Origin of the sequence: Ruminococcus flavefaciens 007c, from assembly GCF_000571935.1 — a bacterium.
Lineage (GTDB): Bacteria > Bacillota > Clostridia > Oscillospirales > Ruminococcaceae > Ruminococcus > Ruminococcus flavefaciens_F.
The window spans coordinates 1-115343 of the sequence record NZ_ATAX01000003.1 but is presented as its reverse complement, the minus strand read 5'-3'; the positions used below and the strand labels follow the sequence as shown (position 1 = coordinate 115343).

91 protein-coding genes, 1 tRNA gene and 2 pseudogenes (1 of these 94 running past the window's edge) are annotated in these 115343 nt (G+C 47.0%); 63 read left to right on the top strand and 31 right to left on the bottom strand.

Translation table 11 applies throughout. The annotated features are described in order from the left end of the window. From mreD to murC, 11 genes are all read right to left on the bottom strand, one after another. Positions 1 to 295, bottom strand: partial view of a rod shape-determining protein MreD gene (mreD, locus tag RF007C_RS00485; protein ID WP_037296404.1) — the 5' portion only. 287 nt of this gene lie to the left of the window's left edge; 295 of the gene's 582 nt are visible here — the first part of the coding sequence; it begins with the start codon at positions 293 to 295; the stop codon falls past the left edge of the window. Continuing rightward, on the bottom strand, positions 282 to 1151 hold the full coding sequence (gene mreC, locus RF007C_RS00480) for a rod shape-determining protein MreC (protein WP_019678276.1): 870 nt from the start codon (positions 1149 to 1151) through the stop codon (positions 282 to 284). The genes mreD and mreC overlap by 14 nt, the downstream gene beginning before the upstream one ends. Before the next feature lie 11 nt (positions 1152 to 1162). After that, complete coding sequence (locus tag RF007C_RS00475) at positions 1163 to 2179, bottom strand: rod shape-determining protein (protein WP_019678277.1); 1017 nt, start codon at positions 2177 to 2179, stop codon at positions 1163 to 1165. 176 nt (positions 2180 to 2355) lie between these two features. Beyond that, positions 2356 to 2619: a DUF4321 domain-containing protein gene (locus RF007C_RS00470; protein WP_037296403.1), complete on the bottom strand. Its 264-nt coding sequence runs from the start codon at positions 2617 to 2619 to the stop codon at positions 2356 to 2358. A 32-nt stretch (positions 2620 to 2651) separates the two neighbouring features. Continuing rightward, complete coding sequence (dut, locus tag RF007C_RS00465; RefSeq protein WP_019678279.1) at positions 2652 to 3092, bottom strand: dUTP diphosphatase; 441 nt, start codon at positions 3090 to 3092, stop codon at positions 2652 to 2654. Between the two features lies 1 nt (position 3093). After that, complete coding sequence (locus tag RF007C_RS00460; RefSeq protein WP_037296402.1) at positions 3094 to 5124, bottom strand: U32 family peptidase; 2031 nt, start codon at positions 5122 to 5124, stop codon at positions 3094 to 3096. Then, positions 5124 to 5486, bottom strand: coding sequence for a cell division protein ZapA (locus RF007C_RS00455; RefSeq protein WP_019678281.1), 363 nt, complete (start codon positions 5484 to 5486; stop codon positions 5124 to 5126). The genes RF007C_RS00460 and RF007C_RS00455 overlap by 1 nt, the downstream gene beginning before the upstream one ends. Positions 5487 to 5603: 117 nt before the next feature. Next, complete coding sequence (locus tag RF007C_RS00450; protein ID WP_037296401.1) at positions 5604 to 6512, bottom strand: hypothetical protein; 909 nt, start codon at positions 6510 to 6512, stop codon at positions 5604 to 5606. Positions 6513 to 6555: 43 nt separating this feature from the next. Continuing rightward, positions 6556 to 6909 carry a TIGR04076 family protein gene (locus tag RF007C_RS00445; protein WP_037296400.1) on the bottom strand — a complete coding sequence of 118 codons (354 nt, stop codon included), beginning with the start codon at positions 6907 to 6909 and terminating at the stop codon, positions 6556 to 6558. A 41-nt stretch (positions 6910 to 6950) separates the two neighbouring features. Further along, positions 6951 to 7532, bottom strand: coding sequence for a transcriptional repressor LexA (lexA, locus tag RF007C_RS00440; protein WP_019678284.1), 582 nt, complete (start codon positions 7530 to 7532; stop codon positions 6951 to 6953). A gap of 3 nt (positions 7533 to 7535) precedes the next feature. Continuing rightward, positions 7536 to 8951 (bottom strand): UDP-N-acetylmuramate--L-alanine ligase, encoded by a 1416-nt coding sequence (gene murC / locus RF007C_RS00435; RefSeq protein WP_037296399.1) that lies wholly within the window; start codon positions 8949 to 8951, stop codon positions 7536 to 7538. A gap of 275 nt (positions 8952 to 9226) precedes the next feature. Between murC and spoVG the strand changes: the two genes are divergently transcribed. Next, positions 9227 to 9538 (top strand): septation regulator SpoVG, encoded by a 312-nt coding sequence (gene spoVG / locus RF007C_RS00430; protein ID WP_019678286.1) that lies wholly within the window; start codon positions 9227 to 9229, stop codon positions 9536 to 9538. Between the two features lie 45 nt (positions 9539 to 9583). On the opposite strand, the gene RF007C_RS00425 is transcribed toward spoVG, so the two are convergent. Further along, entirely contained in the window at positions 9584 to 10120 is a 537-nt protein-coding gene (locus RF007C_RS00425) for an NUDIX domain-containing protein (protein WP_019678287.1), read from the bottom strand. Between the two features lie 17 nt (positions 10121 to 10137). Then, entirely contained in the window at positions 10138 to 12654 is a 2517-nt protein-coding gene (locus RF007C_RS00420) for a YfhO family protein (protein ID WP_051456445.1), read from the bottom strand. A gap of 201 nt (positions 12655 to 12855) precedes the next feature. On the opposite strand from RF007C_RS00420, the gene RF007C_RS00415 reads away from it, so the two are divergent. The 35 genes from RF007C_RS00415 (at position 12856) to RF007C_RS17595 (ending at position 53177) form a co-directional block, all read left to right on the top strand. Continuing rightward, complete coding sequence (locus tag RF007C_RS00415; RefSeq protein WP_037296398.1) at positions 12856 to 13986, top strand: cysteine desulfurase family protein; 1131 nt, start codon at positions 12856 to 12858, stop codon at positions 13984 to 13986. Position 13987: 1 nt separating this feature from the next. After that, complete coding sequence (locus RF007C_RS00410) at positions 13988 to 14497, top strand: type II secretion system protein (RefSeq protein ID WP_037296397.1); 510 nt, start codon at positions 13988 to 13990, stop codon at positions 14495 to 14497. Positions 14498 to 14537: 40 nt separating this feature from the next. Next, on the top strand, positions 14538 to 15716 hold the full coding sequence (gene thiI, locus RF007C_RS00405) for a tRNA uracil 4-sulfurtransferase ThiI (RefSeq protein ID WP_037296396.1): 1179 nt from the start codon (positions 14538 to 14540) through the stop codon (positions 15714 to 15716). Positions 15717 to 15786: 70 nt separating this feature from the next. After that, complete coding sequence (locus RF007C_RS00400; protein WP_037296395.1) at positions 15787 to 16323, top strand: CinA family protein; 537 nt, start codon at positions 15787 to 15789, stop codon at positions 16321 to 16323. Beyond that, the gene (srtB, locus tag RF007C_RS00395; protein ID WP_037296393.1) at positions 16323 to 18014 is read left to right on the top strand and encodes a class B sortase; all 1692 of its coding nucleotides are present in this window, start codon (positions 16323 to 16325) and stop codon (positions 18012 to 18014) included. Before RF007C_RS00400 ends, srtB begins: the two co-directional genes overlap by 1 nt. Positions 18015 to 18034: 20 nt before the next feature. Further along, positions 18035 to 18988, top strand: a complete 954-nt coding sequence (locus tag RF007C_RS00390; protein ID WP_161634859.1) for a class B sortase — start codon at positions 18035 to 18037, stop codon at positions 18986 to 18988. Positions 18989 to 19032: 44 nt separating this feature from the next. Continuing rightward, on the top strand, positions 19033 to 20328 hold the full coding sequence (locus tag RF007C_RS00385; RefSeq protein ID WP_037296391.1) for a SpoIID/LytB domain-containing protein: 1296 nt from the start codon (positions 19033 to 19035) through the stop codon (positions 20326 to 20328). A gap of 422 nt (positions 20329 to 20750) precedes the next feature. Beyond that, complete coding sequence (locus RF007C_RS00380) at positions 20751 to 21182, top strand: division/cell wall cluster transcriptional repressor MraZ (protein WP_019678294.1); 432 nt, start codon at positions 20751 to 20753, stop codon at positions 21180 to 21182. A gap of 59 nt (positions 21183 to 21241) precedes the next feature. Continuing rightward, positions 21242 to 22183 (top strand): 16S rRNA (cytosine(1402)-N(4))-methyltransferase RsmH, encoded by a 942-nt coding sequence (gene rsmH / locus RF007C_RS00375; protein WP_037296390.1) that lies wholly within the window; start codon positions 21242 to 21244, stop codon positions 22181 to 22183. After that, positions 22176 to 22676, top strand: a complete 501-nt coding sequence (locus RF007C_RS00370; RefSeq protein WP_019678296.1) for a hypothetical protein — start codon at positions 22176 to 22178, stop codon at positions 22674 to 22676. The genes rsmH and RF007C_RS00370 overlap by 8 nt, the downstream gene beginning before the upstream one ends. A 321-nt stretch (positions 22677 to 22997) precedes the next feature. Continuing rightward, entirely contained in the window at positions 22998 to 25409 is a 2412-nt protein-coding gene (locus RF007C_RS00365; RefSeq protein ID WP_100218855.1) for a penicillin-binding transpeptidase domain-containing protein, read from the top strand. Between the two features lie 36 nt (positions 25410 to 25445). Continuing rightward, positions 25446 to 26885 carry a UDP-N-acetylmuramoyl-L-alanyl-D-glutamate--2,6-diaminopimelate ligase gene (locus tag RF007C_RS00360; protein WP_037296389.1) on the top strand — a complete coding sequence of 480 codons (1440 nt, stop codon included), beginning with the start codon at positions 25446 to 25448 and terminating at the stop codon, positions 26883 to 26885. A gap of 20 nt (positions 26886 to 26905) precedes the next feature. Continuing rightward, positions 26906 to 27943, top strand: coding sequence for a phospho-N-acetylmuramoyl-pentapeptide-transferase (mraY, locus tag RF007C_RS00355; protein ID WP_037296388.1), 1038 nt, complete (start codon positions 26906 to 26908; stop codon positions 27941 to 27943). Between the two features lie 35 nt (positions 27944 to 27978). Beyond that, positions 27979 to 29256, top strand: coding sequence for an FtsW/RodA/SpoVE family cell cycle protein (locus RF007C_RS00350; protein WP_082316644.1), 1278 nt, complete (start codon positions 27979 to 27981; stop codon positions 29254 to 29256). Positions 29257 to 29258: 2 nt separating this feature from the next. After that, positions 29259 to 30392 carry an undecaprenyldiphospho-muramoylpentapeptide beta-N-acetylglucosaminyltransferase gene (murG, locus tag RF007C_RS00345; protein WP_037296387.1) on the top strand — a complete coding sequence of 378 codons (1134 nt, stop codon included), beginning with the start codon at positions 29259 to 29261 and terminating at the stop codon, positions 30390 to 30392. Then, on the top strand, positions 30389 to 31267 hold the full coding sequence (locus tag RF007C_RS00340) for an alpha/beta hydrolase (protein ID WP_037296386.1): 879 nt from the start codon (positions 30389 to 30391) through the stop codon (positions 31265 to 31267). The genes murG and RF007C_RS00340 overlap by 4 nt, the downstream gene beginning before the upstream one ends. Before the next feature lie 52 nt (positions 31268 to 31319). After that, positions 31320 to 32579, top strand: a complete 1260-nt coding sequence (gene murA / locus RF007C_RS00335) for a UDP-N-acetylglucosamine 1-carboxyvinyltransferase (protein WP_037296385.1) — start codon at positions 31320 to 31322, stop codon at positions 32577 to 32579. A 22-nt stretch (positions 32580 to 32601) separates the two neighbouring features. Continuing rightward, entirely contained in the window at positions 32602 to 33705 is a 1104-nt protein-coding gene (locus RF007C_RS00330; protein WP_242836248.1) for a cell division protein FtsQ/DivIB, read from the top strand. 183 nt (positions 33706 to 33888) lie between these two features. Next, positions 33889 to 35022 carry a cell division protein FtsZ gene (gene ftsZ / locus RF007C_RS00325; protein WP_019678304.1) on the top strand — a complete coding sequence of 378 codons (1134 nt, stop codon included), beginning with the start codon at positions 33889 to 33891 and terminating at the stop codon, positions 35020 to 35022. A 206-nt stretch (positions 35023 to 35228) separates the two neighbouring features. Then, entirely contained in the window at positions 35229 to 35846 is a 618-nt protein-coding gene (locus RF007C_RS00320) for a helix-turn-helix domain-containing protein (RefSeq protein ID WP_037296382.1), read from the top strand. A 503-nt stretch (positions 35847 to 36349) separates the two neighbouring features. Continuing rightward, entirely contained in the window at positions 36350 to 37885 is a 1536-nt protein-coding gene (locus tag RF007C_RS00315) for an immunogenic protein antigen 84 (RefSeq protein ID WP_037296381.1), read from the top strand. Between the two features lie 97 nt (positions 37886 to 37982). Next, on the top strand, positions 37983 to 38573 hold the full coding sequence (locus tag RF007C_RS00310) for a sigma-70 family RNA polymerase sigma factor (RefSeq protein ID WP_019678308.1): 591 nt from the start codon (positions 37983 to 37985) through the stop codon (positions 38571 to 38573). A 96-nt stretch (positions 38574 to 38669) separates the two neighbouring features. Continuing rightward, positions 38670 to 38945, top strand: coding sequence for a zinc-ribbon domain containing protein (locus RF007C_RS00305; protein WP_028521131.1), 276 nt, complete (start codon positions 38670 to 38672; stop codon positions 38943 to 38945). Between the two features lie 96 nt (positions 38946 to 39041). Further along, on the top strand, positions 39042 to 40499 hold the full coding sequence (locus RF007C_RS16130) for a Nif3-like dinuclear metal center hexameric protein (RefSeq protein ID WP_051456444.1): 1458 nt from the start codon (positions 39042 to 39044) through the stop codon (positions 40497 to 40499). A 9-nt stretch (positions 40500 to 40508) separates the two neighbouring features. Then, a complete protein-coding gene (locus RF007C_RS00295) occupies positions 40509 to 41327 on the top strand; it encodes a putative RNA methyltransferase (RefSeq protein ID WP_037296380.1) in 819 nt (272 codons plus the stop codon). A 118-nt stretch (positions 41328 to 41445) separates the two neighbouring features. Then, on the top strand, positions 41446 to 43197 hold the full coding sequence (locus RF007C_RS00290) for an Rqc2 family fibronectin-binding protein (RefSeq protein WP_037296378.1): 1752 nt from the start codon (positions 41446 to 41448) through the stop codon (positions 43195 to 43197). 1 nt (position 43198) lies between these two features. Next, the gene (locus RF007C_RS00285) at positions 43199 to 43717 is read left to right on the top strand and encodes a DNA-3-methyladenine glycosylase (RefSeq protein WP_037296376.1); all 519 of its coding nucleotides are present in this window, start codon (positions 43199 to 43201) and stop codon (positions 43715 to 43717) included. A gap of 4 nt (positions 43718 to 43721) precedes the next feature. Continuing rightward, positions 43722 to 44498 (top strand): helix-turn-helix domain-containing protein, encoded by a 777-nt coding sequence (locus tag RF007C_RS00280; RefSeq protein ID WP_019678314.1) that lies wholly within the window; start codon positions 43722 to 43724, stop codon positions 44496 to 44498. 416 nt (positions 44499 to 44914) lie between these two features. Continuing rightward, on the top strand, positions 44915 to 45724 hold the full coding sequence (locus RF007C_RS00275) for a polyphosphate polymerase domain-containing protein (protein WP_037296374.1): 810 nt from the start codon (positions 44915 to 44917) through the stop codon (positions 45722 to 45724). Between the two features lie 4 nt (positions 45725 to 45728). Further along, positions 45729 to 46472: a DUF4956 domain-containing protein gene (locus RF007C_RS00270; RefSeq protein ID WP_019678316.1), complete on the top strand. Its 744-nt coding sequence runs from the start codon at positions 45729 to 45731 to the stop codon at positions 46470 to 46472. 91 nt (positions 46473 to 46563) lie between these two features. Continuing rightward, positions 46564 to 48138, top strand: a complete 1575-nt coding sequence (locus tag RF007C_RS16125) for a carbohydrate-binding domain-containing protein (RefSeq protein ID WP_051456443.1) — start codon at positions 46564 to 46566, stop codon at positions 48136 to 48138. 517 nt (positions 48139 to 48655) lie between these two features. Continuing rightward, the gene (locus RF007C_RS00260; RefSeq protein ID WP_051456442.1) at positions 48656 to 49300 is read left to right on the top strand and encodes a hypothetical protein; all 645 of its coding nucleotides are present in this window, start codon (positions 48656 to 48658) and stop codon (positions 49298 to 49300) included. Between the two features lie 51 nt (positions 49301 to 49351). Continuing rightward, a complete protein-coding gene (clpB, locus tag RF007C_RS00255) occupies positions 49352 to 51949 on the top strand; it encodes an ATP-dependent chaperone ClpB (RefSeq protein WP_082316642.1) in 2598 nt (865 codons plus the stop codon). 450 nt (positions 51950 to 52399) lie between these two features. Beyond that, positions 52400 to 52675 carry an HU family DNA-binding protein gene (locus RF007C_RS00250; RefSeq protein ID WP_019678320.1) on the top strand — a complete coding sequence of 92 codons (276 nt, stop codon included), beginning with the start codon at positions 52400 to 52402 and terminating at the stop codon, positions 52673 to 52675. Between the two features lie 19 nt (positions 52676 to 52694). Beyond that, complete coding sequence (locus RF007C_RS17595; RefSeq protein ID WP_037296372.1) at positions 52695 to 53177, top strand: DUF6465 family protein; 483 nt, start codon at positions 52695 to 52697, stop codon at positions 53175 to 53177. Between the two features lie 114 nt (positions 53178 to 53291). Here RF007C_RS17595 and RF007C_RS00240 read toward each other — a convergent pair whose 3' ends face one another. Together RF007C_RS00240 and RF007C_RS00235 are read right to left on the bottom strand one after the other, a co-directional pair. After that, a complete protein-coding gene (locus RF007C_RS00240) occupies positions 53292 to 53747 on the bottom strand; it encodes a GNAT family N-acetyltransferase (protein ID WP_026052817.1) in 456 nt (151 codons plus the stop codon). Positions 53748 to 53920: 173 nt separating this feature from the next. Further along, positions 53921 to 56485 carry a dockerin type I repeat-containing protein gene (locus RF007C_RS00235; RefSeq protein ID WP_037296371.1) on the bottom strand — a complete coding sequence of 855 codons (2565 nt, stop codon included), beginning with the start codon at positions 56483 to 56485 and terminating at the stop codon, positions 53921 to 53923. Between the two features lie 259 nt (positions 56486 to 56744). Here RF007C_RS00235 and RF007C_RS00230 point away from each other — a divergent pair, with 259 nt between their 5' ends. Both RF007C_RS00230 and RF007C_RS00225 read left to right on the top strand, forming a co-directional pair. After that, the gene (locus RF007C_RS00230; RefSeq protein ID WP_051456441.1) at positions 56745 to 59108 is read left to right on the top strand and encodes a dockerin type I domain-containing protein; all 2364 of its coding nucleotides are present in this window, start codon (positions 56745 to 56747) and stop codon (positions 59106 to 59108) included. 208 nt (positions 59109 to 59316) lie between these two features. Beyond that, positions 59317 to 61440: a glycosyl hydrolase gene (locus RF007C_RS00225; protein ID WP_037296369.1), complete on the top strand. Its 2124-nt coding sequence runs from the start codon at positions 59317 to 59319 to the stop codon at positions 61438 to 61440. Positions 61441 to 61813: 373 nt separating this feature from the next. On the opposite strand, the gene RF007C_RS00220 is transcribed toward RF007C_RS00225, so the two are convergent. After that, positions 61814 to 62254 carry an acyl-CoA thioesterase gene (locus RF007C_RS00220; protein WP_037296365.1) on the bottom strand — a complete coding sequence of 147 codons (441 nt, stop codon included), beginning with the start codon at positions 62252 to 62254 and terminating at the stop codon, positions 61814 to 61816. A 74-nt stretch (positions 62255 to 62328) separates the two neighbouring features. Between RF007C_RS00220 and cls the strand changes: the two genes are divergently transcribed. Then, positions 62329 to 63861: a cardiolipin synthase gene (gene cls, locus RF007C_RS00215; protein WP_037296363.1), complete on the top strand. Its 1533-nt coding sequence runs from the start codon at positions 62329 to 62331 to the stop codon at positions 63859 to 63861. Here cls and RF007C_RS00210 read toward each other — a convergent pair. The 8 genes from RF007C_RS00210 to RF007C_RS00175 all read right to left on the bottom strand — a co-directional run bounded on the left by RF007C_RS00210 (position 63858) and on the right by RF007C_RS00175 (position 74701). Continuing rightward, complete coding sequence (locus RF007C_RS00210; RefSeq protein WP_019678329.1) at positions 63858 to 64412, bottom strand: GNAT family N-acetyltransferase; 555 nt, start codon at positions 64410 to 64412, stop codon at positions 63858 to 63860. The genes cls and RF007C_RS00210 overlap by 4 nt on opposite strands. Positions 64413 to 64426: 14 nt before the next feature. After that, positions 64427 to 66346, bottom strand: coding sequence for a substrate-binding and GGDEF domain-containing protein (locus RF007C_RS00205; RefSeq protein WP_037296361.1), 1920 nt, complete (start codon positions 66344 to 66346; stop codon positions 64427 to 64429). A gap of 170 nt (positions 66347 to 66516) precedes the next feature. Continuing rightward, complete coding sequence (locus RF007C_RS00200; protein ID WP_037296359.1) at positions 66517 to 67920, bottom strand: family 16 glycosylhydrolase; 1404 nt, start codon at positions 67918 to 67920, stop codon at positions 66517 to 66519. Between the two features lie 157 nt (positions 67921 to 68077). Next, entirely contained in the window at positions 68078 to 70621 is a 2544-nt protein-coding gene (locus RF007C_RS00195; RefSeq protein ID WP_037296357.1) for a LamG-like jellyroll fold domain-containing protein, read from the bottom strand. 123 nt (positions 70622 to 70744) lie between these two features. Then, on the bottom strand, positions 70745 to 71704 hold the full coding sequence (locus RF007C_RS00190; protein WP_037296355.1) for an alpha/beta fold hydrolase: 960 nt from the start codon (positions 71702 to 71704) through the stop codon (positions 70745 to 70747). A gap of 24 nt (positions 71705 to 71728) precedes the next feature. After that, positions 71729 to 73105 carry a DNA repair protein RadA gene (radA, locus tag RF007C_RS00185; RefSeq protein ID WP_037296353.1) on the bottom strand — a complete coding sequence of 459 codons (1377 nt, stop codon included), beginning with the start codon at positions 73103 to 73105 and terminating at the stop codon, positions 71729 to 71731. Between the two features lie 9 nt (positions 73106 to 73114). Then, positions 73115 to 74176 carry a hypothetical protein gene (locus RF007C_RS00180; protein WP_037296351.1) on the bottom strand — a complete coding sequence of 354 codons (1062 nt, stop codon included), beginning with the start codon at positions 74174 to 74176 and terminating at the stop codon, positions 73115 to 73117. Positions 74177 to 74311: 135 nt separating this feature from the next. Next, a complete protein-coding gene (locus tag RF007C_RS00175; protein ID WP_051456440.1) occupies positions 74312 to 74701 on the bottom strand; it encodes a hypothetical protein in 390 nt (129 codons plus the stop codon). Positions 74702 to 74929: 228 nt separating this feature from the next. Here RF007C_RS00175 and RF007C_RS00170 point away from each other — a divergent pair, with 228 nt between their 5' ends. Continuing rightward, positions 74930 to 78295: a glycoside hydrolase family 97 catalytic domain-containing protein gene (locus tag RF007C_RS00170; protein WP_037296349.1), complete on the top strand. Its 3366-nt coding sequence runs from the start codon at positions 74930 to 74932 to the stop codon at positions 78293 to 78295. A gap of 96 nt (positions 78296 to 78391) precedes the next feature. On the opposite strand, the gene RF007C_RS00165 is transcribed toward RF007C_RS00170, so the two are convergent. Then, on the bottom strand, positions 78392 to 82681 hold the full coding sequence (locus RF007C_RS00165; protein ID WP_051456439.1) for a glycoside hydrolase family 2 TIM barrel-domain containing protein: 4290 nt from the start codon (positions 82679 to 82681) through the stop codon (positions 78392 to 78394). Positions 82682 to 82897: 216 nt separating this feature from the next. Then, complete coding sequence (locus tag RF007C_RS00160) at positions 82898 to 83593, bottom strand: GTP pyrophosphokinase (RefSeq protein ID WP_019678335.1); 696 nt, start codon at positions 83591 to 83593, stop codon at positions 82898 to 82900. Positions 83594 to 83737: 144 nt separating this feature from the next. Here RF007C_RS00160 and RF007C_RS00155 point away from each other — a divergent pair, with 144 nt between their 5' ends. From RF007C_RS00155 to RF007C_RS00135, 5 genes are all read left to right on the top strand, one after another. After that, positions 83738 to 84373, top strand: coding sequence for a GyrI-like domain-containing protein (locus tag RF007C_RS00155; RefSeq protein ID WP_037296347.1), 636 nt, complete (start codon positions 83738 to 83740; stop codon positions 84371 to 84373). Positions 84374 to 84498: 125 nt separating this feature from the next. Then, positions 84499 to 85362, top strand: a complete 864-nt coding sequence (locus RF007C_RS00150; RefSeq protein ID WP_037296345.1) for an AraC family transcriptional regulator — start codon at positions 84499 to 84501, stop codon at positions 85360 to 85362. 113 nt (positions 85363 to 85475) lie between these two features. Then, positions 85476 to 86198 carry a MerR family transcriptional regulator gene (locus tag RF007C_RS00145; protein WP_037296343.1) on the top strand — a complete coding sequence of 241 codons (723 nt, stop codon included), beginning with the start codon at positions 85476 to 85478 and terminating at the stop codon, positions 86196 to 86198. Positions 86199 to 86587: 389 nt separating this feature from the next. Beyond that, on the top strand, positions 86588 to 89599 hold the full coding sequence (locus RF007C_RS00140; RefSeq protein WP_242836247.1) for a rhamnogalacturonan lyase: 3012 nt from the start codon (positions 86588 to 86590) through the stop codon (positions 89597 to 89599). A 141-nt stretch (positions 89600 to 89740) separates the two neighbouring features. Next, positions 89741 to 90205, top strand: a complete 465-nt coding sequence (locus tag RF007C_RS00135) for a GNAT family N-acetyltransferase (protein ID WP_037296340.1) — start codon at positions 89741 to 89743, stop codon at positions 90203 to 90205. Positions 90206 to 90262: 57 nt separating this feature from the next. On the opposite strand, the gene RF007C_RS00130 is transcribed toward RF007C_RS00135, so the two are convergent. Further along, positions 90263 to 91849, bottom strand: coding sequence for a DUF1653 domain-containing protein (locus RF007C_RS00130; protein ID WP_037296337.1), 1587 nt, complete (start codon positions 91847 to 91849; stop codon positions 90263 to 90265). 18 nt (positions 91850 to 91867) lie between these two features. Further along, positions 91868 to 92470 carry an HD domain-containing protein gene (locus tag RF007C_RS00125; protein WP_019678342.1) on the bottom strand — a complete coding sequence of 201 codons (603 nt, stop codon included), beginning with the start codon at positions 92468 to 92470 and terminating at the stop codon, positions 91868 to 91870. 366 nt (positions 92471 to 92836) lie between these two features. Here RF007C_RS00125 and guaA point away from each other — a divergent pair, with 366 nt between their 5' ends. Then, on the top strand, positions 92837 to 94390 hold the full coding sequence (guaA, locus tag RF007C_RS00120) for a glutamine-hydrolyzing GMP synthase (protein WP_037296335.1): 1554 nt from the start codon (positions 92837 to 92839) through the stop codon (positions 94388 to 94390). A 269-nt stretch (positions 94391 to 94659) separates the two neighbouring features. Here the strand turns inward: guaA and RF007C_RS00115 are convergent, their stop codons facing one another. After that, the gene (locus tag RF007C_RS00115) at positions 94660 to 95964 is read right to left on the bottom strand and encodes a GH25 family lysozyme (protein ID WP_037296332.1); all 1305 of its coding nucleotides are present in this window, start codon (positions 95962 to 95964) and stop codon (positions 94660 to 94662) included. 351 nt (positions 95965 to 96315) lie between these two features. Between RF007C_RS00115 and RF007C_RS00110 the strand changes: the two genes are divergently transcribed. Continuing rightward, the gene (locus RF007C_RS00110) at positions 96316 to 97068 is read left to right on the top strand and encodes an amidohydrolase family protein (RefSeq protein ID WP_037296329.1); all 753 of its coding nucleotides are present in this window, start codon (positions 96316 to 96318) and stop codon (positions 97066 to 97068) included. Between the two features lie 70 nt (positions 97069 to 97138). Continuing rightward, the gene (locus RF007C_RS00105) at positions 97139 to 98689 is read left to right on the top strand and encodes a hypothetical protein (RefSeq protein ID WP_037296327.1); all 1551 of its coding nucleotides are present in this window, start codon (positions 97139 to 97141) and stop codon (positions 98687 to 98689) included. Between the two features lie 62 nt (positions 98690 to 98751). Here the strand turns inward: RF007C_RS00105 and RF007C_RS00100 are convergent, their stop codons facing one another. Further along, positions 98752 to 99543: an AraC family transcriptional regulator gene (locus RF007C_RS00100; RefSeq protein WP_019678347.1), complete on the bottom strand. Its 792-nt coding sequence runs from the start codon at positions 99541 to 99543 to the stop codon at positions 98752 to 98754. A gap of 163 nt (positions 99544 to 99706) precedes the next feature. Between RF007C_RS00100 and RF007C_RS00095 the strand changes: the two genes are divergently transcribed. Continuing rightward, complete coding sequence (locus tag RF007C_RS00095) at positions 99707 to 101875, top strand: SulP family inorganic anion transporter (RefSeq protein WP_037296325.1); 2169 nt, start codon at positions 99707 to 99709, stop codon at positions 101873 to 101875. Positions 101876 to 101996: 121 nt separating this feature from the next. On the opposite strand, the gene RF007C_RS00090 is transcribed toward RF007C_RS00095, so the two are convergent. Further along, positions 101997 to 102069: transfer RNA gene (locus RF007C_RS00090), tRNA-Ala, on the bottom strand. An 858-nt stretch (positions 102070 to 102927) separates the two neighbouring features. Here RF007C_RS00090 and RF007C_RS00085 point away from each other — a divergent pair. The 14 genes and pseudogenes from RF007C_RS00085 to RF007C_RS00025 all read left to right on the top strand — a co-directional run bounded on the left by RF007C_RS00085 (position 102928) and on the right by RF007C_RS00025 (position 115331). Further along, entirely contained in the window at positions 102928 to 103197 is a 270-nt protein-coding gene (locus RF007C_RS00085; RefSeq protein ID WP_028514520.1) for a hypothetical protein, read from the top strand. A gap of 17 nt (positions 103198 to 103214) precedes the next feature. Next, positions 103215 to 104621 (top strand): helix-turn-helix domain-containing protein, encoded by a 1407-nt coding sequence (locus RF007C_RS00080; RefSeq protein WP_037296323.1) that lies wholly within the window; start codon positions 103215 to 103217, stop codon positions 104619 to 104621. A gap of 83 nt (positions 104622 to 104704) precedes the next feature. Beyond that, positions 104705 to 104929: a hypothetical protein gene (locus tag RF007C_RS00075; protein ID WP_242836246.1), complete on the top strand. Its 225-nt coding sequence runs from the start codon at positions 104705 to 104707 to the stop codon at positions 104927 to 104929. A gap of 54 nt (positions 104930 to 104983) precedes the next feature. Next, positions 104984 to 105115 carry a hypothetical protein gene (locus RF007C_RS18155; protein ID WP_275450831.1) on the top strand — a complete coding sequence of 44 codons (132 nt, stop codon included), beginning with the start codon at positions 104984 to 104986 and terminating at the stop codon, positions 105113 to 105115. After that, positions 105108 to 105386 (top strand): hypothetical protein, encoded by a 279-nt coding sequence (locus RF007C_RS00070; RefSeq protein WP_037296320.1) that lies wholly within the window; start codon positions 105108 to 105110, stop codon positions 105384 to 105386. Before RF007C_RS18155 ends, RF007C_RS00070 begins: the two co-directional genes overlap by 8 nt. After that, a complete protein-coding gene (locus tag RF007C_RS00065; RefSeq protein ID WP_037296318.1) occupies positions 105386 to 105865 on the top strand; it encodes a PcfB family protein in 480 nt (159 codons plus the stop codon). Before RF007C_RS00070 ends, RF007C_RS00065 begins: the two co-directional genes overlap by 1 nt. A 103-nt stretch (positions 105866 to 105968) precedes the next feature. Further along, positions 105969 to 107402, top strand: a pseudogene (locus RF007C_RS00060) (type IV secretory system conjugative DNA transfer family protein); the annotation flags it as partial. A gap of 627 nt (positions 107403 to 108029) precedes the next feature. Then, the gene (locus RF007C_RS00055) at positions 108030 to 109478 is read left to right on the top strand and encodes a reverse transcriptase domain-containing protein (RefSeq protein ID WP_051456436.1); all 1449 of its coding nucleotides are present in this window, start codon (positions 108030 to 108032) and stop codon (positions 109476 to 109478) included. A gap of 150 nt (positions 109479 to 109628) precedes the next feature. Beyond that, positions 109629 to 110279, top strand: a pseudogene (locus RF007C_RS00050) (type IV secretory system conjugative DNA transfer family protein); the annotation flags it as partial. Between the two features lie 266 nt (positions 110280 to 110545). Continuing rightward, positions 110546 to 110761: a Maff2 family mobile element protein gene (locus RF007C_RS17900; RefSeq protein WP_037296427.1), complete on the top strand. Its 216-nt coding sequence runs from the start codon at positions 110546 to 110548 to the stop codon at positions 110759 to 110761. Between the two features lie 134 nt (positions 110762 to 110895). After that, complete coding sequence (locus RF007C_RS00040) at positions 110896 to 111465, top strand: tRNA (adenine-N(6)-)-methyltransferase (RefSeq protein WP_051456435.1); 570 nt, start codon at positions 110896 to 110898, stop codon at positions 111463 to 111465. Continuing rightward, positions 111465 to 112406, top strand: coding sequence for a VirB6/TrbL-like conjugal transfer protein, CD1112 family (locus tag RF007C_RS00035; RefSeq protein ID WP_037296314.1), 942 nt, complete (start codon positions 111465 to 111467; stop codon positions 112404 to 112406). The genes RF007C_RS00040 and RF007C_RS00035 overlap by 1 nt, the downstream gene beginning before the upstream one ends. Before the next feature lie 20 nt (positions 112407 to 112426). Beyond that, on the top strand, positions 112427 to 112810 hold the full coding sequence (locus RF007C_RS00030; RefSeq protein ID WP_037296312.1) for a PrgI family protein: 384 nt from the start codon (positions 112427 to 112429) through the stop codon (positions 112808 to 112810). An 82-nt stretch (positions 112811 to 112892) separates the two neighbouring features. Next, positions 112893 to 115331 (top strand): VirB4-like conjugal transfer ATPase, CD1110 family, encoded by a 2439-nt coding sequence (locus RF007C_RS00025; protein WP_037296309.1) that lies wholly within the window; start codon positions 112893 to 112895, stop codon positions 115329 to 115331. Positions 115332 to 115343 lie beyond the last annotated feature (12 nt).

The window sequence follows — 115343 nt, the reverse complement described above, 5'->3', positions numbered from 1 at the left end:
ATACGATATTTACAGCTATGCAGAAGAAGGTAAGTATCACGGCATTATAGCCGAAGAGTTTTCCGCAGCATATATCGGTGAGAAAGCCGCAGACCGCTCCCGTAACAGCCGAGCCGTAGATATTGTTGTTAATGGCTATGCCGAGAGCCAGAGGGACGAGGATCACAGGCTTGTAAAGAGTACCTGCGGTCATGAAAATAAAGCTGATGAAGATTAGCAGATAATAGCATATCCACCGCAGAGCCGTTTTGAAGCGGAAGATGCGGTGCTCACGGGTAGTTTTAATCCTCCTCATCTTTTTCTTCCTCCTTCTTGCCGCTGAAATCGGTGATAACGATAACAGAGGTAAGACGAGTAACGTCCACACAGGGCTGAATATCTGCACAAACGGAGAGTCCGTTTGAATCAAATCCGATATCGAGGATGGTACCTATGGGGTAATCCTTCGGGAAGAGACCGCTTGAACCTGCGGTTATCATAAGATCGCCGCGCTTGAGCTTATTCTTCTTCGGAACGTGGATAAGTCTTGTCCTGCTGTTTTCCGAAGCGGTTATGCTTCCCTCGATTATACCCTGATCCGCATTTGAAGATGAAGCAACAGCGGCTACGGAGAGATCGGGGGAGAGAATGGTCCTTACGGTGGAAACGTGCTCCGAGACCTCAACGGTTATGCCTACAAGTCCCTCAGCGGTGACAACAGGGCAGTTGACCAGTATGCCGTCGGCAGAGCCCTTGTCGATAGTAAAGGACTTGAAGGGATCGTTGGTGACATATCCCAGAACGCCGCAGGGCTGTGAGAGCATATAATCCTCATGTTCTTCCTTGATGGAAACGAATTTTCTGAGCTCCTCAACCTCAGCCTTCATGGCGTCATATTCCGTAAGCTGGGCATTGAGCTCGCCGATCTGCTTTTTGAGGCGTTCGTTCTCCTCGTAGTATTTATCAGCGTTGGAGAGCTTGTCAACGGTGCCTTCCATACTCATGCTTATCCTGTTTGAAGCGGCACGGAAGGGTTTGGTCACGGTGTTGATAAACGAAGCTCCCGAAACGGAATAACCGCCTTTTGTGACGGAATAGATCATTATTCCCACAAGGAAGGCGAGAAAAGCAAGCAGAATTTTAAATCTGGTGCTTTTTATGAAATCACGCATGGAGCTCCTCCTTAATAGTACTTGACGTTTTCGGTGAGAGCGTCCTGATAATCGCTGATATTTTCAAGTATCTTGCCTGTGCCCTCGGCAACGCAATCGAGAGGGTACTCGGCGATATAAACGGGCATACCCGTTTCGCGGTTGATGAGCTTATCCAGGCCTCTGAGCAGAGCGCCGCCGCCTGCAAGAGTGATGCCGTGGTCGATGATGTCTGCGGAAAGCTCGGGAGGAGTCTCCTCAAGAGTTGACTTGATGGCGTCGATAACTCTTGAAAGGGGCTCGACGAGAGCATCGCGTATCTCGGCGGAGGTAACAGTTATATTCTCTGGGAGACCGTTGAGAAGGTTCCTTCCCTTGATCTCCTGGGATTCCTCCTTTTCGCTGGGGAAGGCAGAGCCGATGTCCAGCTTGATATTCTCGGCGGTACGTTCGCCGATGAGGAGGTTGTACTTTTTCTTGATATAGTTTATGATAGCCGCGTCAAATTCGTCGCCTGCACATCTTACCGAGCGCGAAGCAACGATGCCGCCCATTGATATGACGGCCACCTCGCTGGTACCGCCGCCGATGTCAACTATCATGCTTCCGGCGGGCTCGTTAGTGGGAAGGCCTGCGCCGATAGCGGCAGCCATAGGCTCCTCGATGATGAGCACGTTGTTTGCGCCTGCCTTTTTGCAGGATTCGCGGACTGCACGTCTTTCAACGGCAGTAACGCCCGAGGGGATGCAGATTATTACGTTGGCCTTGGTGAAAAAGGTACCCTTCAGGGCTTTTCTGATGAACTCCTGAAGCATTGTGGTCGCAATGTCGAAGTCAGCGATAACGCCGTCCTTCAGAGGTCTTACGGCAACGATAGAGCCAGGAGTCCTTCCTATGACATCCTTGGCTTCCTTGCCGACATAGCGGCATTTATCCGTTCTGGTATTCACGGCAACTACCGAGGGCTCTCTTATTATTATACCCTTTCCCCTCATATATACGAGGGTATTAGCAGTTCCCAGGTCAATGCCAATATCTTTTGTAAACATTTTGAAGCTCCTTAAATATGCTTTGATCTTTATTAATCACATTATATTATACCACCAACGGGAGATATGTACAAGGCAATTCAGCGAGAAATTTCCTTTCCCGTAGATTTTTAGTGTAATACAGAAACATAAAGGTTCCGAGGCGGTAAAAAACTGTCGAAAAGGACTATTCCCTCTTATTTATCGGGGCAGACCTTCGGAACGGTCTTGATATATGCGTAGATTGCAATGATTATGCAGATGACCTGTGCAACGCATATTTTCATTGATATACCGAAGGTAAGCGAGAGAAAGTCGGTATCTATGAAGGTACCGGGTTCAAATCTCATTTTTACAGAGTAGCCGAGCCAGCTGAAAACGCCCGAATCTACCTGACCGAGTATCCCGCCCATTACAACGGCACATATCAGAAGAAGCAGAAAATAGAGTGTCTTTTTCATAGTAAATCTCCTATCTTTTGTTATAATACAATTTATCGTATGCCTGACGAGCCGAAGCCGCCTTCGCCTCTCTGTGTATCGGAGAGCTCGTCGCTGACTTCTATCTCTGGCATCAATATACGTGTGGGGATCATCTGAGCGATGCGCATACCGTGTTCTACGGTAAAGTCGTTCTTTCCGTGGTTTATCAGCGGAACGAACCAGGCACCGCGGTAATCGCTGTCAACTACGCCCACGCAGTTTGCAAGGGATACTCCGAATTTTGAGGAGAGTCCCGAGCGGGGATAGATGAGAAGCGCTATATCATCGGAATCAGGCTGAGCCGTTATACCGATAGGTATCATCTTTATTTCTCCCGGAGCCAGAGTTACAGGAGCGTCAAGACAGGCACAAAGGTCAAGTCCTGCGCTGCCCGAGGTGGCACGGGAGGGGATCACAGCTCTGGGATCCAGCTTTTTGAAAGTGAGTTTCATATCATATACCTCTGTAATAAAGTCCCCTTGTGATATTTCCTGCGGGCTTCTGTCCCGAAAGTGCAGCTCTTACAGCGTCTGCGTCCTCATCGGAAAGGTATACTGCACCGAAGGAAGGGACACCAAGCTCGCCAAGCCTGTCCAGCATGAACAGTCTGTCGGGATTGAGTATCTCTGCGTAGTCTTTTGAACATACTACAGGAAGTTCTCTGCCGGTGCGGTCTGTGAGTTTTTTGGTGCATTTCCCGCAGCCTGCTTCGTTCTTTATGGGACAGTTCCTTGTGAGCATAAGGGGAAGTCTTCCGTATACCGCAGCTCCCAGAGGAAGCGAAGTATCAATACGTGACAGCTGTTCGGCAGTTGCCTCCACAGAGAAGATGCAGTCCTCAAGACCGAGATCGTGGAGGTAGTCCGCGCTGAAGGAGTTGTACACATTCAGCGTAAAGCTTCCGTGAAGCTTCATGCCGAGCTTCCTGCCCATGGCTATGCAGTCGGGAGTATGGCAGTAAAGCCTGTTTATGCCCATACCTTTAAGCTCTGCCAGCCTTTTTTCAAGAGCGTCTTCATCAGTGATGAAACGTGGGGGAGAAGCGATTATCTTTTCCCTGTCCACGGCACCGAGAAGTTCCTCGTCAATGAGCTCTTCGGGGATGATGATGTACTGCGAGAGCTCCGCTGCGGCTTCTGCCTGTTGTCTGCTGCGACAGAATGTCCGTAAAGGCAGCTTGTCTGCGCATTTATCCGAAACACGGGTATTTGCATCGGGGACATAGTTCGTAACGGTATATACGGGAGTATTTCTTTCCGTTATGAGCTGAGTGAGCTTTTCGGTGACCTGCCTGCGAAGCTCATTGAGCTTGCCTGCGGGGACTATAAGTCCCTCGTCCATATCTGCTGTGAGCTGTCCGAAGCTGAATACCGTATCTCCCAGTTTTGAGAGCTGTTTTGTAAGAGATTCCGTATCTGTCGGGCGGTTCAGCGCCTTTTCGGGGATTTCGCCCTGAGCAGATGCAGATATATCACCGCATACCGCCTTTATCACAACAGGCTGTCCTGCTTTTATGACAGCATGGAAGTCGGCGGTGTAAGCCTTGCGCTCAAAGCGGTAAAGCTCGTGTATCTTTGGTATCAGTTCATGGGCAGAGATAACGTCGTCCTTTTCTCTGACTCCGAACATATCCTGCCTTTTATCTGTGAAATAGCCGTCCGTGAAGCCTCCTCTGGAGAACACTCCGCGGAGCATGGCCATATCGGGTGTTTCGCCTTCAAGAGAAGCCTTCAGCTCATATACAGCGGAAGCGACATATTCGGGGCGCTTCATGCGTCCCTCTATCTTGAAGGAGTCAACTCCCATATCGGCAAGCTCTTGTGCTCTTGGAAGCAGAGACAGGTCTTTCAGCGACAGTGCGGCCTTTTCCTTATTCCCCACAGCGGAGAAGGGGAGCCTGCAGGCCTGTCCACAGCAGCCGCGGTTGGCGGAGCGCGAACCTATAATTGCAGACATATAGCACTGTCCCGATACCGACATACACAGTGCGCCGTGTACGAATATCTCTGTTTCTATACCCGTATCGCATATACGGGAAATAGTCTTTTTGCTCAGTTCTCTTGCAGGGACTACTCTTGCGTAGCCCAGTTCCCGAAGAAGGGAAGCTCCTGCGGCGGTATGCACCGACATCTGAGTAGAGCCGTGAAGAACGGCGTCGGGGACGCAACGGCGTATCAGCTCTGCGCAGCCCCAGTCCTGCACGATAAAGGCGTCCACACCGCATACTGCGGCAGCCTTGATGTATTCGCAGAAGTCGGCAGCCTCACTGTCGGAAATAATGGTATTTACCGCAAGATCAAGCTTTGCACCGTATTTATGGCAGAGGCGGGCAGCCTCGGCGATCTCTCCGGCGGAGAAATTAGCCGCACTGCTTCTTGCGGAAAAGCGCTTTCCTCCTATATATACAGCCTGCGCACCTGATCTGAGAGCGGCACGGAGAGTCTCCATGCTGCCTGCGGGAGCGAGTATCTCCGTTTGTTTCATTAAATACTGTCGCTGAGCTGCTTGAGCTTGACCATATTCTCAAGTTGGATTATCTTGGACTTGAGAACCTCTATCTCCTTCTGTGCGGCGTCGCGCTCTATGCGTGTCCTGCCTGCCTCATCAACGTACTCCTTGGTCTGGTCGCGGATATTGTCAAGGCGCTGATTAGCCTTGTTGAGGTCGTCCAGAAGAGCCATGGCTACCATTATGGAAGCGGCATAGGGGGAAGAACCGCTTGCTGCGGTGATCTCATTTATCTTGGTTTCAAGTGCTCTTGCAAGGGCATAAACATAATTCGGAGCTTCAGCGGTCTTTATCTTGTATTCCTTACCGCAGATGATGACCTTTACTTCATTAAGCATTTGTATCGTCCTTTCCGTGGCGTATTTTTAACCACTCTACATTATACACTATTTTTTGTGAAAATGGAAGAGCTTTTTAAAAAAATTTTATTTTAGTGTTCCCATGAGGGTTCATTTCTACTGATCCGTCGAATTGCGGCTGCCGTCACTGCGGAAGGTATGTATCAGCGACCATACGAGAACTGCTGTAAAAATAACAATAGGCAGCAGAAAAAGTACAGCTGTGAACTGGTTCCCGTTATGTTCGCAGCATAGATCGTTCCACACCTCCGTCAGGGGAGCGCCTGTTCTGAATGCGTAATCCAGCCGCGTCCACAAATACAGTATTACCGGGATGGTGAACATCGCAAAAATGATACTGTGAAGGGGATCGGGGAAGTCCTTGCGGCGGGTGAGCCTTAAAAACAGGAATACAAAAAAGAATACAGGCGAAAAAACAGCCATAGGAAGCATGGCCAGTGATGAGAACTCCTCAGTGGCCCACATAATTACAGACCTGTTGTAGGTGTATTCCGCGGAAACGATATTGTTATCAATGTCGTAGTTTATCTCTTCCGCATAGACTCTCATTTTGGGACTCAGCTTATATTCGTCGGATACACATATTATCCTGCCTTCTTTATCTGTAACGGCAATCTTGAAGCTCTTGTACTTATCGCACAGCTCTCTGTATTCACGCTTGCCGTTCAGATAGAATTTCACATCGCTGCTGTTAGCGTTCTGCGTTATTTCGTAATATGACAGGCCGTAATGAACGAGCATACTTCTGTATCCGTCTTTGCTGTACTGAGCGATCTCTGTCTGCCTTATGCTTTCTGTATCTTTATCCGGGAAATACCTTGAAGAATATACGATACGGTCATAGCAGGGATCGTCCTTATCCATGGGTATGAGCATATCTACCAGCTTATCGGACATATCTGCGGTATTTACCGTGACTGTCAGTATGTACTGCGCATGGCAGCTGCATAGAAGTATGATCGCCAGCAGGGGGAATATGCAGAAAAAGTATCTTGATTTCTTCATATCTGTCTCCACAGTATCTTGTTAGGGGAATTCAGAAGGCAGTTTACGGCTCTTTCCAGAAGCTGCCTTTATGGAAATTCTCATTTCCGAGAGGAGCGGCTGTAAGTCTGAATATCACGCAGCCATCAGGGCAGACTATTGTCTTGCTGTATTTTCCGTCTCCGCCGAGGTTTTCAAGATCGCCGCCGCTTCTGACTGCCTCCATCAGAGGATAAAGCATCATCATAGTCTTGGAGCATATCCCGCAGCCCTCCTGATTTACCGGGCAGCCGTAGGTGCAGGTATATCTGTCGCCGATCTCTTCTCCGTTGCGGCAGTAATTCTCCGTATGATCTCCGCGAAGATATCCGATGACCTCTATGACAAATTCGTATTCCTCGTTATACCATTTTTTCATATTGATGTACCTCTGTACGGTATGTTTCGCATGGCAGCGGCTCAGTAGTAGCGCTTGAGACCGATGACCTTGCCGAGGACTTCCACCTCGTCAACGATAATGGGTTCCATTGTGTCGTTTTCGGGCTGGAGGCGGTAATGGCCGCGCTCCTTGTAGAAGGTCTTTACTGTGGCTTCCTCGCGGTCGATGAAGGCGACTACTATATCGCCGTTCTCGGCATAGCTTACCCTTTTTACGATAACTATGTCGCCGTCCAGGATACCTGCGTTTATCATGCTCTCGCCGCGTATCTTCAGGGCAAAGAGCTCCTGCGGATCCACTCCCGGGGCTTCAAAGCCGATGTAGCCTGTGATGTCCTCAACGGCTGTGATAGGCTGGCCTGCGGTAACTGTACCCATAACAGGCACGGAAGTGGTGCCGCTGTTGGGCAGACGAAGAGTGCGGTTCAGGTTGCCTGTTTTTTCAATAAGTCCCTCGCGGACGAGAGTCTCTATGTAGCGATGGGCTGTGGACGTGGACTTGAAGCCCATTGCGTCCATTATTTCTCTTACGGAAGGGGACAGACCGTCGCTAAGACGGGATTTTATATAGTTGAAAACAGCTATTTCCTTATCCTTCAGCATAAATCATTCCTCCGAAAGCTTTTTCAGTATCATTTTTGCTATCTTGTATGCGTCGCCGCAGCCGAGGGTTATAACAAGATCGCCCTCCTGCGCGTGTTCGCAGATATAGTCGCATATCTGCTCAAAGTTAGCATATTTGCGCTCGTCAGTCCATTCTGCGGACTCGTCCTGAGGGAACCATATACAGTCAGGTATCTTTTCTGCAAGATGACGTGTGAAGATGCCATAGGTGTTCTTCTCGCGGCTTCCCATAATATCTGTGAGAACAGCGTGGTCGGGTATCTGGAGCACTCTTGCAAAGTCGTCAAGGAGAAGCTTGGTACGCGAGAAGGTGAATGGCTGGAACACAGCCCATACCTGTCTGAAGTCCATTTCCATAGCGGCATTGAGGGTAGCTTCCAGCTCTGTGGGGTGGTGAGCGTAGTCATCGACAACGGTTATGCCTTTCTCAAAGCCAAGCTTTTCAAAACGGCGCTTAGCTCCGCGGAAGTCCTCAAGGCCTTTCTGTATGAATTTGAAGTCAACGCCCACATAGCGGGCGGCTGCAACGGCTGCAAGGGAATTGAGGACGTTGTGTATGCCTGCAACGTGGAGAGTTACTGTTCCAAGCTTTTTGCCCTTGTACATTGCGTCATATGTGGTGAGGAGACCGTTTTCATGCTTTACATTCTCAGGATAGTAGTCGCAGGAGCTGTCCCTGCCGAAGGTGATGATCTCCTTGCCTGTGATGCCCTCAAGCGACTTCATGGAGTTTGCGTCAGAGCCGTTTACGATTATGCACTTTGAGGTGTTCTCGTTGAATTTATGGAATGACTTGATGATATTCTCCAGTGTGCCGAAGTAGTCAAGGTGATCGGCGTCGATGTTGAGTATAACGGATATATCCGGGAAGAATTTGAGAAAGTGATCTTCAAACTCGCAGGACTCGCATACCATGATGTCACTCTTACCGGCAACACCGCTTCCGCCTATGCAGGGGAGTTTTCCGCCGATATAAGCGGACAGGTCAACGCCTGCGGTAAAGAGTATCTGTGTGATCATTGAGGTAGTCGAGGTCTTGCCGTGAGTACCTGAAACGCAGATTGCGTTGCCGTACCAGCTGGTAACTATACCGAGGAGGTCAGCGCGTTCCAGCACGGGCACTCCGCTGGCTCTTGCGGCCATGAGTTCGGGGTTGTCAGCCATGATAGCGGCAGTATGCACAATGAGGTCGGCACCTTCGATATTTTCGGCTCTCTGTCCGATGTATACGGGGATGCCCATTTTCCTTACGGCGTCAAGAGTCTCGGTCTCATTGTTGTCCGAGCCTGTCAGATAGTATCCCTGGGAGTGGAGTATCTGTGCAAGGGGGTACATACCCGAGCCGCCGATGCCAATGAAGTGAATGTGTTTTTTTCCGTTTAAGATATTAATATCCAAAATGATCACCTTTCCTGAGATAAAAATATAAGAGAAAACAGTCCTGATCTGTAATTGCTTTTTTGAGAAAACTACTGAATTAAGCGAAATTCTCTGCGTACAGGCCAAATTGTTATATTATTTTCTCTAAAACTTGTAAAAATAGCTTGCATTTTTACAAAATATAGTTTATAATAGTTTACAGGTTTACTTGCTGCTGAAATTTATTGAAAAAAGAAATAACCTTTTCAGTGCGGATACCATATGAGACACACTCGTATTAAGGAGGAAATATTATGGAAATTACAGACGTAAAGATCAGAAAGGTCATGTCTGACGGTCGCCTCAGAGCGGTAGTTTCAGTAACTATCGACGATATGTTTGCCGTACATGACATAAAGGTCGTACAGGGCGATGAAAGACTTTTCGTTGCTATGCCAAGCCGCAAGGACGAAAACGGAGTCTTCCGTGACATTGTTCACCCTATCTCTGCCGCAGCAAGAAAGCTATTTGAGGAGAATATCCTCGAAGCCTATGAGAGACAGATCGCTATAATGGAGACAGAAGAAAAGGAAGAAGCTGACAGCAAGGTTGCTGACGAGCTTTGATCAGCGATCTTACATAAGGGCCTGCCGTTTGGCAGGTCTTTTTTGTTATATCCCCAGAAGCCTTGCGGCCTTCAGTATAGTTACCTGAGTTTTTCCGTCGCGGATAGTGCCGTCCATGACCTGCTTCACCGCTTCTGAAAGGGGGATGCGCTCAACATCGAGAAATTCGTCGGGATCAAGGCTCTGGCTGCTGAATGTCAGTCCCTTTGCAAGGTACATATATGTTACCTCGGTATTATACGCGGGAGTGGGGAGCATCTCACCCAGATAAATGTATTCGGAACAGCTGTATCCTGTTTCCTCGAGAAGCTCGCGGCGGCCGCATTCTGCGTGGTCTTCGCCCTTTTCAAGTTTTCCTGCGGGTACCTCCCGTGTTACCGAAGCAAAAGGATAGCGGAACTGCTTCACAAGGAAGATCTCGTTATTCTCCGTTATCGGTATCACACAAACTCCGCCGTGATGATGGAGAACGTCGCGGACTGCCGTCTTTCCGTTTTCCAGCTCTGCGGTATCATGGGTGATAGTAAAGATAGGACCTTCGTATCTCAGGTCGCTGGTTATGGTTTTTTCCTGTAAGTGCATGATAATGCCTCCGTTGATTACTTTTTATTGAACAGGCGTGTGCAGTAGTCCTGCGCTGCCTGAATTTTTTCGTATGGATCATAGCCGTAGGAATGTACCGTATCATAGTGATCCTTCCTGCCGTGCTTCCTGCGGAATATGAGCACATATACCAGAAGCAGAGCGGCAGATGTCACGCTGATAATGAGACCTTCCCTGAGATAGGGAGTCCTGTATCTGAATACAATGGTGTTTTCACCCTTTTCGGCTCTGACGGCCATGAAGCCCTCGTTTACCTTCTCCACTTCGGCAGGCTTGCCGTTTACATCTGCTGTCCAGCCTTTGCTGTACGGCACACTGAAAAAGACCAGCTGCGGTGCGTTCAGGTCTATCTCCGAAACGAAGCCCTCGGAGCTGAAGCTGAAGCTTTTTGAGCAGCACTGCTGCTTTTCGAGGCAGAAACGCTTGTAGGCACTGCGGTTGAGGTCGCTCTGTGCCGCTGGATCGTACTCACAGAGTATATCGCTGTATTTATTGGCCTGTTCATCGCTGAGCACCAGCGACTTCATCATCAGCTTCTCGCGCTGGAGCTTTGACTTTGCGTCGGCTGTCTTTTTTGTTACGTAGGAGTTGTATGCGAAGCCCATGGGGACATAAAGGTCGTTCTCGTATACCTCGAAATGCTCTGTTTCACCTACATATCTGAAAGAGGGCAGCTCATCGGGGATAATGACCTTGCTTGTATCTTCCTCGTCACTGCCTGAGGACGAAGGGGGAGTGCTGTCCGGTGGCGCATTCAACAGCTCGCTGTAGCTGCAGCCCTCGTTTTTTTCCTTGTAGTAGTACTTTACGGAGAAAAGTCCTCTCAGCGCATAGTGGGAGAGCTTTGCTCTTGAGGCTACGTCGCGTTGAACTCCCACATAGCTGTAAAAGTTCATTATAGATGTGTTGACCACGCTCTGGAAGGCTCTCATGGAGGGGAGTCCCCATACCATAGGGTAGTTGTCGCAGTCAGAGGATATGTCTATACGGAAGAAATTGTCGCTGCTGATAGCCTCGTATACCTCGTCATCGGCGTCTATAACGGTTTCAATGTAGTTGTTTGCGAATTCAACGCTGTTTGCTGAATAGATGGTAGTGGTGAAAACGCAGCAGACAGAGGCAACAGCTGTGACGAATACCATGAAGGAGGTGCTGAGGTTTCCTTTTTTCTTCCTGCGCAGTATCAGAAATGTGCATACAAGCATTACTGCGGTTACTGCTATCGTTATCCAGAAGTAGAGCTTATCCTCGGGCATGGTGAAGAATCTGAGCTTGCCGCCTTCCTCGGGTTTCCTCGGCAAACAGCCGATAACGGCAAATGCCAGTGTCATGAATGTGCATACCTTAAGGCCTGTGAAGCAGCTGTTTTTCTCGTCGTCAAGGGAATGAGCGGTCATCATTGACATTATGAGTATGGGCATATAGAACCAGCGGGCATAATAATATGAGTTGGCTGTCTGGAAAAGACTGTTGAGTATGGGGATCACCGCGAATATCCCGCAGCATATCAGCAGCTTCGACGCCCAGTGCTTCTTTCTCAGCTTCATGAAGGAGATAACTCCCGTCATGGAGAACAGCGGCAGGTATGCGCCTATGGACGCCCATTTTTCGTAGTCTGACACAAAAAGGTTGGGATATGCAGGCGGATCCGCAGGCATGAACAGACACTGTATCAGTCTCGGCAGGAGAGTCTTGTCGGTATATGCTATCATGTCCGTGCCGTAAAGCCGCTGGCTTATCCTGTAATTTCCCGTAAGAGCCATAGCTGACGGCAGCAGGATAAAGGCTGACATGGCAGTGCCGAGAACAGCTTCGAGAACAAGTCCGAAGAACTTCCTCCATGAGGCGTGGAAGTCACTGCATCTCATCCTGAAGAGATAATATATGATCAGAAATACCGCCTGACCTGCGAAGAAATAGTAGTTTATGCAGGCCATAAGTGCAACTGTCAGCGCAAAAAAACCTCTGCGTCTGCAATTGATGTTTTCCTCCATTGCAATGAGCAGGAGAGGGAAAAAGGCGGTAACGTCCTGAAAATGATTGAAGAAAATATCGTATATCTGAAATCCCGAGAAGGAATAGAGCAGAGCTCCTGTGAGAGCAGCATTCTTGCCCCGTACAAACCGCCTTATATAGGCATAGGCAGTAAGTGAAGCCGCTCCGTGCTTTACTGCCAGCAGTACAGGCATGGAGTGCAGTACAAGTCCGCGGGGGAGAAGTACAGTCAGCCAGAAAAATGGGCTGCCGCTGAGATAGAAGGAGTATGATGTGAGAAAATCCGAGCCCAGATCCGTGAACCAGTTCCAGCCGAGGCTGCTGCTTCGCACTGCGTCGTTTGCAAGGCTGTAAAACGGGATCTGCTGAGCATTGTAGTCGCCGTAATAAATAAAATATCCCTGCTCTGTGAACATCATGGGCAGAACTGTGAACAGCATGGTACAGAAGCCAAGAAGAAATGCAATGAGATATTTTTCTTTGGTACAGCCGAAGGTACCGCTCCTTCTTTTCAACATTATGCCCTCCGTTAAAAATAGATATACAAACTAATTATATCACAACAGTGCAAAAAAAGCAACCGAAAACAGAATATATTTTCGATTTTTTATATGGGAAGTCCGTGAGTATCAACGTATCACATTGCAGATGTTGCTTTTTTTTAATATGTATGTTATAATATAAGGTATGCAAAAATAAAAAAATGAGGGGAACGTAAAATGGAAGTTTACCTTGACAACGCAGCTACCACCAAGCCCTGTGCGGAAGCCGTTGCGGCGGCAGTGGAAGCTATGACCGATAAATACGGAAATCCGTCTTCTCTCCACCGCGCAGGTCTTGAAGCACAGATAATCATGGACAGCGCAAGAAAGACAGTGGCCGACTCTTTGGGCGCTGACAGCGGCTGTATATACTTCACTTCGGGAGCCACGGAAAGCAATAACCTTGCACTTCGCGGAGCCTCGGCTGCTTACGGTAGGAAGAGAAAAAAGATAGTTATCTCTGCAGTGGAACACGCTTCTGTGGAGGAGACTGCTGCCGATCTTGAAAAAAAAGGCTTTGAGGTCACAAGAGTCTCTCCCCGTGAGGACGGACGCTATTATGCCGCAGACTTTGTGAATGCCTGCGATGATGATACCTGCCTTATAAGTATGATGTACGTCAATAACGAGACAGGCTATATAATGCCCGTAAAGGAGACTTTTTCGGCAGTAAAGCGCCGTTTCCCTGATATAATAACTCATACGGACTGTGTGCAGGCTTATATGAAGCTTCCCATAAAGTCAGGCAGTCTTTGCGCGGATCTCATATCGCTCAGCGCTCACAAGATACACGGAGTCAAGGGTGTGGGAGCTATATACATTAAAAAGGGCGTCCGTGTGATCCCTGTTGTAACAGGCGGCAAGCAGGAAAAGGGCATACGCTCGGGTACAGAAAGCGTTCCGCTCATAACGGCTTTCGGTGCAGCTGTAAATAAGCTTGCTCCTACGATTTCAGAGCGTTATGAAAAAGTCAGCGGACTGAAAAAATACCTGCTGGACAAGCTCGGCGGTATTGAGGGAGTAACTTTTAATTCTCCCGAGGACGGTTCTCCCTACGTGGTCAATATCTCGGCAGTGGGCAAGCGCTCGGAGATAATGCTCCACTTCCTTGAAAGCAGGGAGATATATGTTTCCAGCGGCTCGGCCTGTTCAAAGGGACAGCAGAGCGGTGTTCTGGGGCAGTTCGGCATAAGGGACAAGCGTGCGGACAGCGCCCTGCGCATAAGCATGACTGCTGAGACTACGGAAACAGAGCTGGATATCTTCTGCGAGGCTCTCAAAGAGGGCATGGAAAAGGTGAGAGGCTGATATGGAGGAAAAAAAGAAGAGTCCGCTAAAAACGATCATAATAGTTCTTGTGATACTTGCTGTGCTGGCAGCGGTTGGATTCTGGATGCTGTGTGAGATGCTCAGAATGACCACCGGCTCAAAGGTCAGCACGAGGAATGCGACGGCGCAGACTTTTCTAAAGGCTGTGAGTGCGCAGGTTGAGGACGTATACAAGGAAAATGGCAAGAAGATCCCTGCCGATAAGGAATACATCGTCAGAGGACGAGGGAATGTCAATGAGCCCTGTGAGCTCCTTGATGAGAGTATGACAAATCAGTATATCGACGACCATAGTATATACTGGGTGGTAAAATTCAAGGACGGCAAGGCTTGTGAGGCATGGTCTGCAAAACGCCCCATAAAGGACAGTGAGCTCCGCTATTACAGCCGTTCCGAGCTGATAGCTGAGAGCAACAAACATCCCTTAAGACAGGAAAAGCTCATACTCGGCTATTTTAGCGCTGCCGAGGGCTCTACCGCTCCCAACTGATGAAATAATTTATATTATAATAGTATACAGGAGAAAAGATATGAAAGAATTGATACTTGTAAAATACGGAGAAATGGCACTGAAAGGCCTGAACAAAAAGACATTCGAGGATATGCTCATAAAGAACATAAAGCGCAGACTGAAACCCCTCGGTCACTTTCAGCTGACCAGCGCTCAGTCCACCACCTACATAAGACCTCTTGATGAGGACACAGACCTTGACGAGGTGGCTGACAGAGTCGGCAAGATATTCGGTATCGCCACATACTGCCGTGCCTGCGTATGTGAAAAGGACTTCGATGACATCTGCAGCAAGAGCTATGAGTACCTTGACGAGGTGCTCAGCTGTGCAAAGACCTTCAAGGTAAATGCAAAGCGCTCTGATAAGGCTTTCCCCATGAAGTCTCCCGAGATCTGTATGGAGCTGGGCGGAAAGCTGCTGGAAAGGTTCCCGCATCTTACAGTTGACGTAAAGAACCCCGAAGTGACCATAACTGTTGAGATACGCGACGAGAACGCTTTCGTTCACGCTGAGAATATCAAGGGAGCAGGCGGTCTCCCCATAGGAAGCAGCGGAAAGGCCATGCTCCTTCTTTCGGGCGGTATCGACAGCCCCGTAGCAGGCTATATGATGGCAAAGCGAGGAGTTCATATCGCTGCCATACACTACGTAAGCCCGCCTTACACCTCCGACCGTGCTCAGCTCAAGGTGGAGCAGCTCTGCCAGAAGCTGACGGATTACTGCGGCGGTATCGCTTTCTACTGCGTTCCGTTCACTGAGCTGCAGGAGGCTATCAAGGATCACTGTCCCGAGGAGTTCTTTACTATTATAATGAGAAGACTTATGATGGAGATAGCTCAGCGCATTGCCGAAAAGGATAACTGCCTTGCACTTATCACAGGTGAGAGCGTGGGACAGGTGGCAAGCCAGACCATGGCAGCTATGGTCTGCACTGACGCAGCCTGCCGCATACCTGTTTTCCGTCCCTGTGTAGGCATGGACAAGACCGAGATAATCGAGATCGCGCGTAAGATAGATACCTTTGAGACGTCTATCCTTCCCTATGAGGACTGCTGTACGGTATTTACTCCCCGTCATCCGAAAGTAAGACCTCAGCTTGCAGATATTGAAAAAGCACAGAACAGCTTCGATTTCGAGCCGCTTATACAGAAGGCTGTGGAGAATACCGAGATGAAAACCTTCAATTATAGCGAATAATTCTTAAGTTTTTCACAAATTTATCACAGTTGTTTTGTATAATATTAACTAAAGCAAAGGCGGCGGTTTAGTGGTAAGCAGTAAATTTTCTGAATGTAATGCCGAAAAACTTGACAAAACAGTCAATGATGTTGTAAAATTATTAGAACAGAAAGGTCTGACCATATCTACGGCCGAAAGCTGTACAGGCGGACTTCTTTCAGAGCTTATAACATCAGTATCGGGCGCGTCTGCGGTCTTTGAGCTGGGGATATGTACTTATTCCGAGCGGATCAAGACCGAGTTCCTCGGGGTATCTGCCGGGACCATAAGAGATTTCGGTGTAGTCAGCGAGGAGACAGCTCTGAGCATGGTCAGGGGACTGAAGAAATGCTCAGGGGCGGACGTATGCGTTTCCGTTACGGGAGTAGCAGGTCCATCGGGCGGAACTGCCGAAACTCCTGTGGGAACGGTATACATCGGTTTCGATATTTGCGGCAGACAGTTCGTTTGCCTGCCCGAGCTTTGGAAGCTCAGTGACAGAAGCAGGGAGAACATCAGAAGATGTGCGGCTGCTTTTGCCTTTGAAACGATCGAAAAAATGCTGATGGAGGCGAGGACAGACTGATGAGCGAAAAGATGACCGACGGAATGACCGAGGCTCAGCGCAGAGCTGAGAAGATTAAAGCTATCAGAAGGTCTATCCACGGTGAAGCAGAAGTCGCTCCGACGACATATGACAATAAAGCGGATTCAGAGCACGGCGAAACTATGGCGGAGCGTATAATGCGCGCCAAGGAAAAACGCAGCTCTACTGCCGCTGATATACTTGACGAGCTTGATGAAGCCATTGCCAATGAAAAGGCTGCGGCTGCAAGACTTGCAGCTGAAAAGGCTGAGGAAGCTGCTGCTGCAGCAAAGGCAGGTCCTGATATATCGGATATAATCCCTGCGCTGGAATCTCCCGTACAAGAGGAGCTCCATGAGATAGCAGAGGAGATAACCGAGGATTTCTCGGAGGTGACAGCAGATGTTACCGAAGAGGTGCTGAACTTTACCGAGACTGCAGCGGAAGATACAGGATATTCTCAGGCAGAGGAGAACAGCGGGATCGACGTTTCCGACGTTATCCGTGAGGACGCTGCCGAGGATACGGTGATATTCACTCCTCCCGGTCATGACCGGAAAGAGGCTCCGCCGCCAGTTATGAGGCATGAGGCCGAGCCGCCAGTTATGAGACATGAGGCTGAACCGCCTGAAAGGGGTCATTCGTCACAGAAGCCTGCGGGCAGCAAGAAGAAAAAGAAGAAAAAAACACCGGCACAGCGCCTGCGCGGACTTTTCCCCGAAAAGGGCGACAGCGTCGGCGAGTGTATAAGAAAGATAGTATTCCTCGGCTCTGTTGTAGCTATATTCGTCTGCGGCTATTTTGTAGGTGACTATTACTATGATCTGTGGGCAAGTAAGCACAAGACCAGGGAGCTTATGGAAATATACGAAATATATGAGGACAGGGAAGCCCCGACAGAGGCTGTCGAGGATGAAGGTGAGAAGCGTATACGATATAAGGGTATGCTGGATGGAGCGCGCAAGCTCTGGGATCAGAACAATGATATCGTAGGAGTCATCACAATTCCCGATACTCCCATAAATAACCCTGTTATGCAGTCTGAGGATAATAATAAGTACCTCAATAAGAAGTTTGACCTCAGCGAAAACATAGCAGGTGAGCTCTTCCTTGACTTCAGAAATCACTTCGATGATGTGGGCGAGGATGGTTACCTGAAAACGGAAAATTCAGATAATCTTGTCATCTACGGCCATAATATGCTTGATGAGCAGATGTTCGGAAGCCTGAAATGGTACCAGAGACATGAGGATTACTACGGCAAACACCCTATTATCTACCTCAGTTCAAACTACGAGAAGTACACATATAAGATATTTGCATTCTTTATTGTTGATGCTTCGGACGAGACGGATACAAAGTTCGACTGCTGGAATATGCTCGACTTTGATAACGAAGGTGATTTCTACAACTTCGTCAACGAAGCAAAGAAGAGATCCCTCAGACTTACCGATGTGGACGTTAAGTACGGCGATCCTATCCTGACACTTTTCACCTGCAATACAACTCTTCCCGACGAGGAAAGAGGACGTCTTATTATAATGGCAAGGCGCGTAAGAGAGGGCGAGGATCCAATGGCGGGTACACAGAACAGCAAGGCAAATCCGAATATCAAGTGGCCTACCATATATTATGACGAGCATCCGGGCGAACGATATGATCCGGATGCGGAGTTCGTTCCCTACGGTTAATGGAGGCAGATGAATTATCAATGAGCAAAAAAAGTAAAACCATTGCAGCCTGCGCCGTGTGTGCAGCAGCTCTCGGACTCGGCGGTCTTGCCGTCTTCCTTAAAAAGGACAGGGAAGTGGTACCGACAAACAGTCTCGTTATTGAGGCTACTACCGAAGCAGCGTCCGATAATAAGTCTGTAGACGGCTGGATGGATAAAGTAAGCTATTCTCCTTCCGATAACGGCATGACGGAAAGAGCAAAGTCTCTCCTGAGGATAAACAAGGATATTGCAGGCTGGATCAAGATTGACGGCCTTCAGCTGGATTACCCCTTTGTAAAGGATCCCGGAGAGATAGCTGCAAACGATCCGTACTACGGCCCCGATGAATATGTTCCCGATGCTTATTACCTCAATCATGACCTGAACAGGAATATCCAAGAGGAGGGCACTCTCTACCTGGACTACCGCGATGAGTTCGGCAGCGACGAGAGTCAGCATTCGGAAAATCAGGTCATATATGGCCACGCTATGTGGAACGGAAATATGATGGGCTGCCTCAGAAGGTACCGTCAGGATTTTGGTTTCTACGAACAGAGCCCGTTTATACAGCTCAGTTCAAACTATAAAGACTACGATTACGTTATCTTTGCCTTTCTTGTTACCAGCGGAAGCTATAACGCTACCGATTTCCATTACTGGAACATGGAGGAGCTTGATACGGAAGAAGATTTCAATTTCTATATCGATTGCTGCAAACGCAATTGGATGATGGATACAGGAGTAGATGTAAAGTACGGCGACAAGCTGCTGACGCTCTCTACCTGCTATGCGGACGAGGATAATTCCCGTTTCCTTGTAGTTGCAAGAAAGCTCAGAGACGGCGAGGTCGCAGGAGACATGACAACTATCCAGCGCACTGAGGAGTGGAAAAAAGCTCAGAAGGAAAAAGAGAAAAATGACGCTGAGCACGATACACCACCCCAAGACTGACGATCAGCAGTGAGCAGACCTTATGATTTTTAAAGGAGATTGTTATGAAAATGCAGAAAACGCTTAGACGGGCGGCGGCTGCGGCTTCGGGAATACTTGTATTCGCAGCTTCTACCGGCATGGACACAGCAGATATAACAACTGCCGAGGAGGTAACTTCGGTTACGACATCTGAAAATGAAAGTACTGCAAGCGATAAAACGGAGCCATCTTCCGATTCCGAAACGGCTGCTTCCGAGGAAGAACAGAAAATGCCCGAGGACTGGACAAAGGCTGATGTCAGCGAATATGATTCCAGCCTGACGCTTATAAGCTATGAGCTCGCTACACCCGAAATGGCAAAGGTGGGCGAACCCGTCGATCCGTATGCAGGTCTTTCCGAGGAGGAGCGCAAGGCTCTCAAGGAAGCCGCTGCAAAGAAGAAAAGCGCACTGAAAAAAGGTACGCCGACTCTTTCAAAGAATGCTGCCAAGAGCAGGAGCAAGGAGCCTACGGCTGTTGAGCTCAAGACATCGGGGGCTTATGTGGGAGATATACCCGCTTCACAGCCCGATCCCAGTGTTGCTGCCGAGCCCGGACAGTTCGCCTTCGTTACCTACGGCTGGGGACACGGAGTGGGAATGAGCCAGAATGGCGCAAACTTCTATGCTGCTTATGCAGGTTGGACATATCAGGATATCCTCTTCCATTACTACCCCGGTACGACTCTTATGAATACAGGTCTTACCGATGAGGAAGAGCTTACCATTGCTCACGAGCCTGCCGGCGATACATTAAAGGTAGTCTCTGAGATCGTTAACCGTGAGGTGGGCGGAAGCTTCTCGTATGAAGCTATCAAGGCTCAGGCGGTTGCCGTATATACTTATATAAAGTATAACGGTGACGACTCAAAGGATCTGAGAGGCAAGCCCAATCCGCCGCAGGTAGTTATCGACGCCTGTGAGGAGGTTCTCGGTGAGGCGCTCTATTACGACGACAGCTATGCACTGACTGTATTCTCTGCTTCCAGCGGAGGCTGCTCGGCAAACTGCTATGAGGTATTCTATGCGGATTATCCCTACCTCAGAAGCGTGCCCAGTGATTACGATGCTGCCTTTGATCCCCACTGGGGCACAGTTACATATATGAGTGCCGCTGATGTAAAGAAAAAGCTAGAAGCAGGTTATCATATTACGCTTTCGGACGATCCCGGTAACTGGATACAGCCTGTATATTCGGATGAGACAGGCTATGTGACCGAAGTTTCCATCGACGGACAGATCACTGCAAAGGGTTATCCGTTCTCGATGATGCTTGGACTCAAATCATCCAAATTCAATCTTACATATACATATGATTGATTTATAAACGGCGATATGCCGCGTGTTTTACAGAACAAAAGAAATAAGTCTTTGGATAGGAGATAGAGTCAGTCTATCTATATCCGGAGACTTATTTCTCCTTTTTGGTGATAAAAGGTGAAGCTCAGTGGTAAAAAAATCCTGTAAAATTTCCAAAAAGGTGAAAAAAGGTGAAAAGCAAAGAAAAAATTTAACAAAAATAAAAACGTTTGTTTCGTTTCTAAACATCCTTTGATTAATCATTGAACAAAATCAACAAAAAATAGGCGATTTCTGTGTTAATGATTGTGAAATACTCCGTCTTGATATTCTACCCGAATAATGATAAAATAGTTTTAGGGTGAAAAAAGGTGATTGGATGTAAAAAATTCCAAATTAGGGTGAATCATTCCTAAGATCAAGGGAAAGAGAGGCGAAGTTCGATGGCAGATCTGTTGTGCGGTACTTATTACCCCAGTATAGATCAGAAGGGCCGTATGAGCTTCCCTACAAAACTCCGTGAGGTCCTCGGACCTGAGTTTTACCTTTGTCAGGGACATGATGACTCCTATATCGCCGTATATTCGCCAGAAGCATTTCAGGACTATTGTGATACCCTTAACTCCATACCCGGTAAGCAGGGAAGCGACATAAGACGTAAGCTCCTTGCAGGTGCAGATAAGCAGGTCCCCGATAAGCAGGGACGTATCTTCATCACCCAGCAGCTCAGAGACCACGCAGGCATCACCGATGAGGTGGTAGTAATCGGCGCGAACAGAAGAGCTGAGATATGGAACAAGTCCAAGTGGGAAGAATTCAACAGCAATATCTCTCAGGAAGAGATCAACAGTGTGCTTGATAAGCTGGTTATCTGATGCGAACGTTTTTGTCTTTGTTTCCGGTATGTACACCGGACGAAGGAGAGTTTTATTGAATGGAATTCAGCCATATACCTGTTATGCTTGAGGAATGTATTGAAGGACTCAATATCCGTCCCGACGGTGTCTATGTAGACGGTACCGCAGGCGGTGCAGGTCACTCCTCTGCAATAGCAGCCCGCCTTAATGAGAATGGCAGGCTCATAGCTCTGGACAGAGATCCCGACGCAGTCGCGGTTGCGACGGAAAGGCTGTCGGCGTTCAAGAATGCGAGAGTATTCCACAGGAATTACTCGGAGATCAGAGCAGTTCTCGACGAACTTGATATAGAATATGCCGACGGTATCCTCATGGATCTCGGCGTTTCATCATTTCAGCTTGACGAGGGGAGCAGAGGCTTCTCTTACCACTCCGATGCCCCGCTTGATATGCGTATGAGCAAGGAGGGAATGAGCGCAGCGGATGTTGTCAATACCTATTCGGAATCGGAACTTGCAAGGATTATATTTGAGTACGGCGAGGAGAAATTCTCCAGAAAGATCGCCTCGAATATCATCAGAGCAAGAGAAAACGCTCCCATAGAGACTACATTGCAGCTTGCAGATATCATCAGAGAAAGTGTTCCTCAGAAGGCGAGACGTGAAAAGAACCCATGTAAAAAAACCTTTCAGGCTATAAGGATCGCCGTAAACGGAGAATTTGAGCACCTTTCAAAAGGACTCGATGACGCATTCCACAGTCTGAAGGCAGGCGGAAGACTTGCAGTTATAACCTTCCATTCACTTGAAGACAGACTTGTTAAACAGAAGTTTGCCGAATGGTGCAGGGGCTGTATATGCCCGCCGGATTTTCCCCAGTGTGTATGCGGTAAGAAACCGCAGGGAAAGCTTATAAACAGAAAGCCGTTAGAGGCTAAAGAACAAGAACTCGAAAGGAACAACAGAAGCAGAAGCGCTAAGCTCAGAATAATAGAAAGGAGTGCGATAAGCAATGGCTGAAAACACTGTACGCTATTATAACGACGAAAGCTTTGATGATGCCGAGTTGGACGAGACAACCGAAACAGGCGGCACAAAGCATGACGAATCTGAGCAGAAGCCCGAGATACAGATGAGGAGCAACGAAGCCCGAAGCGGCTCTATCCTCATGATAGTTTTTGTATCAATACTGGCTGCCGCACTGCTTGGCTCGGTTATCTATTCACTTGATAAGCGCAATACCATGTATAACAAGGTAGCTGCCATGAATGAGAAGCTGGATACGGCCGAAGCCGAAAATGTAAGACTCCAGTCTGAACTCGACAGTAAGATGTCCGCAAAGAACATAGAAGAATATGCGCAATCGCTTGGAATGGTCAAACTCAATTCCTCGCAGATCACTTACAAAAAGATTCAGACAGGTGATGTCGTTACTATTCCGGAGCAGGAAAAAGGACTGATCGCGAAAATAAAGTCCCTTTTCGATAAATGCATGGAATATTTCAGAGGGTAGTACCAATATAAATATAACACATGGACTGCCTGTAATTAAAATGAACACTATCGGCAACGAAAAAAATATATATAAATGCCGAAGTTATATGTAGAACACGGAGATACAGCGGGTGATCGGAATAACGGAATTGCAGTTCCCGGACTTCGGGCGGAAATGAAGCCCGGGAGCGGCAGTCCCACGCTTGAATAGCGATAAATCCTTCGTCGTATCAAAACAAAAGGACATCCCAAAAAAGAAATAAAGATGTTCAGAGGCGGGGCACATGAATACCCTGCCTTATTTTATTATAGAGAAAACGCGGAAAGGAAGAATTCTGCTGTGATAAATACCAATCCGTCAAAAGCAATGAGGTTCAGAACAAAATTTGTGATGACCGCCGCCTTCAGTACCCTGTTTGCTGCGGTAGTCGGAAACTTTTTCAGGATCTCGGTGCTTGAGAATAAAGAATACCAGACAATGGCAAATAACCAGCACTTCGGCTCTATAAGCATATCTGCCCACAGAGGCTCTATATATGATGCCAACGGCTATGCCTTCGCCAAAAGTGCTACTGTATACAAAATATTTGTGGATCCGCAGATGTTCAGAGAGGATATGAAGACTCTGCAGAAGCGCATCGACAAGCGCAATACCGATAAAGCAAACGGTACATATACTCCCGTTTACGATGAAGATGGAAAGGAAATGAATGTACTGCCTGCATCTGCTGAGGAATTCAAGGAACAGGCTGCTAACTTTATCGCAAACAGGCTGAATATTACCTCTGAGTCTATAAAAAAGGCCATAGATGAGGACAGCCGCTATCATGAGTTCAACCGCCAGATAGAGAAGGCTGCTGCCGATGAAATAGCCGCTTACTTCGATGAAATGGGATTTGTTTCCGTAGGCTGCAAGGAGGATACAAAGCGTTATTATCCTCAGAACGAGCTTGCCGCTCAGGTAGTCGGTTTTACTTACGGCGGCGGAGCATATGGCGTAGAGGCTTCTTATAACAAATATCTCTCCGGAACTGACGGCAGAACAGTTTCGGCTGTGGATTCTCACGGCAAGGAGCTGCCTTACAGGTACTCAAAGACCTTTGAGCCAAAGGACGGTTCGGACGTATATCTTACGATAGACAGGGAAATACAGTATATACTGGAGAAAAATCTTGAGACAATGAGCAAGGATAGCGGCGTTAAGAACCGTTCGTGCGCTATACTTATGAATCCTCAGACAGGCGCGGTATACGGAATGGCTACCTATCCCAGCTTTAACCTCAACGAGCCCTTTGAGCTCTCCAGCGATATGCTGCTCAACAGGGTGTTTGTGGAGAATAAGATCGATAATCCCACGGAAAAGGATATTGAGCAATATACTCCCGAAGCCCGTGAGCGCCAGTGGAGAAACAAGTGCGTAAGCGAGCGATATGAGCCGGGTTCGGTATTCAAGGTAATCACCGCAGCCTCGGCACTTGAGGAAAAGGCTATTGATATTGACAAATTCTCTTACTGCTGCAACGGATTTGAGCTGCTCCCTGACGGTGAAAGGGAAAAGAGAATAAACTGTCATAAGACAGACGGACACGGCGTTGAGACCTTCCAGAAGGCTCTCACAGACTCGTGCAACCCTTCGTTCATGGCGATAGGAAAGGCTCTCGGAAAGGAAAAGTTCCACGAGTATTTTGAGTCCTTCGGCTTCCTTGAAAAGACGGGTATAGACCTTTATGCTGAAGCAAAGGGCGATATACCTCCTCTTGAGTCTACACCCGAAAGTAAGGCCATGACACATATCGACCTTGCATACTCTTCCTTCGGACAGTGTGAAACGGTAACTCCCATAGAGCTTATAACAGCCTGCAGCGCCGTAGTTAACGGCGGTTATCTGCTTCAGCCCTATGTGGTCGACAAGGTTGTGGATACAGACGGAAATATCGTTCTTAAAAACGAGCGTAAGGTAAGACGCCAGGTCATCTCCGAGGATACCTCCGAGAAAATGAGAAACGCTATGGAAAAAGTGGTCATCGACAATCTGAGCGGAAACGTTAATATCAAGGGCTATGCTATCGGCGGAAAGTCGGGTACTTCACAGCGACTCAGCGAATATGCCAACATAATGACAGATAACGATGAAGAGAATGAAAGAATACAGGAGTACGGAGCTTCCTATATGTGCTTCACTCCTGCCGGTCATCCCGACCTCATTCTTCTTGTGCTTGCCGATATGCCTTATAATTATGACGGTCTGTACTACGGAAGCAAGGTCGCTGTACCCTGTGCGGGCAATATCATGGAAGAGGTGCTCGATTACCTCGACAAGAGCCCCGAATACAGTGAGCTTGAACTCCAGAACCTCGATATAGCCGTACCTATGCTGAAGGGACTCTCCATTGACGAGGCGGAGAAGACTCTTGACGGTATGGGCGTAAAGCATGAAAAGTTCGGCAGCGGAATAGAGGTAGTAGAACAGTCGCCTCAGACAGGCAAGTATATTGCAAAGGACGGCTGCGTATACCTTTATACCGAAAAGGGAAATACCAATGACCTCGTAATGGTGCCGGATCTTTCGTACTGCACACCTGCACTGGCAAATGAGACACTTGCTACATACGGACTCAACTTTGTTGCAAAGAATATAGCAGGTTCGGATGAAAGTGCTGTGGTAGAGAGCCAGAGCATCGAACCGGGCAAAATGGTACAGCGAGGTACTACAGTAGAAGTAAAATTCAAGGTACAGCAGTTCGACGACTGATACAGAAAAAAGAGAAAAAGACAGGAGGCAGACAATATGAAATTACGCGATCTTATTGAAAATAACGCCGTTACAGCTATCGGCGATACAGAAATAAGCTCCGTGACCGACGATACACGCAAGGTGACTGAGGGCAGCCTCTTTGTCTGCGTGAAAGGTGGCAGCTTCGACGGACATACCGCCGCTGCCGAAATGCTGGAGAAGGGTGCTGCGGCAGTGGTCTGCGAGCGTGATCTGGGACTGGGCGACAGACAGATAATCACGGAAAATTCCAGAAAGCTCTACGGACAGATCTGCTCGGCGTGGTTCGGACATCCCGAGAAAAAGCTGAAAATGATCGGCGTCACGGGTACAAACGGTAAAACCACGATCACAAATGTTATAAAGTATATTCTCATGAAGAACGGCCACAAGACAGGTCTTGTGGGTACCATTCAGAATGAGATCGGGGAGGAGATACTCCATACCGACAATACTACGCCGATGGCTTACGATTTCATGGGGCTGCTGGCTAAGATGGCAGATGCGGGATGCGAGTATGTGGTCATGGAGGTCTCATCCTTCGGTCTGTGTCAGTACAGGATAGGCTCTTCTTATTTTGATGTGGCAGTATTCACAAACCTTACACAGGATCATCTGGACTATCACAAGGATATGGAGGACTACTATCAGGCAAAGAAAATGCTCTTTGACATCTGCGGCTGTGCCGTGATTAATTCCGACGACGATTACGGCAGACGTCTTTACGGTGAGACCGTATGTACGAAAAGGAGCTTCAGCGTAAAGGGAAATGCCGACTATTATGCCGACGGCATAAAGATAAAGTCCACAGGCTCGAGCTTCTGGTTCTGCAGCGGAGATAAATCCCACCTTGTTAAGACAAGAATGCCGGGAATGTTCAATGTGTCCAATATCACGGCGGCTATTGCAGCCTGCCTTGAAGCAGGACTTACCATAGACAATATCATTCCTGCCATCGAGGAATACAACGGCGTCAAGGGACGCTGCGAGGTCATCCCCACAGGACTTGATTTTACAGTTATATGCGATTATGCGCATACTCCCGACGCACTTGAGAATATACTCAGAAGTGTGAAGGAATATACGGAAAACGATCTTATCTGCCTGTTCGGCTGCGGAGGCAACCGCGATGCGGCAAAGCGTCCGAAAATGGCTCAGGCAGCGGCCAAATATGCCGATAAGCTTATCATAACCTCGGATAATCCGCGCAATGAAAAGCCAGAGGCCATAATTGACGATATTCTTGCGGGAGTAAAGGATAAGCCTGTGAATTACGATGTTGTCACGGACAGAAGAGAAGCTATATTTCATGCCTTGAAAATTGCCGAAAAAGGTGATATAATAGTTCTTGCGGGCAAGGGGCATGAGGATTATCAGATCCTTGCCGGCATGGAGCATATCCATTTTGACGAGCGCGAAGTGGTTGCCGAGGGGCTCAGGCTTCTCAAAAAATAAAAACTGGAGTTGTTATAAAAATGTCTTTCTGGGTAATTGATCTTGTAACTGCATTATTATCGTTTGTTATTGCAGGGGTGTCGGGTATATTCCTTGTGCCCTTCCTGCATAAGATCAAGTTCGGTCAGCCGATTAAAACTGAAGATGGTCCCAAGTGGCACGCCAAAAAGCAGGGAACCCCCACAATGGGCGGTTTCATGTTTATCATATCAACTGTGATAACAGCTATTGCTGCTTACTGGATATACAGATGGAAAACAGGGATAGATACTACGGATAAGGAGAGCTTCAAGCCCTTCTATATGCTTCTCAGCTGTATCCTGTTCTCGGCTTCCTTCGGACTTATAGGCTTTATCGACGATTATACCAAGGTTGCCAGAAAGAATAATGACGGACTTACTCCCTGGCAGAAGATCGCTCTTCAGCTTGTATTTTCAGTGGGATTCCTTGCAGCCGTACATTTCTTCGGCGACGGTTCCACCTGTATCGACCTGGGCTTCTGGAGATCGCCTTCACTGGGAATATTCTATTATATACTGATGATACCCGTGATAATCTATCTTACAAATGCGGTAAACCTTACCGACGGTGTTGACGGTCTGTGCGGTTCTGTCACATTTGTGGCTATGCTGATATTCACGGTGTGCTGTTCGATCCTGAAGCAGAACGAGATGACCTGCTTCACTATGGCACTGGCAGGCGGCTGCCTCGGCTTCCTGCTCTGGAACCTCAATCCCGCAAAATGTTTCATGGGCGATACGGGTTCAATGTTCCTGGGTGCAGCGGTAACAGGTGTGGGACTAATCCTTCACAAGCACCTGTTGCTTCTTCTTGTTGCTCTCGTGTATATCATCGAGGCTCTTTCTGTTGTTATACAGGTAAGCTACTTCAAGATAACCAAGAAGAAGTACGGAGAGGGCAGACGTATATTCAAGATGACGCCCATACATCATCACTTTGAAATGAGCGGCTTCAGCGAGTATAAGATCGTCATAACTTTTTCGCTTTGCAGCATTATTTTCGGAGTTCTGGGAATAATTACACTGCTGGTATTCTGATACAGCGAAAATCTTTCAGACCATAAGGAGGAAAAATGGCTGCAAGCAAAAATGAAAAGAAAAAGCGCCTTTCGGTTCCGAATCCCTTTTCGGGAGGCAGACGAGGCGATATAAGTCTGTCGTTCTTTGCTTATGTAATGATACTTCTTGTAGTAGGTATCGTTATGATGTCATCTGCAAGCTATGCGTGGGCTTACAGTGAGCATGGGGGCGACGGACTGTACTATGCAAAAAATCAGGCGAAAAATGCAGTTATCGGCTTTATCGCCATGGTTTTTTTTATGAAAATGGATTATCACAATTTCAAGAATCTTAAACTGCCTGTGCTTAAAAAGCTGAATATAGCCAGCCTGTTTTATATTCTTGGCATTGTGCTGCTCATAGCGGTTCTTCTTATCGGTAACGATGAGGGCGGAACCATGGGCGCACGGCGCTGGATAGACATCGGACCTCTCAATCTTCAGCCTTCGGAGGTAGCAAAGCTGGCACTGATCATCTTCTTTGCCTACAGTATGGAGCGTGACAGCGACAAAATGAACAGCTTTACCACGGGTATCGTGAAATATGCGGTGATACTCGGTGTGTATGTCCTCCTCATCGCCCTTGAGAAGCATATCTCCGGTATCATACTTATCGGTACCATAGCAGTTGCCATGATACTCTGCGGCGGTGTCAACAGGAAGCATTTCCTTGCACTGGGGGCAGGAGCTCTCGGCTTTGCCATTGCCTATATCTCATGGCAGGCTCATGTGCCGGACAGCTACGTTGCGGTACGTATAAAGTCATGGCAGAATCCCTTTGCCGACAAGCTTAACGAAACATGGCAGACAGCAAACTCCCTTATCGCTATCGGCTCAGGTGGACTTTTCGGTCTCGGACTGGGCAATTCGCGCCAGAAGTACCTCTATCTCCCAGAGACCAAGAACGATTTCGTTTTCCCCATTGTATGCGAGGAGCTCGGATTTGTAGGCGCGCTGGCAATAATCATCGTATTTTTCCTTCTTATAGTAGAAGGCTATTCCATAGCTGTACGCTGCAAGGACCGCTTCGGTATGCTCATAGCAGTTGGTATCACCACTCAGATAGGCATACAGACGGTGCTCAACCTTGCCGTTGTCAGCAATCTTATACCGAATACAGGTATCAGCCTTCCTTTCTTCAGCTACGGCGGTACGGCGCTTATAATGCAGCTGGCGGAAATGGGCATTATGCTCAATATATCCCAGCACAGGTATTATCCCGACGAAAAGCCGAAGGAGAAAAAGAAGAAAAGGAAGCAGAAAGAAGTAATCGAAGAAGCTAAAGGAGCATGAGCATGAAAGTACTGATAGCCTGCGGAGGCACAGGCGGACATATTAATCCGGGGCTTGCCATAGCAGATATGATAAGGAAGAAATACCCCGATACGGAATTCCTTTTTGCGGGAACTCCCAAGGGTATGGAGGCAAAGCTTGTACCCAAGGCGGGCTACAGGCTTGAGACCATCAAGGTGGCAGGTTTCCAGAGAAAGATCTCCCTTGAAAATATCGGCAGGAACGCCAAGGCTCTTGCATACCTTGCCACATCAGGCAGGAGGGCAAAGCAGATCATAGAGGGCTTCAGGCCGGATATAGCTATCGGTACGGGCGGATATGCGGCAGGTCCTGTTATACGCAAGGCTGCAAGGATGGGCATACCCACTGCTATACATGAGCAGAATGCATATCCGGGAGTTACAAACAAGCTCCTCTCAAAGGAAGTTGACTATGTTATGCTCACCGTTGAGGACGCCCTCAAATTTATGGACAAGAGCAAATTCAAATACAGCGTTACGGGACTTCCCGTAAGAAGCAACATAAACACCATGAGCCGCAGTGAATCCCGTAAAAAGCTCGGCTTCGACGAAAGTTTCACTATACTTTCATTTGGCGGCAGCCTCGGTGCAGGCTGTATAAACGAGACTATGGCAGAGGTCATCAAGTGGCACACGGGCAAAAAGCTTGCCATAAACCATATTCACGGTTACGGCGGCATGGGCAGAGAGACCTTCCCGAAGGCCATGAAGGAAGCGGGCATACCTCTCAAATCCGAAAGGCTCCGTATAACAGAATATATCAACGATATGGATATATGCCTTGCGGCGGCAGATCTTGTCATATGCCGTTCCGGCGCCTCGACTCTTGCAGAGCTTCAGGCTGCGGGAAAGGCTTCCATACTTATACCCTCGCCAATTGTTGCGGGCAATCACCAGTACCACAACGCTATGGTGCTCGGAAATGCAGGTGCAGCTGTGGTCATTGAGCAGAAGGATGTCACCAAAGAGCGCATGATCGCTGAGATAGAAAAGCTCTACGGCAATGCTGAAAAGGTTAAGGAGATGTCGGAAAATGCTGCAAAGCTCCACCTTACCGATACCAATGACCGTATCATGGCAGTTGTTGACGAGCTTCTGGAAAAGAGAAAAAAATGAGTTATGAAAATAAGGTCTCTGTGAATGGGACGATGCTTAATGTATATACCGAAGGCAGCGGCAGTGTGACAGTAGTATTCCTTTCGGGAGGCGGAGTCACCTGTCCTGCTCTTGAGTATAAGCCCATATATCGCAGAATGTCGGAGAAGTACCGCATAGCCGTCATTGAAAAGGCCGGTTACGGCTTCAGTGACAGCATGAAAACGTCCCGCACCGTGGAAAATCTCGTTGCCGAGGACAGGGAAGCTCTGCGTCAGGCAGGCATAGAGCCGCCGTATGTACTTGCGGCTCACTCCTATTCCGGACTTGAGACTGTTTACTGGGCAAATACATATCCCGAAGAGATTAAGGCTGTTCTTAGCATGGATATGGGTATACCAGATTATGCGGTATTGCAGGCAAAGGAGGTCACCGATGAAAAAAGGGACAAGCTCCTTGCAAAACAGCACAGACTTTTGAAGCTCATTGCAAAGGACAGGCTTTTTGCAAAGCTTATAAAAAACAAGGCTGAAAATGTGTCCGGGCTTCTTTCGGGCAGCGAGCTGACAGCCGATGAAAAGCAGATATACCGCAGGATGTTCTACAAGAACCTTGCGAATAACGAATATATTGAAGAATCGCGGCTTATGACCGCAAATGCCTCTGAGGCTGTAAAGACGGGAGTGCTGAAATGTCCGTGTTGCTTTTATATAAGCGACATGAAGGGCATGAGCAAAACCGTGACATGGCGTCAGGCAGGCATTGATTATGCCGAAAAATGCGGCGCTGAGGTACATCTCTCCGACAAGGGACATATGATGTACGCTTTTATCCCCGACGAGATGTCGGATACCTTTGAAAAATTCCTTACTGCGCAGGGTATAGGCGCAGAGTAACGGTCAGACCGCCTACAGCATACAATACATAAAAATGCTGTGAGGTGGTATGATGCAGAAATTTATAATAACAGGCGGAAAGCGTCTCAGCGGTGAGCTTGTGCTTCAGGGCAGCAAGAACAGCTGTCTGCCTATAATGGCGGCTTCTCTTCTTTGCAGCAGCGAATGTACGCTGCACAGCTGTCCGAAGCTTACCGATGTCTACGCAGCCTCGAGGATACTCAACTGTGTAGGCTGCAAATGCAGCTTTTCGGAAAATACCGCTGTAATTGATCCCGGAAATGTCAGCTGTACGGCGATCTCCGAGGAGCTCATGCGCGAGATGCGCTCATCCATAATCTTTATGGGAGCCATGCTCGGCAGGGCGGGAGAATGTATTGTCAGTGTTCCGGGAGGTTGCGAGCTCGGTCCGCGGCCTATTGATATGCACCTTTCGGCTCTCAGGAAAATGGGCGTTGAAATAACCGAAACAGGCGGTATAATAAGGTGCAGGACTCCTTCGGGCAGAGCTAAGGGTACAAGGATATCACTAGCGTTTCCATCTGTGGGAGCTACTGAAAACGTGATACTCTGTGCGGTCACCGCGGAGGGCGATACGGTCATCAACAATGCTGCACGTGAGCCTGAGATATGTGATCTCTGTGGCTTTCTCAGAGCCTGCGGAGCAGATATTGCGGGCGACGGCGGTAGCCGTATATTGATAAAAGGCAAACAACAGCTTCACGGCTGTGAATATACCATAATGCCCGACAGGATAGCAGGTGCCACCTATCTTTCCATGGTGGCGGCGTCAAAGGGCGAGCTCATACTTACAAATGCCTGTACTGCGGAGATGGAACCGTTTCTCAGTGTTCTGGAGCAAACAGGCTGTAGTATATATACATCTGATGACAGGATATATCTGCGCAGTGCGGCACGGCTGAAGGCGGTAAGAGACAGGATAAGGACAATGCCTCATCCCGGATTTCCCACCGATGCTCAGGCGGTGCTTATGGCTGCACTTTCACTGGCTGACGGTACCAGCGTATTTGAAGAAAATATCTTCGACTGCCGCTATCGTCACACGGGAGCTCTTATAAAAATGGGAGCGGATATACAGGTGCTCGGTAAGGTGGCTGTGGTAAAGGGAGCTGAAAGGCTCTTCGGCGCGGCAGCAGAAGCCACAGACCTGCGCGGGGGCGCGGCAATGGTCATTGCTGCTATTTGTGCAGAGGGAAGATCGGAGATTTCCCGTATCTGTCATATAGACAGGGGATATGAAAAAATTGAGGAAGCCGTAAGACTTCTTGGCGGAGATATGCGCCGCGTCTGAGGCAGAAGGATTTGGAGAAGATATGAAAGACGTCGAAAAAACAAATGTGGAAAGGCAGAACAGCCGAAAGAGGATAAGGCGCCGTAAGCGTATGATGAACGTTTACGGACTTGTGGTGATGCTGCTGGTAGTTACAGCTGTCATAACTATAAGCTATACCTTCCTTTTCAATATAAACGAGATACGTGTATCGGGCGAGTCTGATATGTACTCTGCGGAGGAGATAGTTTTTGCCTCGGGTATAAAGAAGGGGGATAACCTTCTTCGCCTCAACATCAAGGGCAGCGAACAGAAGATCCTCGATGATCTGCTTTACGTTGAGACAGCGAAGGTAGAGAGGGACTTCCCATCCTCTCTGGAGATAACTGTTACAAAATGTCTTCCTGCCTTCAATGTGAATTACGGCACAGGAACGCTGCTTGTAAGCAAAAAAGGAAAGATACTTGCAGATAACGGCTTCATAACAGACGGTCTGCCTATAATATACGGACTTGATCCTGCGGATAAGACACCCGGAAAGCCCGTATATTCCGAAAATGAGCATAAAAACGACGCATTTACCGCACTAATTTCAAGTCTTGTCGCCAAGAACGACAACAGCGTGATGAGCGTTGATCTCAGCGACGAGCACGCTATCATAGTGAACTATAAAAGCGGTATGATATTCAAAATGGGCAACTGGAATGACGTTGAGTATAAGCTTGCACTTGCCGATGAGGTAATGAAGGACGAAAAGGTCATGGGCAAGAAAGGCTATCTCACCATGATAGGCACAAATCAGTGCAGCTTCCGCGACAGCGACAAGCCTGTGGCAAACCCAGGTTCAGATCAGCCCACAACGGCTGTAAAGACCGATATTTACGGCAATCCCATTGATGAGGTCGGCGAACAGAATCCTGACATGGAGGAGGAGTTCAACAAGATAAATCAGAACCGTACAACCGCGCCTCCGCCTACTGAAATTGTTACGGAAAACAGCGGAAATAATGACGGCGGACAGTGGAATGACGATAACAGCGGCAGCGGAGATTATTATCAGGAACAGAATTACGGTGACACAGGCTACGGCAGCGACGGAAACAGCGGATACACCGACGATGGGAACTTTGTTGACAGCCAGTGGTGATGGTATAAAATATGTGCATAATGCTGTAAATGAACAGTTGGCAGCTGTTTGTTTCGCTGAAAATAAAAAAAATTTTGTATGCACTTGAAAAAAATGCTTCCGTATGCTAAAATATAAAGTGTATTTATAGAGTAATATATAAATTTGATAAATTTAGGATAATAAATAGTAGGAGGAGTTCAAATGTCAGATTTCAATTATGAGGAAACACTCGAACCCGATGTAAATATAAAGGTCATCGGTGTTGGCGGTGGTGGCGGAAACGCTGTTAACTGCATGGTGGATTCGGGTGTCAATAATATAGAATATATCGCGATAAATACAGATGCCAAGGCACTCAACAAGTCAAAGGCTACAACAAGGATACCCATCGGTGCAAAGCTCACAAAGGGCAGAGGCGCCGGCAACAAGCCTGAGATCGGACAGCGCAGTGCTGAGGAGAACCGCGATGAGATCGAGACACATCTCAAGGGTGCTGACATGATCTTCATTACTGCCGGTATGGGCGGCGGTACAGGTACAGGAGCTGCTCCTGTGGTTGCAAAGATCGCTAAGGAGATGGATATTCTCACAGTTGCAGTCGTTACAAAGCCCTTCCTCTTTGAGAGAGAGCAGAAAATGGCTCAGGCTGAGAGAGGTATCGCAGAACTCAGAAAGTACGTTGACTCCCTCATCGTTATTCCTAATGAAAGACTTCTCGTGGGACTTGATAAGCCACTTACAATGATGCAGAGCTTCGCTCTTTCAGATGACGTTCTCAAGACAGGTGTAAAGAGCATTTCCGACCTTATCGTTGAGGAAGGCTACATAAACCTCGATTTCGCAGACGTTTCCACAATCATGAAGGATGCCGGTTATGCTCATATGGCTATCGGTCACGGTACAGGAAAGGACAAGGCAAGAGACGCTGCAAACGCAGTTATCTCCAGCCCGCTTCTCGAGACATCTATCTCCGGTGCAAAGAGACTCCTTATCAATATTGCAATGTCAGAGGATATTCTTTCTTCCGATGTGGATGCAGCTACAAAGATGATTACAGATACTGCTGCTGAAGGTGTTGAGTTCATCTTCGGTACAGCATTCAAGGAAGATATGCAGGATGAGATGACTATCACAGTTATCGCTGCAGGCTTTGACGACGATGATGCACCTGTTCCTTCAACAGTTGCAGAATCCAATCCTGAGGAAGACATTATTCCTATCGACAATCCTCTTATCGATGGACTTGGCTTCGGCGGCACACAGGCAAGACCTGCTGCTCCTTCTTCAAGTCAGGATTACGATCTGGATGATATATTCAAAATGCTCGGCAACTAAACAGTAATATATGCGGTCCTTCGGGGCCGCTTTTGTTTTATGCTGCGGCTTGCGGAGACAGTTAAAAATAGCGTAATACCGACTTGTCAAAAGGTTTTGACAATGTTTTTTTGTCGGTGCAAAATGATTTTGGTTGCGGAAATAGACTGCATTTGCTATGATAGGATCAGACAAGGGAAGTACCCTTGCGGAAAGGAGTGGAACGCATGGAGCTGAGCAGCAGGATAAGAAAACTGAGAACTGAAAAAGGATGGTCGCAGGAGGTACTGGCAGAACGAGCGTATGTAAGCCGTCAGACTATCTCAAACTGGGAGACTGAGAAAAGCTATCCCGATGTTCACAGTCTGCTTATCCTCAGTGAACTCTTCGGCGTTTCCCTCGATGAGCTTATCAAAGGAGATGTTGATACTATGAAAGAGACCATTACAAAGAATGACGGAAAGAAAATGAAAAAGCTTTATAACCTTGCGGGTACCGTAACGCTTGCAGGACTGGCTTCGGCGGTCCTTGTCAGTGTACTGAACGGCGAGACATTAAGATTATTATTTGCCTTGCTTACAGGTGTGTTCCTTACAGTTACTTTTATAGCTTTTCATAAGATGGGGGAACTGCAAAAGGAGAACGATGTCCAGACATACCGCGAGGTCATTGCTTTCATGAACGGAGAGACTCTCGATGATATCGAAAAGGCCAAGGAACATGAAAAGCGGAAGGACTTGAATAAGAAACGTATTATAGCACTGGTTTGGATTTTCGGCATAGGAGCTGCAATTGAGGCCATTGTGTTTACGGTTTTGTTCCTTATGAGCCGCGGATATGTTTAAGCCTGAAAGGAGAGATGCCTTTGCATTCCTCCGTAATTATACCTGCAAAACTACAGCTTACGCGTTTCTGAAAGCTTTTGTGCAAAGCGGTGAAAAAAATAAGAGCTTCTTCCGGGCTTATGTTCATTGTTTTAATATGATGTAAAATATATGTCCATGAACTTTCTTTTTCAAAATTATATTATGTTTTTGTTACAAAAGTAATTTATATCTGCATTTATGATAAATCATCATACTGTTAAATAAACAAGTAGTATATTTTACTGAAATTTTATAGTAAATTGCACTAAAATAAGGCTGAATTTTCTACATTTCAATAGTTGAAATAATATAATAATTATGATATAATTTATTAAAGGCATAATCATCAGAACCTGTATTCGTGGGCTGTGAAGGCTTTTTTTATATGCAATATCACCAAAACAGACCTTCACAGTGGCTGAGTATGGGTTCTTATTCCTTAAATTTTTACCTCGGTTCTATCGAGGGGAATGGAGTGTACCATGAGCGAACCAACACCAACAGTATTAAGAGAAACCAAGATAGGTCAGAAGGGCTTTATCAAAGAGGATGTTATCACATACCTCGATGAGCTGAATTCCAAGATAGTTGCCCTTGAGGACGAAAATAAATCTTTGAAGGAAAACGGATCATCTGATCCTCAGGAAATCACCAAGTATAAAAACCAGGTGGAGAACCTTCAGGAGAAGCTCAATACCTCCAATAACGCTCTCAGAGCAGCTAAGAAGGAAAATGAAGAGCTTCAGAAAACTATCGCACAGCTCAAGGCTGCTGCTGGACAGGGCGGCGGACAGGCAAATGCTGCTGCAGCTGCTGCACTTGAAGCTGCTAAGAAGGAAATAGAGACTCTCAAGGAACAGCTCAGAGCTGCCGAGCAGAAGGCTGCTGCCGGCGCTGCTAATCCGCAGGCCAATGCACAGACAACTGCTGCTCTTGAAGCTGCTAAGAAGGAGATCGAGGACCTCAGAAACCGTCTCAAGGCTGCTGAGCAGAAGGCTGCTGCAGGTAATGCAGGCGGCGCTGCCGAGGGTGAGATCGCTAAGGTTAAGCAGGAACTCGCAAAGATTTCTGAAGAGCTGTCAGCTAAGAACAAGGAGCTTGCAGATAAGGATAACAAGATCACTGAACTCATTAAGAAGAACGTTGATTCCTCCAAGATCGGCGACGATCTCGCTAAGAAGGACGAGGAGATCAAGGCTCTCAACGCTGAGATAACCAAGCTCAAGGAAGAGTCAACAGATCCTATTGCTCAGATGGGCGCAATGTTTGCTGAGGCTCAGAAGAACGTTAACCAGATCAAGAATCAGGCTAAGCTGGACGCTGAGGCTGTTACAAAGGAAGCAAACGACAAGGCTGCACAGATCCTCAAGGATGCCAATATCGAAGCTGAAAAGGCTGTATCCAATGCAAATGCAGCTGCTGAGGCCTGCATAAAGGAAGCTAACAATCAGGCTAAGAGCACTATTGATAACGCTAACTCACACGCTGATAAGGTAAACGATATGTCCAAGACTGTTCGTGAGATGCTCCTTACAGAGATCGAGAGCGTAAACAGCAAGTTTACAGACATCGCTTCTGTACTCAATAACCTCACAGGCCAGTGCTCAAGCAGAATGAACGAGGCTCAGAATATCATCGGCGAGGCTCGCAAGACAGTTGATGTTGCAAAGAACGATAATAACCTGAAGAAGGCTGAGGCTCCCAGAGCTGATTTTACTCCTTCAAAGGCTCCCAAGGCAGAGCTTTCCGATCTCCCTTCAGCTAAGGTAAGTGATGGAGACGGCAACCCTTTTGCTAATGTAGGCAATTTCAATAATGCCAACAAGAATAATAACAGCAGCGTTAATAACAATAACACAAACAATAACAACAATAATAATAACAATAATAAGCCCGCACAGGCACCTGCACAGAATCAGCAGAATAAACCTGTACAGGGTAACAAGAGTGCAAACTTCAACTTCGATATGGCAGAGCTTCTCAAGGCTGCCGAGGAAGAAGCTGCAAAGGAAAACTAATTTTATAAGCATTGTACCGATCTCCCTTCGGAGCGATCCGAGGGGAGACGGTAATATAAGTCCTGTATGGTAAAATGCTGATTGTTGGGTGGGTATCTTGCTTGATTTTGATCACGATCTGAATGAACTAAATAAGAAATCCGATGAGGAACTGGCTGTGCTGGGTAAGTCTGACAAGACTGCCGCGGCTGTTCTTTTGTCGCGCTTTTCCAGGCTCGTTTTTATCAAATCCGAGATTTTCGCAAATTCCGAGACCGACAGCGACGACCTTCATCAGGAGGGAATGATAAGCCTTCTGAAGGCTATTGAGGCATTTGATCCCCAAAAAGGTGTTAAGTTTGCCACCTTTGCCGAGGTTTGCATCGTCAACAGAATGAAAACTCTTACCCGCAAAAGCGGCAGAGAGCTCTCTTTAGGTGAGAGAATAGACGATGATAAGGCGGAAGATGTGCTGTCTGTGGAGGAAACTCCAGAAAGCATCTATTTTTACAAGGAATTTTTTTCCGAGCTCTGGAATAATATATGTTCTGTACTTTCACTCACCGAGCTTAATGTGCTTACGCTGTGTGTTCAGGGACTGAGCTATAAAAGTACAGCCGAAAAGCTTGGTATGACGGAAAAGGCCGTTGACAACGCTATGCAGAGAGCAAGGAAGAAGATACGTGCGGTAATGCACGATACAAACTGAAATATGGCCGTGTAGCTCAACCAAAGAGCGTTGTTTAACAAAGATGTGGGTGTAAATCCAACCGTGGTCGAAAAAATTTAAGCGAGGTATTGTACTATGTACGAAGACAAGACATTAGTTTGCAAGGAGTGCGGACAGGAGTTTATTTTCTCCGCAGGCGAACAGGAATTTTATGCAGAGAAAGGCTTCGTTAACGAGCCCCAGAGATGCAAATCATGTCGTGACGCCAGAAAGAACGCAGGCAAGGCTGAGCGTGTAATGTACACAGCAGTTTGCGCATCATGCGGCGGCGAAGCAAAGGTTCCTTTTGAACCCAAGGAAGGAAGAGCAGTTTACTGCAGCGATTGCTTTGCAAAAATGAACGAGGCATAAAATTTATGAGACCGAAAGCACAGTCGGAAACGGCTGTGCTTGGTTTTGTTTATGCGTACTGCTCCAGCGGTGCGCTATTTTTTAATGAGGTGCAATATGCTTGATAACAGATTGAAGAAAATCGCAGAGCTCGTCAGCGGCGAAGGTATCGCAGCAGATGTGGGTACTGACCACGCTTACCTGGCGGCAGAGCTTATAAACAGCGGAAAATGCAGCAGGGTCATAGCTTCCGATGTGAAGGAAGGACCTCTCGAGGCTGCAAGGAATACAGTTGAAAGGTACGGCATACAGGATAAGGTCGAGCTCGTACTTTCCGACGGACTTGATAATATAGATCTTAGCGGAGTATCTGATGTTATAATCGCAGGTATGGGCGGAGAGACCATTGCTGCCATAATCGATGACGTTAAAATTGATTCAATAGATAAAATGAATATCCGCTGGGTGCTTCAGCCTATGACTAAACCCGAGATCCTCCGCAGAAAGCTCTATGAGAATAACATGGAGATAACAGGGGAGTATGTTGCCGAAGAAGGCGATAAGCTGTATGTTATAATGACTGCGGAGTATAGCCCCTTCCCGAGAAGACTGACCGAAGCAGAGTCGATCTGCGGATTTTTCGACGATGAGGACGAAACAGCCAATAAATACCGCAAACGTGAAGCCGAAAGGCTTGAAAAGGTCGCGGACAGTCTTGAAAAGGCAGGCAGAGCCCCAGAGGCTGAACATTATAGGTCCCTTGCACAAAAAGTTATAAACGGTATCGGTGTTGAAAATGTTTGTGACGTTATTGATCACCTCAATGAGCTCTATCCGTTTGCTGCACAGGAGAAGTGGGATAATTCAGGTTATCTTGTGGAAAGCTCCGACCAGGAGTGCAGCAAGGTTCTGCTTTCTCTGGATATATCCTACGATGTTGTGAACGAGGCTGACTGTAAGGGAGCGGAGCTGATAATCTCCCATCATCCCGTTATATTCGAGCCCCGTAAGCGCATAGGACGCACAGATCCTGTCTACAGGCTTATCGAAAGCGGCATAGGTGCGGTATGTATGCACACTAATCTGGACATTGCGGCAGGAGGTACCAACGGAGTTATACTTCGTAAGCTCAGTGAAAAGCTTGACGTTAAGGGGATACCTGTGCCATTTGAGGAGCTTGGCGGCGGCAACTGCCTCGGCTGGATAATCAATCTGAAAGAGCCTGTGACTGTCAAGGAGCTTGCGGAGACCTGCAAGTCCATCTTCGGCTGTCAGTATGTAAGGACTACACGGGAGATCAATCCACTTGTGTCTAAAATTGCCTTTTGTTCGGGCTCGGGCGGTTCCATGCTGGATCTTGCCGCTGAAAAGGAATGTGACGCCCTGATTACGGGAGATGTCAAGCATGATGTATGGATAGACGCCAACAACCGCGGAATAGCCCTTCTTGACTGTGGACATTTCCACACGGAGAATATAGTATTATGGGAGCTGAGACGGGCTCTTGAGGAAAAGTTCCCGCAGCTTGACATCGAAATAGCAGAGCGCTCTGTTGATCCCTGCCAGTATGTCTGAGGTGGAAAGATGAGTGTTTTCATATGCCCTGTGTGCGGCGAAAAGCTTGAATTGACAGGGAATACCTATATATGCCCCAAGAGACACAGCTTTGACAGGGCTAAAAGCGGCTATGTGAATCTGCTTCTCTCCAAGCATACCGGAAAAACGGTCCACGGTGACAATAAGCTTATGGTGCAGGCCAGAAGGAGCTTCCTTGACAAGGGATACTATGCTCCTCTGTGCGAAGCTCTCTGCAATGCTGTTACTGAAAACTTCAAAGGCGGTACGATTATTGACGCAGGCTGCGGCGAAGGATACTACACAAGCGCAATTATTGATAAGCTTCAGCAGTATAATATTGCTGCGGAGGTCTGCGGTATTGATATATCCAAGGCTGCGGTTGAATACTGCGCCAAGCGGTGCAGGTCGGCAGAGCTTGCTGTAGCTAGTGTGTTCCATATACCTGCGGGGAACAGCTCCTGTGATATGCTGGTCACACTCTTTGCCCCCTACTGCGGCGATGAGTTCCGCAGAGTGCTGAAAAAGGGCGGAACAATGATCATGGCAATACCCTCGTCAGACCATCTCTGGGAGCTGAAACAGGCGATATATGATACTCCCTATAAAAATGAAGTGAAGTCCTATGAGCTGGAGGGTTTTGAGTTCGTTTCAGCCGAGAGGATCAGCTACGATATGGAGCTTGTATCTCAGGAGGACATCAACGCGCTCTTTTCAATGACTCCATACTATTACAGGACAGGCCGCGAACAGCAGTCGAGGCTGGGAGGACTGGGCAATCTGACCACAAAAGCTGATTTTGAGCTGCTTGTATACCGCAATATTTGATTAGAACACTGATGTGCAAAATGCTATAATTAAAGTGGATAAAATTGTACATATTACCGACCGGCAGCAGTGCTGAAGGCGTCGTGATATTCACAATATAAAGCAAAGGATTGATTTTATGGCTCTGGACGGAGCATTTTTATACGCAGTTAAAAAGGAGCTCCTGCCTCTTATCGGAGGAAGAGTTGAGAAAGTACATCAGCCCTCCCGCGAGGAGATCATCATCTCCATACGTACCAGAAGCGGCAGCAGGAGACTGTATATATCTGCAAATGCGGGCAGTGCCCGTGTGCATATAACCGAAAACAGCGTGGATAATCCCCAGACTCCGCCCATGTTCTGTATGCTGCTGAGGAAGCGGCTGGGCAGCGGCAAGCTGGTGGATATAAGACAGGACGGACTGGAAAGAATACTCTTTCTTGACTTTGAATGTGTCAATGAGATCGGCGATATAGTTACGGTAACTCTTGCCTGCGAGATCATGGGACGCTGCTCCAACCTTATTATAATAAGTGAGGAGGGCAAGGTCATCGACAGTATCAAGCGCGTGGACGAGGATATGTCCCGGGAGAGAATGGTGCTTCCGGGTATGAAGTACACCCTTCCGCCGAGAGATGACCGACTGAACTTTCTTACTGCCGAGGCTGACGAGATAAAGGCAAGACTTGCCGCAGCCGATACTAAGGAGCTCTCAAAGACCCTCATACGTATCTTTGAGGGCATATCCCCGATACTTGCGCGTGAGTGGGCGTTTTTTGCAGGCAGGGGAGTACATATTGAAAGCGATTCCATTACGGAGGATCAGCTTGACAGACTGCTGTTTACCATAAAGCGCACGCGGGAACAGCTTATAAACGGCGAATGCTGCTTTTCCGCTGTAAGCGACAAGGAGGGGCAGCTGAAGGACTTTTCCTTCGTCCGTCTTTCACAGTTCGGAACTCTTATGTACACAAAAGAGCTTTCGGGTGCTTCGGAGCTTCTGGACTATTTCTATTCCGAGCGTGACAGGTCCCTACGTACAAAGCAGCGTGCAAATGACCTGTTCAAGCTGCTTATGAACCTTACAGAGCGTACATCGAGGAGGATCTCCGTTCAGCGCGACGAGCTTACAGCCTGTGCCGAAAAAGACAGGGCTAAGCTATGCGGAGACCTTATCTCCGCAAATATGTACCGCATACAGAAGGGTGACAGCTCGGTCACCGTGGAAAACTTCTATGATGAGAGCTGTCCGCAGATGACCATAGAGCTTGATGTGAGAAAGACTCCTGCACAGAATGCCCAGCATTACTACAGCGAATACAAGAAGTGCGTGACTGCGGAGGAAAAGCTTACAGAGCAGATCAGCCGCGGTGAGGAGGAGCTTCAGTATCTGGAGAGCGTTTTCGACGCCCTTACCCGAGCTTCCTCGGAGAATGATATAATCCAGCTTCGTCTGGAGCTCCGCGAGCAGGGATACGTCCGCTATGCAGGCGGCAAGGCAAAGCCTCCAAAGGCGCTCCCGCCCATTGAGTACAAGTCCAGTGACGGATTTACCATACTTGTGGGAAGGAACAATAAGCAGAATGACCAGCTGAGCCTGAAGTTTGCCGAGAAGTCGGATATATGGCTCCATACTCAGCTCATAACGGGCTCCCATGTGCTTATACTTACCGACGGTGAGACGCCTCCGGACCGTACCATCGAGGAAGCTGCGGTGATAGCCGCAGTAAACAGCAGCGGCAGAGGCTCGGGACAGGTGCCGGTGGACTACTGTCTTGCAAGATATGTCAAGAAGCCCTCTGGGGCAAAGCCGGGAAAGGTAATATTCACAAATTATAAGACTGCTTTTGTCAAGCCCGACGCCGAGCTTGAACAGAGCTTGAGAGTTTGATATGAATAAAAAAATAGATGCGGATTTTTTCAGACGTGATGTTCTGGAAGCGGCTCCCGACCTTGTGGGGAAGATACTGGTGCATAGGCTGCCTGACGGTACAGAGCTCAGAGAGCGTATCGCCGAAACCGAGGCTTACCGCGGCGAGGAGGATAAGGGCTGCCACGCTGCCAAAGGGCGCACGAAGCGCACTGAGCTGCTCTACGGAGAGAGCGGTGTGATCTACGTATACCTGTGCTACGGTATGCACTGGCTGATGAATGTGATAACGGGAGAAAAGGATCAGCCCCAGGGCTTGCTTCTGCGTGCGGGCAAGCGCTTTGACGGACCTGCAAAACTGACGAAAAATATGAAGATCGACGGAAGCTTCAATGGAGTATCCCTTCGTGAAAATGAAGAGATCTGGTTCGAGGATGACGGATACCGTCCTGAGATAAGGACTGCACCGCGGGTTGGAATAGACTACGCTGGCGAGTATTGGAAGGATATAGAGTGGCGTTTTATCGACGGCAAGGAGTGATACTGTGAATATACGGTGTTTAGGATGTAATTCCATATATGACAGCAGTTCGGTTTTCAGAAGGGCTGCCAACGGAGAATATATGCTCATGCTGACAAAGAGCAGATGTCGTTTTGACATCAACGGGCTCTCCATGCGGACTCCCTCGGATGCTCTTATACTATGCGACGGAAGGCTCCCTGTGGTATACTCCGCTGAGGAGTGTCCTCTGGTTTGCGACTGGATATGCTTTGACGCAGCGGACGAAAAGGAGTTCATAGACTCCCTTGAGTTGATATACAACCGTCCCATAAGGTTTGCGGATACGGATTTCATATCTGAGCTTATGCGGAATATCGCATCGGAATACTATTCTCTTGGTTCCCGCAGGGGAAAGATGCTTGAAAATCTCATGCGTATCCTACTTGTGAAAATGGGAGATGCCATAAATAAAAATACGGACAGCGAGCAGACCACCGAGCCCCATTATGCCATGCTGGCGGAGCTGCGCGAGAAGATCTACCGCAATCCCCAGATGAAATGGAATGTGGATTCCATGGCGGCCTATGTGAATATGTCAAGATCATATTTCCAGCACCTCTACCGCGAAACCTTCGGCGTTTCATGTATTGCTGACGTAATAAGCGGCAAGATCGAGAAGGCGAAGGAGATACTCAGCGAGACAGGCTGCACTGTTTCACAGGTGGCGGCAATGTGCGGTTATGATAATGAGGAGCATTTTATGCGCCAGTTCAAAAAAATGGTGGGAGTTACTCCCACTAAATACAGAAAACAGGTCTGATCAGCTTCCGGCAGTATTTTTAAGAAGTGATAACCTACGATATAACGCCTTTTTCGTCGATTATTGCGCACTATTGTTCAAAAATTGCGGAATTTGAGGCTTTTTTGATACAAAATCATGAAAAATAGTAGACAACGAGTAAATAAAGTGCTATTATTAAATAAAAATAGTCACTTTTTTGCCATTTGTTTAAGCTGTATCACATTAAAAAGGATATGTGCAGCAGATGCCTTGACGCTCAAAACAACGTATCTGCGTTGAATTGTGCTTGTTTTACATTTCTTGTGACGTTTAAATCAAATTTTGGTGAATAATAAGCATACTTAAGACTATTTTAAGAAAACTTCTTTATAATATAAGCAAATGATACGAAAGGAGTGTGAGCTTCGTGCGGCGTGTTCGCATTGAAGGCAATTATGGCAATCAATACATTTGCTCGTAAGGAAATCAAATTCCTCCTTAATATGGAACAGTATCACGGATTAATGGAGGTAATATCGCAGTACATGAATCCTGATAAATTCTGTATCGGCGGCAAAGAGTACGGCATCTACAATATCTACTACGACACACCCGATGACTATCTTATCAGAGAATCGCTGGCAAAGCCTTATTATAAGGAAAAGATAAGACTTCGCAGCTACTATTCTCCCGCATCTCCCGATGATACGGTTTTTCTCGAGATAAAGAAAAAGATTGGCGGCATAGTTACCAAGAGGAGAGTATCAATGACTCTTGCTGAGTCTGACGCTTATCTGGCTGACCGTTCAAAGCCTGAGTGTACAAAGTATATCACAGAGCAGGTTTTCAGAGAGCTGGATGTATTCCTCAATAACTATCCTATCGCGCCAAAGCAGTATATCAGCTATCAGCGCGAGGCTTTCTTCGGAAAGGACGACGGCGACTTCCGTCTTACATTTGACAGAAAGATCACTGAGCGTCGTTATGATCTGGGACTCAATTATGACAGCTACGGCAATTACATAATCGGTGCAGATCAGAGACTTATGGAAGTAAAAGTATCCAATGCTATTCCGGACTGGTTGGTTGCAAAGCTTTCCGAGCTTGAGATCTATAAAACAAGCTTCTCAAAGTACGGCAGAGCTTATCAGAACTTTGTAAGGAGCCAGATCGAGGATGCTCAGCAGCATGCGGGAGGCAGAAGGATATATATATCGGGTATTTCCATGATAAAAAATAATATCATTATGAACAGGAGCGTATGAACTTATGTTTGAACACGGGTTTTTTGGCAATGTGCTTTCGAAGTATTATGAGGACGGTGGATCCGTTATCAACAGCAGCGGTTCAGGGCTTGGTACCATAAAGCCCGGCGAGTTCTTCCTTTGTGTGGGAGCCGCACTTGTGATCGGATTTCTGATCAGTCTTATCTACATCGTTACTCACAGAAAAGAGGGCTATTCTCAGAGCTACGTTCTGACAATGATCATGCTTCCGACTATAGTATCGCTTATACTTCTTCTCATCAACACAACGGCAGGCGCCCTCAGCCTTGCAGGAGCCTTCACTCTGGTGCGATTCCGAAGCGTTGCGGGTGATCCGAAGGATATAGCATACATCTTCTTCGCAATGGCTGCCGGTGTAGCCTGCGGAATCGGATACCTCGGATTTGCAGTAGTATTCTTTGTGATCCTTGGTGTGGTAATGTTCGTACTCAGCGAGACAGACTTCGGCGGATGCAAGAAGAGACATATGACTCTTAAGATCGCTATTCCCGAGAACCTTGATTATCAGGGTGTATTTGAGCCTGTTCTCCGCAGATATACAACATTCTACAAGCTCAGAAGAGTAAAGACTACAAATTTCGGTACACTTTTCGAACTTATATACAGCGTTGATGTTCTTGAAAACATCGATCAGAAGAAGTTTGTTGACGAGCTCAGAGCTCTCAATGGAAATATGACGATCAATCTCGTATTCTTCAAGTACGACGATAAGATCTACGAAAACTAAACTTAATAATTACTACCCTCTCAAGGAAATTTGTCAGACTTTCAGTGCAGATAGTCTGACAAATTTCGTATATACGGAAAAGGAGAGAAATATGAAATATAGAAGGATATTGACAGTTTTAACTGCTTTTATGGTAATTATAAGTGCTTATTCCTGCGGTAAGGATGCTCAAGATAAATCAGATGAACAGCAGCCTACTACTGTAACAACTCAATCGGGAAATAATTCTTCAAATAAACTGACCTGGGGGAAGAATAATTCACAGCAGCAACAGCAGAACAATAACGGTCAGAATAATCAGATGCAGCAGAACGGCACCCCAAACGGTCAGGGCGGAGCTCCTAACGGCGGAAACGGTAATCCAAACGGAAATTATCCCGGCGGAAATAATCCCAACGGATACAATAACGGGAATAACCCGTGGATGAGCAGCAACGGCAGCTCATGGGGCAGCTATAGCAGCGGCGGAAATCAGTCCTGGGGACAGTCAAGCGGAAATCAGTCCTGGGGACAGCCCTCGGGCAACGTCTGGAGCGGCCCTTACTACAACAGTCAGAACAATACAACACAGAATTATCAGTCTCCCAACAACAATAACGGGAACAATAACAACGTGAATACGACTACCCGGCAGAATAACGAAAATCAGAATACAACTACCCAGACTACCACTACTCTGGCGGTTACAAATACTACAAGGGCAACATCTCCTAATACTACTACCGCCAACCAAGGCGGGCAGACTCTGTCTGAATCAGACTATACAGCTGAGATAACTCTGGGTAATAACATAAGTGTAAATGGCAGCGGAGTGACCGTAAACGGTTCCGTTGTCACTGTTACGAGCGCAGGAAACTTCATCTTCAGCGGATATCTTGGCGACGGTCAGATATACGTAAATACGGATTCTCCAAATGATAAGGTGACTCTTATCCTTAACGGTGTTGACATCACCAATTCCTCGGGACCTGCTATCTTTGTTGATGAAGCAAAGCGTTGTACCATCAAGTTGAAGGACGGTTCTGTCAACTACCTTACCGACGGCGGAAACGACGCGGAAAACAACGGTGCTATATTCTCCAAGGATAACCTGAGATTCAAGGGCAACGGTGAAGTCTATATAACCGCAAATAATGCTCACGGCATCTCCTGCAATGACGATGTAGTGATCGAAAACGGTACATTCAGCATCATGTCCGTCAAGTCCGGCATTTTCGCTCATGATGATATTACCATCGACGGCGGAAGAATAAGGGTCAAGGCAGGCACAAACGGTATCAAGTCAAAGGGGACTCTCAATATCAACGGCGGTTATGCCGTTATCTCGGGAGGAAACAGGGAAGAAAAGAGCTCTATATTTGCCGAGAGCACATTCACCTATACGGGCGGTGTGGTATTTGCGGCAGGTAATACAGTATCTATCCCCCAGAATTACAGCAATTCCTTTGTTGTAGTCGAGCTGAGCGAAATTGCGGCTGCAGGTTCTATGGTAGAGCTCTACCTCAATAATTCGCAGCTGATGTCCTTTGATCCTCATAATGATTTCAGAAGTATTATGGTTCTCTCACCCGAGATCATGAGCGGTAATACATTCTATACCATTGTTAACGGAAACAAGAGCGGAGTTACTACTGTCATTGACGGTCTTAACTATGTTAAACAGTGAATATAAAAAGAGATTTTTGATAATAAAATGTAAATTTGCAATAACAGCGAACAAATTCACAAAAAATTGACAATAAAAAATTGAAAAAAAGTGAGAAAACTACACAATATTACATTTTAGTGCATAATTGTTTATTGCCAAATGAGCAGATATGCAATATAATAATATCAGCAAATGAAGATTATTGGTATTCAATATCAAGTACCCTCCCCTCTCATGTGCTTGATAATGAATATTGGTTCACTTGCACGCCATAGAAATAGTTTTGTCAAGTAATAAAACTAACCCCTTTCATTTGTAATTTTTTCATGTTTTCTATTCTCAATAACTTTTTTTAACTTATTGTCTATGGCTCGATCCACAGTGCTAAACGATTTTATCGTTTGGATCGATTATCCGCCCCTTGTGGGCGGCTTTTTTTACATCGTGAAACTTGCGTGAAATATTATATAATCCGCTTGACAAATTCTATAATCGGTGCTATGATATATATAAACAGGAAAGGAAGTGATGCAGCGTGAAAAAAAGCGTATACAGTCTGGTGCTCATGGACGATGTCATAAAGGCTGTTGACGATGAGGCCTACCGACTGGGCACAAGCCGCTCAAATCTTATCAATCAGATACTTGCACAGCATTTGTCATGCGTGACGCCGGAAATGCGTATGAGAGAGATCTTCGGTCAGATAGAGGAGCTTATGAGCAGCAGCTTCAGGATCCAGGAGCAGCGTTCTCCGTCGCTGATGACCGTGCGTACAGCCCTCGAATACAAATACCGTCCGACTATCAGCTATAAGGTAGAGCTTGAACGTTCTCCCGAGGTTTATCTCGGTACTCTCAGAGTGAATATAAGGACGCAGAGCGCTGCACTTATAGATATGTTCCACAGATTTTTCGCCTACAGGGCAAAGCTGGAAAACAGCTATCTTTCAAGACTGGGTATAGACAGCTACAGCTGCGAGATAGGCGACGGGAGCTTCTCGAGGAAGCTTATAAACACAGGGGCTCTTTCGGGAGAGCAGGCAGGTGAAGCAATAGGGGAGTACATCAAGGATCTTGACCGTGCTGTCAAGACTTATCTGGCAGCTCCCGAGAGCTTCGGCGAGAATGCTCCCATACTGGAAAAGAATTACCGTGCCCTTCTCGGGCGGTATATTATTTAGAATGTAAAAAAAAAGGGATAAATATGAATTATCAGAATGGAGGATATTATTATGAATGCAGAGAAATTGACTCAGAAGTCCATTGACGCTGTAAGGAAGGCTCAGAGCATTGCTGTTATGCAGTCAAACTCGGTCATAGAGCCGATACACCTCCTTGCAGGTCTTGTGCGTCAGGAGAACGGTCTTATACCTCAGCTCCTGAAGAAAATGAATATAGATGAAGATATTTTCGACAGCGAGGTGGAGAAGAAGATAAACGCCCTTCCAAAGGTAACAGGAAGCGGCAGGAGCAGTAATCTCGGTATATCCGCAGAGTGTGACCGTGTTCTCACGGCTGCCGAGGGTATTGCATCAAATATGAAGGACGAGTATGTTTCGGTGGAGCACCTCATGCTTGCTCTTATAGACAGCAAGGACAGGGACGTTTCGCAGCTTCTCGGTACCTTCAATATAAATAAGGATTCCTTTCTCAGCGCTCTTATGTCTGTCAGAGGAAATACGAGAGTCACCAACGAAAATCCCGAGGATACTTACGATGTCCTTACAAAATACGGACAGGAGCTTGTGGGACTTGCCCGCAGGAACAAGCTCGACCCAGTTATCGGCCGTGACAGCGAGATACGAAATGTTATCCGCATACTGTCAAGAAAGACGAAGAACAACCCTGTGCTCATCGGTGAGCCGGGCGTCGGAAAAACTGCCATTGCAGAGGGACTTGCCCTTCGTATCGTGGCGGGAGATGTTCCCGACAGCCTTAAAGACCGCAAGGTGTTCTCCCTTGATATGGGAGCTCTCGTGGCAGGAGCCAAGTACCGCGGAGAGTTTGAGGAGCGTCTGAAGGCTGTCCTCAATGAGATAAAGAACAGCAATGGTCAGATACTCCTGTTCATAGATGAGCTGCATACCATAGTAGGTGCAGGCAAGACCGACGGTGCAATGGACGCAGGCAACCTGCTGAAGCCTATGCTGGCAAGAGGTGAGCTCCACTGTATAGGCGCTACGACACTTAACGAGTACCGTCAGTACATTGAGAAGGATCCTGCGCTTGAAAGACGTTTCCAGCCTGTTATGGTGGACGAGCCAAGCGTTGAGGATACTATCTCCATACTCCGTGGCCTGAAAGAGCGTTATGAGGTATTCCACGGCGTTAAGATAAGCGATAATGCGCTCATATCAGCGGCTGTACTGTCCAACAGATACATCACTGACAGATTCCTGCCTGATAAGGCTATAGATCTTATTGACGAAGCCTGTGCGACTATACGTACAGAAATGGATTCCATGCCTACAGAGCTGGATGTTATCTCACGTAAGATTGTTCAGCTGGAAATAGAAGAAGCTGCTCTTAAAAAGGAAAGTGACAATATCTCTCAGGAGCATCTTGAGGATATTCAGAAGGAGCTTGCAGAGCTCCGTGAGAAGTTCAAGGGCATGAAGGCCAAGTGGGAGAACGAAAAGAATGATATATCTGCTGTTCAGAAGCTCCGTGAGGAGATAGAAAGGACAGGCGGCGAGATCGAAAAGGCTGAGCGTGAGTATGACCTCAACAAAGCGGCTGAGCTCAAATACGGCAAGCTGCCGCAGCTCCAGAAAGAGCTGGAGGAGCTTGAAAAGCAGGCCGAACATGATGTGGAGAACGGCAGACTGCTTCGTGACAAGGTAACTGAGGACGAGATAGCAAAGATTGTCTGCCGCTGGACAGGTATACCCGTTTCAAAGCTCATGGAAGGCGAAAAGGAGAAGATACTCGGTCTGGAAGGTCTGCTGCACAAGAGAGTCATCGGTCAGGACGAGGCTGTAACGAAGGTCAGCGAGGCTATACTGCGTTCACGTGCAGGCATACAGGCTCCCGACAGACCTATCGGTTCCTTCCTCTTCCTCGGTCCGACTGGCGTGGGCAAAACAGAGCTTGCAAAGGCTCTGTCGGAGATACTTTTCGACGACGAGCGCAATATAATACGTATAGATATGAGCGAATACATGGAGAAATTCAGCGTAAGCCGTCTTATCGGAGCGCCTCCTGGATATGTGGGATATGACGAAGGCGGTCAGCTTACGGAAGCAGTGCGCAGAAAGCCGTACTCAGTGGTGCTCTTTGATGAGATAGAAAAAGCTCATCCCGATGTGTTCAATATTCTGCTGCAGGTACTTGATGACGGTCGTATTACCGATTCTCAGGGCAGAACAGTGGACTTCAAGAACACTATCATCATACTCACATCGAACCTGGGCTCACCTTATATACTTGAAGGTATCGACGCAAACGGCGAGATAACCGACGAGGCGCGCGCACAGGTGGAGGGACTGCTGAAAACACAGTTCAGACCTGAATTCCTGAACCGTCTTGATGAGATAATCTTCTACAAGCCGCTGGCTAAGACAGAGATAATAAAGATCGTTGACCTTATGCTGGCTGACCTTCAGAAGCGCCTTGATGATAAGCATATACGCATAAATGTCAGTGAGGCAGCAAAAAACTACATTGTTGACTGCGGATATGATCCCAACTTTGGTGCAAGACCGCTGAGAAGATTTATACAGCGCAACGTTGAGACACTGGCGGCTAAACGTATCATTGGCGGTAATCTCTCCGCAGGCGACGTTATCGACATCGACCTTGATGTAAACGGCAAACTCACAGCGGACTGAGTACAATAATATTTATCTCTTTTCGGGCATGGCATTTATTGCTGTGCCCGTTTTTTATGCCTTCTATATATAATGAAAAAATGGGTAAAATTCAATGGAAAAACGTTGAAGAAAAATGACTTTTCTGAACTTTGTATAGTTGCACAAACATAGCAGCGAAAAATTGTGCATAATAATAGTGGGCGGAAGGTGTTTTTGATGGTTGTAAGGCGGCTGAAACCTTTATATTTCGGAATAAAACGACTGTTTTATACTATTTGTAAATCAAAAATCACAATTGTGAATTTTTTTCAACGGAAAATAGGCAAATTCTATGGCGGTTTTGAATAAAAACGGGGCTGTAAACAGCCAAATATAGGTGGATTTGTCATTTTTTCGGGATTAACTTGACAAATCGTTATAAAGGGTATATAATTCAATTGTAAAATCTTATTTATGGAGGATCATACTATGACAAAGACCGAATTAATCAGTGCAGTTGCTGAGAAGGCTGACTTCACTAAGAAAAACGCAGAGACAGCTGTAAATGCTATCATCGCTACGATCACAGAAGCTCTCGCAGGCGGCGAGAAGGTTTCCATCGTTGGTTTTGGTACTTTCGAGGTTCGCGATCGTAAGGAGAAGCAGGTAATCAATCCTCAGACTAAGAAGATGATGACTGCTCCTGCTTCAAAGGCACCCGCATTCAAGGCTGGCCAGGCACTTAAGAACGCTGTAAACAAGTAATTCTAAGGAGGAAATCATCATGCCAGATAACAAGACTGCAGAGAAAAAGTTAGAGACAGCTACTGCTCCTGCTGAGGAGAAGAAGGCTGTTGCTAAGAAGGCTCCTGCTGCTAAGAAGCCTGCTGAGAAGAAGGCAACTGCTGCTGCTAAGAAGCCCGCTGAGAAGAAGGCTCCTGCTGCTAAGAAGCCCGCTGAGAAGAAGGCAACAACTGCTAAGAAGCCTGCTGAGAAGAAGGCTCCTGCTGCTAAGAAGCCTGCTGAAAAGAAGGCAACAACTGCTAAGAAGCCTGCTGCTAAGAAGACAGCTACAGTTGCTGTAGAAAGCAAAGTTGTTATTCAGGCAAATGGTTTAGATGTTACTACCGCTGATCTCATTGAGAAGGCTAAGAAGCTTTCTGGTGAGAAGGATATAAATAAGGTTGATATTTATATCGTTATAGGTAGAAATAAGGTATATCCTGTAATCAATGGAATACCTAAGCCAGAATTTGATCTTTTCTAAGAATTATAGAGCTCCGCTTTAATGCGGAGCTTTTTGTATATGTTAATTGATAAGCCCCGCGGCAGCTGCCGCGGGGCTTGTTCGTTATGTTATTTCACCAAGATATATCAGAATTTATCTTTTTAGAATCAAACGTGCAACTCTGACATTTCCGTTCATTTCATCAGACTGAAGATAAAAACCGCATTTTTCTGTATAAAATCTGATGTTTTCACTTTTATCTGCCGGTGTTATTAATGAAAAGCTTTTCCAGTCACTATAATATGATTTTATGAATTCCACAGCTGACGTTCCGATACCCTTGCCTTGATATTCGGGAATAACACATAAACATCCGATCTCATATTCTCCTTTTTTCAATTCTTTGCAGGAAATGCAGCCTATGGGTTCGCTGTTATATATGATCAGGAATTTAGGATGCTCGATTATTGATAACTTCATCATTTCTATGGTCTTTCCGTATGCAGGACATTCACCGTATCTTATATAGTCCTTGTAAAATGAGGCGTTGTATATTTCTGTAAGTAACTCTGCATCTTCAGCGGCAGCTTTTCTGTATTCTGTCTTCATAAACATCAACCCTTTCATTTACAGCTTATGTGAGCCTTAATTATATCAAATTACACTTGTTTTGTCAACAGAAAATCTATATCAGCAGCGACTTTTATCTGCCTGCTTTCAATTGAACAGCCCCGAGGCAGCTGCCCCGGGGCTGTAATGATGAAGAACTGTTTCTTTAAGATTTATTTTTCTATCATGCTGCTCTTTCCGAGAAGGAAAAGCTGTATCTCAAGTGCATCGTCTGCTGTCATGCCGTTTCCGTCAATATCGGCGAATAAATGTCCTCTTGTTGTGAGGTGATGCTGCTCTGTTCCGTCCAAGCTGTACTTATCAGGGTTCGCAAGAGCCTGCATGATGAGTATTGCATCTGCAAGGTCAATACTGCCGTCGCAGTTGGCGTCGCCTTTTTTACCTGAGTATTTTACGATCCTGAGATCGCCTGCTACTAAATAGTTTGTCTTGGTATTGACCAGAAGAACACCTGAAACTATATCATCTTTAAGTATATGATAATCAAAATCATATCCGATCTTTGCGGATATGGAATCCATGTCCACACTGAAACCCTTACGGTTCCTGAGTTTGAATCCGTTATTTCCGCTGCCGTAGCTGAAGGATTCTGCTACTTCGTCCTTTATTTCTATGAATTTGTTGTCTGAATCCTTGGCGGATATATATACTTTGTAAGAGAAGTCGTTTGTATCGTACAGGGTCTTTTCGTATTCATCATCTTTGACATTCAGTGCGATCGTTTTTCCGCTGCCTATACTTATTATATAGGATTCGCCGCCTTTGAGCTTGCTGAAGTCGCTGATGCTGTATGTTTCACCGCTTTCGGATATTACTGTTATATACTTGGGATCGATTTTCACGGGCTCCCAGACATAGTTAGTTATTACGTTCTTAGCATTGCCCTTGTTGGAATATTTCATTGCACTGTGGTGAGCTTTGATCACAAGTCCGCTGAAATCAAACTCCTCGCCCTCTGTGTATACGATCTTTGTGGGAAGAGTCTCGATGGAGTCGAAGTGATCTACGCCTGTGCCCCATCTCCATATCTCAGGTTCCTCTGCTGTGGTGGTTGTTGTAGGTACTTCAGTTGTTACGGAGGACAGAGGTGTTGTGGTCGTAGTAGTTTCGGTTGTGACCTCTGTTGTCTCAGCATCGCATGAATCCTTGGCGGATACGTACACCTTGAAGGAGAATTCATTTGTATCATACAGGGTCTTTTCGTATTCATCATTCTTGACATTCAGTGTGATCACCTTTCCGCTGCCTATACTTATTATGTAGGATTCGCCGCCTTTGAGCTTGCTGAAGTCGCTGATGCTGTATGTTTTACCGCTTTCGGATATTACTGTTATATACTTGGGATCGATTTTCACGGGCTCCCAGACATAGTTAGTTATTACGTTCTTAGCATTGCCCTTGTTGGAATATTTCATTGCACTGTGGTGAGCTTTGATCACAAGTCCGCTGAAATCAAATTCCTCGCCCTCTGTGTATACGGTCTTTGTGGGAAGAGTCTCGACGGAGTCGAAGTGATCTACGCCTGTGCCCCATCTCCATATCTCAGGTTCTTCTGCTGTGGTGGTTGTTGTAGGTACTTCAACTGTTACGGAGGACAGAGGTGTTGTGGTCGTTGTAGTTTCGGTTGTGACCTCTGTTGTCTCAGCATTGCAGACTGTTACCTGGTATGAATCCCAGTCTGCTGCGGAACCTTCTCCGTACATGATGTAGATATTATATGTTCCCGGCTTTGTGTTGTCAAATTCCGAAGAATCGATGGTAAAATACTCGGAATCAAAAGGCTGGCTGAAGGTATCTCCAATCAGAGTTGAGCTGGTGATGATACCGTAAGCGTATCCGCCGGAGAGATCGAGCTCTTCACCGATGGTATATCTTGTTTTTGAAGGATATGACGTTACATAAAGAATGTAAGTACGGTCATCGGCGTTTTTTTCTTCGGGAGCTGCAACAGTCTTTATGCTCTTGCAGAGTACTACGTTATGGGTGTCGCGTGTATACTGTGAGCCCTCCATTACAGGCAGGTCATCATAATAATAACACATCTCTATGGTTTCGCCGACCTTCAGCTCGTGACCGAGCTTGTCATTAAAACGCTTTATATAATCCTTGGTGCCTATGGAGTACTTTCCGCTGTTTTCAAAAACGATGTACATAATACCGTTTTCGTTGAGTATTTCCTTGACTGTATCGGTTACGGTTGCTGTACCTTTGGGGAAACAATTATCAATAAGAGGATAGCAGTCAAAGCAGGACGATGCACCGCTTGCCGCATAAAAGTAATCTTCCTGTCTGAGTGCCTTGCCGCATACCTTGCAATGTCCGACGATCTCATCGCCTTCGGTAACATTGACGATAGCCTTTGACTCAGCGCCGTTCTTCACATAGGTGATAACGGCTGTTCCCTCTTTAAGGCCTGTTGCCATGGTACCTGTGGTGTCGAGTCTGATAACGTCCGAGGGCTCCACAGTCCATGAATCGGGAGTTCCTGTACCGCAGCACTGGATACGTACAGTCTTTGTCGCTTCGATATTGTATTCAGACAGGAGAAGTGCAAATGAATCGCTGCCTGCAATGGGTGAAGTGACCGTATCGGAGCTTTCTGCTGCGGCATAGTTGTTTTTCAGCAGAGTCTGTGTTCCGGACATCGGAGCGGCTGCAAACAAAGTCGATGACACAGCTGCTGCCATAGTGAATGATAATATTTTTTTGAATAGCATAAAAATACCTCCTTTACAATTTCATGCTTTCTATTACTTAGACGAGGCAGCTGATTAAAACTCTCATATTTTTTTTAATTTGCACAGAAAGCTATTGATTGATTGTGTGTATGTAAAAAAATCTAAAGTACAAAAAATCATCTAATGAGCATTATATGTCATTGAAAACTATACATTTCGGGGATATAATATAGTCAGTAAAGAGAAAAGAGTGAGGAATATGCCACTCACAGAAGGATATTGAATTGGAGGAATACCTATGAAAAATGTTATGCTCAGGAGGAGAACGGTTTCCGCAGTAACTGCGGCGGTAATGTCCTTGTCGGCAACTTTTGGCGCAGCTATGCCGACGATGTCCGTATTTACTCCGGGGAATGTCTTCACAGCCTTTGCAGCGGAGAGCAGTGTGAAAATACTGAGCTCGGCAGGCTTCGGCGAGGGTATGTATGCTGCATGGACGTCTGTATCAGGAGCGGAAGGATACAATGTCTATGTGGACGGTTCAAGGATAGACTCTATGCTTGTACGTCAGTACAGCGGTTATATGAGAGCCGACGCTCTCGGTCTGAAAGAAGGCGGCCATACCATGAGGATAGTTCCTGTCATCGGCGGCAGGGAGGATTCTTCAAAGGCGGCGGAAACAAAGGCGGCTGCCTATGCCCATGACAGAAGCGGCTTCGGCTTTGTGAACGGCAGTTCAAGCGGCGCGTACAACAGCGACGGTACACTGAAAAGAAATGCTGTTGTTGTATACGTTACAAACTCCAATAAAGACAGTGTTACAGCTGAGATCGATTCCACAGGAAAGGGAGCTTCTGCGGTAACGGGCGTTCAGAATATCATAACCGCATACAAGAAGGGGAAGGATACAAGGCCGCTGAATATACGCTTTATAGGCAATATCACCGATCCTGCGGTACTGCTGAAGGGTGACCTGATGGTGGATACCGTTAAGGCAGGCTGTACCATTGAGGGTGTGGGAAACGATACTGTGCTCAACGGCTTTGGTCTGGTCATAAAGAACTGCTCAAATGTGGAGGTAAGAAATCTCGGCTTTATGAACTGCGATAGCAGTGAGGGCGACAACTGCGGTCTGCAGCAGAATAACGATCATATCTGGGTTCATAACTGCGACTTTTTCTATGGTGACGCAGGTTCCGATGCCGATCAGGTCAAGGGCGACGGCGCACTTGATACAAAGACTTCAACCTATATCACTCACTCTTACAATCATTTCTGGGATAATGGAAAATGCAACCTACAGGGCATGAAATCGGAATCCGCAGAGAATTATATCACCTACCATCACAACTGGTATGATCACTCGGATTCCCGCCATCCCAGAATAAGGACCTGTTCCGTTCACTGCTACAATAACTATTTTGACGGCAATGCAAAATACGGCGTAGGAGTTACCATGGGAGCTTCATGCTTTGTGGAGAACAATTTCTTCCGCAACTGCAAGTACCCCATGCTGATCTCCATGCAGGGCTCGGACGATCTGGCGGGAGGCATATTCTCAGGTGAGGCAGGAGGAGTGATAAAGTCCTTCGGAAATATAATGACAGGTCAGAAGGCCTATACCTCATATCAGCAGAACAGTACCGATTTTGACGCTTACGAGGCCTCCTCAAGGACAGAAAAGGTAGGTACTTCCGTAAAGGCAAAATCAGGAGGTGCGGTCTACAATAATTTCGATACCTCTGGCATTATGTACAGCTATACCCCTGACAGGACAGAGGATGTTCCGGCTGTCGTTACTGCTAAGGCAGGACGTGTTGACGGCGGAGATTTCAAATGGCAGTTCAATAATGCTGTTGATGATGAGAGCTATGCGGTTAATCAGGCACTGAAAGCTGCAATAAGCTCATATAAAGGCTCTGTGACCGCTATAGGCAGCGGTTTCAGAGAGGATAATACAGCTGTACCTGTGATAACAACGACTGCTGTGAAGCCAGTTGTAACGGATATTACCACAACTACCACTGCTGCACAAATCTCCGCTGTTACGACAACGGCAACAGCTCCATATGTTCCTGTTTCGGGCAATTACGTGCATAACTTTACCGAAAACGGCACAAACAGCAGCTTTTACAGTATCTCGGGCAATCTTTCGGATGCTAAGGGGACTGTGGACTATGGCGGCAAGGTACTGACAAAATGTCTGAAGATAGAGTCGGCTACTGCCGTAAGCTTCAATGCTCCGTCAGGCGGCAGTCTTGTGCTGGTATTCGCGGAGCCTGCGGCTACAATAAAGATTGACGGCACAAAGTATACAGCATCGGGAAATGGTGTCATCACTGCAGAGCTTGCGACAGGGACACACAGCATATCTAAGGCGGATACGGCAAATCTGTTCTATATGGCATACTCGCCATCTTCGGGACAGGCTGATATCCCGTTCAACGGCAAGGCAGGCGATGTCAACGGCGACGGCGTGGTGGAGCTGGCAGACGCTATACTCATCATGCAGTCACTTGCAAATCCCGATAAATATAAAATAGCTCCCGAGCTTCGTACAAATGCGGACGTGGAGCAGAGAGGCAACGGTATCACGGGCTCTGATGCAGTAGCAATACAGAAGTTCCTTATCGGTTTGATAGAGTCTCTCCCTGAAGTTTAAGCCCATCTTACCCCCGGCAATTATAATGATAAAATGAAAGAAGGGACCTTACCATGGGTTCCTTCTTTCATAATTTAAGCAAGAGCTTAAATTATCACAATAATTTTACATATTGCACAAGCCGAGATTCTTGACATACAGCTTAAAAGAAGCTATAATAAAGTTGAAAGGTTATTGGCGAAAACCGAAAATAAGGAGGATACAGAACATGAAAAACAAACTTAAAAAGGCGCTGGCACTGGCGGCTGCGGGAGTTATGACAGCTGTACAGTTCGGTTCATCAGGTATGTTCACTATTGCGGCAGGTGAGGAGGCTGCCACTTCCTTCCCTTATGTCATCGAGGGCGAGAACATGAAGGGAGCAGACCTGTGGACAGCTATCTATCAGACAGAGATCCCGGGGTATTCGGGGGAGGGCTTCTATTATCTCACAGCTCAGCCCGCTTCATTTGAGGTGACTGTTCCCGAGGACGGTATGTATTCCATAGTTGTCAGCGGCGCTCAGATACTCAATAAGGAAGGCAGACAGCAGGCTGTAAAGATCAACGGCGTAAAGTATCTGACACAGGCTGCTTATTCAGATAAGTGGGTGGACTACGATTTCGGAATGGTCCGCATGAACAAGGGCGTCAATACTATCGAATTCATAAGTGAGTATGGATATATGGCTATAGATAAGGTTACAGTCGACAATGCAAAGTTCCCCGATCTCTCAAAGGCAAGCGGCACTACCGTTGACGCTGATGCTACTCCCGAGACTAAGGCGCTCATGGCTTATCTCAAGAGCGTTTACGGAAAGAATATCCTTTCGGGACAGCAGGAGATCTACGGCGGTGGTCACAGTATACAGACCACTATCCGCTATGACGCGAACTCAAATAAGTGCGTGGATTCCGACGGCGTTGAGTACGCTATAGACGAGGATAGCTGGGACAAGACAGAGCAGGGAGAAAAGTTCCCGTGGCACTGTCAGGGCGCTGACGGACAGGTCTATACATACAGCACCCAGAACCGCAACTACACCTACAACGACTATGACTATGAGGTAAGATACATCAAGGAGCTCACAGGGGAGGAGCCTGCTATCCGCGGCTTTGATTTCGGAAGCTACTGTCCCTGCTATGCCTGGGACGATGGCGTTGCACAGCGTATGATCGACTGGGCTAAAAAGAAAAACGGTATATGCACTGCTTCATGGCACGTTAACGTTCCTACGAGAAAGGCTGACTATACCCTCGGAGAGCCCCTTGACTTTTCACTTACCACCTACACGGAAAAGACTGATTTTGTCACTGCAAACTGTATGAAAAAGGGCACTATGGAGTATGATTACTTCCAGCTCTGCATGAAGAATCTCGCTGCTGAGCTGAAGAAGCTGCAGGACGAAGGAGTTCCTGTTATATTCCGTCCCTTCCATGAGGCTGAGGGCAATCCCAGCCGTACAGATGATCCTATTGACGGTTCGGGAGCATGGTTCTGGTGGTCAAAGGAAGGCGCGGTGGTTTACAATCAGCTCTGGACATTCCTTCAGGACACTCTTACAAATGAGTACGGACTCCATAACCTCATATGGGAGCAGAACCTCTATGCCTGGTCCGATAACTCTGCAAAGTGGTATTCAGGCGACGATAAGGTGGATATTGTCGGATTCGATAAGTATAACTGCCAGTACAACCGCCATGACGGCAAGCAGCAGGGCGTTCCCAACGAGGACGCCGAGGCAGGTATATTCTATACTCTGAATAAATTCGTCAAGGGTAATAAAATGGTATCAATGCCTGAAAATGACTCATGCCCGAGCCTTAACAATATGCAGGTAGAACACGCTTACTGGCTGTATTTCTGCCCATGGTACGATTCTGAGCAGGCTCACTTCCTATGCAGCAAGGAGTATCAGGATCCCGAGACCTTCACAGAGCTCTACAAAAGCGATTTCTGCATAACTCTTTCGGAGCTGCCGAAGGATCTCTACAAAGGGAGTTCCGAGCAGCCAAAAACAACAACTTCAACAACAACAACAACTACTACTACCACAACAACCACTGTCACAACTACTTCTTCAACAAGTGTGTCAGATGCGGGAGATATTGTCTACGGCGATACAAACTGTGACGGAAAGGTCGATCTTGCCGATGCAATACTGATAATGCAGTCTCTTGCAAATCCCAATAAGTACGGCGTAGGCGGTTCTGCTGAGAAGCATCTTACAGAAAAGGGAAGAGCAAACGGCGATGTGGACAAGTCTACAAAGGGACTCACAGGCGATGATGCAGTGCTTATCCAGGAGTATCTGCTCAAGAAGATCGCAACTCTTGATCCGAATGAAAGATAATGCTTTTTTAATAAAGACTGCTTCTCTGGCAGGAAAAAGAACAGGCAGATACTTCACATAATGAGGTATCTGCCTGTTTTTATGCTTTTCAAGCATCATTTGCTCTGAGACTTGTGTTGGTGCAGAGGTCGGTTATAACCTTTACGCATTCTGCTGCAAAGCCTTTAATATGAGTGTACGGCTTCTGCGGACGGGCGTTTTTTACGATATAGCTTGACAATACCTGAAAAATAGGTATAATAATTAAGAAGTATCATTTCAGGTATAGTTAAAGATGACGGTGCTGATAATAACATGAGCTGTATGTGTAAATATATTCGTACAGCAGAACATCTCACACGGTCGGAGCCGTTAAAAGGCTGAGCATGGTCTATTATGTCTCAGGTCCTGTCTTTATGCCGAGATATTCTTTGAAAAGCGCGTAAATATCTGGATAATTGTGCTTTGTACGCAGTGGCTTGAGATCGTTATCGGTAAAGCAGTGAGAGGAGCTGCCTTCAACGCAGAGCTCGCCTGTTTTTCTGCTGTAGATCTTGTAAGAGAGTTTAAGTGTGGTGCCGTTGAAGCCTGTTATCTCAGGATAGACCGCAAAAGGTTCGTCAAAGGTGAGAGGACGCTTGTAGCTGCACTCCACAGAGAGAACGGGCATGAGTATCCCTCTTGCTTCGATATCCTCAAAGGGCATACCTGCCTGTGCGAGAAAATGGACTCTTGTTTCTTCAAATATGCGTATATAGTTTGAATGATGCATTATGCTCATCTTGTCGGTTTCGTAATAAAAAACTTTTCTTTCATATGGTGCGATCTTATTCAAAATGATCTTCCTTTCCTTATTTTTGTATGATATAATTAACTGTATATAACAAGCTTTTAATCAGGGAGGCGGCTATGAAAATCAAAAAGCTTATCAGCAGTATACTCAGCACGAATGCGGCATTTGTTGTATTGCTTCTTCTTCAGATAGCCTTTATCATGCTGGCGGTAATGAGTCTGGGAGAGAGGTTCATATTCGTTTATATAGCTCTTATCGCTCTGGATATTATACTTGCCATATATATAACCAATAAGAACGATCCCGTCTCGTACCGTGTTTCGTGGATAATTATTATCAGTATCTTTCCTCTTCTCGGAGGCGTCTCCTATCTGTTCATAAAGGTCTCTCAGCAGTTCCCGAAGTCTCTTGATATGCGCAATCAGAAGCAGTCAAGAGAGCTTCTTGTGCAGGAAGACGGCATAATGGAGGAGCTTAGCAACAGCTCTCCCGACTCTGTTAATCTTGCCCGTTATGTGGCTGCCCACGGTCTTTATCCCGTATACAGTAATACTTATACGGAGTATTTCAGGCTGGGTGAAGCTCAGTTTGAAAAGCTCATAGAGGAGCTTGAGACTGCAAAGCATTTCATTTTCCTTGAGTTTTTCATCATATCCAAGGGTTATATGTTCGATGTCGTGTCTGAGCTGCTTATACGCAAGGCAGGGGAGGGCATTGATGTCAGACTTATGTATGACGGCATAGGCACGGGTATGCTCAATTCCGTCAAGCCCTTCCGAAAGCTTCAGGAGGGCGGAGTAAAATGCAAGGTGTTCAATCCCTTTCGTCCCATGATCTCTTCCGTGCAGAACAACCGCGACCACCGAAAGATAGTTGTCATAGACGGACATACTGCCTTCAACGGCGGAACAAATCTTGCAGATGAGTATATCAACCGTAAGGAGCGCTTCGGACACTGGAAGGATACTGCGATCATGGTCAAGGGGCCGGCTGTATGGAATTATACGGTCATGTTCCTTCAGCTATGGGAAAAGGCCGACAGCAGTGAAATGCTGAAGTATAAGCGTGATGACATACCTTTTTCGGCATTTATGACCAGCGACGGTTTTATACAGCCGTTCTCCGATTCCCCGCTGGATCAGGAGCCCGTGGGAAAGAGGATATACCTTGAACTCATAAACAATGCGCGCAGGACGGTACGCATAACAACTCCATATCTTATAATTGATGAGGAGATGATAAACGCACTGGGATTTGCTGCTAAAAAGGGCGTGGATGTAAGTATAATCACGCCGCATATCCCCGATAAGTGGTATGTTCATGCCATAGCATGGAACAATTACGCTACACTTACGGAAATGGGTGTAAAGATATACGAATACACTCCCGGATTTATCCATGCAAAGACCTGTGTCGCTGACGGCAGGACAGCTGTTATAGGTACGATAAACTTTGATTACAGAAGCTTTTATCTGCATTTTGAGTGCGGTTCGATTCTTTATGAATGTTCTGTGATAAAAGATATAGTACGTGATTTTGAAAGGACAGCAGAGGTCTCACATCTTGTTACCGCAGAGGACTGTGAAAAGCGTCCTGTGTTCAAAAAAATAGCAGGAGCAATACTGAATATGTTTGCTCCGCTGCTTTAATCTGTCAGTTCATCGGCAAGTATACTGTACACGCATACATCAACGATGCCCATATTATTACGGTCGGCGCGTCTCAGAGTGCCCTCGTATGACATACCGCATTTTTCCATTACACGGCCCGAAGCTTTATTGCGAAGGTCGTGTTTTGCTTCTATGCGCCCTGCGCCGACCTTTCTGATGAAGAATCGGATCACTTCGGAGAGCGCTTCTGTGGTATAGCCTGAGTTTTGAAATTTTGCGCCTATGCAGTAGCCGACCTCTATGGTATCGGAGGAGTTGTCAACTCTTGCTGCGGAAATAGTTCCTATTGCTTCGCCGACAGACTTTGGAATGATCACCCAGTGATACCACTCCTTGTCGCTGTACTTTTTTATCCAGAACTCAGCAAGGCTGCGCATTTCGGATATATCGCGGTGATGCTTCCAGCGCAGGAACCTTGTTACCTCGGGATCGCCTGTCCAGTTGCGGAAAGCGGCTTCGGTATCGGTATATTCAAAGCGCCTCAGAATGAGGCGCTTTGTTTCAAGTTCAACAGTTCCGAGATGTATCATATGCTGTTTCCTGTTCAGTCATGGCGCAGATAATGAGAGGTTCTCTTGCGCTTTTTCTTTTCGTACATAAGCTCGTCGGCCTGTGTTATCAGGTTGAAAAGAGTCTTTTCACGGTCAACTTCAGTTACTATGGTACCTATACTTGCTTCAATGGTATAGGGCTTTTTTATAATACTGTTTATATTGCTGAGCTTGATGGAGAATTCATTCTCAATAGTGGAAATATCCTCTTCGCAGGCGTCCGAGCCGATTATGATGAACTCATCTCCGCCGAAGCGGGCACAGATCTTGTTTTCGCGGCAGCATTCGTTTATGACGCTTGCAAGGCGCTGAAGTGAAAAATCGCCTTCCTTATGGCCGTAATTGTCGTTTATGTTCTTAAGGCCGTCCATATCTATGAAAGAGATCAGCAGCTTCTGCTGTCTCTCCTGACAGCTCCTGAACAGCTCATCGGCAGCTCTGATAAAACCATTTCGGTTATAGATACCGCAGAGCGGATCAATGACATACAATCTGTTCAGCTCGACTATCATGCTGTTGAGATGTAGCAGCTTGCTTATATTCTCGATGGAGTTGCTGATATTGAGTATAAGTGTATGACAGAGCAGGCTCTTTGTCGGGAATTTTGTATTGGTGAATATATAATATCCGAGGCAGCGCTCACGGAAGTGAAGGGGCAGAAAATAGCTTATATTTCCGCCGCCGCTCAGTGGAGCAGGCTGCATATCGGCACTGCTGAAGGTCTTCACGGGAGTGTTGAGCCCTTTTTCCAGTATCAGCGGAGCAGACATTTTCTCGGTATATCCGTGTGTCTGGAAGGTCTCTTCGGATATGCCCGACTCTGCGCCCGTGAATATCTTGTTCCAGTTATGGCAGAGGCATATGGCGAATCTGTCACATTTTATCTCATTTATGAATTTTGCAATTGTGCGGATATTTGAATCTGAGGTCTCGTTTTCCGCAAGCTCCGTGGTTATGCGGTTTATGAGAGAAATATCGGTCTTGCATATATTAACGGTCTTATACATATCAGACCTGTATTTATTGATGTCTATTATCTCCTCGGCAGCACAGCCGCAGCTCTCTGAAAAAACAGGCACTGCATCGAATACGGTGTTTTTTTCGGGCTTATTACCATTTATAAGGTCAATGAGTACCTCACAGGCCTTATACCCAGCATCTTCGAGAGGACGTGAAATAGTAGTCAGAGAAGGGAAATGATGTCTTGCGTTGTAGGTATTGTCAAAGCCTGTTACTATAATATCATCAGGCACCTTGTAGCCGAAGCTGCTGAGCTTTTCAACAGCTGCAAGTGCCATTGCGTCATTTGCGCATATTATCGCATCAGGACGTTCCTTTCCCGATGATATGAATTCCTCCACAGCATTGGAGCCGTCTATGGCTCTGAATTCACCGAAATATATCCTGTCGGGATCAACGGTAACGGAATGTTCTGTCATGACCTCGAGGAATGCATTATATCTGTCGGCAGCCTCCGGATTAACGAGAGGTCCGGATATGTAGTTGATGACCTTGGAGCTGTGTACTGTAATGATATGATCCACAAGCTTTTTCATGGCATTGAAATTATCAATGCTTATATTATAGAATTCGGGGCACTCGCCGAAGTCGAGAACTGTTACGGGAAGTCCCGAGTTTTTTGTCTTATTTATGATCTTTTCTTTCTCCACGGGATCGCTTATGGTATTGGACATAAGGATAACGCCGTCAAATTTATCGTAGTTTATAAGCGAGTAGATATTGTATTCACCTATATCATATTTCCTGCTTGAGAGAACTCCGCCGAATGCGCAGAAACATGAGACATTTACCATATGCTTTTTTGCACAGCTGGTTATTCCGTCGATAATACTGTTCTGGTATTCTTCATCTATTCCCGCAACGATAACGGCGATCTCATATATTCTGTCCATGGTCATCCCCCCTTAAAGTAGTTTGCATATCAAAGCTGTGTCAGTTGATTTTATTATTATAACATAAATTAATAAAAATAGCAACAGCTCAGAAAAAAAACTGTACCTGAAAATAGAAAGGACAGCCTGAGAAATGGCTGTCCTTTCCGAGGGATAAAATTGTCCTGTAATTATTTGATTTCTTCTACTCTTACATTGGAAATGTAAACAGTAGCTGTTGAACCTCTGTGACCGAGATTGAATTCCAGACGGCCGTTGTTGTCGTCTTTTTCCTTCATCTCAAAGTCGTAGGTGAATGTCTGTTTTTCGGGAGTTACCGTGAGCTTGGTATCCTGCAGATAGCGTATCCAGCCAGCCGAAGGAGCCGAAACGCATACTACTATATCGCGTTCCTCGTCGGCATAAGCATTAAAGGTTGCACGGTACTTCTTGCCCTTGATCATAGGAAGATCGGGCTGTACCAGCTGTACCGAGTAATCCTCGGTGCCCTCTGCCTCGGACTTTATTATTATCATATTGTCCTTTATCTCGGCAGAACCCTCGCCGCCGTTGAAGAGCAGGAACTTCCAGTTTACATCATCGGTGAGATCCTCTGCTTCGGAGAAATCGCCGTTGAAGATGAAGTTGCCGTCCTCAAGAGCCTGACGGTAGACCTTTTCGGGCTTCTTTACATTGGTATCGTATTCCGGCTTCTGATATACTCTTACGTAGTCTATTTCAAACTCAGCCTTGTCAAAATCTGTGGTAGCGTCGGGATTTCCCGGCCATGTGCCGCCGACAGCAAGGTTCATCTGAACGAAGAAGGGCTGATTGAAGGGAGCAGGGTAGGGCTTTTCATCTCCGCCCTTTTCAGCTGTGAACCAGTCATTGGCGGAGTGGTAGAGCTCGCCGTCGATGTACCAGCGTATCTCACCGGGTTCCCATTCCACCGAATACTCATGGAAGCTGTCTGCATAGGAGCCGCTTGTAAGGCCGTATGTGCCCTGTACCTCGCCATGGGGCTCACCGAAGTGTATAGTGCCGTAGGCTGTGCGGACGTCATTGCCGAGGACTTCCATAATGTCTATCTCGCCGCACTTGGGCCACTGTCCGTAGAAGCTCTCATCCTTCGGCATCATCCATATAGCAGGCCAGAGTCCCTGTCCTTCGGGCACCTTGGCGCTGACTACGACCTTGCCGTAGGTGAAATCGGTCTTGTTCTGGCCTGTTACTTTGCCCGAGGTGTAGTAATCTTTGCCGTTCTTGTCGGACTTTATAGCCTTGATGACAAGTTTTCCGTCACGGAGGAAAACGTTATCGGTAGAAGTGGTATATTCCTGAAGTTCCTCGTTTGTCCAGCCGGGTTCATGGGGCTCATAATTCCACTTGCTCTCGTCGAGAGCGTCGCCGCTGAACTCGTCGTTCCACAGGAGAGAATAGCCGTCCAGTTCGGGAACATCGACGACCTCGGGAGCAGAGGTAGTAGTTTCCGGAGTTTTCTTGCTCTGTGTTTCGGAGTTATTGTTACCGCAGCTTGCAGTGCCGGCAAGCAATGCGATCGCAGCCATAAAAGATAATGCTTTGAATTTTTTCATGTTTATTCCTCCTTTGGTATGAGGTTTGTTCTCTTATGGCATTATTATAACTTTTCACAGTGAAAAATGATAGCAAAATCAGGCGAATTATAGTAAGCACATGACATAACAAAACACGCTCCTCAAGGAGCGTGTTTTCCTGTCAGTATCATATCCTTCAGCTCATCCGGAGCATATATCTCCTCATGGCAGCCATATCGAAAACGTCGATAACTCCGTCCTCGCAGAAGTCGCCGTTCATGGGTGCGGCAAGACTGTTTCTGCCGAGGAGGAATCCCTGCATGGCAACAAGGTCTGCTATGTTCAGTCTGCCGTCATTGTTTACATCACCCTTTACAGCCTGCGGAGGAGCCTCGGCGCCTGTTATCTCCGAGTCTGTAAGAGCGCATTTGTATATTTTAAGGTTGTCGATACTGCCCTTGAAGCAGGTATCGTCTTTGTAGTAGGAATTGCCGATGTAGCAGGTCGTGCCCGAGCCCATATCTGCTATCTGACCGTGAGTCTCGGTGGTCTCAGCAACGAATTTGCTGTCTATGTAAAGCTTTGTTGTGGCGCCATTGAATACAAGTGTATAGTTATGCCACTGAGTACCGTCGGCGTCACGCTCTATAACGGTCTCATCGCGCCATGAATCGGTAGTCGCCGCAAATCTGAACTTATCCTTTGCAACACGGAAGAATACATACTTCTCATCGTTTTTGCCTGCGGCAAAGGTGAAGAAATTGCCCTCTGACTCTGATTTTATATCCATACTTACGGTATAGTCGCGGCAGCCGTCCAGCATACCTGCGGGGAACTCGGCAAATGCACTGTCGCTGCCGTTAAGATAGAGCACTCTGCCCTTCTGATCGTCCTGCTTTACAGAGGCACCGCTGCTGAGAGCAAGGTTTCCCGTATCGCCCTCAAAGTCAATATCTATGTAAGGCTTTGGCTTTTCCGCAGAGCTTACGGGAGTGCCGAATATTTTCATCTCATATATCTGAGGATTGTACCAGTTGTTGTCGGGATTGTTCTGGAGAGTGGCCCCCTTTACGTTGAGCCTTACATATCTTGCCCTGCCCTTGAGCATATCGCTGTTGAAGCCGTAGGTCTTGCTTACGACCTCACTGTTTTTATTGGTATGGTCGAGGAACTGCGTCCAGTTGATCCCGTCGGTGCTTCCCTCGACGGTATAGGTGTAATAGCCTTCAGAGCCCTTGCAGATATACCATGAGGTCTGTATATTGGCAAGGTCGCAGACCTGTTCAAGATCGACATGCAAATAAAACGGCCATTTTTTGTAATCTCCTATGGCATTGAAGGAGGACTGGTATGAACCGTCGATAGCCTTGGCAGGGGAGTTGCCGCCCTTTGCAGCCAGTGAGGATGAGGCGGGCTTATCCTGCGACAGGAGCTCGCCCTGCTGGACAGGGAAGAGATCTCCCGTAGAGGTATTGTACTTGAAGTACGGGCAATAGTTATAGAATGCGAAGCCCTTGTCAAAGTAAAGAGGGCACAGAGTTGTGCCGCTGGTCTCCGAGGCTCTCAGCCAGCGATAGGCGTGCATGAGATAGTTCTTGTCCTGCATATTGACGATCCAGCCCGACTGTGAGGAGAATGTGGAGGTATTGCCTATACTGCGAAGGTCGCTCCACTTGCCTGCAATATCCGTCGTAACGCTGTATGCACCGCTGCTGGGGTACCAGCCTGCAGCCTGTGAGGTGAAAAGAAAGTAATATCCGTCCTTCTTTATGAGGTTCGGGAACTCTCTGTACTGATCCTCAAAGAGAGTCTTGACCACCTTTGTGACGTCGCTGTAATCGCTGTTCATCTGGAAAATGTACATCGTAGCATTAGCGCCCTGACCCTCCTTATTGGCAGCCGCTATGAGATAGCCCGTACCGTCGTCGTCAAAGAATATGGCCATATCGCGCACCTGTATGCCAAGTGGGTTATACACATGGTGTACCGTGAACTGTCCTCCCGGAGTGCCTGTGATAACGAGGGCCTTTCCGTCACTGTAGCCGCTGGGCTTTTCCCAGTGCGCCCAGACAACGACCTTGTTCTTTGCTGGGATGTAGTCTATATGTACAGACTCTATCTTACAGCTTGCAAGGGCGGAGTTCTGTGAGCTGTCAGCAACATTTTTCTCATTTGAAAAGAATTTGCCGTCTCTTGAAGTAGTCTCCGCAAGGTAAATATCGTCCTTGCCTGCGTGTTTTTTCAGTGAGTAGCTGTAATAGGTATCTCCCACTTTGTAGCCGCCTGTTTCGTATACAAGGCTGCTGCCTTTCTGGTTATCGTAGGTGCTCAGTCCCGAGGGCAGAGTACAGGGCGTAAGCTCCTTTACCGATGAGAAGCTCTCGCCGTTTTTGTCTCTGACCTTCAGCTGATAGTAGTATGTCTGACCTAATGACATATCGTTGTCCTGCCATGAAGTGCCTGTTCCCTCGTATACGGGAAGGAAGCCGCTGTCTTTATCGTTTGAGCGGTACAGCACATAGCTCTGTGCGGAGAGTGTGGTAGCCCACTGGAGCTCTGCATGATCTGCTCTGCCGCTGTCCGAAACAGTGTAGAGATTACCCACGAGACCTATTTCAGCGGACACAGCTGCGGAAGCCTCCATGCCTGCTGCCGAAACTTCCCCTGACGAGAGAGGAGCAGCCGAAAGCATCAGTGCGGCGGCTGCAACAGCTGAAAGTATTTTTGAACTTAACTTCATTATGATCCTCCTTTATAATTAAATAACGATGCTGTTACCCTAATTATAGCATATTGGCATAAAAATAGCAATAAAAAAAGGACTGCCGTTTTACAGAGGCAGTTCCTTGATGTGCATATTTTTTTACAGCTTGTCCGCGAATTTTCTTATCTCCGCAGCAATTAATTCAGGTTCTTCCACATGGATATAATGACCGCAGTCCAATACCTCGGTCTCTGCACGGCCATTGGTATATTTTTGTGGAAGGAGCAGGTATTTCTCGGGATCACTCGGGAATACCTCAGCTGCCATTTTTTGTGATACGAAAAAAAGCATTGGAACAGAAGGCGGATCGTTTTTCAGCAGTGTATCCATATTCCTCTTGCACCATTCTGCTTCGTGGAGCATGGTCTTTGAGCCTCGTTTCGCGTATAATATGGCCAGGTACTGCTCCTTTTCGCTTTCTGTGAGATAAGGGGAGTTAAAGGCGTAATCCCAGCTGTCCTTTGGTGTGATGCGTGTGAGGCCGGAGTTTACCCAAAAGGCTGCCAGCTTGTCCGCGAAGATAGAATCTCCTGATTCTTCGTGGTAGCCCGGGATAGCAACATCGATAGCCGTTATCCCCTCGACTTCATCTGGGTACTTCTGAGCCCAGTATACAGCCTCAATACCGGAAGCTGAATGAGGACAGAGAATGTAGGGGCCTTCTATACCTGCCTTGCTGAGGGCTTCGCGGGTGTTTCCAAGAATAGTATCCACATCTCTGGGAAGTGTCGTTTCATCGCTGAAGCCGTAGCCGAACTTTTCGACAACAGCTATGCGGAAATCTCCCGAGAGCTTATCATAAAGAGGCTTGAAGTCAAGAATAGGTGAGGGAGTGCCATAGCCTGACATGAACACGATGGTATGGTCGCCGCTGCCCTCGGAATAAACGCACATTTGCCCGCCGTCAACCTCGACCATTTTGCCGAGAGGCTGTGATATGAGCTCCTTTTCCTTCCCGAGCATGATCCTGTGATATATGAAAAGTCCCAGCATGAAAAGCAGGATAAGACATATCAGCGCAAGGAGGCTTTTGCCTATGAATTTCAAACCTTTTTTCATATGTATCTATCTCTCCGAACGTGATTATTTTATGACCGCAAATGCCTGCTTTAAAGTCGCCGCGGATATTATCTCGATGTCGTATTCCTTCGGATCCACAGACGACATTGACTGCTTTGGCACTATGCACTTTGTGAAGCCCATGCGTTCAGCTTCGCGTATGCGCTGGACTATATGGGATACAGAACGTATTTCGCCGCCGAGACCGATCTCACCAAAGGCGATCAGACCTTCGTCTATCTGCTTGTCCATAACTCCCGAGAAAAGAGCCATAGCCACAGGAAGGTCGCCTGCCGGCTCGTCGAGACTGAAGCCGCCGACAATATTCAGGTATACATCGAGAGTTCCCATATATATGCCGAGTCTTTTTTCAAGAACGGCAATAAGTATGCTCAGCCTGTTGAAATCGAAGCCCGTAGCCATACGCCTTGGAGCCGAATAGCTGGTCTTTGCGGCAAGAGCCTGTACTTCGGCGAGTATAGGTCTGCTGCCCTCCATAACGCAGGCAACGCAGGTACCCGAAACATTATGAGGACGTCCTTCCAGAAGCATCTGCGAAGGATTTGTCACCTCACGGAGCCCCTTGTCCAGCATTTCAAATACTCCTATCTCGTTTGTAGAGCCGAAACGGTTCTTTACAGCGCGGAGTATACGATAGCTCTGGTGTCTTTCACCCTCAAAGTAGAGTACGGCGTCCACGATATGCTCCATGACCTTCGGACCAGCGATAGCGCCGTCCTTGTTGACATGGCCCACGATAATAATGGGAATCTCCTGATTTTTTGCGGTATGCATGAAAAGATTGGTACATTCTCTCACCTGGGTGAGACTTCCGGGACTGGAGGTTATCCTGCCTATGCTCATAGTCTGTATGGAGTCTATGATAGTAATGTCGGGAGCGCTTGAAGCAATGGTCTGAGCCACAGCCTCTGCGTCGGTGGCGGTGAGGATATAGAGGTTTTCCGTATCAACGCCCAGACGCTGAGCGCGGAGCTTTATCTGTCTTGCAGACTCCTCTCCCGAAACGTACAGAACAGAGTGATCCTCGCCGAGGAACTGACATATCTGTAAAAGCAGGGTACTTTTTCCTATACCCGGTTCTCCTCCGAGAAGAACAAGAGAGCCCTTGACGAGGCCTCCGCCCAGGACTCTGTTGAGTTCACCTATACCTGTATCGTAGCGTATATCGGTATCTGCGCCGATGTCCCCGAGTTCAAGGATACTTTCCGACAGATCGGGAGCTGCTCCCGAAGCAGCCGAGCTCCTCATAGCAGAGGAAGCAGGCTCGGCAATATCCTCCTCGAAGCTGTTCCATGCTCCGCAGGAAGGGCATTTGCCGTTCCACTTGGAGCTCTCGTAGCCGCACTGATTACAGGTGTAAATATATTTTGATTTAGCCATTTTTCATTCTCAAGTGAAAGCCTTTTCGATATTTTCGGCTGTAAGGTCGTATTTTCTTCCGCAGCGCATGGTGCTTTCTGATGGTGTGAAGCCGTTTATATCAGCTCCTGCCAGAGACCAGCACTGGATTGTGCCGAAGAAATCAGCAGCATAGAATATCTTTGCCTTGACATCGAAGCATATGCCGCCGCTGGCATCGGGTGAAGTGGAAAGCTCCTTGACTCCGTCGCTGTCAAGGTAGAGTATCTTGATCTCGGAATCATTGAGCATACCTGTTGATATAACCACCTCGGGAAGTCCGCTGAGATCAAGGTCAACTATCTCAAATGCAGCGTCCTTAAGCTCGGAAGCATTCATTACAGAGGCGGTATAGTCCTTGTAAAGCTTTTTCTGATCGTCGGTAAGTACCTGGCTCCAGCTCTCGCTGTAATGGAGCGCGTAATCTATAGCTTCATCTCCAAGGGAGAACTTTCTGCCCACCTTTATGGTGAAGGCCTCCTGATAGGGGAAGAGGGCTTCCTGATACCTTGTGAGGGAAACGTTCTCGTTATTGATCTCGTAGCGGATATGTGCGCCCGCAGAAGCACTGTCGGAATTATTGTAGAAGCTTATATCCGTGTTGAAGCTTCCCTCCTGATAGGTCTGATATTCGCCCATTACAAAGCCTTCGCCATTGTAGGAGAAGCCGATAGCATTGAGGGAGGGGATATAATCAAACGAACCGAAGGAACCCGACGTAGCGATGAGATCCGCTCTGCTGCCGATAAATCTGTATATCTCACACTGTGCCGAAACTTCGTCGGAGGGGGAGATTATAAGCTCGGGTACACCGTCGCCCGTAAGGTCGAGTATCTCGAACATGGCTTTATCCGTATATCTGTCGGAGTTCCTGAATGCGCTGAGTGTAGCGGAATAGGGCTCCTGCCAGTCATAAACGATCTCCGTGGGCTGTGATCTTACAGCAAGTGGATCTATCTCTGTGCTGGTGACCTTTTTTGTATTGCTGCAGCCTGCTGAGGCTGAAATGAAAGAAGCTGCTGCTGCAGCTGCTAATATTCTGCTGAATTTCAATGTTGCTGCCTCCTAAATATATATATGATCATTGTACCACTTTTGACGATCTGTGTCAATAAATATATTATTTCCGTATGTAAAAAATAATTGAGAAAAACTAAGGTTTTTCGTTGAAAAAGGGAGGCCTTTATATCATGTTTCCGGACTGATGAAGCTGCCGTGACTGATCTGCAACTTCAGCTCCCAGAAATATTTTCTTTTGCTCTGCGGGAAATCGTTCAGCACGCCGTGCTCGGGATCATAGAAGGTTCCCTCGCAGTAAAGGGACCAGTGCCAGCAGCGGGGAGTTTCAAGGCTGAGCATACACAGGGGAGGGAGCTCCTCCTTTGAGTACGCCTGTACCCTCTGATCCGATACGTCCACTCCGTGTTCGCGGAAGCAGCGCTTCATCTCTTTAAGGTCTGTTTCGCGGTGGTTGTTCAGGTACCGGCATATATATTCGGGAGTCTTTCCAAGGACCATTGCAAGCACAGCCTGCCCGCACTGAAGGTCGGTGGGCTCATGGATATAATCAATCTTCATTTTATCACCTCGTTCTATATTTTACCACATAGGTGAAATACTGTAAAGATGCTATTTTTGGTAATTTGTCCACCTATTCTTTGCTTTCTGGGTTGCAATAAGTCCTGTGAAGATGTATAATTATAAAAAATAGACTAAAATAACAATGGGGGAATTATTAAAATTATACACTTTGCACTTATGAAATGGTAATTTCATAATATATATATTCAGAAAGAGGGTATTAAAATGAGGGAAAAACTAATCCGAAGAACTGCGGGCATTGCTGCGTCAGTGTGCGTATTCATGCAGTCGGCCGTGCAGTTCACGCCCAAAGCTGTCACAGCTGACGCAGCAGTAAACTACACAAATGCTGCTGTCGCCAGCCGGGGAATGTCTGAGGGAGACGCTGTGATACGCGGCAGAAACGCAACTGTGGTCTATGACAGTACTCTCGGGTCGAATGTGCTGGATCTCCACGGTGACGGCTTCGGCAGCGGCTGGCTCCAGCTTCCTGCCATGTTCGGGGAAGGCTGTGAAAATGGTTTCAGCTTTTCGCTGAAATTCAGGCTGGACAGCGCAGCAGGGGATTATACCAGGCTTTACCAGTTCTCGCCCGTATCCTTTGGCGCAGGCTCTGCACCGAGCTATACTTCGCCTGATATTTCCGTTGATCTGAAGGATAAAAAGTCATACAGGACAAGCATTTTTGTGGGAAAGGGTACCACCACGGAGAATGACGACAGGCACAGAGCGATTTTCGACCTTGAAACAGCTCCCGACAGCGGTAAATGGCATGAGCTTACGGCGGTATATTCTCCTGATACCGCTCAGTTCTACATGGACGGAAAACTGCTCTCAACAAGCACGGCAGCAACGCTTTCCGATACCATGAACAGTCTGTTTTCCGAGGGAGTCCTGCCGTCCTATATCTACAATTCCATAGGTCATTCGGTATACTCAGATAATGATATAAATGCCTGTGTGGATGATGTTATGCTGTACGGCTATGCTCTGACAGCGGCTCAGGCAGCAAGGCTTCCGGATAATCCTCTTTACCGCTATACCTTTGAGCCTGATACAATAACAGAAGGCACAGCGTCTCCTGAGGAGGAAACTTCAAAAGCCCATGACGGCACAGTGCTTACAAGCGTTCCTTCACTTGAGACGGCTTCTCCAGACGGTTCGCTTATAACAAAGTTCTGGACAGATGCAAAGGGAAGCTTTTACTATTCGGTAAACAAGATAAGCCGCGGAACGGAAAGTACGGTCATTGAGCCTTCAAAGCTGGGGCTTGTGACCAATACGGAAGATCTTAGCTCGGGCTTTTCACAGAATGCTCCTTCAGCGGCTTCCGTTGAGCATGACGAGACGTATAAAATGCCCTACGGCAAGCATACCACCATACGCGACCATTACAACGAGATCTCCTTCCCGCTGAAGAAGGGCAGCTCTACACTGACTGTATATTTCCGCGTATACGATGATGGTATGGGATTCAGGTATGCCCTCGATCACGGCGCCACCATAAAGGAAGAGATCAGCCAGGTTATGTTTCCTTCAAAGAGTAAGTTCTGGGGCAACTGGCCAAATGCTACCTACGAATGGGATATGGTGGAGCTCCCGAAGGACAGGGGCAATGAGACAAATGCTACTTATTCCTGCCCGTATACAGGCGTTATCAATGATAAATTCTGGGTAACCGTTACCGAAGCAAGCGTTTTCAACGAGGAGGATCCCTACTGTGCAGGCTCCCTTCAGTTTGTGGGAGACTATCACAGTCTGCGCTTCAAGGGCGGCGTCAAGGTCAGCGGCATCACCATGGGCAGTGCTTTTCATACTCCGTGGAGAGCGGTCGTCATCGGTGATTCACTGGATCATATGGCGTCAAGCGATCTGATACTCAATCTCAATCCGCCATCGGTGATAGAGGATACAAGCTGGATACGCCCCGGCAAGACCGCGTGGTCATGGTGGAGCAGCGGCGGAGATTCTCCTGTTGAGTACCACACACAGAAGGACTATATCGACTTTGCTGCGGATAACGGTTGGGACTTCGTATGTCTCGACTTCGGCTGGGCACTCTGGGATGACAGCGAAGCCAAGGTCAAGGAACTCTGTGACTATGCTTCTGCAAAGGGCATAGGCATATACCTCTGGTACGGCGTTAACAACAAGGGACACTCGGGCTACAAGGACAGCAGGGGAAATCCAGCATATCCTTATTATTCGCTGCTTGACAAGGCAACTATAGTACGTGAGTTCAAGCGTATAAGAAGTCTGGGCGTCAGCGGCGTCAAGGTAGACTACTACGAGAGCGACACTCAGGAGACTATGAAGCAGATGAACCTCTGCGCAAAGATAGCTGCCGAGAATCATCTCATGGTACTGTTTCACGGCTGTACTGTTCCACGCGGCGAGAGCAGGACATATCCGAATATAGTATCCTATGAGGCTGTAAACGGCTCGGAATACTACAAGTGGGGCACAAGTCCGTCGCTGGCTAACAGAGTGTCCTACACATTCACAAGAAATGTGGCAGGTTCGGCTGACTTCACACCTACAGGCATACCCATATACGGCATAAAGGCTACAGCAGGCTTTGCTATTGCTGACGTTGTTACTATCGAGTCGGGAATACAGCATTTTGCACATTCTGTATACACCTATCAGGGCAACAAGGCACTGCCGTTCCTGAATGACGTTCCCGTAGCATGGGACGACATGAAAGTCATTGACGGCTATCCAATGCAGTTCAATGTTACCGCAAGGAGAAGCGGCAGCGACTGGTATGTTGGTGCCTCAACACTATCGGCAAGAAAGGTGAGCGTAAAGCTCTCGGAGCTGGTCGATGATGACGGAACATATACTGCGTATATCTTCGGAGATAACAGGGACGGCAGCGAGATAGAGGTGACCGTTCTCGAAGACCTTACAAAGGACAGCGTTATCGAAAGAGACCTTCTTGCCAACGGCGGTTTTGCCATGAAGATAACAAAGAGCGGCATGAGACTGACCACTCCTTACAGCAATTTCAGATTCTATGAGGCAGAAAAAGCAAAGCTCTCAGGCAAGGCTTCTGTGACCTCAGGCAAGGACGGAAAGTACAGTTCGGGCAATGCCTATGTCGGCTATGTCGGCGGCGGAGCAGATAATTATATCACCTTTGACAATGTTACTGTCGATAAGGCGGGAGAGTATAAGCTCCGCATATACTATGTATCGGGTGAAAGGAGAAGCCTCAGCATAGATGTGAACGGCTCAGTGGCTGCGACACTTGACGGACTGTACGCAAACAGGAACGACTGGTCGGGAATTGCCGCGGCAGATGCCACAGTAACTCTGAAAGCGGGCATAAATACGATAAAGCTCTACAATAACAGCGGATACGGTCCCTCTGTTGACAGGATCGCTGTTGCCATCCCCTTTGAGGATACGGAGGGCGACATAAATCTTGACGGGAACTTTAATGTTGCCGATCTTGTCTTAATGCAGAAATATCTTCTGAAGGCAGCGACATTCAATAAGCAGCAGGCAGCGGCTGCGGATTTGAATAAGGACGGCAATGCGGATATTTACGACCTTATTCGTATACGTCGTATGCTGATAAAATGAAATACCGTAAATGATAGTGTGCAGAAAAAGCCCGGAAGCATATTCAAATGCTTCCGGGCTTTTGTCCTTATGCTGTTTTAAACGTTAAAACTTACATTACGTCCCGGGATTAAGTGAAGCTACCTTCTTTATCAGGTATTCCTGTATTTTCATGGCGTCATTGGCGGTAAGACCGATGGTTTCTCTGTCTACGTCGCCCTGCTTCTTACCCTTCTCGGTGAGGGGCTTGTCTGCTGTTCCGTTTATGCCGTACTTATTGGGATTTGCCAGAGCCTGCATGATGAGTATAGCGTCGCTGAGACTGATCTCTCCGTCGCAGTTTGCGTCGCCGTAGAGCAGCTCCTCCTCGGGCTCTTCGCCGGCTTCTGCGATATTGTCGAAGTCAAGCCAGAGCATGACGTTTTTATTATCCGGAGCATAGGCAGGTGAGCCTGTATTCTGGGAAGCCAGCTCGGCAGCTGTGAGAGCCTTGCTGTATATCCTCATCTCATAGAAGTCAGCAAGAGAGTTTCTTCCTGTTTCGGGGCAGGCGCCGAGAGTGAGGTTATAGTCGGAATGAGCAACTCCGGACTGAGTGCCTGTTGCTTTCTCGCCCAGCATCTTTCCGTCACAGTATACGCGGAGCATATTGTTCTCTGCATCGTAGATGCCTGCTACCTGATGCTTGTTTCCAAGCCAGCCAGAGGGGGCGTCGCAGTAAAGACTGCGCCATTCGCCGCCTGCGTAGATGAAGAACTCGACGGAGCCGTTGCCGCCGCGGAAGCCGAAGGCGTAATCGCCCTTGCCTGTGAACATATTGAACTGCTGTGTGCCTGTGGGAACAAGAACTACCTCTGCGGTAAATGAATTTTTGCCTTCAAGAGCACTGTCCAGTGCGGCGTTATGAGGTATGCTCAGGGAGCCTGTTACATAATTGCCGTCGGCTGAGCTGCTGAGCTTTGCGCTGTTTCCTATTGGGATCTGCAAAGCATTGCTGCTCTTGTCCTGTATCATCACACCGTCAGAGCGGCGTCTTGCGCTTATCTCGACTTTGTCGTAATCTGTCTTTGAAGCTGCAACGGGTATAAGGGTATATTTCCAGCTGTATGTCCTTGACGAAGGCAGGCGGTACTTTTCCAGTGTTGCCTGTCCGCAGGTAGCGCTTCCTGTACCCATTGAGCCGTAATCCACGCTGAGATATGTCTCAGAACGGGGACGGAGCTTATAGGGATGGTCTGCGTTGTTGAGATCCTCGGGAGTAAAGTGCAGAGCACTCGCTTCTACCGCGCCCTCAGCCGCTACGAGAAGATCATAATCGGGAGAGCCTGTCTTTACGGAGATCCATCTTACGTCAGTGAGATTTCCGCAGTCGTCAGCTTTCATATAGGGATAGAACATTTCCGACACTGTGCTGTTCCATATTCCGAGCCTGCCGTTGGTCTTTCTGTCGTTGAAGGTCTCTACGGGGCCGTTGCCGTACCAGCTTACCTCCTCGCTGTTTTCGGGGAGCTTCATTATTGAACCCACACGGAGGAAGTTTCCGAGGCCGGAACGTGTTCCGTCGACCTTGAACTCGATATCAACGCTTCCGTCGCAGTTAATGGTATAGATTATATCTACCTTTGTATTGCCTGCGTTGGTGAGGGTAAGGTGGGAGGTAACTGTCTTGGCGCCGTTTGCTCCGTCTGAAACATCTATGCCGTCACAGCGTGCGTCTTTCATAGCGCTGCGCCAGCTTGCGTCAAAGGATCCCTTTGCTCCCCAGCCGTTATCGTTCTCAACGTTTCCGCGCCAGAAATTGGGAGTCGGGCCTTCTTCCACAAGGGTGTTGCCCTGATAGGTGTATTTTCTCATAAGTCCCGTGGACTTGTCTATGATCATGTTGAATCCGAGACCTGTGGGGACATAGGAATCAGGTGTTTCCACAATGCCGACGCTGTCGGTGCCGTAGTTGTATTTTACTGATCTTCCGTTGGTGGTGAGCTGTACCTGTGCATAGGAGATCTCGGTGCCTTCGGGGATAAGATCGCTGCTCTTCTTTGTGGAGACAGAAAGCTCCAGCACCAGCTCATCGCCCGAAAGTAAATTACCGGGTACGGTGTACGGCACGGTCAGGGTGTTGCTTGTGAGGGGAGCGCAGGAGGCTCCGTCAAGAGTGCCCTTCTGGATGCTTATTCCGTTTTTCAGCAGCTTCCAATCCAGTATGAACTCGTTCAGATCGGCAAAATTGTTCTCGTTGTATACCGATATCTCGTTATTGGCGAGCTGTGAAGCATTTGCCGAGAACCAGAAGTTCTGATACTGGAACTTTACCTCTGCAAGCTCGGGCTGAGGAGTTCTGTCGGGGCTTACGAGGCCGTTTTCACAGAAGCTGTTATCGTTGGGCCAGTCGCCCCAGTCACCGCCATAGGCAAAGTACTTGCCCTTGCTGCTTTCGGGGGAAAGGTTTTTATGGGCGTAGGGCTCGGAGTAGTAGTCCCAGCTGTTGGCGGGAAGGGGAGTAGCTCTTGACTGGTCTGCCCAGTCCCATATAAAGCCGCCCAGCATATTGTCTGCGCTTCTTATAGCGTCCCAGTATTCCTTGAGAGCGCCTAAGGAGTTGCCCATAGCGTGGTCGTATTCGCACATAACATACGGCATCTTTCCCTTGCCTGCGTTATTCCATATGGAATCGGAGTTCGGGTACATATTGCTTCCCATGTCAACACCCATGCCGCTGCCCTGACCTTCACTGTGTACGGGGCGTGAGTAGTCGTGCTTCTTGAAGTACCAGATCATATCGCGGAACATTCCGCCTGCATCGTTGGGATTGCCTGTGTAAGCCATCTCATTTCCGATGGACCAGGCAACTATACAGGGGTTGTTCTTCAGACGCTTGTAGGCGGTGTCGGTTCTGTCCATGGCAAGCTCGTAGAAAAGGGCTTTGCCGTCGTTGTTGTCCATAAGGGCATGAGACTCCATATTGGTCTCTCCCATGACGTAAAGACCGTACTTGTTGCACAGCCAGTAAAGGTACGAATCGTTGCTGTAATGCGACGTTCTTACGGCGTTGACATTGTTGAGCTTCATGAGCCTTATGTCCTCGCGCATAGTTTCCTGCGAAACAGCCTTTCCGTTAAAGGGATCGGTGTCGTGTCTGTTGACGCCCTTGAGGAGAAGGCGTTTGCCGTTGATGGTTATGGGATCCCATGTTCTGGTGGTGACTCTGTATGAAGAATCCACCTCTGCGCGGGTAAAGCCGATGCTGCGGAAACCGAGCTGTGCGGAGAGTATCTCCTGCTCATTGCCGCTGTCATCGATAAGCGTAAGTACCAGAGCGTAAATGTCAGGGTGCTCTGCCGACCAGAACTTCGGATCATTTACTACTGTCTCGATCTTTGCTGTACCGCTGCTCATGGCTTTTACTGAAAAAGCGGCAGCCGTATTGTCTCCCAGTATATTGACTCCGTCCTCGTCAAAGGCCTCAGCTTTTACCTTCCAGCCGGATCTGTCATTGCCTGTGCGGTTGCGGATATCAAGATCTATGGTGAGGGAGGAGCTGTTCTGTGAAGTATTGACATCCGTATGTACGGTATAATCCCTTATTTCCACATCGGGAGCGCTTACAAGAAAGACGTCGCGGAAGATACCTCCGTCGTATATCATATCCTGATCCTCGAACCATGTGCCGTCACAGAATTTATGTACCTCAACCACGAGGTCGTTCTCGCCCTCTTTAAGGTAGGAAGTAATATCGAAGCGGTGTGGGCTGAATGAATCCTCGCTGTAGCCAACCGCATTGCCGTTGAGATAAACGTAATATGCCGATTCAACGCCGTCGAATTCGATATAGGTGTGTCTTCCTCCTGCCAGCATGGCGCTGTCGGGAGTGAATTTCTTCTTGTAGATACCCACAGGATTATAATTGGTGGGCGCCTGCGGAACAGGTACGTTGCTGTCGTACTTTGCCTGCCACGGCTGAGTTATATTTGAGTAAATAGGGAAGTCAAAGCCCTGACAGGTCCAGCTTTTGGGCAGCTGCACAGTTTTCCATACGCTTTCTGTGGGATCGTCTATGCTGCTGTTTTTCAGCGCATAGTCGAGGTGCCGCTCCGCCTCACCGGCATTCTGTACCACCGTAAGCTTCCAGTCTTCATCTGCTCCTGTGAGCATCTGGAGATACTCCGAATCCTCACGGGCATTGTAGTCTTTTACCGCTTTGATGGCTGCAGCCGTGCTCTGGTACGGTATGGGATTGCAGGACGAGTCCTCGCGGTTTACGGCAAAAACGTCTTCCGCTCCGTTTCTGCCAGTCCATTCGTTGCCGCTGAACTGCACTCCCGCTGCCTCGGTCCGTACAGGCGGCAGTGCCGACATGGACATAGCTGCCGTCATAATGGCAAGAGCTGCGGAAATAAATCGTTTCATAAGTTTTTCCTCCTTTTTAAAATTCCCCTGCTATATTTATTGTGCTGTGCTTATAAGATTTTGCGGAAATTCAATCTTATTATGTATAATATAACATAGAAATCGGTGGATTGCAACCTATATAATAAAGATATGGTGAAAAAATTACGGAATTATACTTTTTTTAGCTTGATTTTACCAAAAAAGCCCCCGTTTTGCTGTAAAACGGGGGCAATCTCAGTTGCTTTCAAGTATATTCTTTATGTCCTGCATACGTCTGTCCCATTCTGCACTCTGGTCGGCGCATTTTTTCAGATCGTCTGCAAGGAGGTTCAGCTGGTAGGGCGGGAGATCCTTCTTGTAGCGCAGTTTATGTTCAAGGCTTGCCCAGAAGTCCATGGCTATAGTGCGGAGCTGTACCTCGGCTTTCACGAGGCGCTTTTCGTTCTCAAGAAATATGGGGACTGCAACTATGAGGTGGAGGCTCCTGTAGCCGTTGGGCTTGGGATTGTTTATGTAGTCCTTTTTCTCAATGAGAGTTATATCGTCCTGTCTCAGGAAGCAGTCGGCAAGACGGTAGATATCCTGTACGAAGGAGCATACCACACGTATGCCTGCAATGTCGTTTATATCGCGCTCTATGGCTTCAACATTCCTGGGGATGTGATTCGTCATTATCTTTCGGAAGATGCTGCCGTAGCTCTTTATCCTTGATTGTATGAACTCTATGGGGTTGCTCTCGCCATTAAGTGAGAACTGCTCGTTTAGTACGCGGAATTTGGTCTCTATCTCCATAATTGCGCATCTGTAATATGTGAAGAACTGCTGCATCGGTATCATATTGTTTTCCACTGACTGGAGAAATTCTGCCTCTGACATATCGGCTTCCGTCAGCTCATGCAGCTTTCTTATAACATCATTATTGGAGTTCATGGCATATCCCCTTCGTTATTTAATGGTTTTATTATAGCATTTATTTGCTGAAAGGTCAATCATTTGTCTGACTTTTCATTTGTTTGACACAGAAATGCGGCTGTGTTATACTTAGCATATATCATCGTTAACGGAGGGGAAAACATGGCTTTTGATTTCAAAAAGGAGTATAAGGAATTTTATCTGCCCGGGAACAAGCCCGTGATCGTAACAATACCCGCTATGAACTTTATTGCAGTCAGCGGAAAGGGTGATCCCAATGACGGGGACGGGCAGTATAAAAGGGCACTTGAGATCCTGTACGGCGTTGCATATACCATAAAGATGAGCAAGATGACAGACTACCGTATCGACGGCTATTTTGACTATGCTGTACCGCCTCTTGAAGGTCTCTGGCGGCAGGAAGGCACTTCGGGAATTGATTACAGACGCAAGAGCGATCTTATCTGGACATCTATGATAAGACTGCCTGATTTTGTTACAAAGGCTGATTTCGAATGGGCTGCGGAGCAGGCGGAGAAAAAGAAGAAGCTGAACTGTTCTGAGGCAGTATTCATGACCTATGAGGAGGGGATATGCGTTCAGTGTATGCACATAGGTCCATATGATGACGAGCCTGCAACAGTTGCTCTTATGGACAGCTTTGCGGAAAGTTCGGGCTATGTGACAGACATAACGCTGAAGCGTCCTCACCATGAGATATATCTTTCCGATCCGAGAAAAACAGCTCCCGAAAAGCTTAAAACAGTTATAAGGCATCCTGTAAAGAAAATGGACTGAAAAGACATATATGAAGGAATATCCGGTGGGTGGCATAATGCTCTGATACAAGAGGGCACAAATTGTCGGGACAGATTATCCGTCTTTATGATAGAATAAAGTCACACCAATGAGGAGGAATGACTATGAACTGGACTGAGGGCATACAGAGTGCTATCGACTACATCGAGGACAATATCACGGAGGAGCTGGACTACTCTGAGATCGCGGCGCGGTCAGCCTGTTCGGCTTTCTATTTCCAGCGTATCTTCGGGGCTCTTTGCGGTATGACGCTGGGAGAGTATATCCGAAGCAGACGTCTTACGCTGGCGGGAAGCGATATTGTCTCAACAGACGAAAAGGTCATAGATATAGCCTTGAAGTACGGTTACAGCTCGCCTGACAGCTTTACGAGAGCATTTGCATCTTTTCACGGAGTAACTCCCTCGGAAGCAAGGCAGAAGCCAGCTGAGTTAAGGTCTTTTTCACGCCTCAGGGTGCAGATTATACTGAAAGGCGGAAATAGTATGAATTACAGGATCGTTGAAAAAGAGGAATTCACAGTTCTTGAAAAGGTGGAGCGTCACACAGTGGCCGGAGGTCAGAATCTTAACACTATCCCTGAGTTCTGGGGCAGAGCACACAGGGAAGGCGTGATCGATACCCTTCAGGGATATGCGTCGGACCGCAGCTGTATGCTGGGTACGTGCTACGGCAACGGCCATACGGACTGCGAGAAATTCGAGTACGGCATAGCTGTTCAGTGTGCGCCAGATACGGTAGCTCCCGAGGGTTATCGCGTAAACAGGATACCTGCAAGGAAATGGGTGGTGGCTGAGTGTACAGGAGCTATGCCCGATGCGATACAGCAGCTCTGGCATGAGATATGCTCGGAGTTCTTCCCTACGACACACTATAAGCCCACATACGAAATGGATATTGAAGTGTATTCTGACGGAGATATGACAGCTCCTGATTATAAGAGCCAGATATGGATACCCATTGAGTAAGGCGCACAAAATCCGATGATGATATTTGTGCATATATACAAAGATAAAAAAAGCTCTTGACTCTGACGTTACGTCATGGTCTATACTGTACTTACGCGGGAGGAGGTAATACAATGATGACGGTAAAACAGGTCAGCGACCTTACGGGAGTGAGTATACGCACTCTCAGGTACTACGATCATATAGGGCTTCTCAGTCCTGCTGATCATACGGAGGGCGGATACAGGCTGTATGACGATGCAGCTCTGGAGAAGCTTCAGCAGATCATGCTTTTCCGTGAACTTGAATTCCCTTTGAAGGAGATAATCCGTATTATGGAAAGCAGGAGCTATGACCGCAAAGCAGCGCTGGAACAGCAGATAGAGCTGCTGGAACTAAAAAAACAGCGCCTTGAGGAGCTCATCGGCTTTGCCCGCGGAATAAAGGTATTAGGAGTGAGAGCAGTGGATTTTTCTGCATTTGACACATCAAAGATCGACGAATACACAAAGCGCGCCAGGGAAAAATGGGGTGATACTCAGGCTTATAAGGAGTTTGAGAGTAAGAAGCGCTCCGACAGTGAAAACAAGCAGGTCATGGAGGACTTCATGCAGCTCTTTGCGGAGTTCGGCGAGCTGAAAAACGGCAGTCCCGAGAGCCCCGAAGCTCAGACTATGGTGAAGAAGCTTCAGGACTTTATAACCGAGCATTTTTACACCTGCACCGATGAGATACTCAGCGGTCTGGGCAAGATGTACGCCGCAGACGGCGAGTTTAAGGAGAATATCGACAAAGCGGGCGGCAAGGGCACAGCAGAATTTGCATCGGCGGCTATTGCGGTATATTGCGGAAAATAAGTTTCAGAAGGGCGGAATCTATCCGCCCTTTTTAATGCGTGATTCGTAATGTGTAATTGTAGGGGCGCTGCCTGTGCCAATATCATCGTAAAACGCGGGCGCCCCTATAATCTGTCATTATGGTTTTACGGTTATTAACGGGCGACGGGACGTCGTCACTACACTATTAACTTCCGGGCGCTCCTACAAGCTAACGGTTTAAGATATGACACATTGTGTCATGAAATATAAAAATTTACTGTATTATTTTGCATAGATATAATAAATGTAGACAAAAAAGTGGTAAAAAGATACAATAAATCATTGCAGAATTATGAATAAGCGTGTATAATAAAATGGATAGGGGACTTATGTCCCGAAATCGTGAAAAATATACAGGGGGAATTACAATGAACCTAAAACTAAAAAAACTGACGGCGGCAGCTGCTGCTCTTGCAATTGCAGTTACCTCCAACATCGGCGCAGGTCTTACAGCTGACGCGGCTTACGGAGTCGGCGGCAACGGCTCTGCTGTCATGGAGTACCTTGACCGCGGCATCTACGCTATCAAGTCGGGCAACGGTATGTTCATAAGCTGGCGCTTCAACGCCAATGACGATGACAATGCGGAGTTTCAGCTTTTCCGTGATGATCAGCTCATCTACACCAGTAAAGCGGGTGAAGCTACAAACTACTGGGACGCGCAGGGCAATTCAGGCTCAAAGTACCGCGTTGATACTCTCGTGAACGGCAGCGTGGTAAGCTCCGAGGACTGCCGCTTTACATCTGGTACGAACTACTTTGATATACCGCTGAAAAGTCCGGGAAGCATATACTCGCCCAATGACTGCTGCGCAGGTGACGTTAACGGCGACGGACAGTACGAGATAATCGTAAAGTGGGATCCGAGCGATTCACAGGATAACTCCAAGACTGGAAAAACCAGTAATGTATACATCGACTGCTATACCCTTACAGGCCAGCAGCTTTGGCGTATCGATCTGGGCAGGAATATCCGCGCAGGTCAGCACTATACACAGCTTGCTGTTGCAGACTTTGACTGCGACGGCAAGGCGGAGCTTGTAACAAAGACCTGCGACGGAACTGTTGACGGCACAGGCAAGGCAATAGGCAATGCCAGTGCAAACTATGTTGACAGTTCGGGACTCGTTCTTCAGGGACCTGAGTACATGACGCTCTTTGAGGGAGCTACAGGAAAGGCTCTGGACACTATTGATTTCCCTGTCACGAGAGGCGACGCTACCAGCAATACTGCCAAGTCAACATGGGGCGACAATTACGGAAACCGATGCGAGCGCTATAACTGTGCCATAGCTTATCTTGACGGAGTTCACCCCTCTGTTATCTACGGCAGAGGCTACTATACAAGACTTACCCTTTCGGCTGTGGACGTTGTGAACGGCAAGCTTTCAAAGAAGTGGGTATTTGATACAGGATTCAATACAAGCGATCCTGCTTACGGCTGCGGAAATCACAACGTAATGGTTGCGGACTTCGATAACGACGGCAGACAGGAGGTATGCATGGGCGCCTGCTGTATCGACGACAACGGAAAGCTCCTCTGGTCAACAAGACAGGGACACGGCGACGCTATGCACGTCGGCGATCTTGATCCCAAACGTGAGGGAATAGAGGTCTTTCTCTGTCACGAATCCGGAAATTATGGTATTTCTCTCGTTGATGGCAAAACCGGAAGTATCATCTGGCACTATGACGGCGATAAGGATACGGGACGCTGCTGCGCGGATAATATCATCGCAGGCAACAGCGGTGCTGAGTTCTGGGGCTCAAGGCCTGCATATAATGTATATGATGTCTCGGGCAAACAGATAGGCAGCAAACAGCCATCCACAAACTTCCTTATCTACTGGGACGGAGATCTTGAGCGTGAGCTTCTTGACGATATCTATATCACTGATGCAAAAGGCGTAGACCAGTATCAGACTATCTTTACTGCTTCAGGCTGTGCTTCAAATAACGGAACAAAGGCTGTACCATGTCTTACAGCAGACCTTTTCGGCGACTGGCGAGAGGAGCTCGTTCTCAGGACGGAGGATAACTCAAAGCTCAGAGTATGGTGCACAAATACCGAGACAAAGTACCGCATAACTACTCTCATGCACGATATGCAGTACCGTATGCAGTGCGGCTGTCAGCAGTCCTCATACAATCAGCCTCCACATACAAGCTTCTATCTCGGCACAGAGGCTCAGCTCCCTGAAAGACCGAATGTCAAGCTGAACAATACTCCTCCCGAGCCTGTGAACGGCAAGCTGGTGAAGAATCTCCTTGTTAAGGACAGCGCTAACTCAGGAGCATGGAAGCTCATGGAGTCCAACAAGACGGGCGGAGCTATCTACGGCGACAGAGACTTCACATACACAGCTCTACCCGCAGAGCTTGAAAACTGCGAGTATATCATGACAGCCTGCAACTCCAAGAATACGGATTCCGACCTTGCGGAATTCATAGCGGCGGAAAAGGCTGAGGTATACGTACTTGTCGATACAAGAGAAGAAGCAGCAAATTTAGTACCGTCATGGCTTAGCAGCTATACAAGAACAGACCTAACTGCAAAGTCAAGCAATGATGTTGATTTCGCGGCTTACAAAAAGACAGTTCAGGCAGGGGAGAAGGTAGTTCTCGGAACTAACGGCATGAGCGGAAATGTCATCAACTATACTGTATTCCTGAAGAAGCCCGAGACAGTTACGACCACTACAACAACTTCCGTGACCACCACAACAATGACCACTACCACTGAGCCTGAGATAACAATAACCGTCAACGGCGGTTACAATATCACAGAGGTACTCTCATATCCTTCAAAGACCATATATAATGAGGGAGAAAACCTCGATATGTCAGGAGTTTCCGTAAAGGCACGCTCTGTTACCTACTGGGAGAGCATGAGCAGCGCCAATTCAGGCGTGATCTACGGGGAGCCCGTTGTAATAGAGAATATCAGTCTCGATCCTCAGAGTGCAGTAATAAGCGGAGCAAACGGTGAAAGCCGGAATGGTTCTCAGCTGCCTCAGGTCAAAGAGGGAACCTATGAGGTTACTTATAACGGACAGTTCAATGCTGAGGGAAAAATGCTCACTTTCAATAATTTCAATTATGAGATAACCGTAAAGAAAAACGATGAGGAAAAAGCAGACCTGATGGGCGACGCCAACTGCGACGGTGTTGTAGACCTATCGGATGCTATACTCATCATGCAGGCTCTGGCAAATCCCAATAAATACGGTATAGGCGGAACTGCCGAAAAGCCTCTCACAAAGAAGGGTCAGCTCAATGCAGATGTTGATACTGCCACAAAGGGACTTACAGGCGATGACGCTGTCCGCATACAGGAGTACCTCCTGAAGAAGATCGCTACTCTTGATCCTAATGGTTGATAACTGAATAAGCGTTTTTCAACAGCGTCCGTGATGATATTTCGCGGACGCTGTGCTTTTTTCTGTTGACAATCCCGTAAATTTAAAGTATCATATTATTTATATCACCGAAAGTGCGGCAACGGAAAGGGCGGAAGAAAAATGAAGATAGTAAAGGCAGGAATTGCAGACCTCGATACGATACGAAGAATAGTACGGGATACCATAAGAGCGGTCTATCCACGTTATTATCCCAAGGGTGCTGTGGACTTCTTCCTTGCTCATCACAGCGATGAGAATATTATAAAGGATATTACGGCAGGAAATGTCTGCATACTCTTAAATGAGGAAGGTCAGCCTGCGGGTACGGTTACGACGGCGGAGAATGAGCTCAACAGGCTTTTTGTGCTCCCAGAATATCAGGGACACGGCTACGGCGGTGAGCTGATACGTTTTGCGGAAAATGTCATATTTGAAAAATATGACCGTGTGGTACTGTCTGCCTCTCTGCCCGCAAAAAAAATATACCTGAAAAGGGAATACAGCTGTACTGAATACAATATGACAGAATGTCCCAACGGCGATTTCTTATGCTACGACGAAATGATAAAGCTCAGGGACAACTGAGCAGGATTACATGACCATATGAAAAAGGCAGCTCCCGCAGGAACTGCCTTTTGTTTATCAGTCTATTCTGGTAAAGCGTCTTTGTTCGCCTGATTTGCCAACAAACATTGTCTTTGGTCTTGCCCAGACCTCATTGTCCTTAAGGGATCTGTATACGACGAGCTCTTCCATGGTCTCGCTGTGTCTTGCAACTGCGATCACTTCATATTCGTTGCCCTTGAAATGGCGGTATTTGCCGCCGATAACGATCTCTGTCTCTTTGTCCTCAACAACAGCTTCGTTGCGGGGCTCGGTATTGACTATATCGTCCTCCACGATTATCATTGCGGAATAAGGTCTCATGCGTACAGAAGCATTGCCGTTCTCGACCTTAATCGGCGTTGAAGTGAACACATCAACAAGGTGAGGCATATGGGTGCCGAAATTGAGATCGAAGTCGTAGTCTGCAAGATTGAGAGCAACATATACGGTCTGTTCACCAAGCACTTTCTTGAAAAGAAGCTGCTGATTTGTTATTATTATGCGCTCGTAGCTTCCTGTTCTGAGTGATGGATATGCGCGGTAGATTCGACCGAGCTTGACGATATGCCTGTACAGGGATACGTTTTCACGTTCCATATCCTGTAGATGCAGGCAGGGACGCAGATTATCGTCGGAATTGTTTTCCTTTCTGCCCTCGATGCCGTATTCGCTTCCGTAGTATATGGAGGGGATACCCGGCATGGTGTACATCAGTGTGTATACCAGCGGCAGATGCGCATGATTGTGGAGGGTGCTTGCCAGTCGGTTGACATCGTGATTGTCTACGAAGTTGTAGAGGTCGATATTGCGATAGATACCGCCGTTAGCGCCTGACTGGCGGTTGATGGAATAATCTATCTCAAAGTAATTCTTGTCATTGTGGGAGGACCATAAGCCCTTGTAGCATTCATAGTTTGTAACGCTGTCCAGCATCTCGGGATTTGCCCAGCGGTTGTAGTCACCGTGGATTATCTCTCCCATGAGCCAGAAATCAGGCTTCTTGCCCTTGCAGAAGCTGCGTATCCTCTTGAAGAAATCAAAGTCTATGCAGTCAGCGGCGTCAAAGCGTATGCCGTCTATGCCAAAGGACTCTATCCAGTAGTTAACTGCGTCTATAAGGTGGTCGCATACTCCGGGATTGCGGAGATTGAGCTTTACAAGATTATAGTGACCGTTCCAGCCCTCATACCAGAAAGGATCGCCGCAGGGACTCGGACCGCCGAAATTAAGGTTCTGGAACCAGCCGCAGTACTCGGAAGCCTGTCCTTTTTCCTGTATATCCACAAACTGAGGAAATTTTCTTCCTACATGATTAAATACGCCGTCAAGTATTATGCGTATGCCGTTATCGTGCAGTCTGTCGCATATAAAGCGAAAGGAATTATTATCTCCGAGACGGCGGTCTATCTTTTTGTAGTCGATGGTATCATAGCCATGCTCGACAGACTCGAATACAGGACCGAAGTAAACTGCGTCGACGTTCATTTCCTTCAGATGGGGGATCCAGTCAAGTACCTTGTCAAGGCGGTAGGTGACGTCCTCGCTTCCATCGTTGAATTTTGGTGCGCCGCAGAAACCAAGCGGGTAGATATGATAGATTATTGCGTTATCATACCAGTTCATAACAAAACACTCCTCTTTCTATTTGTTTGAGCCTTCCATATAATAAGACGCTTCCATATCTGCTACGTTCAGTGCCAACGCCAGCGGATACATTTCAAGCGCTTTTCCTATGGTACCTCTTTCCTCTGTACCGCCATATGAAAAGCCCATGTGGTAGCGTATAGCGAATGCTTCCTCACGGGTAAGACGGTTCTCGCCATAAAAGAACCCCGAGAGTATGTACACGGATTTCTCGCCGTGACCGTAGGGCAGGTTATCGTTTATAGTGTAAAATGGTACCTTTTCCCACTGGCCGGTTTCTTCATTCTTCTTGTTGCGCATTTCCGTTGTATAGAAGTCGATCTTGCATACATCGTGGAGAAGCGCTACAAGGGCAATGGTCTCTTCGGAATAGTCCATGCCGTACAGCTCCTTTGTGCGGGGACGTGAAAGATAGTCCTTCAGACAATGGTACACATTCAGGCTGTGCTGTACAAGCCCTCCCTTGAAGGAACCGTGGAAACGGGTACTGCTTGGTGCGGTGAAAAAGTCGGTGCGTTCCAGATACTCCAGAAGCTTGTCGGCTCCTTCACGTTTTATATTTTCTTTATAGATAGAGATAAATTCTTCTTTAGCTGTCATGATGAAACTCCTTACATAACTATACAAATATATTATACCACAAAATGTTATTAAATTCAATAGGCGTATATGATTTTTTTATGGATTATCACTATATTTGGAATTATAGCGCTTTGTAAGGAAAAAATACATCTCCGGGACTTGAATTTTTTTTTGAAATGTGGCATAATTAGTGAGTAGATAAGTGCAAAGCCGTGATATTTTCCCGGGGACAGCATCCCGCGGAGGCTCTGTGCATGGGCGGATACCTGCATCCGCCCGATATTGTTTATATCGGGGAGACTATGGCTCCCTGAAGTCTAACAGCCCTGTCAGGGCTGAAATACGGCGTCCGCTGCCGTAAAGCGGAAGTTAAGGAGGGACTTTATGTCTAACCAGCTTTGTATAGTCCTCGATTTCGGCGGTCAGTACAATCAGCTCATCGCAAGAAGAGTACGAGAGTGCGGCGTGTACTGTGAGATCAAAAGGTTCGATACACCTATAAGCGAATTAAAGGCGCTTGAACCTACTGCTATCATCTTCACGGGCGGTCCCAACAGCGTTTACGATCCCAGCTCGCCCCATATCTCGGAGGAGATCTTCAGCCTCGGTGTTCCGATACTCGGTATATGCTACGGATGTCAGCTCATGGCCTATACTCTCGGCGGAAAGGTAGAAAGCTGCGAGAAGAGCGAATACGGAAAGATAGAGATCTCGCAGAGCGGCGGAAGCCTCATCTTCAATGATGTTCCCGAGAAAAACGTTGTTTGGATGAGCCATACCGACTTCGTAAGCAGTCTGCCCGACGGATTCCGCGTGACAGCCAAGTCCGATGACTGCCCCTGTGCTGCATTTGAAGCTCCAGAGAGAAAACTCTATGCGGTACAGTTCCATCCCGAGGTAACTCACAGCGAATACGGCAAGCAGATACTCCATAACTTCCTTTACAATGTCTGCGGCTGTACCGGCGACTGGGTGATGGACGACTTTATCGAGAATACAGTGGCGAAGCTCCGTGAGCAGATAGGCGACAAGAAGGTAATACTTGGCCTTTCGGGCGGCGTTGATTCCTCAGTTGCAGCAGGACTTCTCAGCCGTGCTGTGGGAAAGCAGCTCACCTGCGTGTTCGTGGATCAGGGACTCATGCGCAAGGACGAAGGTGACTTTGTTGAGGAGACCTTTACAAAGCTTTTTGATATGAACTTTGTCCGTGTGAACTGCAAGGACAGGTTTCTCAGTGCTCTCAGGGGAGTTACCGATCCCGAGCAGAAGAGAAAGATAATAGGTACGGAGTTCTATAATGTTTTTTGGGACAAGGTAAGAGAGCAGGGAAGCGACGGCTTCTTTGCACAGGGTACTATCTATCCCGACCGTATCGAATCGGGCAAGGGAAATCAGGCAGGTCAGGGCAGTACTGCTGTTATCAAGACTCACCATAATATGGTGGAAAAGCCTGATGATATAAATTTTGCGGGAACTATCGAGCCTCTGGGCGACCTCTTCAAGGACGAGGTAAGACAGGTAGGCGAAAAGCTGGGTATACCACACGATCTTGTGTGGAGACAGCCCTTCCCGGGCCCTGGTCTCGGAGTTCGTATCATCGGCGAGATAACCGAGGAGAAGATAAAGATCCTTCAGGAGGCAGACGCGGTATTCCGTGACGAGATACGCAAGAGCGGCATCGAATCACAGCTCAAGCAGTTCTTTGCTGTACTTCCCGATGTCCGTACAGTAGGCGTTATGGGTGACCACCGTACATACGATCACCTTATCGCTATCCGTGCGGTAACTACGGACGACTTCATGACAGCTGACTGGGCAAGGATACCGTACGATGTTCTGGCAAAGGTGTCCAACCGCCTCTGCAACGAGGTCGAGCACGTAAACAGAGTAGTGTATGATATAACCTCAAAGCCCCCAGGAACCGTGGAGTGGGAATAATTCCCGAAGCGCCGCCAGTGGCGGAAGAAGCGAGGGAATTATTGCGCAGCGGTCGGAATATCCAAGGCGGGGAGCCCCCGCTGGCGACAAGAGCGCAGGAGATTTCGGGCACCGCAAGAGGGTGTTGCATTTGCCCGTTATGTAGCATATAAATAAAAGAGCTGACCGGAAGGTCAGCTCTTTTGGTTTTATTCAGATTTGTTATCATTTAAGGCCCTGCGAGCAGCTTCATTCCGCTCCGTTTCCGACCTCGGAAAAATGTATCTACATTAGTCTATCTTCTTATCCAGATACTGAATATCCATATCCACATCGCCTGCAATGCCGGGGATACGGCCGTAGGCGCTGGCCTGCCAGATGGCGTACTCGCCCTCGTAGTTCGTCTCGTCAACGAAGTGCGCCAGCCATACGGGATGCGAAGCCTTGGTTTTTTCGCTCCAGAAATTATTGAGGAAGTTCCTGCTGCTGTACAGCATTGCGGAATAGCCGTTCTTTTCAAGCTCGTCCGCAAAAGCTGCATATATATCATTGAGGTTCTTTATGCTCATGCCGTACTTCTGGAAGTTGCCGAACTCCTCCCAGTCGAAAGCCACAGGGAAGTCAAGCTTCCTGCCGCCGAGCTGCTCGACTATCCATCGTGCGTGTTCGCGGGCGCCTTCTTCTGTATTGTCGGTAGTATAGATGTAGACTCCCACATCGAGCCCTGTTGCTGTGGCGTTTTCGATATTCTGGCGGAAGTAATCGTCCATAGTTATAGCGCTGTAATAATATCCTATACGCATTATCACGAAGCTGCATCCGGCGTCGCGCACCGCGTTGTAGTCCACGTTGGTCTGCCATGCAGAAACATCTATGCCGAAGCGGACGTTATCACCGTCATACCGCGCTATAAAATCTCCGTAGTTCACGCGTGGATTGTTGTCCACTGCCGCAGGTACCTGATCTACAACGTTAATGGTTATATCCCATGTGGTAGCGTTGCCCGAGCAGTCCGTAGCTGTTGCGGTAAGCGGATATGAGCCGACTGTATCGGGATCTATATCACCTTCAAAGGTTAGAACGGGGTGTTTATCAAAGTTGTCCGCAAATCCCACATAGTCGTTGAGGTCAAAGTCCTTTCCAACCTTGTGAGCTGTGTCCCAGCCTGCATTAAGGACAGTGGGCGGAGTTGAATCGATAACGCTGTACTGAAGCTTCTTGCTGAATTCGTTGCCCTTGTAGATATACGGTATCTCCACTTCGAATACGCCTGTGTCATCGGTGTTGAGCAGGACCTCTCCGTCCTTGAGGTCAACATTCTTATCTGTTATGAAATCCTTGAGCTTGATATCCTCGTATACCTCAACGGTCTCTTTGCCATTGAGCAGGAGATCCGCAGGCGGTTCAGCCTTGGCAGTAGTTGTTGTGACAGCTGCCTTTGTTGTCTTCTGAGCGGTAGAAACAGTGCTTACTGCCGCAGTTGCAGAGGTCGTATTGACTTCCACCGTAACGCTGACGTTGTTGGTGACTTTTTTTGCACCGCAGCCTGTGAGCATAAGAGCTGCAAGTATGGAAAATATATATTTAAGTTTCATATCGTTCCTTTCGAGATTTAAAAACTGTATTACGAAAAAGTTATACTTTATTATAACACAGGCGGCGGTGAATGTAAAGAAAAATACTTGACTTTGTAAAAAAATAATGATATACTCATTTTACAAGGCGAAACTTTGAAAAGGAAGTGATACTCCCGAAGATACAGCTGCTGCATGAGCGGTAAGCGTATGTGTCGGAAAGTGCGGACGGTCGGAATTTAATGCGCGTACAGGCTGCAAAGGCGGTCTTTTTCGTGCTGTTTACTGATTGCTCTGCAAATAATCGTAAGCTGCCGCAGAGTGATCTGCGGTTTTTGTTTTATTCGCCTTGTTTATGAAAGGAGTATCATTATGATAATTGATTCACATCTCCATCTTCCGTGGGAGATAAAAGGCAAATCGGAAAAGAAAAAGGAGCTTCTGAAGAAAATGGAGCGCAATTCCGTGGAAAAGGGAGTTGTTATCGCCGATTCCGAGCTTGAAAGCGTTATCTGCTCGGCACAGGAGTGTGCGGAGCTTTTCAGAGGCAGTGATGATATTAAGGTGATTGCGGGTATAAGTCCTCTTATAAGCTTTAATGAGCAGCTGGAGCTGTGCAGGGAGCTTCTTACGTCACGGGATATTGCGGGACTTAAGGTATATACGGGACATGAGGCTTTTTACTGCGATGATCCCGCTCTTGTGCCCGTGTATGACCTTGCAGCGGTGTACAGAGTGCCCGTATTGTTCCATACAGGCTGGGATAATTCCGGATATGCCGCGCCTGAGCGCATGAGCAGGCTTGCTGCGGAGCGTTCGCAGAACACATTTGTGTACTGCCACTGTTTCTATCCCGACACGGAGCACTGCTTTGAGGTTCTGAGGGATCGCCGGAATGTAATATTTGATACCTCCTCATTTGCAGATGATGAAAAGCTTGTGCCGCAGATAAAGAGCTCTCTTGAAAAAGCCATAGCGCTTATGCCGGACAGGTTCATCTACGGCTCTGACTACGGAAGCTGCTCCATGGAGGCTCATATCAGATTTGCGGAAAGTCTTGACATCACCGCCTGTCAGCGCGGACTTTTCATGCACGGAAATTCCGAGAGAGTGTATGGCTTTTAAAATCAGCGGATAATGTTGCAGTCGGCGGCAGTGTGTGGTATAATAACTAAGTATGAAGGAGGCGAAGTAAATGGACTTTATGTGCAAGATGTGCGGCGGAATTATCTCACCCGATGATGATACCGGAGTATGCGAGTGCGAACACTGTGGTTCGAGACAGACTTATCCGCTGCGGTATTTCGGTGAGTATGCGGAAATGTACAACAGAGCCTGTGAGCTTCGCTTCAAGACGGATTTTGAAGGAGCCGAAAAGCTTTTCAGACGTCTTACGGAGGAGATGCCCGAGGAGTCAGAGGGCTACTGGGGACTGGTCATGTGCCGCTGCGGAGTTGAGTACGAGGACGATCCCATCTCGGGAATGAAGATACCCGTTTTCGGCGGAAGCGCCTTAGGCGATATAACTGCGGACGATGATTACAGGAATGCCGTAGCAAAGGCTGCTCCCGTACAGGGGGCGTTTTACCGCAGGGAAGCGGCAGCTCTGGAGATGCTCCGACGGGAAAGGACAGAGCAGGTCGGCACAGGTGAAAAGTACGATGTGTTCATATGCTGCCGTATCACCGACGAAAAAGGTACCTCTACGGTGGACAGCGTTATCGCAGACGAGATATATCATCAGCTCACAAGAGAGGGTATGAGAGTTTTCTATGCTCCCGGGGTACTGGGGGATATGCCGGAAAAAGACACCGAGCCCTATGTCAACGCGGCTATCGCCGTTGCGGGTGTATATCTGATAGTTGCCGCCTCTGCGGAAAGCTTCGGAGTGCCGAGGCTGAAGAGTGAATGGAGCAGATGTGCTGCCGCTGCTAAAAAAGACAGCTCAAAGCAGCTTTTCGTATGTATCAGGAACACGGATCCGCGGGATATTCCCGATGAGCTGAGACGGTTCACCGTCAAAGATGTAACAAGAATGGGCTTCCTTAGCGAGGTTATCAGAAGCATATATTCCGCAGATCAGAGCAGGGGAACGGGTGCTTCAAGAAATACTCCCGAAAAGCTCATCCGCCGTATGAAGATATTCCTCGGCGACGAGGATTTTGATGCTGCCGAGGAGTACAGCGACCTTATACTCGACGCTGATCCCAAGTGCTGGCAGGCGCATTATGTTCGTTTTCTTGCGTATAACGGCTGCCGCAACAGCAATGACCTTCTCAATGACAGCACTGTGCAGGGATTTGCTTATGATTATGCAGAGAGGTTCGGATATGACATTTCCGATGACGAATTTTTTCGTGCTCAGCTGGAAGATGTCTTCGGCGACTCCATGCGAAGGGCACTGAAATACTCTGAGGGAGAGGACAGAGTCAGGATGATGACGCTTTACGAGCGTCTTATAAGTGCTGTCCGAGATGCAGTTTTTGCCTGTGAGCAGGAAAAGGTCGAGGCAGAGGAGCAGGAGGAGCTTGACGAGCTGAGAAGACAGCACAGTGAGAAGGAAAGCAGCAGGGCTGCCGCAAAAAGGAAAAAGCAGCTCATACGCAGCCGCTTTCTCGGTTATATGGCAGCAGTTCTTTCACTGCTGTTTGTGCTCGCAATTAAATTCCACTGCAAATGGGCGATAGTCCTGATAGTTATAGTATTGGTAGTATCAATAGCCGTGCTTGCAGGGCTTGAAAGATGAAAAAGGAGAAGGCAGCCATAAGACTGCCTTCTGTCTTTATATAGATAAGGATATGCGGTGTATTATTTGTCCTCTGACTGTCGGAACTGGAGAGGAGTAAGTCCGTAATAGCTTCCGAAGAGCTTTACGAAATATGAGGTATTACTGTAACCTACATTTTCTCCTACTTCCTTGACGGAGATATCAGAGGTCTTCAGCAGCTCGGCTGCCTTGCTGAGACGGCTTGTTATGACATCCTTGTTTACGCTGACGCCGAAGGTCTCGGTATAAAGGTGCTGAAAGCGTGAACGGCTCAGTGAGAGCTCCTTTGCCATATCGTCAATGGAGTAGTCTCTGCCGGGCCAGCGGTATATGGAACGTCTGATCCACAGCAGCTTTTCCGAGTATATGCTTTCGTTATGATTGGGAAAAGTATTCTTTTTATGCAGCTTTTCCGAGGTCTTGTACATAAGGAGCCTGAAATAAAGGTCGATGGCTTTTTCCTTGTATGTATTTGAAGAATAGTGCTCAAAGCACATATTGCGTATCATTTCCGACATTTCTGTAATATCCGCGATCTCCACAGGACGGTCCAGAGGAATATTCAGATCATTCATCATTTTCTGTTCGGCCTCATCGGGGAAAAAGTGCATCCAGTCATCGAAGTATTCACTGCTGGCAGGATAGTAATACTGAGGGGTGAACGGTCTGTATATAATGAATGAATGAGATGAGAGTCTTATATCCTTGCCGCCTATCCTGAAATGCACAGGAGTTTTTACGATGAGCATAAGCCAGCTTTCTGTGCCGTTTGGCCTGTCTATACAAAAATTCTTGCCATGTCTGTGGTTATAACCTATTTCTGCCATATTCATAGATCTTGCCCCCCCTAAATATGATTTACGACTAATTATAACATAGTGTGCATAGTAATGTCAATAAATTTCAGCACAAAAGTGATATATAAAAACCGTATTTGCCGATAGTTGAAATTGTGGGGCGGATATGATATACTAAAAACAGTCTGGAGGCGATACATTGAGAATAAAAGAACTCACGGCAAAAAATGCCGCTAAGGATATATTTACGGGAATTATTATCTCACTTGTTTCGATACCGATCTCCATGGGATATGCGCAGGTATCGGGGCTGCCTGTGGTCTATGGATTGTACGGCTCCATATTTCCGATACTTGTATTCGGTCTGCTTTCCACCTCAAAGCATTTTATTTTCGGTGTGGACGCAGCCCCTGCTGCACTTGTGGGAGCATTTCTGGCCGCTGCAGGCATAGAAGGAGGCTCTGAGGAGGCTGTAAGAGTCATACCTGTTATAAGTCTCTGTGTTGGCATCTGGCTGCTGCTGATGGCTCTTTTCAGGGCTGGGAGAGTTGTGGCGTATATATCTACTCCTGTTATGGGAGGGTTTATTAGCGGTATATCTGCTACTATCATTTTTATGCAGATACCGAAGCTGCTTGGCGGGACCAGCGGCAGAGGTGAGATAGATGAGCTTGTAAAGCATATGATCATAACCTGCAGAGAGAGCTTCAATGCTCCGTCCGCTCTGCTGGGAGCAGCGGCGCTGGTGATACTGCTCGTATCAAAGAAGCTTATGCCGAAGCTGCCTGTATCCGTGTTCGTGATGATAGGCGGAGCAGTGCTCGGTTATACGGGCATAGCCCAAGAGCATGGTGTGGCAATGCTGGAGGATGTCAGCAGCGGACTTCCTGCATGGCGCCTTCCTGAATTTTCGTCAGCGCATTTTACGGAAATACTCACCACAAGTCTTACCGTTGCAATAGTTATAATGGCAGAGACACTTCTTGCTTCAAGCAGCTATGCTGCAAAAAACGGTTATAAGCTCGACAATGACCGCGAGATATTTGTTTACGGTCTGGGAAATATAGCAGCATCCATGACGGGCTGCTGTCCTGTAAACGGTTCTGTGTCAAGAAGTGCTATGGGAGAGCAATACGGCGGAAGCTCACAGCTGATGTCCGTGGCAGCATCCTTCTCAATGATGCTGATAATGCTTTTCGGCACGGGCTTTATAAAGTATCTGCCTGTTCCTGTTCTTACAGCCATAGTTATTTCCGCACTTCTGGGAGCTGTGGAGTTCCACCTTATGAAAAGGCTGTTCAGACAGGATAGGAAGGAACTGTGGATATTTTTCGGCGCTTTTTTCGGTGTGCTTGTATTCGGAACTGTTTACGGAGTAATGATAGGCGTTGTATGGTCATTCATAAGCGTTATTATAAATACGGCAAATCCCAAGCGTTCTTTCCTCGGGGTGATCGATGATCACGAGGGCTTTCACAGCCTTGAGAGGAATACATACGCAAGACAGCTGAAGAAGGCTGTTATTTACAGATTTTCGGGAAATCTTTACTTTGCCAATATCAATACATTCATATCTGACATTGAATCGGCACTTACGGAGCATACCGAAGCGGTGGTTATAGATTCTGGTGCGGTCTGCAATATAGATATAACCGCTGCCGACAGGATCTCGGAGCTGAACCGAACACTGGAAGAAAAGGGTATAAAGCTTTATTTTGCTTCGCATATCGGCTCCCTCAACGATCGTTTCCGTCAGCTGGGACTGGGCGGTATGGTCGAGGAGAGACGCTGCCGCAGGACCATCGCAGCCGCTCTTCTTGATGCAGGAATAAAGCCTCCATATGAAACGGCCTCGGCAGAGAAAAATGAAGTAAGGGAGCTGCCCGTCAGGAGCTTTGAACTGATAGAGTTTGAGTGGGCTTTCGGCATGGCTGCTGATGAGAAAATGGAGAAGTATACAGAACAGCTTCTCAGCAGTATAAACGATAATACAAGTGCAGAGGAGCAGCTGAGCAGTATAATAAGCGGTGAGCGCTGGGAAGGTATGGGCGATATGGATCATGAGGAGCTTCTCGTACATATACAGACTCATCTGAAGGAGCTTTCGGAAAAGCTCCATATCAGCGAGGAGCGCATAGAGGAAGCCATAGAGCTTGAAAAGCTCAGCCTTGCCGACAGGATATTCAAACGTGATCCCGAAGCACTGAAGGTACTGCGTGAGCATAACAGGCGCTTTGATGATTCATTGGAAAAGAATGATCCCGAGATGTATGAAAGGATGCTGGCTCACCGCCGTGAAGCGCTGGATAATCTTATCAGATCAAATCCAGAATATTCTGGGCTGATCGACGATTTTTACGGGAAATAAAGCGCTGAACGTTTGAAGCGTGCAGAATATATGGATTTGAGTAAAAAAACGTCTCACTTATAGTGAGACGTTTTTAATACTTGTTTTGTAAAAGGTGTGCAGACAACAGCTTTTAAGTAAATGGACCCGAAGGGGATCGAACCCTCGGCCTCTGCGTTGCGAACGCAGCGCTCTCCCAACTGAGCTACGGGCCCGTTATTACAGTTTTACTGCCTTATATTATATCATTTAAAGGTAGTCAAGTCTATTGCGGAATACGAAAGTTTACATTTTGTTCATATTATGGCGCGATAAGTATTGATCCTGTCTGTCAGAGATAAAGTGTCCGTGACACGTGATGAGTATTGTAAGGATAATATAAAATGTCAGATTTCAGGCACGGAAAAAAATTACGCCTCATATAAAATGAGGCGCAAAATAGCTGCGTGACTATCCGCTGGTGCCGGTGGCGGGGGTCGAACCCGCACGGTGTTGCCACCACGAGATTTTGAGAATTGTAGGCAACTTTGCAAATCGTTGCAGAGCTTTGCAGTTTACAGCAGATTGTTCCCTATTTTCGGGGCTTTACAAGCTCTCAAAATACAAACATACGAAAACACGGGAAATGCAAAAAATGAAAAAGAGGTTGATTTGGTAGAAGTGTGGTAGAAGGTAACGAGAACAAGGCTGGTAGAAAGAAAAGGTTGGTAGAAACGTGGTAGAAATCAAGCAAGGTTCACCACGGTAGAAAAATGGAAATCAACACATCGGCGTATATCGCTCTATGATGAATGTCAGGAGCGCTATACGCTATTTTTATGCCCAAAACTGAATACTGTGTTAAGCGTTCCTCAGAAATGAGGGACGCTATTTTTTTACCTGTAAATCCGAAACACCACTATATGCAACGTGAATGATCACCGCTTGGCATAATATATTCGCCACTAAACACATATTTCGTCTCATTATTTGAGTTCAAATTACAGTATTTGAACTTTCTACCATTATATCACGGTGAAATAGAGCTGTCAAGGAATTTATTGTATTTATGTACATTTAAGGAGGACTTCCCTATGCCTGTAACTGAATCTATCTGTATTCCGGTCAGCAATGACCTGTCTTTTGCTGAAACTGCTATCATCACCAAGATGGCAAGCTATCCCGAAGCTGATAACTGCACAGCCGAAAAGATGCACTCCATGTTTCTCGGCAGTTCATACGATGAGATCAAGGCTACCCTTGAAGGTCTGAAAAAGAATGGTTATCTCATAAAGAACGCTGATGTTTATTCACTGAACAGAAGCAAGCTCCCTGAAATGGTGAGGCGTACAATCAGTTTCTGACACAAAGGGGTATCACAATGGCTGCTAAGGAAATGGAAAAGAAAAGAGGCTCATCAGTCTGCCGTGTGTTCAAGAACACCGCATACGCAGTAATGAGCAACTATCATCTGATGTCAACAGCGATCTCGCTGAAAGCAACAGGACTACTCAGCAAGGTGCTGAACCTGCCTGATAAGTGGGATTACTCAGTAAAAGGGCTGGCTTCTATCTGCAAGGAAAAGGAGTCTGCCATTGAAACCGCACTGGACGAGCTGAAAGAATACGGCTATCTGTGCGTGACTAAGCTGTTCCCTGATCAGACGGTAAACAAGAAGATCGGTTACAGATATGATTTCTTTGAATACTCCGCAAAGGATAAAACAGTACATATCAAGCCGACCGACTTCATAACAATCGAAAAAGCCTGTGGCAGCAACGGCTCTAAAGTGTGCCGTGTTACTAAAAACGCTAACTATACTGTCATGAGCAGCTTCTTTCTCCGCTCAAAGAACCTCAGCCTGAAAGCTATCGGTCTGCTTTGCAAGGTGCTTTCCCTCCCCGACAACTGGGATTACTCCATTGAAGGACTGACAGCTATATGCAAAGATGGCAGAACAGTTATAAAGTCAGCTCTGAAGGAACTGAAGAAATGGGGCTATCTCAAAATGACACGCTTAAAGCCCAACGAGACAGAAAGCGGTCGCTTTGAGTATGTTTACGACTTTTTTGAGTTTTCAGAAACAGATGTTCCCAAAGAGATTAAAACAGAACTTTCAACAGGAGATGCCAGAAAAAATAAGGCAGTCTCCAAAAAAAATGCCCGTCAAGGGGTATGTTCACAAGAGGCAGAAATTCAAGAGGAAGAAAAGCAAGGGGTAGAAAATCTGTCGATAGAAAATCGACGTCAATATAATACTAAAGACAAAACACAAAAAAAGAAAATATGTTTTGATGAAGTATCTATCAATCAATCCGTCTCCTGCGAAGAAAATCTTGAAAAAACAACATACAGCGACTCTGAGGACTGGATTGATGGATTGATGGCTGACAAAGCAAAAGCAGAAGCTCAGGTCAGAAAGAATATAGACTATGACGAATTTGCTGAATGGATCATGCTGTTCGGTAAAGGCGATACGACCGTAGCAGAGCTTAACAAGATCGTGAGAATGATCGTCAGAGGCATTTGCTCTGACCTTCCACGTCAGAAGATCCGTGATGAAGTATACACCCGAAAGGAAATCGCCACTGTCATGCTTGAAGTTGACAGAGAGTGCATCGAAAAAGCAATGGAGATCACACGCCAGAACTATGATGTCCGGTACAGGGACAGTTATTTCTTTTCTGTGCTGTTCAATATTGCTTACAGCAAGGATTTCACGAGAAATGACGAAGCAAGGGCAATTGACTATGACATAAAGACTACATTCAGAAGTTATGATGAATAACCACGCCAAAGGAGGTGTGAACACTGATCGCAACAGAGACAACAATAAAAGCTTCGGTTTTCCCCAGCTTTACAGGCAGAAATGTGCCGCTGAAAGAGATTGCTCAGGTCATTGGTATAGGCGTAGCATCTATCAAGCGAGGTCTGCGTGACAAAGAGCTTGATTTCGGATATGCACTAAGGATCGGTAATGGTGAACAGTACCGTTACCTCTGCCCTGACAAACAGGTATGGGAAAAGCTCGGATATTTCAATCCCGATGCCCAAACCGATGATACCGGGGAATCTGAGGAACAGCCTGACGGCTGAAGGGCCGCCGATGAGCTGTTCGGCAGTTTTCACGGTGAATTTGAAGCTATCGTCATGGATTTACTCGGTGACAGGATAGACAGAAAAACGCTTGATACCGTATTTTCTTCTTTTGACGAGCTTCAGGAGAACTATCACAACAAGCTCCGTGAGCTTTACGGAAAGGATGGTGAAAACCATGGCTAAGTCTATTATCACACAGGACGGCGATATCGTGAATTACGGCAATCTTGTTGCCATATACGTCGAAGATGACCTCGATGACGATGAAAATGTCCTCGGCTACGAACTCTTAGGTCTGACCGGAGGCGGAAAAGATGCTGATATTATTATCCTCGGAAGATTCTCAGATGCAGAATCAGCTCTGAAAGCCCGATATGAACTCATCTGCTGGCTTCAGTCCGAAGCATTCGGTACTTTTGAAATGCCGAAAACAGACAAAGGCGGTGATGCCTGATGCCTTCTGACTTTGAAAGCGGTACAAGGAAAACCATTGACCTGTCTGTGAAAGCTGAGAAGATCACATCTGATGTTCTCAGATCGGCAATGCAGGAGTTTTTGTCGGGCAAGGCTGAGAAAAAGGGACGAATGACCTACAAGCAGTTGCAGGCTAAGTCTCCGTCGAAGCTCGACAGCATTGAAGTAGATGACAGCAATATAGGTGATTTCCTGAACATCGCAAGGAAGTATGACATTGACTTCGCCCTGAAAAGAGATAAAAGCACTTCTCCGCCTACCTATCATGTTTTCTTTTCCGCTGCTAAAACAGAGGATTTCAAGAGAGCATTTACCGAGTATACGGATAAGAGCCGGGGCAAAAATCAACAGCGTGGCGAGATCACACGGGAAATGATGAAGAAAGAAGCGTCCCGTGTAACAAGTCAGCCTCGCCGCAAACACAAACAGAGAGAGAAAACAAGGGAGAACAGACGTTGATCTACGACTATTTCAAGTCCGCACCCGTTCCACGGGCAAGGGGCGATGATACTTTTACGGCAGTTTTTGATGCCGATACTGTGAGAAAGGATAAGACTGCTGTTTGCAGCTTGACACCAGAAAGCTCAAAAAGCTGATAATCAAGGCTGTTCCCTATATAGCTTTCTCTTATGTGGGCAACCTTATCGGCTTTGCGTACCGTACTGCTGAGGGAAACGGCTTTCAGGAGAAAGTCCTGCCCTTCATGAGCAATCTCGGTGTGGCGTTTTCACGCATCTTCCCCAGTTTACACCCGTTTGATCTTCTTTTCGGCTTGGTTCTTGCGGGTGTGATGAGACTCGTTCTCTATGTCAAGTCGAAAAACAGGAAGAAATTCCGTCATGGTGAAGAATACGGCTCTGCCGTATGGGGCGGTGAAAAGGATATTGAACCGTATATGGACTGCTCAAATCCCGATAACAACGTCATTCTCACGAAAACGGAATCTCTGACTATGGGAAAGCCCTCAGCTCCGAAGTATGCCCGAAACAAGAACATTCTTGTTATCGGCGGTTCAGGTTCGGGTAAGACGCGCTTTTTCGTGAAGCCGAACCTGATGCAGATGCACTCCTCCTATGTTGTTACCGATCCGAAAGGAACGGTGCTTATCGAGTGCGGAAAGATGCTCAGGCAGGGCCGCCCGAAACGTGTAAACGGAAAGATAGTATATCGCAAGGACATTAACGGCAATTATATCAAGGGCAAAGACGGCAAATACATACCTGTATATGAGCCGTACAAGATCAAGGTGTTCAACACCATTGATTTTGCGAAGTCTATGCACTACAATCCTTTCGCTTACATCAGTGAGAAAAATCGTGAAAAGGATATTCTCAAATTCGTTGAGGTTCTTATCAAGAATACTACTTCTTCTCAGCAGCCGTCCGGCGATGACTTTTGGGTGAAGGCGGAGAAGCTGTTATATACAGCATATATCGCTATGATCTTCACTATGTCACCCGTGGAGGAAAGAAACTTTGAAACGCTGATAGAAATGATAAACGCTTCAGAGTGCCGTGAGGACGATGAGGAGTTTAAGAACGCTATCGATCAGCAGTTTGAGTTTCTTGAACACTGGCTCGATAATGATTTCCCTGACGATTACGAGTTATCCGATAGCTATAACAAAATAAAAAAATTCAGACCGTCTGAGGAGCAGAGACGAATCGGTGCTTTTGCCCTCAAACAATTCAAGGCGTATAAGCTCGCCGCAGGAAAAACGGCTAAGTCTATCTTAATTAGCTGTTCGACAAGATTAGCGCCTTTTGCAATAGATGAAGTTTTGGAGATAACTTCGTTCGATGAACTGCACCTTGATAAGCTCGGTGACGAATTATCGGCGCTTTTCATAATCATCTCCGATACAGACGCTACATTCAACTTCCTTGTAGCGATCATGTATTCTCAGCTTTTTAATCTGCTTTGCACTAAAGCGGATAATTCCCCAGGCGGAAAGCTGAACTATCATGTACGCTGTTTGCTCGATGAGTTCGCCAATAGTGTGACACGTTCCGTACTGAAAAGGTGCGGCACGTAACAATAAAATGGTTACGTAGAACTATTATTCTGATGAATCGAATGAGGGAGTAACGTCCTGAAAGGTTCACGTTAAAACTACGGACGGCTATGCAGTGTGAAATGCAGAGGTCGTAAGCCCGTGGAAGTCGTGCGAGAGCAGTCCTAACGAAGAAATTTATTTCAGACGAGGAAAGTGCCGCAGAGGTGCGGTGTACTGCCCATAGTGCGGTCGGCGGTGCAATATGGTTAGTATGGCTTGAAATACAGCCCGACAAAAATCCGAGTGTACGGTTCTAAACGAATGACCGATAGAAATGTCGGGGTGCAAAATGCACGCAGGCGGGGTGGAGTAAAAGTTGTTAGTATGAAACTCCCTGTGCTGTTACAGGCGGCACGTATCCTGAGAATATCGAGGATAATGCTTGCAGGACTAAAGGATTGACCTAAGTTGTACCAATGCTAAGAATAATGGAACGTGGAAAGCAGTCCAGTCAGTGAAATTCACATTTCTATACTGATGTTCAGACGAAAGCGGAGCAATCCGTATAAGCTGATTCAGGACTGTGAGAGTAGTGCCACAGTACCAATGAAACGGTGATAATAAGTCGTGGAGGGATACAGGTCTGCACAGAATGCAATCGCACAATGCTATAAAATGATTCAATTACAGAATCTGCATTATGTTGTAGATGTTGACATCAAGGGATTTTTCGACAACATCAACCACGCAAAGCTGATACGGCAAATCTGGGCAATGGGCATTCAGGATTTGAAAGTCCTTGCAATCATCAAAGCAATGTTAAAGGCGGATATACTGTTCAATGACATTGTAACAAGCCCCGAAACAGGAACACCGCAGGGCGGTATTTTATCGCCGCTGCTGTCCAATATCGTGCTGAATGAACTTGACTGGTGGGTTGCCAGCCAATGGGAAATGATGCTGACAAAAGTCAACAGAGAGTACAGCAAGACCGATAAAAAGGGAAATGTTGTCATAGACAGGTCACAGAAATGGACGATGCTTCGGGAGAAAAGCAAGCTGAAAGAGATCTATATCGTAAGATATGCCGATGATTTCAAAATCTTTTGCAGAGATTATCACACAGCAAAGAAAACCTACACAGCCGTTGTGAAATGGCTGAAAGAGCGGCTCTCATTGGACATCAGCGAGGAAAAATCAGGAATTACTAATCTGAAAAAGAACTATATGGAATTCCTGGGCTTAAAAATACGAGCTGTGCCAAAAGGTAAGAAATTTGCAGTAAAATCGCATATGACCGATAAGGCGAAAAACAGAGCCAAAAAGAAAGTCGCTGAAAGCACAAAACGTATACTGAACCATAATGACCAGAAATCGCTTGATAAAAATATCAGTCTGCATAATTCATTAATATGCGGACTGCACAACTACTATAAAATGGCGACACACGTCAGTGCGGATTTCGCCGAAATCGGCTATCCGATTCAAAAAATGCTAAGTGGTGCAAATCACAACAGCAGGCAATGTTCGGTAGAAAAATCAGGTGAAATACGGTCAAGGTTCATCGCAGACAACTACGGAAAATCCAAGCAAATGCGTTGGATTCATGACAGACCAATTATTCCCGTTGCGTATGTACAGCATGAATACCCTAAGTACAAACGCAGAGAGATCAATAAATACGTTTTGAAAAATGAAGCAGAGTATCATGTTCCCAATTCTATCAGTTTTGAGATAATCCGTTATTTAATGGAAAACGCATATAAATGGGAAAGTATTGAATTTGCGGACAATATGCTTTCAAGGTACATTGCACAAAAAGGAAACTGTGCGGTCACGCATAAGCCCCTAAGACTTCATAACATGGAATGCCACCACATCAAGCCAAGACAAGGCGGACGGCGTGAAGATAACAGTTATAGGAATCTTGTCTTATTGTGTACAGAAGCACACAAGCTGATTACGGCAACCAGAAAAGAGACAATTGAGAAATACGTGCAGATGCTGAATCTCGATGAAAAACAGCTTGCGAAAATCAATAAATTCCGTAAACTTGCAGGAATGGCAGAAATTTAAGCTACAAAATCAAATTACAGTAACAGGGCTACATATGCACTAAAAAATATTCTGAAAATGATGGAACGCCGTGTGACGGGAAACTGTCACGCACGGTGTGGAGTGGGGGAAAATCTGGTGATTATATCAAAGGATTACCTATCACTATTAGGCGAAATTCCTCAGTTTGAGAAGCTGATAGCTACTATCCGAAGCCGTGAGATCTCTGCCTCGATCATACTGCAAGCTAAGAGCCAGCTAAAGGCTATATATAAAGATAACGCAGACACTATCGAAGGCAACTGCGACACGATGCTTTTCCTCGGTGGCAAGGAAAAATCCACGCTCAAAGAAATATCGGAGAGCTTAGGTAAAGAAACTATCGATAGTTTCAATACTTCCACGAACCGTGGACAGAGCGAAAGCTATGGAATGAACTATCAGAAGATCGGAAAAGAGCTGAAATCTCAGGACGAACTGGCGGTCATGGACGGCGGTAAGTGTATTTTGCAGTTAAGGGGTGTCCGTCCCTTTTTCAGCGATAAGTACGATATTACCCGTCACAAACAATATCATCTGCTTTCTGATGATGATCCGAAACAAGAGTTCAACATCGAAAACTACGTTAAGGGAAAAAAGAGGATGCGTTTGAGCCTGGCTTCAAGTGACAGCTTCACAGGCTTTGATGTTGATGTGACAGCCGGACAGGAAGTTAATACTGCTGATGCGACAGAAAAAGAAAATGCAGAAGCAGAAATATCTGAGAATACCGACGAAACAGAGATATATGTCGGATTCTCGGACAGTGAGGAAACCGAATAAAAAAAGAGAATCGGTTGAAGCTGCGGACACTACTTTATTTTATTTGAGGAGACTTTTTACCTATGAACGAACTGAATATTTCTGCGGTCGATACTGCCGCAATGGAGACAACTGCTTCCACCGAACCTAAGCACAAGTGGCTTTCCAGGTTCAGCCGTGTTGCTAAGAAGGCAACAATGTGTGCGACTGTCGCAGGTGTTATGATGAGCACCTGTACTACACAGGCATTCGCAGCAGGCACTGGTGCAGTAGATACATCTTCTTTTATTACTACTGCGTGTACCGTACTCAAGTCTGTTATCTGCCTTATCGGCGGCGGTGTATCCCTTTGGGGTATTGTAAATCTTCTTGAAGGTTATGGTAACGATAATCCGGGTGCGAAGTCTCAGGGCATGAAGCAGCTCATGGCTGGTCTTGGTCTGATCCTTCTCGCAATTATCCTCGTTCCTGTCCTCCAGACAATGATGACAAGTGCGGTGTAATCTGAATACCGAAAATTCAGAATGGAGACAAGCGTAACGGACGGCTGAACGCTATATAAATAACGCCGATAAATATAATTATGAAAGGTCGCTCATGAGGTGGGCTGTGGTGGGTATATGAGCGATATGACAGAATGGGTATAAATATCGGTTATCTGACAGCTAACCGTACAAGTGCAGGAGATGAGGTCTATACACCATTTTATGCGGTTGAACCGCTGACGGAGTTCCTGCCGAAGGATAAAAGAATATGGTGTCCGTTCGATGAGAACTGGAGTGCATTTTATCAGTATCTTTCGGAACAGGGCTATGAAGTGATACGTAGCAGTCTGCGTGAGGGACAGGATTTCTTTTCTTTTGAACCTGACAAATGGGATATTCTTGTGAGTAATCCGCCGTTTTCAAAGAAAAATGAAATTCTGAAAAGAGCATTTTCTTTTGAGAAGCCTTTTGCTCTGCTCCTTCCCGTGAACAGTATTCAGGGCAAAGCTCGGTATAAGATATTCAAAAATCAGATACAGATGCTATGCTTTGACGGGCGTGTGGACTATCATACCCGTCAGAATATGAAATGTACTACAAAGGGTAATCACTTCGGCTCGGCTTACTTCTGCCGTGACCTACTCCCCACTAAACTTGAATTACGGCAGCTTGTCAAATATGACAGACCTTTAGTCACTACCCCGATTGGAGGTGATGAATAATGGGAGTTATCAGCGATGCGATAGATGCTTTGGAGGACTGGTGTAAAGACCTGTTCAAAGACGGTATAACAAGCCAGTTCGACGGCATTTCAGACCTCCTGACTGACACCTTTGATCAGACCACGGGTTCAGGTTCAGGCGGTGGTCTTGTATCTGACTTCATAACTCAGCACCCTGCCAGCTTTACAGGCGGCGGTACAGGTGGAAGTACGATATGGACTACTATCGAAACGCTATGTAATAACGTGGTTGTCCCGATCGGTGGCTTCATACTGACTGTCATTCTTTTGAATGAACTTTGTCAGATGGTGCTTCGGGGAAACAACTTCAAGGACTTCGATGATTCGATATTCATTAAATGGATCATCAAAGCCTTATGCGGTGTAATCTTGGTTGCCAACACATATTACATCGCAAGCGCACTATTCTCGTTTGGCACAAATGTATGCTCCAGCGGACTGGCTACACTATTCGGCAGCGGTAGCTACTTATCGACACCGCTTGCGATCAATCCGTCAGCTCTAAGCGGTCTGAGCTTGGGTGAGCTGATGACGGTGTGGTTCATATCCCTGATTGTTCATCTCGGAGTGCTGATACTGATAGTTGCTATAGTTATCACACTCGCAAGCCGTATCATTGAGGTGTTTATGTATCTCAGCATTGCACCTATCCCTATGGCTACTATGATGGACAGCGGTGAATGGGCTTCTATCGGTAAGAACTGGATCAAACAGCTTCTCGCTCTTTCTTTCCAGGGATTCTTTATCGTTGTGGCTCTTGGTATCTTCAAGACATTATTCAGCAATGCTATCGTTTCTCTGAACGCAAGTTCGGACGGCGTTATTCTGCAAATGGGTATGCTTCTTGGTTATACTGCAGCACTTATCTTTACTATTCTCCGCACAGGAGCTATCAGCAAAAGCGTGTTTAACGCACACTAAAACAAGATCGGAGGTCAGAAATGGCACATTACGTTCCTATCCCGAAAGATCTGAACGATATCAAAGAGAAGTTCATCATGGGATTTACAAAGCGACAGGTAATATGCTTTGGTATCGGTCTTGTTTTAGGCGCACCTGTGTACTTTCTCACAAGAGCGTCTATCGGAATGTCGGGAGCTATATTCGCAATGGGGGCTGTCGCTGCCCCTGCGATACTCTGCGGCATATACAAGAAAAACGGCGTGTTCTTGGAAAAGCAGGTCAAGTTTATGCGTGAATACTTCACAAGACCACGAAAGCGGTATTACAAGGCAACAAACATCTTCGTATCTATCGAAAGACAGATCGAATACAACAGAATAAAAAAGAAGCTGAGAGATGCCGAAAGAAAAGGCGGTGCATAACGCTCTCAGCGTTTGCACTAACCCTCTCCTATATATAATAGTATGACTTTCGGTGTCTCCGCTTTTTATATGGAGGTCACCAATGGGCTTTAGAAAGAGAAATGCCAATAGAAGTGATAACCGAAGCAAGACGAAGGTTATCATGGGCAAGCCTGCCTCTGAACTTACAAAAGAGGAGAAAAAGGTCTTAGCAGCAAGGCTCGCTGAGATCAGGAGTGAAAACGGCGGTAAGAATACTGTTCAGAACACTATCCCTTTCCTGTGTATGTACAAGGACGGAGTGTGTCAGGTCAGCGAGAACTTCTTTTCCCTGACGGTCCAGTTCTTTGATGCCAACTACTCCATTTCGGAGTTTGATGAGCAGAACAGTATCTTTTCAAAGTATTGTGATGTTATCAATCTCTTTGACAATACGATAAAGTTTCAGCTCACCTTTGAAAATCAGAACAGAACAAAGGAAAAGCTGATAAAACAGGTGCAGATACCCGAACAGGACGATGATTTCAACGAGATCCGTAAGGAATACAGCAATATGCTGACCGATAAGCTGATGAAAGGCTCTAACGGTCAGTCAGCCCGTAAGTTCCTGACATTCGGTATCGAAAGCACTTCATACAAGGCAGCAAGAGCGAAGCTCATGTCGATAAAAAACGACGTAATCAAGGGCTTCAAGGCTTTTGGTGTCGAAGCGGAACTGCTTGACGGCAGGCAGCGCCTTGAAACGCTGTATTATTCGCTCAATCCTTACCGCAATTCCCCATTTATCTTCGACTGGCGTGAGATGCTCCGTGCAGGAATGGACACTAAGGATTTTATCTGTCCTTCCTCACTTAAATTCAATAAGTCCGATTTTGAGATCGGCAAGGCATACGGCTCTGTATGGGGGCTTAACATTCTCGCAGGTGAGCTGCCCGATGAGATACTCAAGGACTTCCTTGAAATGCAGAACCTTTTCTGCGTAAATATCCACGTTGAGCCTTTAGATCAGGTCGATGCACTGAAATTCGTCAAGAAGAAGCTCACCAATGTTGAGCAGATGAAGATCGACGAACAGAAAAAGGCGTCGCAGTCGGGTTATGATCCCGATATTCTTCCGCCTGCAATCAAGATGTACATCGAGGATATTGAAAAGCTCCTCGGTGATCTTAACAGCAAGAACGAGCGATTATTCCATATTTCCATAAGTCTCAGGGCTTATGCGAAAAGCAAAAAGGAGTTAAAGCTCCTTGCGGAAATGCTCAAGCGTACCTGTCAGAAGAACAACTGCATCATGTTTCCTTACGATTACCGTCAGGAACAGACACTTGTATCGACACTTCCGCTTGGATATAACGAAATTCCCGTTCGCCGTGAGATGCACACCAGCGGTATCGCTATCTTTGTGCCTTTCACTACAAAAGAGCTGTTTCAGGACGGACAGGCTACCTACTACGGCATCAATACGCTGTCGGGAAATATGATTCGTGCCAACAGGTCACGGCTCAAAAACCCGAACGGTCTTATCCTTGGTACACCGGGTTCAGGCAAGAGTTTCAGCGTTAAGCGTGAAATTCTCGACTGCTTTCTGACTACTATCGACGATATTATCATCTGCGATCCCGAAGGAGAATATTATCCGCTTGTATCGGCTCTGCACGGACAGCTTATCCGTATCGCTTCAAACAGCGAACAGCACATCAATCCTATGGATATAACCATTGACGATTACCTGTTCACCAATCCTATGGAAGTTATCGCAAACAAATCCGACTTTCTTATCTCCCTTTGTGAGATCATTGTCGGCGGCAGATACGGTCTTTCTTCTGAGGAGCGTTCAATTATAGATAAGTGCGTACAGCGCATCTATAAGAATTTCATCGAAAATGAGCCTGCTGTCGAGAAGATGCCGCTTCTTTCGGACTTACAGCGTGAGCTGAAGAATGAGGGTGAAGTCGCTCTGAGAGTGTCCAACTCCCTTGAAATGTTCGTAAACGGCAGCCAGAACCTCTTTAATCATCGTACCAACATTGATATGACAAACCGTATCATCTGCTTTGATATTAAGGAGCTTGGCAATCAGCTCAAAAAGGTCGGTATGCTTATTGTTCAGGATACGGTATGGAACAGAGTTTCCGCTAACCGTGAAAAGAAAAAGATCACTCGCTACTATATCGACGAGTTCCACTTACTTCTGAAAGAGGAACAGACAGCAAAGTATTCCGCAGAGATTTGGAAGCGTTTCCGTAAGTGGGGCGGCTGTCCTACGGGTATCACGCAGAATGTCAAGGACTTGCTTTCTTCTCAGGAGGTCGAGAATATCTTTGATAACTCGGACTTCGTGTATATGCTCAATCAGGCCGCCGGAGACAGAGACATTCTCGCAGAAAAGCTCCATATTTCTAAGGAACAGATGAAATACGTCACGAACAGCGGTCCGGGTGAAGGACTTATCCGTTATGATAAGGTTCTCCTTCCCTTTACAGACCACTTTCCTACGGACACTCAGATGTACCGCTTAATGACCACCAAGTTATTCAACTAACCGAATAATCGT

Coding starts and splice junctions, on each gene's coding strand:
- RF007C_RS00455 (WP_019678281.1), bottom strand. CDS start 5,486: ATGCTTAATGAAGTAAAGGTCATCATCTGCGGTAAGGAATACAAGATA.
- RF007C_RS00305 (WP_028521131.1), top strand. CDS start 38,670: ATGTACGAAGACAAGACATTAGTTTGCAAGGAGTGCGGACAGGAGTTT.
- RF007C_RS00380 (WP_019678294.1), top strand. CDS start 20,751: ATGGCAGATCTGTTGTGCGGTACTTATTACCCCAGTATAGATCAGAAG.
- RF007C_RS00290 (WP_037296378.1), top strand. CDS start 41,446: ATGGCTCTGGACGGAGCATTTTTATACGCAGTTAAAAAGGAGCTCCTG.
- RF007C_RS00100 (WP_019678347.1), bottom strand. CDS start 99,543: ATGAATATGGCAGAAATAGGTTATAACCACAGACATGGCAAGAATTTT.
- RF007C_RS00065 (WP_037296318.1), top strand. CDS start 105,386: ATGCCTTCTGACTTTGAAAGCGGTACAAGGAAAACCATTGACCTGTCT.
- RF007C_RS00450 (WP_037296401.1), bottom strand. CDS start 6,512: ATGAAGAAATCAAGATACTTTTTCTGCATATTCCCCCTGCTGGCGATC.
- RF007C_RS16125 (WP_051456443.1), top strand. CDS start 46,564: ATGAAATATAGAAGGATATTGACAGTTTTAACTGCTTTTATGGTAATT.
- RF007C_RS00250 (WP_019678320.1), top strand. CDS start 52,400: ATGACAAAGACCGAATTAATCAGTGCAGTTGCTGAGAAGGCTGACTTC.
- ftsZ (WP_019678304.1), top strand. CDS start 33,889: ATGTCAGATTTCAATTATGAGGAAACACTCGAACCCGATGTAAATATA.
- RF007C_RS00390 (WP_161634859.1), top strand. CDS start 18,035: ATGAGCAAAAAAAGTAAAACCATTGCAGCCTGCGCCGTGTGTGCAGCA.
- RF007C_RS00130 (WP_037296337.1), bottom strand. CDS start 91,849: ATGAACTGGTATGATAACGCAATAATCTATCATATCTACCCGCTTGGT.
- RF007C_RS00150 (WP_037296345.1), top strand. CDS start 84,499: ATGAACTGGACTGAGGGCATACAGAGTGCTATCGACTACATCGAGGAC.
- RF007C_RS00415 (WP_037296398.1), top strand. CDS start 12,856: ATGGAAGTTTACCTTGACAACGCAGCTACCACCAAGCCCTGTGCGGAA.
- mraY (WP_037296388.1), top strand. CDS start 26,906: ATGTCTTTCTGGGTAATTGATCTTGTAACTGCATTATTATCGTTTGTT.
- murG (WP_037296387.1), top strand. CDS start 29,259: ATGAAAGTACTGATAGCCTGCGGAGGCACAGGCGGACATATTAATCCG.
- thiI (WP_037296396.1), top strand. CDS start 14,538: ATGAAAGAATTGATACTTGTAAAATACGGAGAAATGGCACTGAAAGGC.
- RF007C_RS17595 (WP_037296372.1), top strand. CDS start 52,695: ATGCCAGATAACAAGACTGCAGAGAAAAAGTTAGAGACAGCTACTGCT.
- RF007C_RS00410 (WP_037296397.1), top strand. CDS start 13,988: ATGGAGGAAAAAAAGAAGAGTCCGCTAAAAACGATCATAATAGTTCTT.
- srtB (WP_037296393.1), top strand. CDS start 16,323: ATGAGCGAAAAGATGACCGACGGAATGACCGAGGCTCAGCGCAGAGCT.
- RF007C_RS00115 (WP_037296332.1), bottom strand. CDS start 95,964: ATGAAACTTAAATATATATTTTCCATACTTGCAGCTCTTATGCTCACA.
- RF007C_RS00210 (WP_019678329.1), bottom strand. CDS start 64,412: ATGATACATCTCGGAACTGTTGAACTTGAAACAAAGCGCCTCATTCTG.
- RF007C_RS00225 (WP_037296369.1), top strand. CDS start 59,317: ATGAAAAACAAACTTAAAAAGGCGCTGGCACTGGCGGCTGCGGGAGTT.
- RF007C_RS00200 (WP_037296359.1), bottom strand. CDS start 67,920: ATGAAAAAATTCAAAGCATTATCTTTTATGGCTGCGATCGCATTGCTT.
- RF007C_RS00140 (WP_242836247.1), top strand. CDS start 86,588: ATGAACCTAAAACTAAAAAAACTGACGGCGGCAGCTGCTGCTCTTGCA.
- RF007C_RS00035 (WP_037296314.1), top strand. CDS start 111,465: ATGGGAGTTATCAGCGATGCGATAGATGCTTTGGAGGACTGGTGTAAA.
- RF007C_RS00170 (WP_037296349.1), top strand. CDS start 74,930: ATGAGGGAAAAACTAATCCGAAGAACTGCGGGCATTGCTGCGTCAGTG.
- RF007C_RS00195 (WP_037296357.1), bottom strand. CDS start 70,621: ATGAAGTTAAGTTCAAAAATACTTTCAGCTGTTGCAGCCGCCGCACTG.
- guaA (WP_037296335.1), top strand. CDS start 92,837: ATGTCTAACCAGCTTTGTATAGTCCTCGATTTCGGCGGTCAGTACAAT.
- RF007C_RS00135 (WP_037296340.1), top strand. CDS start 89,741: ATGAAGATAGTAAAGGCAGGAATTGCAGACCTCGATACGATACGAAGA.
- RF007C_RS00470 (WP_037296403.1), bottom strand. CDS start 2,619: ATGAAAAAGACACTCTATTTTCTGCTTCTTCTGATATGTGCCGTTGTA.
- RF007C_RS00270 (WP_019678316.1), top strand. CDS start 45,729: ATGTTTGAACACGGGTTTTTTGGCAATGTGCTTTCGAAGTATTATGAG.
- RF007C_RS00070 (WP_037296320.1), top strand. CDS start 105,108: ATGGCTAAGTCTATTATCACACAGGACGGCGATATCGTGAATTACGGC.
- RF007C_RS00460 (WP_037296402.1), bottom strand. CDS start 5,124: ATGAAACAAACGGAGATACTCGCTCCCGCAGGCAGCATGGAGACTCTC.
- RF007C_RS00425 (WP_019678287.1), bottom strand. CDS start 10,120: ATGCACTTACAGGAAAAAACCATAACCAGCGACCTGAGATACGAAGGT.
- lexA (WP_019678284.1), bottom strand. CDS start 7,532: ATGCTGAAGGATAAGGAAATAGCTGTTTTCAACTATATAAAATCCCGT.
- dut (WP_019678279.1), bottom strand. CDS start 3,092: ATGAAACTCACTTTCAAAAAGCTGGATCCCAGAGCTGTGATCCCCTCC.
- RF007C_RS00110 (WP_037296329.1), top strand. CDS start 96,316: ATGATAATTGATTCACATCTCCATCTTCCGTGGGAGATAAAAGGCAAA.
- RF007C_RS00330 (WP_242836248.1), top strand. CDS start 32,602: ATGAAAGACGTCGAAAAAACAAATGTGGAAAGGCAGAACAGCCGAAAG.
- RF007C_RS00315 (WP_037296381.1), top strand. CDS start 36,350: ATGAGCGAACCAACACCAACAGTATTAAGAGAAACCAAGATAGGTCAG.
- RF007C_RS00475 (WP_019678277.1), bottom strand. CDS start 2,179: ATGTTTACAAAAGATATTGGCATTGACCTGGGAACTGCTAATACCCTC.
- rsmH (WP_037296390.1), top strand. CDS start 21,242: ATGGAATTCAGCCATATACCTGTTATGCTTGAGGAATGTATTGAAGGA.
- RF007C_RS00040 (WP_051456435.1), top strand. CDS start 110,896: ATGGGTATAAATATCGGTTATCTGACAGCTAACCGTACAAGTGCAGGA.
- RF007C_RS00385 (WP_037296391.1), top strand. CDS start 19,033: ATGAAAATGCAGAAAACGCTTAGACGGGCGGCGGCTGCGGCTTCGGGA.
- cls (WP_037296363.1), top strand. CDS start 62,329: ATGAAAATCAAAAAGCTTATCAGCAGTATACTCAGCACGAATGCGGCA.
- RF007C_RS00285 (WP_037296376.1), top strand. CDS start 43,199: ATGAATAAAAAAATAGATGCGGATTTTTTCAGACGTGATGTTCTGGAA.
- RF007C_RS18155 (WP_275450831.1), top strand. CDS start 104,984: ATGGATTTACTCGGTGACAGGATAGACAGAAAAACGCTTGATACCGTA.
- RF007C_RS00445 (WP_037296400.1), bottom strand. CDS start 6,909: ATGAAAAAATGGTATAACGAGGAATACGAATTTGTCATAGAGGTCATC.
- spoVG (WP_019678286.1), top strand. CDS start 9,227: ATGGAAATTACAGACGTAAAGATCAGAAAGGTCATGTCTGACGGTCGC.
- RF007C_RS00085 (WP_028514520.1), top strand. CDS start 102,928: ATGCCTGTAACTGAATCTATCTGTATTCCGGTCAGCAATGACCTGTCT.
- mreC (WP_019678276.1), bottom strand. CDS start 1,151: ATGCGTGATTTCATAAAAAGCACCAGATTTAAAATTCTGCTTGCTTTT.
- RF007C_RS00175 (WP_051456440.1), bottom strand. CDS start 74,701: ATGAAGATTGATTATATCCATGAGCCCACCGACCTTCAGTGCGGGCAG.
- RF007C_RS00340 (WP_037296386.1), top strand. CDS start 30,389: ATGAGTTATGAAAATAAGGTCTCTGTGAATGGGACGATGCTTAATGTA.
- RF007C_RS00235 (WP_037296371.1), bottom strand. CDS start 56,485: ATGCTATTCAAAAAAATATTATCATTCACTATGGCAGCAGCTGTGTCA.
- RF007C_RS00025 (WP_037296309.1), top strand. CDS start 112,893: ATGGGCTTTAGAAAGAGAAATGCCAATAGAAGTGATAACCGAAGCAAG.
- clpB (WP_082316642.1), top strand. CDS start 49,352: ATGAATGCAGAGAAATTGACTCAGAAGTCCATTGACGCTGTAAGGAAG.
- RF007C_RS00165 (WP_051456439.1), bottom strand. CDS start 82,681: ATGAAACGATTTATTTCCGCAGCTCTTGCCATTATGACGGCAGCTATG.
- RF007C_RS00320 (WP_037296382.1), top strand. CDS start 35,229: ATGGAGCTGAGCAGCAGGATAAGAAAACTGAGAACTGAAAAAGGATGG.
- RF007C_RS00230 (WP_051456441.1), top strand. CDS start 56,745: ATGAAAAATGTTATGCTCAGGAGGAGAACGGTTTCCGCAGTAACTGCG.
- radA (WP_037296353.1), bottom strand. CDS start 73,105: ATGGCTAAATCAAAATATATTTACACCTGTAATCAGTGCGGCTACGAG.
- RF007C_RS00295 (WP_037296380.1), top strand. CDS start 40,509: ATGAGTGTTTTCATATGCCCTGTGTGCGGCGAAAAGCTTGAATTGACA.
- RF007C_RS00160 (WP_019678335.1), bottom strand. CDS start 83,593: ATGAACTCCAATAATGATGTTATAAGAAAGCTGCATGAGCTGACGGAA.
- RF007C_RS00145 (WP_037296343.1), top strand. CDS start 85,476: ATGATGACGGTAAAACAGGTCAGCGACCTTACGGGAGTGAGTATACGC.
- RF007C_RS00420 (WP_051456445.1), bottom strand. CDS start 12,654: ATGTTGAAAAGAAGGAGCGGTACCTTCGGCTGTACCAAAGAAAAATAT.
- RF007C_RS00240 (WP_026052817.1), bottom strand. CDS start 53,747: ATGAAGACAGAATACAGAAAAGCTGCCGCTGAAGATGCAGAGTTACTT.
- RF007C_RS00105 (WP_037296327.1), top strand. CDS start 97,139: ATGGACTTTATGTGCAAGATGTGCGGCGGAATTATCTCACCCGATGAT.
- RF007C_RS00125 (WP_019678342.1), bottom strand. CDS start 92,470: ATGACAGCTAAAGAAGAATTTATCTCTATCTATAAAGAAAATATAAAA.
- RF007C_RS00030 (WP_037296312.1), top strand. CDS start 112,427: ATGGCACATTACGTTCCTATCCCGAAAGATCTGAACGATATCAAAGAG.
- RF007C_RS00155 (WP_037296347.1), top strand. CDS start 83,738: ATGGCTTTTGATTTCAAAAAGGAGTATAAGGAATTTTATCTGCCCGGG.
- RF007C_RS00275 (WP_037296374.1), top strand. CDS start 44,915: ATGGCAATCAATACATTTGCTCGTAAGGAAATCAAATTCCTCCTTAAT.
- RF007C_RS00370 (WP_019678296.1), top strand. CDS start 22,176: ATGGCTGAAAACACTGTACGCTATTATAACGACGAAAGCTTTGATGAT.
- RF007C_RS00350 (WP_082316644.1), top strand. CDS start 27,979: ATGGCTGCAAGCAAAAATGAAAAGAAAAAGCGCCTTTCGGTTCCGAAT.
- RF007C_RS00080 (WP_037296323.1), top strand. CDS start 103,215: ATGGCTGCTAAGGAAATGGAAAAGAAAAGAGGCTCATCAGTCTGCCGT.
- RF007C_RS16130 (WP_051456444.1), top strand. CDS start 39,042: ATGCTTGATAACAGATTGAAGAAAATCGCAGAGCTCGTCAGCGGCGAA.
- RF007C_RS00190 (WP_037296355.1), bottom strand. CDS start 71,704: ATGAAAAAAGGTTTGAAATTCATAGGCAAAAGCCTCCTTGCGCTGATA.
- RF007C_RS00205 (WP_037296361.1), bottom strand. CDS start 66,346: ATGGACAGAATATATGAGATCGCCGTTATCGTTGCGGGAATAGATGAA.
- murA (WP_037296385.1), top strand. CDS start 31,320: ATGCAGAAATTTATAATAACAGGCGGAAAGCGTCTCAGCGGTGAGCTT.
- RF007C_RS00360 (WP_037296389.1), top strand. CDS start 25,446: ATGAAATTACGCGATCTTATTGAAAATAACGCCGTTACAGCTATCGGC.